The sequence below is a fragment of the Arthrobacter sp. P1_H7 genome, from assembly GCF_056405215.1.
The window spans coordinates 111665-226045 of sequence record NZ_JBFUCO010000011.1; the positions used below are offsets into that span (position 1 = coordinate 111665).

Below are 114381 nucleotides of genomic sequence, written 5' to 3' on the forward strand. Positions count from 1 at the left end.
CAAGGCACTGCCGAGGCCACCGTCACCCTGGTGCTCGCCGAAGACGGCGCGGCCACACGGGGTTCCGTCAGCGCGGATCTCGCACTGTCCGGCAAGGCCGCGGCCATGGGCAAGGGGGTGATCGGCAGCGTCACGGAGCAGATGATGTCCCTGTTCGCGAAAAATCTGCAGGCCATGCTCACCGAGGCAGCACCTCCTGCGCCGGAAACCCCCGCGGGACCGGCCCCTGCGGCTGTCCCGGAACCCACCCTGCAGCCCACCCAGGCTCAGGTCCCCGCGTCGGAGCCCACCCCGGCACCGGTCCCCGCGTCGGAGCCCACCCCGGCACCGGTCCCCGCGTCGGCTGAGCCGGCCGGCAGCCTGGATGCCCTGAGACTCGCCAAGGGAATCGCGGCGGAGCAGCTGTCCAGCCCGGCGAAAGTCCTCGGCGTCGTCGCCGTCGTGGCGTGCATCGCCTACTGGGCCGGCCGGCGTTCGGCGTTCCGGCAACTCCGGCTGTGCGGCAGGCTCTGAGGAGCGCCGATGCGTGATGTCCTTGCGGCCATGTTGCCTGACTGGCGAAAGGGTGCCACGGCAGGCCTGGCCACCGTCGTCAGCACTTTCAAATCAGCGCCACGGCTCCCGGGGGCGGCGATGCTGGTGACGGCCGACGGCGAGGCCGTGGGCTCCGTCTCCGGCGGCTGCGTCGAGGGGGCTGTTTACGAACTTGCCACCCAGGTCAAGGACGACGGCGAGGCAGCCCTGGTGCGCTACGGGATCAGCGACGACGATGCCTTTGCCGTGGGCCTGACCTGCGGTGGCATCATCGACATCTTCGTCGAACCTGTGTCCCGGCGCCGCTTTGCCGAACTCGACGCCGTCGCGCAGGACATCGCCGCGGGGCGCCGTGTGGGCGTCGCCACGATAATCGAACACCCGGATGCCGGCCGTGTGGGGCGGCACCTGGTTGTCAGGCCGGACGGTTGGGAGGGTGACCTGGGCTCGGACCGGACCAACCGCGCCGTTGGCGACGACACCCAGGGTCTTCTCGCCGCCGGCCGGACGGGCATCCTGAACTACGGCGTGGACGGCGAGCGGCTCGACACCGGCATGCGCGTCTTTTTTGCCAGCTACGCGCCGCCGCCCCGCATGATCATCTTCGGCGCCATTGACTTCGCCGCGGCCCTGGCGCGGCTGGGCGCGTTCCTGGGCTACCGGGTGACAGTCTGTGACGCGCGGTCCGTGTTCGCGACGCCGGCGCGGTTCCCCGACGCCGCCGAGGTGGTCAACGCGTGGCCCCACCGGTACCTGAGCGAGCAGTTCGCCCAAGGGCTGCTGGATTCCCGGGCTGTGCTCTGCGTCCTGACCCACGACCCCAAGTTCGACATCCCCGTCCTTGAGGTAGCGTTGCGCGGCAGCCCCGTGGCCTTTATCGGCGCCATGGGATCCCGGCGCACGCACGAGGACAGGATGGCGCGGCTGCGGCAGACGGGACTTACTGAGGACGAACTGTCCAGGCTCCACAGTCCTGTCGGCCTGGACCTGGGCGCCCGCACCCCGGAGGAAACGGCCGTGTCCATCGCGGCAGAGTTTATCGCCCAGCAGTGGAGCGGCAGCGGTGAGCCGCTGCGGCTGCTCGGCGAACGGATCCACCACGACGAGCAGTTGTGACTGTGTGGCCGTGATGGCGGACGAGGCCCTGCGCCGGGCGCTGGCGGTGCTGCTGCTGGCGGCAACGCTCGGGGCTGCCGCGCTTGCCTTCATGTTCGCTCCCCAGGCCGCCTGACACCAGCGCCCCTGGGTGCGCCGGATCCGACGCGCCGGATTCTGCCTAGCGCGCGGCGACCGACGCCGGAGCCAGCAGTTCGCGGTAGCGGGCGGCGTGCCGGTCGAGTTCATCGGCGTCCACCCGGGGTGCCGAATGCAGGATGAGCGGCTGCGCCATCTCCAGCCCGCACAGGTGCGCGGTGGCGTCGAGGGGACGCAGGAGCTCCTCCATCGTGAAGCGGTTGTGTCCTGCCGGCGCGTAGGACGATTCGGGGCCTCCGGTCGACAGCACCAGCTGGAGCCGCTTTCCGTGGAGGGCGTCCCCTCCTGCGCCGTACGCGAAGCCGTACGTCAGCACCTGGTCCATCCACTCCTTCAGGACCCCCGGGACGGAGTACCAGTGCCACGGGAACTGCCAGACGATGGTGTCGTGCCCGCGCAGCAGCTCCTGTTCCCGGGCGGTATCGAACTGCCGGTCGGGGTGGGCGGCGGAGAGGTCATGCACCGTCACGTGCTCCAAGTCCATGATGGCCGAGGTGAGGTGTGCGGTGATCCGCGAGCTTTCCAGGTCGGGGTGGGCAACAAGGACGAGCGTGCGCTGTGGGGTCATGGAAGGTTCGTGCTTCTTTCAGAATCGGATTCGAGGCCGACCAGAGCCGAGCTGACCTGCCAGAGGCGGTCAATATCGGACTGGCTGTAGCTGCGTTTTGATGATTTTTTAGGAGTGCTGTTGGCAAAGTACCGGCCAGTGACGTTGTCGAGCTCCGGCGCCGAGGCAAGGTATATCGAGGTCCGGGCGCCCTGCTCCGGGGTTTTCATCCACCGCTGCACCAGCGGGGTCAGGAACTCTTGCATCCGGCCCGGATCTTCGGCTCCGAACGCCGTCGCCACCACTCCGGGGTGCAGCACATTCGCGGTGACCCCGGTGCCGGAGAGGCGTGCGGCGAGTCCGTACGTGAACAGGACGTTGGCCAGTTTCGACTGGTTGTACGCCCGCTGCCCCGAGTAGGCCCGTTCGGCCAGCAGGTCCGGGAAGTCCATGCGTCCCATGGCCTGGGCGCCGGACGAGACAGTTACGACCCGCGCCGGTCCGCTTTCCTTCAACCGTTCAAGGAGCAGGTTGGTGAGCAGGAAAGGGGCGAGGTGGTTAAGGGCGAAGGTGTATTCCAGTCCGTCGGCGGTGACGCGGCGGGTGTTCCAGAAGCCGCCTACGTTGTTGACCAGCACATCAAGGCGGTCCAGGGTATTCAATACCTCGTCGGCCAGCCTGCGGACTTCCTGCTGGGAGGAAAGATCGGCGATGAACACCTCGACGGGGGCCGAGGCCACAGCGCGGATCTCCTCAGCTGCCCGGGATGCCCTGTCAGCATTACGTCCAGTGATGGCAACCCGCGCACCCAGGGCGGCCAGGCCAAGAGCCGTGGCCTTGCCGATCCCGCCGGTGCCTCCGGTGATCAGAACTGTCTTTCCTGCCATTGACAGCATTCGGTTCTCGCTCTCGGTGTTTGTTCGCCGGACAGATCGTGGGTTGGCGTAGACAGGTTTGTCTATACCGGGAACGAAGCTATCAGACAGAACTGTCTGTGCACAAGCAGGCCGTCCCTGGGCCACCGCGGGACATTGGGGTCGGCTGGCGGGCTCCGCAGTGGCCGTCCGGGCGGCCGCCGGGCGTATGCTCTTGGGATGGCGAGATACTTCGATGTGCACCCCGAGAACCCCCAGCACCGTTCGATCCTCCAGGCCGTGGACATCGTGCGCTCAGGCGGCCTGATCGCTTACCCCACGGATTCCTGCTACGCCCTGGGCGCACAGCTGGGTAACCGGGAGGCCCTGGACCGGATCCGGACCATCCGGCAATTGGACGGCAAACATCACTTCACTCTCGTCTGCAAGGACTTCGCCCAGTTGGGCCAGTTCGTCCAGATCGACAACGACGTGTTCCGCAGCATCAAGGCCGTCACGCCCGGCAGCTATACCTTCATCCTGCCGGCGACCAGGGAGGTCCCCAAACGGCTGCTGCACCCGAAGAAGAAGACTGTTGGCGTGCGCATCCCGGACAACCACGTGGTCCAGGCGCTGCTCGCTGAGCTTGGCGAACCGCTGCTATCGAGTACGCTGCTGCTTCCGGATGAGGAAGAGCCGCTCACGCAGGGGTGGGAGATCAAGGAACGCCTGGACCACGTGGTGGACGCCGTGATCGATTCCGGCGACTGCGGTGCCGAACCAACCACGGTGATCGACTACTCCAGCGGCGTCGCGGAAATCGTCCGGCGCGGCATGGGCGATCCTTCCCGCTTCGAGTAACGGAGGACGCCGGCAGCGGCATGGCGTACGCTGCGGTCCGGGTCCAGCGACGGCGACCCAGCGCCGGCTCCGCGGTGACGACTCAGCGGGGCAGGCTAGGCGGATTCCGCCGCGCTCGCCTGCCGGTTCCGCAGCCACCGACGCACGAGGTCAATGGCGGCGACGAGCCCGGCCAGGGGCGAGAGCACCGCTGCAGCGTAGACGAACATCATCCACGTCAGGGTGGTCACCGGGCTCTGGCGGGTGCTCAGGAGGGACAGTCCGCCGAAGAGGCCCAGGACCCAGAACAGGATGACTCCGGACAGCACAGCGGCTGCGGGGAAGTACTCGTTCGTGACGACTTTCTTCAAGGTTTCCATGGGCCCTCCTCACACCCGGCGGTGGGACTGCCCGCCAGGGACATTTCAAGTATGGGGCCCGGCACGGCGGAATTCCTCGAGAATCCCGGCCACGTGACGAAGCTAACGTCCGGGGCCCGCCGGCGGCCATCCCTGTTGTCAATTTGGGGTGGCCGGCCCGTCGGTGACGGCCCTGCGGGGGTCAGACGGCGGCCCGGACGCGCTGGAGGAAGGAATCAAGCACCCGCCCGGCGTTCTCATGCATGCGCCGGGACTCCGCCGCGGGCAGCTGCCGGCTCTTGGGCCCGTTCAACCGCTCGCCCAGATAGAGCAGCGCCGCCAGCACCTCGGAGAGTTCGGAGTTGCTTTCCGCGCGCTGCCGCAGGAGCCGCAGATGAGCCTCCTGCAGGGCCGGCCCGGGGGTGCAGCCAAGGTCGCGGTCGAAGAGCCGCCGGCAGCGGTCATACGCCGCGAGGCCCTCCGCCGGCAGGCCCGCTTGTTCATACGCTGTCACCAGTACCGTCCAGGCCCGCTCATTCAGGGGCTCCGCCCGAATGGCAGCCTGGACCAGGTTGACGGCGTCGTCAGGTTTGTCCAGCAGGGCCGCCGTTTCTGCCGCGAGGATCTGCAGCGCCACCTTCTCGGCTGCATGGCGTGCGCGCGCCTCTTCGGCCCAGTCGGAAGCAAGTTCGAACCCGAGCAGCGGCTCGGCGGACATCTCCAGGGCCTCAAGCATCAGGGGGTACGCCTCATCCGGAGGCAGCTCACCGGCGTCGCGGACCAGGTCACGGAACCGGAATAAGTCGAGATCCACGAGCTTAGGGTCCAGGACGTAGCCACTGTTGGCCGTACGGAGCGGACCGGTCTTGGTCTGCCCCGGCTGGATGGCGCGGCGGATACCGCTGATATAGCTCTCGAGAGTCGCGACGGAGCCGTCACTGGCTCCGGCGCCCCAGAGAAGATCGATCAGGCGGGTCTTGGACACGGGCGTGCCAAGGTTCAGGAGAAGAATTTCCAGTATGTGCCGCGGTTTGCATCCGCCCATGTCGGCAGCGGTGAGCGCCACGCCGTCCCGGCGCACCTCGAATGATCCGAAGAGGCGAACCGAAATGGAGGGTGAAGTTTCCTTTGGGCTATCCACGATGTTCTCCGATTTCCCCAGGTAAAACGAACTGAATCGTCTGTGGAGAGCCGGATCAACATTGAAACCAGGCCGTACTGAGACGCTGTTCCCTCCGGCTTTCCAATGACACCGTGACACGCCAGACAGGGCGCAACAAGGTATGCCGCTACCCGATCTTTCGCCCAAAGAAAGACGCGTACAGGCGTCAGTACCGTCGAGTAAGCGCGCGGGGCGGAGGGCAGGTGATTGCGGCGCTAACCAAGTAATTCCGCGGGCGGCCCCCATTCGGACCCAAGTAGTTCAGCGCGTCAAGATTTGGCCCCCCGGCGGGCAAATTCCAGCCCGTGGAACCGCCGGTCCGGGCCGGGTTTTCCTACTGGTTGTCGGTCATCTCGGCGGGCACCGCCACCAGGCGCAGGTCCGCGCCGTCCCGGAGCACAGCAAGGTCCAGCGGCTCGCCGATGGCCTCTGCGAACAGCAGTTTCTGCAGGCTCTCGGCGTTCGAAACATACTTCTGCCCGACCTTCAGGAGGATGTCGCCGGCCCGGAGCCCGGCCCGCTCGGCTGGCGAACCCGGCAGGACCTCGACAACGAGCAGGCCCTCCCTGCGGCCCGTCCGGACGACGGCGCTCGGCTGCAACTGGATCGGTGTGTTGACCAGGCCCAGGTAGGCCCGGCGGACGCGGCCGTCCTTGAGCAGCGAAGCGATGATCCGCCGGGACGTGGCGTTGATGGGAACGGCCAGCCCGAGTCCAACGCCGGCCACGGCCGTATTGATGCCGACGATCCGCCCGCGGGCGTCTGCCAGCGCCCCGCCGGAACTGCCGGGGTTGAGGGCCGCGTCGGTCTGGATGACGTCCTCGATCACGCGCCGGCTCCGGCCGGACCAGACGGGGATCGAACGGCCAAGTCCGCTGACTACCCCTGCGGTGACGGAGCCGGCGAGCCCGAGCGGATTGCCCACGGCGATGACCAGCTGGCCGACCCGGAGGGACTCGGCGTCGCCCAGTTCGGCCGGTGCCGCGGTGGGTGCCCGGCCGTGGACCAAGGCAAGATCGGAGAGCGGGTCGGCGCCCACCACGTCCACAGCCGTGCTGGTGCCATCGGCGAAGACTGCGTGGCCCGACTGGGCGCCGCCCACCACGTGGGCGTTCGTCAGCAGATAACCGTCCGTGGTGAACAGCACGGCCGAACCCGCACCGACCCTCAGCCTGCCGTTGCGCCCGTTGCCGGTCATTTCGAGCGCTGCGACGTGCTGGGTGACAGCCTCGGCCACGCGGATGACCGTTGCGGAATAGGAATCCAGCGGGTCTTCGGACACATCGGATCCGGATACCCTGCTGATGGACGCGGCCACGGTGCACCTCCTGCTAACCGGTACTCATCCAAGTCAACCACCGCCGCCCCGGCAGTAGTCCTGGCGGCCCTACGCCGTCAGAGAAATACGCCGGATGAAGCGGCGCGGATGCAACAGTTCAGCCCGGCGCGGATCCGCGGCTAGGCTCGGACATAGATCCGCTCGACAGCCAGGAGAACCTACGTGACACCAGCGTCCGCTTCCCCCGCCCCGCTGCCCCTGCCGGGTCTGACCTGGGGCATCAAACGCAGCTTTTTGGACTACATTTCCGGACTCCCGGACGGTGCCGTTTCCGCGGCCGACGGCGCCACGGTCAGCGCGTCCGGAGAGTTCTGTTTCGCCCCCGCCGGCTCCGAGTACGATCCCGCCAGCGGTACCGGCGTGCTGCGGTTCCGCGGCGATGTGCGGGTCGCCGGACACCACGGAATGATGTTCGTCCGGCTGCTGGATCCATGGGTCGAGTTCGCGGCCGGGCACGGGGTCCTGTCCATCAGCACGGGCGACGGCGGCGGCTTGGACCGCTCGGATGTCGGCACCCTGCGTACTGCCGCGCCCCGCAACATGGAAGGGTTCCTCGTCTGGGAGCGCGTCGAGGTGGCGATATCCCAGGCCGGTTCGGAACTGTTCGACGGCCAGTACGCCGACGGCCAGGCGATGGACCCCCTCGTCATCCGGGTGCCGGTGTAGCCGGGGCAGGGCTGCAGCGGCTGTCGGCTGCCTTCCCTCGCCGAACACGGCTGCCGTGCTGGGCACCTGTCCGTCCGTCTGCAAGGATGTGAACTGTCCTCGCGCCGTCGAGGACTGAAACTGGTCAAAGGAGACGCTTCATGGTTGAACCCGCCCTTGTAGCTGACGGCGCAGACAGCGGGGCCCGCCGGCATGTGCTCAGGGCCCTGGCGGCGGGCACAGGAATCGGGTGGGACGGCCCGGACCGGGCCGTTTTCGAAGAGCGCTTCGACCGCCATTTCCCGGTCCTGTTCCGGTTGTTCCACGATCTCTACGGCGCACGGCACGATTGGCTGGATCAGCTGACGGACCTTGTGATGGAGTCTGCCCGCTCGTGGGCCGAGAGGCCTGCCGGGCTGAAGGGCCTCGACGCCGAACGGGAACACAACAGCGGCTGGTTCCAGTCCAACACCATGCTCGGCGGCGTTTGCTATGTCGACAGATACGCCGAGGACCTCGAAGGTGTCCGCGCCCGGATCCCCTATTTCAAGGAACTCGGCCTGACGTATCTGCACCTGATGCCGCTGTTCCTGGCCCCCGAACCGCACTCCGACGGCGGCTACGCCGTCTCCAGCTACCGCGACGTCAACCCCAGGCTGGGCACCATGCAGCAGCTGCGTGACCTCGCCGCCGAGCTGCGGGCGAACGGCATCAGCCTCGTGGTCGATTTCATCTTCAACCACACCTCCGACGAACACGAATGGGCCCGGAAGGCGGCCGCGGGCGAGCCGGCCTACAGCGACTACTACTGGATCTTCCCGGACCGGTCCATGCCGGACGCGTTCGAACAAACCGTCCGCGAAATCTTCCCGGACGACCACCCCGGCTCATTTGTCGATTTGCCGGACGGACGGTGGGTCTGGACCACGTTCCACACCTTCCAGTGGGACCTGAACTACGCCAACCCGGACGTCTTCCGGGCCATGGCCGGCGAGATGCTGTACCTGGCCAACCAGGGCGTGGACATTCTCCGGATGGACGCCGTCGCCTTCATTTGGAAGCAGCTCGGCACGCCCTGTGAGAACCTGCCCGAGGCCCACACCCTGCTGCAGGCCTTCAATGCCGTGTGCCGGCTGGCGGCGCCGTCGCTGCTGTTCAAGTCCGAGGCGATCGTCCACCCCGATGAGGTGGCCCGCTACATCGACCCCGCCGAGTGCCAGCTCTCCTACAACCCACTGCAGATGGCACTGATCTGGGAGGCGTTGGCCACCCGCGACGTTTCGCTGCTCTCCCAGGCCCTGGAGCGGCGCCACAATATCCCGGACGGCACGGCCTGGGTGAACTATGTCCGCAGCCACGACGACATCGGCTGGACGTTTGCGGATGAGGACGCCGCCGAGCTTGGCATCAATGCCTTCGAGCACCGACGGTTCCTCAATTCCTTCTACGTCAACCGTTTCCCCGGCAGCTTCGCCCGCGGCGTGCCTTTTCAGGACAACCCGCGCACCGGCGACTGCCGGATTTCCGGGACTACGGCGTCGCTCTGCGGGCTGGAGGGCGGAACAGCTGCGGCGGTGAACCGGATCCTGCTGGCCCACTCGGTGACCTTCAGCACCGGGGGCATCCCGCTGCTGTACCTCGGTGACGAGGTGGGCCAGTTCAACGACTACGCGTACGCCGCCGAGGATGGCCACGGAACGGACAGCCGCTGGGTGCACCGGCCGCACTACCCGGCTGCAGGCTACGCACGGCGCGCGGAGCCGGAAACCCCCGCCGGGGCCGTCTTTGCCGGACTGCGCCGGATGGTGTCCGTACGGTCAGCGACGCCGGAGCTGGCCGGGACCCGGCTGGTCGGGTTCGACACGAACAACCCGGGGGTCCTGGGGTACCAGCGTCCGGGAAATGGAACGCTGATCCTCGCCCTGGCCAACTTCAGCGACGGCCCTCAGGAAGTAGCGGCGGTGACACTCTCCGGCTTCGCGGCCGGCGCCGTCAACATCCTGACCGGCGCCCATGTGCGCCTCGACGCGGGACTGGTCCTGGACGCCCAGCAGTTCGTCTGGCTCCGGGTGACGCCTGGGTCATGAGGGGCTGGCCGCGGCTCATCGGCGTGGAATACCGGAAGTAGCTGTTGCGGGCGCCCGTTCCGCCGCCGCGCCGCTTCGCCCGGGTGTCGTGTCCGGCCGCACACTGGTTGAGGAGAGCGTGCGGCCGGAATCTGTGGACGAACGGCCCCGTGGCGGCCGGCGGCCGTATTCTGCGGCCTATTTCCACTGTCCCGCATCCCGCTGAGAAGAGACTGAGAGCAACCTCTCCCGGTGGGGCCGGGCGCGCGGTGACGGCAATGCGGCCGCGGTGGTTGTCCCGGACCACGCATTGACGCATTCTTGGAGCATGGCACTGGGCAAACGAGCCCCATCCGGCCCCGGCAGGGACCAGATTCGTTGGGGCGTGCGGAAGCGCTCGACGGCGGTCGCCGTCGGCGTCGTAGCCGTCGCGCTGCTGCTCGGCGGCATCGTCCTTCTCGTCCTGCTGCAGGCGTCCCTGGCCAGGTCGAGCGACGCCGCAGCCCAGCAGAAGGCCCTGGACGTGATCGCCGAGATGGAGGACATGGACATCGAGGATGCCCGCGCCTACATCATGGACACCTCGCATGCGGGCCAGTTCGTTCAGGTGCTGGATGCCGAAGGGTACGTCCTGGCCAGCTCGGACCCCGACGTCGCCAACTCCCCCTTATCAGCCCAGCGGCCCAGCCCGGGCCAGACGATGACCCAGGACGTCTCGAGCCTTCCAAGCATCGGAGACACCGACGACTACCACATCGTCACCGTGGGAGCGCGGACCGGCACGCTCAGCTACACGGTGGTGGTGGCCCAGGCCGCACAGATACAGGCGGACACCATTTCCACGGTCGCGTGGTTCATGCTGGGAGCCACGCCGCTGCTGCTGGTCACTGTGGCCGCGTCCGTGTGGCTCCTGGTGGGGCGATCCCTCCGCCAGGTTGAGCGGATCCGTGGCCAGGTGGCCCGGATCAACGCCGAGCGGCTGGATGGACGCGTCGACGTCCCGCCGACCAACGATGAAATCCACGCCCTGGCGCTGACCATGAACACCATGCTGGACCGGCTGCAGGCCTCGGACACCGAACAGCGCAGATTCGTCTCGGACGCCAGCCACGAGCTCCGCAGCCCGCTGGCCACGCTGAGGGCCGGAATCGAGATAGCAGCGGCCGACCCGACCGGGGCGATGTGGCTGCAGATGAAGGATGTCCTCTCTGAGGAGACGGCCCGCATGAGCTTCCTCGTGGAGGACCTGCTGACGCTGGCCAAAGCCAACGACGGCGGCCTGCGCGTGGAGCAGAAGGACGTCGATCTTGACGATGTGCTGGACCAGGAGATCCGCCGGCTGCGCTCCACCAGCCGGAACCAGATCTCGGCGGAGATCGTTCCGGCACGGATCCGCGGCGACGCCCGCCGCCTGGCGCAGGTCCTGCGGAACGTCCTGGACAACGCCGACCGCCACGCCCTGTCCCGGATCGCCGTGAACCTGCACACCGCCGGGGACCGGGTCATCATCACGGTCGACAACGACGGCGACCCCATTCCGGAGGCGGATCGGGAACGGATCTTCGAACGATTTGTCCGGCTCGATGGCAGCCGTTCCCGGGAAGGCGGCGGCAGCGGACTGGGCCTGGCCATCGCGGCGGGAATTGTGGCCGCCCATCATGGGAGCATCCGCCCGACGGACGGACCAGCGGGTCACTGCCGGTTTGAGATCGTATTTCCCCTTCCGGAACCCGTGGAGCCGGCGGAGGTCACTCCTCGCGAATCTCGGCGGCACGGGGTTCAGGGATCGGGTCGGCGCTGAGCAGGTAGCCCATGCCGCGCACGGTGGTCAGGCTGTGGATCCCGAACGGGACATCGATCTTGCGCCGAAGGTAGCCGATGTAAACCTCCACCACATTGTTCGCGCCCTCGAAAGCCGGGTCCCAGACGTTTTGCAGGATTTCCGCCTTTGAGACGATCTGGTCATGCCGGCGCATCAGATAATGCAGGAGCCCGTACTCCCTGGCCGTGAGGCTGATGAGGGTATCGCCGCGGCGCACACTGTGGCTGACCGGGTCCAGGGACAGTGTGCCAAGCGTCATGATGACAGGCCTGGCGGGCGCTCCGCGCCGGATCAGCGCCCTGATCCGGGCCACGAGCACCAAGAAGCTGAACGGCTTGGTGAGGTAGTCGTCAGCGCCCAGGTCGAAGGCATCGGTCTGGTCGTATTCCCCGTCCTTGGCCGTGAGCATCAACACCGGAGTCCACACTTTGCGTTGCCGCAGTTCCTTCAAGACGTCGTAGCCGTTCATCCGCGGCAGCATGAGGTCCAGAAGGATGGCATCGTACGCGTTCTCCAGCGCCGCCGAGAGTCCCCGCACACCGTCGTGGGCTACGTCGACGACGAACCCCTCGTTCTTCAGCCCGCGGCGGACTGTCTCGGCCAGGGCGTGCTCATCCTCCACCATCAGAATCCGCAATCCGGCCCCCTCCCTTTGGGCCAGTATGGCCCTTCCGGGGCCGGGCTGGAAGGAACCTGGCGAGTCCGGTGGCAGGGTGGTGCCCGTCGCTGTTCGGTCAGCCCTGCTGGGGAGGGCCGAACAGCCAGCCCGAAACGTCGCTGCGCAGGATCACGTGCGGGCCTCCGGTGGAGCTGACGCTCCCGTTGGCGACGTAGTAGCCGCGCCCGGCTCCGGGGCCGCCGGCCGCGCGGTCGATGGCGTCGGTCAGGCGCCGGGTCAGGTGACCGCTGGGGCCCAGGGAGCGCAGTTCATTGAGTTCGTCCTGCGTGAGCCGTCCCAGCACTGCAGCAATATCGGCCATGGTGAATCCTCCCGACGGATGGTGCGGATGGTGCCCAAGGTGGGATGGTGCCTAAAGAATCAGGCTAGGGCACGCAAATTAACGGCACATGACGCCCCGGTGACCGGTGGCGAACAAAGCGCGAAGGCCGGCGCCGCGGGCGGCCGCCTCCTGGTGTCACGAGCGTCACTGCCGCGACTCCCCCGGTCCCCAGCATTTACACGGCGTCATGCTGTACGGTTCAATCCCGGAGATCCGGAGATCCGGGGATCCGGACAGACACTGAACACACGCCCAGCAACTGAAATGAGTACCACCAGGTGGCAACCGATTATGACGAAGTACGCTCCGACGTCGCGGAATCCCGCAACGCTTCCCTGGAGGCGCTCCGTTCGGCGAATGCGCCTGACGCCCGAAGCGTTGTCCGCGAACTCGACGAGGCCGACACCTCCGAAGGCGTGGAACTGCCGGGAGCAGACCTGTCCGGCGAGGAACTGACCGTCACGGTCATCCCGCAAAAGGAGGACGAGTTCACCTGCTTTTCCTGTTTCCTGGTGCGGCACCGGTCCCAGCTGGCCAAGGAGAAGGCCGGCCACGCGTACTGCGCAGACTGCCTCAGCTAGGGCCCTCGGCAGGCGCTCCCCGCCAGGCCATCCGTCGAATACACTTCTGTCACATGCTTCACAATAGTGTCGGGAAGCCGCCGGACGTGACCGGCCGGGGCAGGTTCGGCTACGCTCCTGATTGACGATGCTGCGATTGCCGGCACACGGCCGGAGGCTGATCATGCGTAAATCCAACAGCAGGTTGGCGGACCCTGCTGCTGCGTCCCCGTCGACCGCTGCCAACAACGCCAACGGACCGGAACAACGATCCGACGGCGGGGCGGCCAGGCCGGCTGAAGGACCGCCAGGCCCACGTGCTCGCACCGGCAAACCCGCCCGCGCAGGGAGCCTGCAGCGCGAATGGTCCAGGGCATTCATGCTCGTGCTCCTTGCCCTGTTGGCCGGGGCCGCGGTGACCCTGGTCGGCGTCCGTTTTGTCACGGACCATATGCAGCACGCCGCGGCACAGCACCGCGTCGAGTCGGAAGCCGTCGCCGAGCTTCGGACCGGCCTTGAGACCCACGAACAAGCCGGACTCCAACTGTTGTCCGCAGGACCCGTAGATCAGACCGCCTTTTTGCGGCAACAGAAGGACGTCTCCGCCCAGTTCGATGCCGCGGCCGGGATCCTGCCAGAGGCGTACGGCATGCGGGCCACAATCCGCGAGGCCCGGGCCGCATGGCAGGAGGGACTGTCCGCGCACAGTCTCTGGGGAAGCCAGGTGGCCGGTGTCCACGGCAACCGAGTGGCGGAGGCACCGGCGTTCGCCGCATCCAGCGCGGAGGCCCGCGCACTGCTCGCCGACGTCCGGCGCGCTTCGCTCGACGCGCTGGAGGACGGCGTCGCCCATGGAACCGAGCTCCAGCAGATGGTATCGAGCGTCCGGACGGCCCTCTTTGCGCTGGCCGCTTGCGGCGTGTTCTTCTTCCGCCGGCGGATGAGCAAGTACCTGATTCGCCCCGTGGAGGGGCTGCACCGCGGGGTCGTGAAGCTGCAGTCCGGTGACTACAGCCACCGGATCAGCGTTGTCCGCAATGACGAACTGGGCCAACTGGCCGAGGCCTTCAATTCCATGGCCGCCACCGTGCATGACAACCATCTGGAACTGACCTTCCGTGCCTCGCATGACCCGCTCACGGGCTTGGCCAACCGGGCGGTCCTCACCGAACGCCTCGCCGCCGTGCTCGACCCCGAAGCAAGGGACCCGGAAGCTGCCGGCACCGGGGACTGGGACGGACGCGAAGGCCTGCTGATCATCGACGTCGACGACTTCAAAGATGTCAACGACTCGCTGGGCCATGAGGGCGGCGACGCGTTGCTCATTCAGCTGGCCCAACGCCTGCGGGGCTGCGTGCGCGGGCATGACCTCGTCGCCAGGCTGGGCGGCGACGAATTCGCGATCGTCGTCATGGATGACGGTGGCACGGCGACAGACGACGTCGCACGGCGCATCCAGGCCGCGCTGCGGGACCCGTTCTGCATCGATGACGTCCGGCTGAAGGTAACCGTCAGCGTGGGCGCCGCCCAGCGCAGCGCCGGCACTGCAGATCCGGCCGAGTTGATGCGGCAGGCAGACTTCGCCATGTACATGGCCAAGCACGGCGGCAAAGGCCGCTACCAGCTCTTCGATGCCCGGGGCTATGACGAAATGACCTACCGCGCCGCTCTCCGGGCGGACCTCGCCACGGCTGTGCAGGCCGGGCAGTTGCGCCTTGACTACCAGCCCGTGGTGAACCTTGGCACCGGCGAAATCGCCGGGGTGGAGGCCCTGGTCCGCTGGGAGCACCCGACTCTGGGCCGGCTGGGACCGGCCGACTTCATTCCCTTGGCCGAAGAAACCGGCGAGATTGGCCCCATCGGCTGCTGGGTACTGGACACCGCAAGCCGTCACGTCGCCGGCTGGCGCCGGTCCCCGGGAACTGCCGAAGACTTCTGGGTCTCGGTCAATCTCTCCACCCTCCAGCTATCCAGCGACCGGAACCTGGCTGCCCTGGAGCGCATCCTGGCCCACCCCGCTTCGCAGGCTGACAAGGTCATCCTCGAGGTCACCGAATCGGCCCTTGCCACAAGCGCCGACGGCGGCGTCGCTGCGCTAAACCGGCTGAAGAGCTTCGGCGTCCGAATCGCAATCGACGACTTCGGGACCGGCTTCTCCTCGCTCAGCACGCTCGCGGCGCTGCCCGCGGACATTCTCAAGGTCGACCGCGCCTTCCTGTCCGGGCTGCCCGGGGACGCCCCGGCCGCGGCGATGCTCGAGGGCATCCTGGAAGTGGCCAGGAAACTGGACCTGGCCGTCATCGCCGAGGGCATTGAGCACACCGGGCAGCTGGATCTCCTGCGCTCACTCGGCTGTGACATGGGGCAGGGCTTCCTGCTGGCCAGTCCCAGCCCGTCCCCGGTTCTCGTGGCGCTGCTGGCCTCCGGGGCGCGCCTGCAGCCACCGGCCGGCATGGACGCGGCGGCGACGGGCGCCTGAGCCAGCCGAAGGACCGGACCAACGGCCGGTATCGTGCTCAAACGGCGGGGAAATTCAACGAAGGCTCGTCCGCGGTGGCGAGTGTCAGGATGGCCTCCTCCACGGTTTCGTGGTCCTCAAGTTCGCGTTCAACCCGGCGTAAGGCCACGGCGACGTCGTGTTCCCGCAGGTCCCCCTGGATGTCCACCGCCGCCACGACGTAAAGTTTGCGCGGACCGACGTACTCGAGATGCAGGTAAGTGATGCGCTCGATCTCACGGTGCTCGAGGAGGCGGCGGGCCATGGTGGCCTCGATATCACCGGTCACGGCTTGCCCCACCAGGAAGCGCCGGTTCCGCTCGATCAGCACGACAGCAACCGCGGCCAGCAGGATGCCCACCAGAATCGACCCCACGGCGTCCGGCACTGAGGATCCTGTGACCTGGTGCAGGAATATCCCGGCGAAGGCGATGAGCAGGCCGATCAGCGCGGCCCCGTCCTCGGCAAAGACGGCCCGCAGGGTGGGGTCGGAGCCTTTGAGGACCTGCTCGAGGGTGTTCCGGTCCAGCTCGCGCGCCGCTTTCCGGTTTTGCCGGAACGCCTGGATGAAGGACACGCCTTCAAGGACGAACGCGACCGTCAGCACCACGTAGGCGATCGCATAGTCACCTGGCGGTTCCGGAGTGATCAGCTGCTGGATGCCGTGCATCACCGACACCACCGCCCCGGCCGTAAACAGGCCAAAGGCGGCGATCATCGATTACACGTAGGCCTCGCGCCCGTAGCCCATGGGGTGGGCTTTGTCCCGTTTCCGCGCGGCTTTCCGTTCGGCGATGAGCAGGAAGACCTGGTTGCCGGTGTCCGCCCAGGAGTGGGCCGCCTCGGCAGTCATGGACGCCGAGCCAGAGATGAGCGCGGCCACTGTTTTGGCTGCCGCGACGAGGACGTTCGCTGCAAAGGCAATGAGCACCGTGAGCGATGCTGACCAGGACTTCTCACGCTTCACGCAATTTCCCTCCCTCGGCTGCGGATTGCTTGCCAGTGACTACGCTATCTCCCCCGGCCTCTCGCCGACCGGCGTTCGACGCCGGCTGGTTCCATTTGTGCCGGTCAGGCGCACAATATAGCTAGTAAGTTCATCCGCTCGTTTCCACTAGCCGCTCGGGGTGGTGCGCAATGAATGCTCGTCGGAAGCTGCCGTCGCTGGGGGTGCTCCCGGTCTTGCTGGGGACCGGCGGGTGCTCCGCGGCTGACGAAAGCTCAGCGTTCGATGCCGAGGTCAAGGGCGGCGGCACTGACACCTTCCCCGCGCAGACGAAGCCCGGAGCCTACGCGTATCACTGCACCTTTCATCCGGGCATGCACGGGACGCTGGTGGTCAAATGAGCGCCCAGAGCCCCGGACGGTCCGCGCGGGTCCATACCGCCGGCATGACACTGCGCATCCTCACGGCCGTTGCCCTGTTCATTGACGCCGCCGTCCACATCCATCTGGCCCCGGGCTACCAGGCGGGGAACTCCGCGGGGATCGGCCAGGGCAACCTGTTCCTGCTGGAGTCGGCTGTCGCTGTGCTGGCCGGGTTGTACGTGCTGCTGCGCGGCAGCCGGGCGGCCTTCGCCGTCGCGTTCGTCGTCGCCATGAGCGCCTTCGTGGCCGTGGTGGCGTACCGTTATGTGAATATTCCCGCGTTCGGGCCTTTCCCGGCCATGTACGAGCCCATCTGGTTCTTCGAGAAGTCCGTCAGCGCCGTGGCCGAAGGCGCCGGCGCTGTCCTGGCGGCCATCGGTTTCGTCCGGGCCGGACGGCGGACGGACCGGCAGGGCATCAGGTCCAAGCACTGACCAGACCCGGGCCGCGGACTTGCTGGCATGTGGGCGGGTGGTTCAGGCTGAAGTCGTTTGTACAGGGCACGAAACAAGAGGACCCGAAACGAGGGGACCCGAAACCAAAGGACAGGGCGTCTACAGGCACGGGAGCGGCAATCCGGCCCAGAAGCCGGCCTGCAGACCCGCCGGCAGGCTCCGCGTCCCCTGCGGCAGGGCAGGCCGGGCCGGGATCGGCAGCGGCCCGGCGTGCCGTGGCGGATGCCAGCGCCGCCGTCGGCGTCTATCTTGTGGTCTGGGCCTGGCTCGGCACCGCGGTCCTCACGGATCCTGGTCCCTGGCTCCTGGCCCTGCTAGCGGGGGTCGCGGTGATTACCCGGGCCGCCGGCTCCGTCCTGCGACGGACACCCCGGTTTTCCACCCCCGCGGACCGCGTCACCCTCGGCCGGGCAGGCATCGTGGCCTGCTGTGCCGCCGAAACGGTGGTCGGCTTGACCGTCGGCGCCGAAGCCGGACCAAGCCCCCTGGTGGTGGTCCTCGGTACAGCCGCCTTCCTGCTCGATGCCGTGGATGGCCGGGTGGCCCGGTTCACGGGTTCTGCCACGGCCGAGGGTTCACGTCTGGATACGGATACGGATGCCGCCCTGGTTCTGGTGCTGTCCTGCGCGGCGGCCGGAAAATTCGGCCTGTGGCCCCTGGGAATCGGCCTGATGTACTACGCGTTCCTGGCAGCAGCCTGGTTCCGGCCGTCCCTGAAGAACCCGCTGCCGTCCAGCACTGTCCGCAGGGTCATCGGAGCCACCCAGCCGGCGGCCCTGCTGTTCGCCCTGTTGCCGGGCGTGCCTTCGCCGCTCGGAGCGATGGCGCTCGGCCCGGCGCTGGGGCTGCTGGCCTTTTCATTCGGGCGGGACGTGGTCCGGCTGGAACGGCTCCGGGCAAGCCGCGCTTCGGCCGCCGGCTCCCCCACCCCGCGCGCCGGTACACCGGCGGGGACCTAACGCGGGGCAGGTCTCGGCGCCAGGTTCATCGTCGCCGGACCCTGGATGACGGCGCCGTCGGCGGCAAACCGCGAGCCGTGGCAGGGGCAGTCCCACGTCGAATCGTCCGCGTTGAACGCCACCGTGCAACCCAGATGGGTGCAGATGGCCGAGACGGCGAGCAGGTCCCCGGCGGCGTCAGCGTAGACGGCGGTCATTTCGCCGTCGATCTCCACGACGGTGCCTTCGCCGGGTCGCAGCCCGGCGACGGTCGGTTGGTCCGGTAGGTGGGGTTGGGGAGGCTCGTCCGGTTGCTGCCGCGCCGCGCCGGTCTGGCCGGCGGAAGTGCGTTTGGTGTCGAATACCGCCGCCCAGGGGTTGTGACGGCCCGACAGGGTGTCGGCCAGGATCAGGGCGGCGGCGGTGCCGTTGGTCAGGCCCCATTTGCGCAGGCCGGTGATCACATGAAGGTGCGCCGCCGTCGGAGTCAAAGTCCCGGCATAGGGCAACCCGTCGACGGGCATGGTGTCCTGCGTGGACCAGCGGAAGCTGGTCTCCCCGGTGCCGAGGCGTTCCCGGGAGAAAGCCGCGAGGCGGCGGTACCGGTCGGCGGCATCGCCGGCCTCGGCGGCACGGTGCCCCTCGCCGCCGGTGAGAACGAAACGGGAGCCCTCGATGTCGATCGCCAGGATGGAGCGCATCGGCTCGTCGACGCTGATGAAGGTCCCGTCCAGAGGCACGGCAGGAGCCAGGCAGGCCACGAGGTAGGAGCGGTGCAGGTAGCAGCGTTCGGCAAACAGGCCGGCGTCGCCAACGGGGACGTTGGTGGCAACGATCACCTCGCGCGCCCGGACGGTGCCACTGCCGGTCCCGACGACGGCGGGAACCCCGTCTCGGACCGAGGTGACGCGCGAGTCCTCCAGTACGTGGCTTCCACTCCCGTCCACTGCGCGGGCGAGGCCTTGGAGGTACTTCACCGCGTGAAGCTGCGCCTGGTCGTCGAACCGGACCGCGCCCCGGGCACCGAACGGCAGCGGCACGTCGGAGGTAAAGACGGCTGGCAGGCCGAGCCGTTCGGCCAGGGCCGCCTCGTCGCGGACCCGGGCGAGGGCGTCATCGGATTCTGCGTAGGTGTAGTTGGACACCCTGCGGAAGTCGCAGTCGATGCCCTCCTCCGCCACGACACGCGCAATGTGCTCGATGGCGGCCTGGTTGGCCTGCCCGTACGTGCCGGCGACGTCCGGTCCGTGCCGGTCCGCGAGTTCGGTGTAAGCCAGCCGGTGCAGGGAGGTGACCTTGCCGGTGGTGTGCCCGGTGACGCCGGTGCCAATGCGCGCTGCTTCCAGGACCGCGACGGTGTTGCCGGCACGTTTGAGGGCCAGCGCCGCCGTCAGGCCGGCAATCCCTCCCCCGACGACGGCGACGTCGACCTCAAGATCCGTGTCCAGGGACGGATAGCGGGTGGTTCCGGTTGTGGCGATCCAGAGCGAAACCTGCCGACCTTCGGGCATGGGCGATCAGAGGCCCTCAATAGCTTCCAGCCGTCCCGAGCGAACCGCATCGGCGAAGGCCTGGTAGTCCTTTTCGTTCTGGTCCGCATAGCGCTCGGAAAAATCGGTGATGGAGCGGTCGAACTTGTCGCTCTTGCCGAGGTAGGACGCGATCGCGATCGCATCGCCGGACCGGGCGTGTGCCCGCGCCAGCGTCCAGCCGCAGGCGTCGGCATAGAAGGTCATGCCGAGCGGCTTCATCCCTTCCACAACCGCTGAGCCCTTCATGTCACGCAGTTGGCGCCAATAGAGGTACCGGTTGTCCTGCACGCCTTTGGTCCACCCCAGGAAGATGTCGCTCGCGGCCTGCATCATCCGCTGCCCCCGCACCACGCGCTCGCCCGGCTGCTTGAACTTGCTCTTCGGCAGGTGGTCCTCGAGCACTGATCGAGTGGCCTCCTTGACCTGGAGGAACAAGGGGTCCTGTTGATCGCGTCCCTGGAGCAGGACGATGAAGGCCCGGGTGCCGACGCTGCCGACGCCCACGACCTTGCGGGCGACGTCAATGACTTCGAATCGCTCCAGCAGGTGGCGTCGGTCATCCGGCAGCGTAGCCCGGTAGGACCGGAGCTGGTCACGAACCGCGTTCTCAACCTCGTCGCCAGACATACCGTACGTATCTGCCAGTTCCCGGACGGGAATGACGATTGGTGGTTGACTGACAATTCGGTACTTCCCGTCGACGCGCTCGCCGAGCTTGGACAGTGCCTGCAGGCTGTCCTTGGTGTGGGCCTTCGCGACGTTAGCCTTTGCCGCTTTTTCGAGGCCCTGGGCAGCCTTCTTGAGGGCCTTGCCCTTCTGGCTTGCGACAGCCAGGTCGATGGTCCCCATCAGCTGTTCCTCGGACAGGCGGGCGTACCAGATGTCCAAGGTGCGCATTTGCGCGAACTCAGCCATCGCCTCCCGGTACGCCCGAACCGCCCTGAGTGTCGCATCGCGCGTTTCTTCCTGGGTGTATCCGTTGTTGCGGGCCGCGATCGTGAAGCTCGCGGCCATCCGCTTGACGTCATATTCAAACGGTCCGGGAAGTGTCTCGTCGAAGTCGTTCAGGTCGAACAGCAAGGTCCGCTCGGGCGAGGCGAACACTCCGAAGTTGGACAGGTGCGCGTCTCCGCAGAGCTGGGACTTCAGCCCGGCCCGCGGCGTGTCCTTCAAGTCGGAGGCCATGATCTTGGCTGCACCCCGGTAAAACGTGAACGGCGAGACCAGCATCCGGCCGTGACGCACCGGCACGAGGTCCTGTTCCCGGGTGCGGTTCTGTTCCTCGAGCAGTGCCACCGGATCGGGACGGTCGGACGCGGGTTTCCACCCTGTGTGGCTGGACACCGGCACCTTCTCGCGGTATTTCTTGCCCTTCGATTGACGTTCCTCGACGCTTGGATGCTTGACTTTGGTCTCAGCCATGATCGGCGACCTCCCTTTGATGTCAGGAACCGCCATCGGCACTCGTTGCCTGGGTCAGTCCTGTTGAGCGCGCGAACGCACCTTGGGTCGAACTAATGCGATTCTGGCCCCGGCGCGGACAATCGTCAACGCGTTGGTGAAGTCTTGCCGGACCCCGCCGCCGCACACTGATGCCGGTTCGTAGCGCAGCCTGATGGCTGGCCACCGGTTCATCCCGTTCGGGTGATGCCTGCCCTCACCGTGTCGGGTTAGGTTGCAGGACGAGTGGGGTAATCCTCGCTCTTCGCCAACTCGGCAATCATCACCGCAAACCAGATGGAGACATAACCATGGCCGAAGAAGAAGCTCCCGTCCTCGCTGCCCTTGCCGACATCACCGCCGTGTCGCTCGAACGCTCCACGCTCGAACCTCGCGAATTGATGCTGGCCCGGATCGCGGCCCTCGCTGCAGTAGATGCCCCGGCTGGCTCCTACCTGCTAAACGCCGGTACCGCAATGGACGTCGGCATCACCTTGGAGGACGTCCAAGGCATCCTCATCGCAGTTGCTCCAATCGTCGGGACTCCCCGGATCGTGGCGGCAGCCGGCAACCTCGCCAGCGCACTCGGCTTTGCCCTCGAAATGGCGGAGGCAGAACTCGAAGCAGAGGCCGGGGACTAATCCAGTCCTCGCCGAAAGGCAAACTTGACGGTACCGTTTTCTACGAACCGCTCGTCACGGCGTCGGCAGTTCCTCACTGCATCTGCCACGATGCCCTGACCAAAGGCGGCCCATGAACAAGAACCGGCTGGAGGCCTTCAGCGACGGCGTACTGGCGATCGTGATCACCATCATGGTGCTGGAGCTTCACGTCCCCGCCGAACCGACCTGGCCGGCGCTGCTCCACGAACTTCCAACGCTGCTCAGCTACCTGCTGAGCTTCATCTACGTCGGGATCTACTGGAACAACCACCACCACATGCTGCATCTGGCCGGGCGGATCAACGGTGGGGTGCTCTGGGCAAACCTGCATTTGCTGTTCTGGCTCTCCCTCATCCCCTTCACCACCCGGTGGATGAATGACACGGGCCTGGCGGAGGTCCCCGTCCTCGTCTACGGGCTGAACCTGCTGTTCGCCGCCATTGCCTACTACATCCTGAAAACAACCCTGATCCGCCAGCAGGGACGCGGCGGCGCGCTGGACCAGGCCATGGGGCAGGACTGGAAGGGCAAGGGATCGCCTGCGCTCTACATCGCCGGGATGGGGCTCAGCCTGGTGAACCCGCTCCTGGGGATCGCTGCCTATACGGTAGTCGCCGCGATCTGGCTCATCCCGGACCGGCGGGTGGAGCGGTTCATCGCGCACACGTGAGTCTAGAGGCGCACGTAAGTCTCGGGGCGGCTACTGCCGGACGCGTTGAGCCAGCGAGTCGCTCAGGAACCCCAGATGCGCCGGGGTTGGCGCTACCACATGAGCCGCGTAGCCGGGGTGCTTGCCGAGGTACTTCTTGATGTAGGGACACACCGGAACGATCGTGAGGCCCGCGGCGATAGTCTCATCGAGTGCGTGTGCGGCCAGCACCCCGGCCAGCCCGCGGTCGCCATATTCCTCGTTGATCTCTGTGTGGTAGAAAATCCGCTGGCCCGCTCCGACGTCGTCCACGTAGGCGGCCTTGCCGATCACGGTGCCGGCGTCGAGCACTTCGAAACGGCTGCGCTGCGGGTTGTTGCTGATGGTGATCGTGGTCACTACGGTCTCCTTGAGCGGGCCGGATTGGCCCGGCGATCGGGCTTATGGGTGCAGGGCTGGCCGGTATGGGCTTACCGGGTTGGACAGGTCAGCCGCGTGGCCGGATACGGGCATTCGGCAGGGCAGGGGCCGGGAGAGCGGCGGGCCCGCCGGGCGGAAACGGGCCGAACCGCAGGTCAGGTGCTCCACCGGCGGCGTCCTCAGTGCCGGCGTCCTCAGTGCCGGCGTCCGCGCCGATCTCGGACTGCCACTGGGCCCTGTACGCGACGATCTCCTCATGGCTGCGGCCGACGAAGTTCCACCACATCACGATTTTTTCGCCCAGCGGCTCTCCGCCGATCAGGAGAACGCGGGCTCCGTCGCTGCCCGCGACCAGGGTCAGGGACCCGTGGCCGACGGGCAGGTACGCGAGGTTGTCCTTCGGGACCGGCTGCCCGTCCACGGCCAGGGTGCCCGAGTCCACCAGCAGGCCGTGTTCGAAGGACGCATCTGTTTCGAGCGTCAGTTCCGTCCCCGCGTCGAGCAGGATTTCGGCACCCAGCAGGGGTGTGTGGGTTGTGACGGGCGAGACGGACCCGGAGAGCGCGCCGAGGAAGACGCGCATGGTCCAGCCGCTTCCGCTGACCGGCTCGGGACGGTAGTGCTCAAAGGTGGGCGCCATGTGGCGTGCTGTGTCCGGCAGCGCCACCCACAGCTGCGCGCCGTGCAGGACGGTTGTGTCCGGGGTGGAAAATTCCGAGTGGCTGATGCCGCGGCCGGCGGTCATGAGGTTCACTTCGCCGGGCCGTACCGCTGCGTGATAGCCGGCCGAATCCTGGTGTTCGATTTCGCCTGTGAACAGCCAGCTGACGGTTTGAAGCCCGGTGTGCGGGTGGCGTGGGACTTTCATGCCGCCGGAATCCCCGACCTGGTCCGGGCCATAATGGTCCAGGAAGCACCACGCCCCAATGAGGCTGCGCTGGCGCTGCGGAAGGGTGCGCCGCACATCCATCGCGCGCGGGCCGCCCAGCGGGACCTGCCGCGGAACCAGGAGTTCGACGCCGGCGCAGGGCCCGTCCGTTTCGCAGAGGATTTCCTGGGGCGCGACTTCGGTATTGCTCATGATGACAGCCTAGCTTCGCGCGGGCCGCGGGTCAGCCTTCGGCAGCCGGCCTTAACCTGCCAGAACCGGGCCTCAATTCCAGGCCGAACGGCGCAAGGGGGGTTCCGCGCCGCCCGGGCGCTGGACCAGGACCTGGTTCACGCCCGTGATGCCGGCCTCGAAGCCGAGGGCGCTCGCGGCCATGTAGAGCCGCCACACCCGGGCCCTTCCGAGCCCGGCGAAGCGCACGGCCTCGTCCCAGTGCTCCTCCAGGTTCCGCACCCAGGCCCGGAGCGTCAGCGCGTAGTGGCGCCGCAACGCCTCAACGTCCAGGACCTCCAGGCCCGCCGCTTCGAGTGCCGCGACCATCTCCGAAAGGCTGAGCATCTCGCCGTCCGGGAAGACATAGCGGGGAATGAAGGAGTCCGGGTCCGGCGGGGTCGCGCCGGCATTCCAGGAGATCGCGTGGTTGAGCAGCCTTCCTCCCGGGCGGAGCAGGCCCTGCAGGTGGGAGGAATAGTGCTGGATCTGCTCGCGTCCTACATGCTCTGACATGCCGATGGAGCTGATCGCGTCGAACGGCCCGTCGTCCACGTCGCGGTAGTCCTGCACCCGGATGTCCACCCGGTCCGTGCGTCCGGCGTCCGCCGCCCGCTTGCGGGCCAGGGCCGCCTGTTCGACCGAGAGCGTCACCCCGACGACGTCGGCCCCGTAGTGTTGCGCGGCATGCAGTGCGAGGCTGCCCCAGCCGCATCCCACGTCCAGCATGCGCATGCCCGGCTGGAGCCCCAACTTGCGGCAGACCAGATCGAGCTTGGCTGTCTGGGCAGCGTCAAGCCCGGTCTCGTCCGACTCCAAGACCGCGCACGAGTAGACCATGGAAGGGCCCAGGACGAGGGCGTAAAAGTCGTTCCCGACGTCGTAATGGTGCGAGATGGCCGCGGCGTCGCGCCCCTTGGAATGACTCCGGCCGTGCCGGCTCACGCGCGCTTCCTCCGGTGGCGGCGCCGGGTTAGTTCCCAGCGCGCCGAGCCGGACGGCAGTTTTGACCAGCGCGAACACTTCGCCGGGTGTCGGCGGCCGGAACGGGCCGGGCTCGGCAAACTTTCCCGCCGCGCTGAGGGCCGCGAAGGCGGCGAAGATGTCGCCGGGTGCCTCGATATCGCCGGCCACGTAGGCCCGGCTCAGTCCAAGCTGCCCTGGGGACCACAGCATCCGTCGAAGCGCCCGCCGGGATCGGAAAACGACGACGGGGGCGTCTTCCGGGCCCGCTTCCGAGCCGTCCCAGGCCTTCAGCCGCAGGGGGATCCCGTCGGTGCCAAGGATGATCGCCAGTGCGCCGGCCAGCCGTGAAGCCGCATTCGTAGATACCGTCATGTCCAGTGCCCCATTTCCAGTGCCTCGTCTCCGGTGCTGCGGGCTGAGCCCCGCCAGTTCCAAATCTAAGGGCATTACACGCCCGGCAACCAGAGTCTTGGTTCCGATTCCTTTGCCCGGCCCTTCCCCCTTCCCTGCACACCGCCCCTTCCCAGAGCAGCGGCGGCGGCTGGCTCTGGCGCTTGGTGGTGCTGTTGCCTATGGTGTGTCCTATGTCTGAGTCTTTCTCGTCCCTCGTGGACACGTTCAAGAATGTCGGTGTGTCACGGGCCTACGGGCCCGCCGTGAACATCGCAGGAGAAGAGGTCATCCCGGTAGCGGTGGTGTCCTTCGGCTTCGGCGGGGGCAGCAGCCCGGAAGACGGCCAGCCCGGCGGCGGCGGAAGTGGAGGCGGGGGCGGCGGCTTCGTCTTGCCCCTGGGCGTCTATGCCAAGGGCTCTTCGGGCCGCATGACGTTCCGGCCCAACACCGTGGTAGTTCTCGTGGCGCTGGCCCCTCTGGTGTGCGCCGTCGGCATTTCGATCCGCGGCATACTTCGCACCGTGGGTTCCCACCGCTAAGGCCGTGGCCTGAAGCCCACACTCGAGCGCGCAAAAGGTGCGCCGCAAGAACTCTCGCGGCATGGGTCCAAACTTTATGAGCTGCTGCGCACCATTTCGTGAATGCGCATGCTAGCCTCCCCTACATGGGTCGCATTGGGGTGTGACTTCTGACGGTAGAGGAAGGCTGACATGACCGATCAGAAGTTGGCACTTGGCAGGCCGAACGTGCGGCCCTGGGGGGCAGCCATTGCGGCGGCGGCGCTAGTAACGGGCATTCTTTTACCCTCTGCGCCCGCGCTGAGAGCCGAGAGTGGATCCCACGCCACAGGCTGGGACTGCTCGTCAGGCTTCGTGAGCATAACCTTCGACGACGGGCCCAGTGTGTTCAATGAGGACCGCACCGGTTGGATCCTCGACACCCTGCGCGATTATGGGGTGCATGCCACGTTCTTCATCCTGGGCGAACGGGTGGCCGATCCCAACCAGCCCACGCGACCCGATCTCGTCCTGAGGGAAGCATCGGAAGGTCACACGGTAGCCAACCACAGCTGGGACCACCCGGATCTGACCACGCTGAGCACCAGCGACGTTCAGCTGCAACTGTCCCGCGACAACGATGCGATCACCGCCGCCGGCGCAGCGCGCCCAACGTTCTTCAGGCCCCCATACGGCTACACCAACGCCAACGTCGAAGCTGCGGGCGAATCCCTGGGCCTCCGACAGGTGATCTGGGACGTCAACAAGGGTGATACGGCGGCGACCAGCACATCCGGGGTTTCTGATCCGGTCCTTACGGCAGTCCGGCCCGGCAGTGTCGTCGTACTCCACGACTGGGCGCCGTACACGGCTGAGGCTCTCCCCACGATTCTGGACGGTTTGAAATCCCGGAACCTCTGCCCCGGACTGCTGAGCCGGGCCACTACCTACAACGCACAACTGCGTAGCTACGTTTCTGTCGTGCCCGATCCGAACGGGCCGCATGACTCGAGCCCGCGACAATGTCCCTGCAGTGTCTTCACGCCGCTCCAAGCCCCGAGTCTCGCGGCAAGTGCGGCCACCGGTCCGAGCGAATTGGGGATGCGGTTTGCGGCCGATGTACCCGGCGTCATCACTGCTATCCGGTTCTACAAGGCCGCTGTGAACACGGGGCCTCACCCGGTTCGCCTCTGGTCCAGCGGTGGTCAGTTACTCGGTTCGGGCAGCACACAAAACGAGACTGCGTCTGGCTGGCAGCAGGTCGAGATCCCAGGCGGCGTCCACGTGCAGGCCGCGACGCAGTACATTGCTTCGTACTCGGCACCCGCCGGTCGCTTCGCTCAGGACGTGAACTTCTTCACAACAGCGGCGGGCTCTTCGCCGATCCGGGGGCTGGCCAGCGTAGCGGGGGCGGCGAACGGCGTCTACGCGACCGCGGCAGGATCCTTCCCCAGCCACACGTATGCGGCCAGCAATTACTGGGTAGACGTGGTCTTCGTCCCCGATCCCCCCGCACCGACGGTCTCGGCGGTCGATGACGCCGGGTTCACGGCTTTCGAAACGGCGCTTTCGGTGCCGGCACCGGGGGTGCTGTCCAATGACGGAAACAGCGGGCTGGTTGTCTCGGCCTGGTCACAGCCGCAGCACGGTTCGGTAAGCATGACGGCCTCGGGCGGATACACCTACACGCCGACGGCCGGGTTCTCCGGACCGGACACATTCACTTACACGGTCACGGACACGGCCGGATCGACGGCAACCGCCACCGTACGGATCACCGTGTCCGCAGCGGCGACTGTCGCCCGAGACACTTTCACCCGATCCGTCACCGGCGGCTGGGGCACCGCGGATCTCGGCGGCACCTGGACCCCAACGAATACGGTGCTAAGCGTGGACGGCCAGCGCGGCGTACTGGCCCTCTCTGCCGGCCAGAGCCGTCAAGTGTTCCTCAACAGCGTCAGCAAGATGGACACCGACACCACGGCGTCGGTGCGATTGGATACCGCACCGGGCGGAAGCGGAGCCTATGCCAGCCTTGTGGCGCGCCGCGTCGCCCCAACGGTCGAGTACCGCGGGACTGCCAGAGTGCAGGCAAACGGCGCGGTGAGCGCAATTATCTACCGGATGAACGGTTCGCTACCCGAGACGGTCATAGGGCAGGAGGTCGTAGTCCCAGGCTTGTCCGGCGCACCGGGATCAACCCTCGCACTCCGGCTAAGGGCGGGCGGCACCAGCCCCACAATCCTTAGCTTCACTGTCTGGCAGTCCGGTTCGTCCGAACCCTCACCCCAGGTGACGGCGAGCGACAGTACCGCAGCCCTGCAGCTGGCAGGCGTGCCCGGGATTACTGCGTCGCTCTCGTCCAAGAGCGGGCCAACTGCCGTCCGGTTCAACTTCGACGACGTCGCCATAGGCTAGTGGGCCCTTGAGGCCCAGGAACTTACCTGGTAGGGGGCGCGGCGTAGGACATGGCGGGTTCCCGGTCGTCGTCGGCGTCGACCCAGGCCGCGAAGTCCTTCAGCGACATGAAGCAGTAGTAGTCGCAATACCGCAGGTTCTTCTTCTCCGACTTGCTCATGCCGGTAATTCGATGCGGGCCCGGCCACGGATGGGCCGGCGGCGGTCAGCACCCTAGCGTTGCCGCCTGCCGGCATCGGCGATGGCGAGCGCCAGTTCGGAGAACACTTCCTCCGGGGTCCCCGACGCAGCCAGTTCGGTGAAGTGCGCGTATTCGGGCAGCGATCGGTAGGCGGCCCGCAACGAGGTGAGCTCTTCGAGCGTTTCCGTGTCCGTGCCGCGTGCCAAGACTCTTCGATGCGCCTGTTCCGGGTCGATCACGAGGTGGAGCACCACATCAGGTTGGGGAAACTTCGTCAGGAGGAAGGGCAGAAGCCGGCCCCGGGGAAGGCCCCTCGCCTGGCGCAGCGCCAGCTGGCAGTGCAGGTGGCGGTCCATGATGACCAGGCCCGGATGCCTGTGCGCCCTGGCGTGGGAAACCACCACGTTCGCGGTGCGGATGGCTGTTTCTACGGCATCCGCCAGCCGCGGATGAAGCTGTATGCCGAACTGTGCGCCCAGCAGCGACATCCGGCGCCGGCCGGCGTAGTTCCGGAGCAGGAGCGCCTTCTTTCCTGCCCGGTGTGCGGCTGCAACCGTTGCCTGTGCGGCGGTTGTTTTTCCCGACCCGTCAATTCCCGTCAAGACAATCAGCAATCCGGCTCCTCCTGGTAGTGGCGGTGTTCGGGCCCGCGACGCAATCCGGCGGCTTTCCCTTACTGTTACCAACGGCAGGGACGGCTGAATCGTCCCCGGCAAACAGGTGATCCTCGCCGCTATGGGAGGAACCGGCGGCCTCGTTCTAGGACTCTCGCGATTCGTCCCTGGCCTGGCTCAAGGCAACTATGTCGTCGTGAAAAGCCAGATAGAGGTTGGCAATTATGCGTGCGCTCGACAGTGACCCGCCTACCAAGCTTTCAACCTTCTTCAAGCGGTAGCGGACAGTGTTCGGGTGCACAAACAACACACTGGCAACCTTCGCGACATCCAGGTCATTCACCAGGTAGCAGATGACCGTCTCCTTCAGGTCGCTGTCGACGTTTAGGGCCTCAACAAACCTGTTGAGCTTGTCCTTGTCCGGCGCAGACTGCCGACGTGCCAGGAGCCATGTGGCGGGGTCCACCTCATCCAGGCGGACGATGCCCCGATACGTTCCGGAGGCGGTGGCCGCTGCGGCCTGGATTTGCCGGCGGGCAATTCCGGCTGCTGCCTCTGCTTCCCGGAAAGCCTCGGGCGTCCTTGCAAGATCGGAATAGGGTTCAGACAGGCCGACGAAAACAGACCCGGCCGTCAGCTCCAGCCAGGCATCCAGAGCCGACGAGTTCGAAACCACCGCATGGAAGCCCGGCGGGCTTTCGGGCGTTCGCCCGTTCTCTGCCAGCAAGAGCCCCAGACCACTGGCTTCGGCCCCTCGCAAAAGGAGTTCGGAAAAGGACGGGTCCACCGGCTCCTCGGCCGGACTTGCCGCGACCACGGCACGCAGGGGCTCGTACGGCGTGAACCGGAAGGCGCGCATCCGCTCCCAGTGCCTGAACTCGCGGGCCATGGGCACACCGTCTTGCAGCATGGTCAGCAACAGCGTGTTTTCGTGCCGTTCTCTTGAATCCGAAAACTGGGCGATCCCATTAACTGCGGCCAGGAGCCGCTGCGCCGTTTCGAGCAGGACGTCTCCGAGATCCTTCAGCACGCGGTGGTTCCTGCTGGCCACGGCCAGGGTGAAGCCCTCGCCGCGCAGCACCAGCGGCCGCGCCATGACCCCCCACTGCCCTATCACGATGGTCCCGGACGCGTTGTTGCCCTCACGCAACTCTTTCCAGATCAGGTGGGTCGGGCCTCCCCCGGAGGCTTCGACGATTCGTCCGGAATTTTCGTAAAGCACCGCTGTACCCCGGCATGCCATGGCGAGTCTGACGATGAGCGCGTGGACGGGGTTCTCAGCGGAAATACTCTGCAGCAGGTCGTTGCTTATCCAGAGTGCCCGCTTCTGCACGTACGCATCAGGAGATGCCTGCGACTGGTTGATGAAGTTCTCTATGCGGTGGAAGGGAACATCGTGCGCCACGGTATACAGCGGGAATCCGGCTTGTTTGCAGGCCGCGACCAGCTTGGCGGGCACTTGGTCAAAGTAGACTCCAACACCGAAGAAAAGGGCCGCCACGCGCGCTTTCCGCAGATCTTCGACGAGTTTCACGGGCAGCAGTTCATCCCGTTCGGCGTTGACAAACCTCAGCCCGGTGGTCAGCAGGACGGTGTTCGGCTCGAGCCACGCAGCCGGATTGTGGATGTCACTTGTGTGGGCTCCCAATACGATGGCAGCCGGGTTGCCCGGAACGAGAGGGGTCAGGCCCAACGGCGCTTCGGCTACCACGTCGTGAAGAGTGACCGGGGTCCTGTCGGGCATTGTTCCTCCTGGCTGCAGGGGAAGGGAGGCCTTGGCGGACGACCGATTGTAAATCTGACAAAGGTCCCTGCTCCATAATTTTAGTTCCTCCAGTGACAGAGACCCACGTCACAGGGAAAGTTGTTGGTACCCAATCAGCATCCTGGAGGAACTTAGATGTCCAACCTTAGAGTCGCCGTCGACGTCGGGGGTACGTTTACTGACGTTTGTATTTTCGACGAAGAAACCCATCGCATGCGTGTCACAAAGGTCCCGTCGACACCTGCTGACCCCATGTTGGCGATATTGAGCGGCGTGGAACGCGCCGAGATCAACCTCGAGGACGTGTCGCTCTTCTCCCACGGCACCACGGTGGCAACGAACGCCCTCATCACCCGCAACTTTCCCCCCGCAGCCATGGTCACGACCAAGGGGTTCAGGGACGTCATCGAGATCCGGGACGGTACGAAGGACGACCTTTGGGACGCCTACAACGACGTAAGCGGCCCCTACATCCGCCGACGGGACAGGTTCGAGGTGACCGAGCGTACTGACTACGCCGGCAGCATCGTCACTCCCCTGGACGAAGGGGAAGCCCGCCGCCTGGCCGCGGTGCTCCGCAAGCGCGGCGTCACCACCATCGCCGTCTGCTTCATCAACTCCTACGCCAACGCCGAGCACGAAATCCAGATGCGCAAAATCCTGGAAGAGGAGCTTCCGGAGGCAACAGTTTCCACCTCGTCCGAGATCCTGCCCGAAATCTTCGAGCACGACCGCTTCAACACCGCCGTCTCCAACGCCGTGCTGGGCCCCCTGGTGTCCGGCTACGTCAGCCGCCTCGCCGATGAGCTCAAAAGCGGTGGCTACGACGGCGACCTGCTGCTCCTGCACTCCGGCGGCGGTTCCATGACACCCCGCATGGTCAAGCGGTACCCGGTGCGCCTCGCGGCATCCGGCATCGCGGCCGGAGCCATCGCTGCGAAGCACATCGCCCAGCAGTGTGGCTTCGAAAACGCCGTGAGCCTGGACATGGGCGGCACGTCTACGGACATTGCCCTGGTCTCCGACGGTGAGCTCCGCATCACCAAGGAATGGCAGGTGGAATACGGCCACCCCATCGTCTTCCCCAGTATCGAGGTCCTCACCATCGGCGCCGGCGGCGGCTCGATTGCGCATATTGACATTGCCGGTTCGCTTCGCAACGGCCCGCAGTCCGCGGGTGCCGATCCGGGACCCGCCTGCTACGACATGGGCGGCGAAGAGCCGACCAACTGCGACGCCAACGTTGTCCTGAACAGGCTCGGATCCACCCTGGCCGGCGGCGCGAAGACGCTGGACCGCGGACTCTCCCAGGCCGCAATCAAGCGTGTCATCGCTGAACCGCTGGACATGAACGAAGCGGAGGCGGCCCACGCCATCCTCCAGGTCGCGAACGCCAACATGGCCGACGCCGTTCGCCTGATCTCTATCCGCCGCGGTTACGATCCCCGTGACTTCGCGCTGATCGCCTTCGGCGGCGCCGGCGCCCTGCACGGCGCAGAGGTGGCCAGGGAACTGAACATTCCCACCGTCGTCGTACCGCCCAGCCCCGGCGTCACGTCCGCGCTGGGCTGCCTCCTGGTGGACATCAGGCACGACCTGTCCGCGATGTATACGGCCGTTGCCGCCGACGCCGATCCGGAAGACCTGGAGAGCAAGTACAGGTCCCTCGAAACGGAAGCCACGGCCCGGCTGCGCCACGAAGGCGTGTCCGAGGAGAATTCGATCCTGCAGCGGATCATCTCCATGCGCTACCAGGGACAATGGCGTTCGCTGGCCGTGAATATGGGAACCGGTGCCGGCGCTCTGGAAGACGCCATCCAGAGCTTCCACCAGCAGCACGAACGCGAGTTTGCTTTCCGGCAGGACGACCAGCCCGTGGAGATCTACCAGCTGCAGCTGTCCGCCATCGGCAAGACACCCAAGCCCTCCTTCGCCCCGGCGACGGAATGGGTCTCCGAGCCCGGCGAGCCCGATTCGGTCCGGCCGGTGTACTTCGGCAACGACGGCTGGGTTGATACGCCCGTCTACGACCGCACCAAGCTCGGCGCCGGCGCGACCTTCGAGGGCCCCGCCATCATCGACCAGCTTGACTCCACGACCGTCGTGCCCCCGCGCACCACCGCCGAGATCGACGAGTGGCTCAACATCCGGATCCACCTCACAGAGTTCAAAGACGAGCAGGAAGCCTAACCATGACCGACGTGATCACCATGCCAGATCTCCATGTCGCGCACTCCGATGCCCGGCTGGCATCAGGCCTAGACCCCGTGACGTTCGAGGTGCTGAAAAACGCCTTCGTCACCAGCGTCGACCTGATGAGCGAGCAGATTCTCCGGACTTGCTACTCCTTCGTCATCTACTCACGCGACTTCTCTTCCGCCCTGTGTGATGCCAACGGAAACACCGTCATGCAGGGCAGCGGCGATATTGCCGTCCACGTCGGTACCCTGCACTTCCAGTGCAAGGCTGTCATTGACGAATTCAAGGACGACATCCATGACGGCGACGTGTTCGCCATCAACGACCCCTACCGGGGCGGCACGCACTTCAATGACGTCAGCTTCATCCGGCCGATCTTCTCCGACGGCGAGGTGATCGCCTTCGCCCAGAACAAGGGCCACTGGGCCGACATCGGCGGGAACGTTCCGGGTTCATTCGATGTCAACGCCAAGGAGCACTTCGGCGAAGGCCTGCGGATCACTCCCGTGCGGATCTGGAGCAAGGGTGTCTTCCTTCACGACGTCGCCCAACTCCTGGTCTCCAACACCCGGGCACCGCGCCAGGCGATGGGTGACCTCCAGGCCCAGTCGGAGGCTACCGCGGTGTGCGAGCGTGAAGTCCTTCGCCTGGTGGAAAAGTACTCCAAGTCGACGGTTGTCGCCGCGATGCAGGAAACCCAGGACTACGTGGAACGGATCGTCCTGCGCCGCCTGGAATCCCTGCCGGAGGGAGTGTGGGAGACCACCGATTACATCGACTTCGATCCCGGCAAGGGCGAGGGCCTGGTGCCCATCAAGATCAAGCTGACGCTGGACGGCAAGGGCATCCACTATGACCTGACCGGTTCCGCGCCCGCCGTCGAAACCTTCCTTAACTCCGGTTACGGCACCACCTACTCGGCCATCTACGCCGGCACCAAGACGTTCTTCCCCGACGTTCCGTTGAACTCCGGCTTCTATGCCGCCGTCGATGCGGAAATCGGGCCGGAGGGCACCGTGGTCAATGCCGGCTGGCCCTTTGCGGTCACCGGCTTCTGCTCCGGTCCGTACGAAAAGCTGATGAACGGGATCTTCGAGCTGTGGTCGCAGATCATGCCCGAGCGCGCCATGGCCTGTGCGTTCAACCTCGAGTACCTCCTGGTGGGTGGCCGCGACGGCCGCACCGACGATAACCCCTACTTCATGTGGTACGACTGGATGGCCGGCGGCTGGGGTGGCCGAGCCTCCAAGGACGGGGCCAGCGCCACTGCCCCGGTCTTCGGCCCAGGCCTGGCGGTCCAGCCCATCGAAGGCCAGGAACGGCTGTCGCCGGTCCTGACCACCGTGCACCAGATTGGCACCGACTCCGGCGGCCCGGGCAGGTTCCGCGGCGGCCTCGGCATCGAAAAGGGCGGCACCTTGGTCGACGCGACGAAGACCGTGATGAGCTACTGCTGCGACCGTGCCCGCTCCATTACCTGGGGCATCGAAGGCGGCCTGCCCTCCATCCCGCACGGGGTCTGGATGAACAAGGGCACCGATCAGGAAAAGTTCCTCGGGTCCAACTTCTCAGCCGTTCCGTTGCAATCCGGGGACTCGTTCACCCGCCCGTCCGCGGGTGGGGGCGGCTACGGCGATCCCCTGGACCGGCCCTTCGACGAAGTCCTCGAAGACGTCATCGACGACTACGTGTCGATCGAACGGGCAGCGAAGGACTACGGCGTCATCATCCGCGAAATCGACCGCGAACTCGACCAGTTCGAGATCGATGAAGCGGCCAGCACCTTGTTGCGCCAGCAGATCCGCGCCGACCGTCCCGTATGGCTGACCGCCGATCCGGTCGCAGTGGCGGAGAAGTACCGCGCCGGAGCGGTGGACATGCTCGACGTGATCCGCCGCCACGGCGTCATCCTGGACTGGGGCACCGGGGAACTGTTCCCGGAAACCACCGCGGAGTTCCGCAAGAGCATGAAGAAGCGTTCCTCGTCCCACTGGCACTGAACGCATTCTGACTAACACCGGGCCCGCCGGCGCTGATCGCGGCGACGGGCCCCAGCCTCTCATTGCCCGGAAATCGCGACTGATCCGTGACCACGGCGAAGGAAACAGCACAGGTCGGCAGGAATGAACCCCGGATCGAACCCCTAGGCAGTGCCGGGTTCCGCTCCTCTCGAACGACCGAAGGCAAAGCGTCCCCTCCCTAGCTTCTTCAATGATGTGAAAGGTGCGAAATTGTCGTACTCGAACTATGTCCTGCCGGCCAGCATGCGTACCGGAAGATGGTCCCTCACGATGGCTTGGTGGGCGGTCTTCTCCGCGATATTCTGGATCTACATAGCTGTGGCTTCAGCAGGCGCCGTCGGCGTGACCAACACCCTGATTGGCATGGCTCTTACCGTTGTCACGTACGGTGCAATCAACACGGTGCTCTCGCGCTATGCGGCGCGGACAGGGCTCACCGTCAGCCTCTTCTCCCGGACACTGTTCGGGCTGGTCGGTTCCGCCCTGGCATCGCTGATCTTCGCAGCCACTGCCATTTACTACGCGGTGTTCGAAGGATCCATCATTGCCGTGGCGTTCCACGAGTACTTCGGTGGAAGCATGGTGGTTTGGTACGGCATCGTGGTGCTGTACGCCATTCCCCTGGCCCTGGGGGGCGTGCAGTACTGGCTGGACAAACTCAACGGTGTCCTGCTCCCGCTCTATGTTGCTGGACTGGTTGCCGTGGTCATCGCCGCCACCCTCATCCGGGGCGTACCGACGGACTGGATTGGCCAGGCAGCCGCCTCGTCGGCGCTCCCGGGCTGGCTGACGTCGTATCTGATCTACATGGGCGTCTACATTATGATGATGTACACCTTTGACTACGCCAGGCTGGGACGCAAACGGGACGAAAAATTCCTGGGAACAGTGACATTCGGCTGGGTTTTCTACGCATTCACGTTCGGGCTGAACGGGCTGGTTGGCATCTACATCATGAGCGCATGGCGAATTGAAGCCTCGGAGACCGGGGTCGTCCAGGCGTTCATCTCTTCCCTTGGACTTGTCGGCCTGCTCGTCATCCTCATTTCCCAGACCCGCATCAACACGGCAAACTACTTCCTCGCATCAGAAAACCTTTCGGCATTTGCCAGCCGGGTATTTAGGCTCGAACTGCCCCGCTTTGTCTGGGTGATCGTCTGCGGGGCACTGGCCTTCTTGCTCATGCTCACGGATGTTCTGAGTTACCTTCTCAAGGCCCTGGCCTGGCAAGGCGTCTTTGTCACCGCCTGGGTTGCCGTCGCACTGGTCTTTACCGGCATGAATTGGAATAAGCAGGACCGTGTTCCTGATATCCGGCCAGCCAGTCTCAAGGCGGTCAGCCCCGGAGCAATCGCTTGGGTTTTCGCTTCGGCGGTCGGAATTGCCCTCACGGAACAAACTATGTGGCCGGTCGTGTCACAGCTGACGCCCCTGATCACCATGGCGTTGGCCGCGGGCGTCTACTACGGCGCCTATAAGATCTCGCCGCCGCGTCTGATCAGCGCCGCAGAGACTATTGAGCCAACCGAGGAAGAGTTGGATCCTGCCATCACGCATTAGGCCAATCGCAGGGAATATCGCCAGCTCATGCAGCCGAACTCCACCGGACAACGTCGTCCGGTGGAGTTCGGCATTTGCCCCCGCTACTGCTTGGACCTCCGGGCGAAGACCATCGCCAGATAAGGGCGCGAATGCCGCCTTGTACGCAGAGTGGCAGACTATGATCGGGCGCAAGAATAACCGCACTTTGCACCTCTGGATCGGGGAGCGCCTTTCTGGATAACGGCAACGCCTTTACTGTTGCATTCCCCGAAACGGGGAAATACAGGACTGCCAGCACCATATCGGGCGTGTTCTTCTTCCTCTACTGGATCCTGTGGGGTGTCGCCTGGTTCGGGCCAGCAGAACTTCCGGATTTGCCGTTGGTCATCGTCGGGGCAGTCTCTTTTTGGCTCTACTTAGGGTTTTCCATCTATGCGACACGGAAGCTGAAAGAGCTTGATCCCATCATCAATCGCCGATTCGCAGCAGAGTTCGATTCGCAGCAGAGTTCACAGCGCACACCGCCGATGACTTCCCCCCGGACGTAGACATCTTGATGGTCAAGCGGTCAGTAGCCGTCCGAAGGGATGACGGATCTGTCTTCGTCTGGGGCGTAAAACAGTCGAAGGATGCCTTCACCGTATTTCCGATGCCCTGAGGCCAGACGGTATGCCAAACGAACGCCCGCAGGAGAATCCCATCCGACCGCAGGTGCCTCTTCATCTGTCATAGCGCCAATGCCCGGCGAGTCGTGCGGTGGGGGCCATTCTGGCCGTCCTGCCGGGCAGGGATACGGATGCCGTGCCGCTCCGAAGGCAAAACGCTTGCCGCCGGCTGCACCTCGCCATTTTGATCGAAGAAGCCGGGCAGTCCGGCGTCGACGACGGGCGTCCAACGAGACCGATCGGCCGAAACGGTCTGGGTAGGCACGGCGCAGGTTGTCACAGATATGCCGCTGTACCGAGGGGCCGATGTAGCCGATGAGGCTTAGGGGTGTCATGGGCAGGACCCACGGTGCAAGAGAACGGTCCACGGCGACCGGGTCGCCGCCCGGCCCCGACGACGCCAAAGGATTCGATCCTTTTTGGCGTGGCCGGGGAACCGGCCGTTACCGGCTAAGGGTCAGCAGTATGTGAAAGAGGTTGTGACATCTGGTCCTGTTTCCGGCCGTAGGAGACCGTGCGCGTCACAGCGGGGCGTGACGGCCGCTGCGTTCAGCGGAAGGCCCCTGTGCCTGTGAGCTTCTGTCCGAGAATGAGGGTATGGACTTCGTCGGTGCCTTCGTAGGTGCGCACCGATTCGAGGTTGTTGGCGTGGCGCAGGGGCGAGTGTTCGAGAGTGATCCCGTTGCCGCCCAGGATCGTACGGGCTTCGCGGCAGATCTCGATCGCCTCGCGGCAGTTGTTGAGCTTGCCCACGCTGATCTGGTGGGGCTGCAGTTTGCCCGCGTCCTTGAGGCGGCCCAGGTGCAGGGCCAGGAGAAATCCCTTGTTGATCTCCAAAGCCATGTTCACGAGCTTCTGCTGGGTGAGCTGGTACCCCGCGAGCGGGCGGCCGAACTGAAGGCGACCCATGGAGTACGTCAGGGCGTCCTCGAAGGCATCGCGTGCCGCACCCATCGTGCCCCAGGCAATGCCGTAGCGCGCCTCGTTGAGGCACGCGAACGGGCCCCGGAGACCGGTGACGTTGGGCAGGACTGCCCCGGCGGGGAGGCGCACGTCGTTCAGCGTGATCTCGCACTGGATCGAGGCGCGCATCGAGAGTTTCTGCTGGATCGGCGTAGCCGTGAAACCCGGGGTTTCCGTCGGGACGACGAAGCCACGCACGCCGTCGTCGGTCTGGGCCCAAATCACGGCCACCTGCGCCACGTTCGCCAGCCCGATCCAGCGCTTGGTGCCGTTCAGGACCCAGTCTCCGCCGTCGCGGCGGGCGAACGTGGTCATGGATGATGGGTCGGAGCCGGCGGTTGGCTCAGTGAGCCCGAAACAGCCGATCGCCCTGCCGGCGGCCATTTGTGGCAGCCACTCCAGTTTTTGCTCCTCGGAACCATGCTTGGCGATGGCGGACATCGCGAGGGAACCCTGGACGGAGACGAAGGTGCGGATGCCGGAGTCGCCGGCCTCGAGTTCGGCGGCGGCGATCCCGTAGCCGACGGCCGTGCCGCCGGCGCAGCCGAACCCTTTCAGGTGCATTCCGAGCAGGCCCAGTTCGGCGAGGTCGGGCACGATTTCGAGCGGGAACCGGGCCTCGTCGTACCATTTGGCGATGTTCGGTTTGATTTCCTGCCGGACGTACGTCCGGATCCGGTCACGGAGGGCGAGCTCTTCGGCGCTGAGGAGGGTGTCGAAGGAGATGAGGTCCGAGGGGTCCACGGCAGCGGCTGCCTCGAGGTCGGCGGAACTGGGGGCAAGAGTCATGGGGTGGTCCTTCCTGGGCCTGAGTGACCGGGGGCATGGGCGGGGCTTTGAGGGGTGCAGAGGGTGGTCGTGCTTTTCGGGTGCCGCAGCCAGTCCAGTACGTCTTCGGTGTGCTCCCCGAGCGCGGGCGGCGCCTGGGTCCGCGGCGGCAGCGCCGGCGTCCAGGTGATGGGGTGGCGGATCTGGCGTCCGATGACTGAACCGCCGCCGTCGTGCACTTCGATGGTCGGCGCCAGACCCAATGACTCCGCGAAGGCAATTCCTTCCCCGATGCTGGCTACGCGCCCGGCTGGCACGCCCGCCGCGACCAGGGTGTCCTGCCATGCCTCCGCCCGTGCACCGGCGAGCCCGGACTCAAGCAGCGGAATGAGCTCGCGGCGGTGCCGGACGCGGAGCGAGTTGGTCACGAAGCGCGGGTCCGCTGCAAGCTCCGGCACGCCGATGGCTTTGCAGAGCCGCGCGAACTGCGCGTCGTTGCCCACAGCTACGGCCAGGGGGGTGTCGGCCGTGGCCAGGAGCTGGTAGGGGACGATGGAGGGATGATCGTTGCCCATTCGTTGAGGCACGACGCCGGCCCCCAAATACGCTTGTCCCTGATTGGCCAGGGCGCCCTGGAGGCTGGAGAGCAGGTTGACCTCGATCCTGCGGCCCCGTCCTGTGTAAGCACGCTCGGAAAGGGCCGCGAGGATGCCGATCGTCGCGTCCTTCGCCGTCAGGACATCGACCAGCGCGACCCCCACTTTGTAGGGGTCGCCCTCCGGGTCGCCTGTAATGCTCATGAGGCCGCCGAGCGCCTGGACGATGAAGTCGTACCCGGGAAGATCCCGGCCGTCGGTGGAGCCGAAGCCCGAGATCGACGCGTACACGAGTCCCGGGTTCTCGTCCGTGAGCGACTCATAGCCGAGCCCGAGTTTGTCGAGCCCGCCGGGCTTGAAGTTCTCGACAAGAACGTCTGCGCGGCGCGCGAGTTCCCGGGCCAGCTCGAGGTCATCGGGGTCGGTCAGGTCCAGAGTGATCGATTCCTTGTTCCGATTGACGCCCTCGAAGTAGGTTGCCCCCGTTGGCGAGGACGGCGGAGACCACTGGCGGGTGTCATCCCCGGTTCCCGGGCGTTCGACTTTGATGACACGGGCCCCGAGATCGGCCAGAGTCATGGTCGCCAGCGGCCCGGCGAGCACGCGGGAAAAGTCCGCGACGAGGATTCCCTCGAGGGGCGCGCTGGGCGGGGCCTCGGACCTCATGGCCGGCCTCGGTCGGGCCACATTGCAGGAACACTCATGACAGCACCGAGCGAATGGATGCCTCCAGCACGGCCAGGCCCTCATCGAGGACGTCGGCCTCGATCCCAAGCGGTGGAAGCAGGCGGATCACATTTCCGTTTGTCCCGCAGGTGAGGGTGATGACGCCGTGGGCGTTGGCTGCCTTGGCGGCGGCGGCGGCCAGGTCCCCGCGGGGTCCTGAGCCGTCGCGGAACTCGATTGCCATCATGGCGCCGCGGCCGCGCACGTCGGCGACGCCCTCCAGTGCCACCAGGGGCTCCAAGCGCCGACGAACTGCGGCCTCGATGCGACCAGCATTCTCCAGCAGGGTGCCCTCGCCGAGGATTTCAAATACCGCCAGGGCGGCCTCGCAGGCCACCGGATTGCCGGCGTAGGTGCCGCCGAGACCGCCGGTGTGAACGGCGTTCATGAGCTCGGCGCGCCCGGTAGCGGCCGAAAGCGGCAGGCCTGCACCGAGGGCCTTCGCGGTCAGGGTGATGTCCCCGGCGATGCCCTCGTGCTCGGAAGCAAACAGCTTCCCGGTGCGGCCCATGCCGGTCTGGATCTCGTCGATGACCAGGACGATTCCGTGGCGCGTCGCGATCTCCCGGAGCCCGGCGAGGAAGCCGGGGGCGTGGACGATGAAGCCGCCCTCGCCCTGGATCGGTTCGATGACCATCGCTGCGAAAGTTTCCTGCCCGTGCTCGGCAAGAAGCGCCTCGACCTGCGTGAGGGCTTCGCCGGGTCCATCAGGGGTGGCGTGCGCGGGCGCCGTCGGGCCCCGGAAGACGGAACCCGGGAGCGGACCGAAGTTGAGCCTGTACGGGTTTTCCTTAGCCGTCATGGCCATCGTGAGCTGGGTGCGGCCGTGATAGGCGTCATCGAAGACGAGGATGTTCGAACGCCGGGTTGCGGCGCGGGCGATCTTGACCGCGTTTTCGACCGCCTCCGCGCCGGTAGTGAACAGGGCGGTCCGCTTCTCGAAGTCGCCGGGCGTGTGCTCGTTGAGCCACCGGCAAACGTCCACGAAGGACGCATATTCGGTGACCATGAAGCAGGTGTGGGTGAAACGCTCGAGCTGGGCGGCGGCGCGCCTGGCCACCCGCGGGTTGGCCGCGCCGACGCTCGTCACGGCGATGCCGGAGGCGAAGTCGATCAGGTGATTGCCGTCAACGTCCACGAGAAGCGCATTCAGCGCGTGGTCGATGAACACGGGCATGGTGATGCCGAACGCGTCCGTGACCTGCCGGCGGCGTTCCGCTTCCAGGTCCCGGGAACGCGGGCCGGGGAGCTCGGTGAGCAGGCGTCGGGCCGTGGCTGCGACGCTGGCCGGATCATCGGCCCGGGCGGGGGCGATTTCTCGGGTGGCGGTCATGGGTCCTCCTCGTGTGTTTGAATCCACGATAGGGACGGCGCAACCCATTGTCTTTGGATGATCCATCCCAATTGAGGAGACGAGAAGCCGGATTGCACAAAGGCGCGTGCCCTATGATCTATGCATGATCACCCTCGCGCGGCTCGTCGAGGCTGCCAAGCCTGACCTGGTGCCCTTCTGGCCGATCCCGCTCCCCCGCGTTGAGCTCACGGGCGTACATGTGTCCGAGCTGGAGGATCCGACGGTGTTCCTCTACGGCGGCGAACTGCTCCTGACCGTGGGGTTGCAGCTCGGCGGCCTCAACGGTGACGCACGGGCGGACGCGGCCCGAAATTACGTACGGCGGCTCGTCGACGGCGGCGTTGCTGCCCTGGGACTGGGCCTGGGTTCGGGCCACGCCATGGTGCCCGACGAGCTGCGGGCGGCGTGCGTGGAATCGGGCCTTCCCCTTCTGACAGTTCCCCGGGAATCCCCCTTCCTGGCCGTGTCGCGGGCCTACTGGGAGCTGGTCAGGCAAGGTGGCGAGGCCGAACTCACCGCCCTGCTGGGACTTCAGGTGGCGCTCACCCGTGCCGCCGCCGACGAGGACGCCGAGCCCGAGATCGTGCGTGAACTTTCCCGCGCCCTCGGCACCTGGGTTGCCTACCTTCCCGAAGGGGAGGGACCGCCGTCGTCTGCTGCCAGCGGCGGAGAACTGCCAGCCGGACTGCTGGCGGAACTGGCCCGCGAGGCTGCCCGGCTGCGGACCGCGCGCCGCGGCGCGACCGGCAATATCCAACTGGCATCCGGCACGGCTTCCCTCTATCCGGTATCGGACGGCCCGGCGATGTCCGGCTACCTTGCGTTGGGCCGAAGCGGGCAACTTGCGGCTGCAGAACGGCACCTGTTCCTGACCGCGTCCACGCTCCTTGCGGCGCGGGCGGCAGGACAGCGCCGCGCGGCGGCTGAACGGCGCCGCGCCGAAGGGATGCTGGCGGCGCTCGTCCTGGAGGGCCATGATGACGCCGCGCGCCTCCTTGCGACGCAGATGGGCTCCGAACCACTGCCCGAGACGGCGTTTGTCGCAGTGCTCCCGGACGCTGAGCAGATGGCGGCGCAGCCGCTTCCGGCCGGACTCGTGCTGGAACGGTCCGGTGTTCTGTTCGTGCTCCAGGCAGCATCGAGCCCCTACCCGCAGCTGCCAAAGGGTGCCCGCGGAGCGTGGGGCGGCCCGATGCCGCTTCGGCGCCTGCACGAAATCGCGGCCCAAGCCGCCGAGGTTGCCAAGTCGGCCCCTCCCGGACAGCTCATCCGCGTCGGCCACGGACTCGATCTTCCGGCCGACAAATGGGTGGACGAGCTGGTCGCGCACCCGGGCCACCTTTTCGAGACCGTGCGCGCGTACTTGGCCCACCGCGGGCAATGGGAGGCCGCCGGGCGCGAACTCGGGGTGCACCGGAACTCGGTGCGCTACAGGATTGCCCAGGCCAGGGAACTCCTCGGGGTAGACCTCGATGATCCCGACGTCGCAGCCCAGCTCTGGTTGGCCCTCAGGGGCCGGACCCAGGCACCGCGCAACGAGGCACCGCGCAAGGAATAGCAGCCTCGGCGCCCCGGGCCAATCGTTGGACCCTTCGGCCGATCTCCCAGACGACCAGGGATTCTCCCTGCCCGGTTCCGGCGAGCGACGTTTTGGCGAATCGTACAAAGAAAAGGCGAACTCCTGACGTTCTGCCCCGTGACTGGCGTTGTCCGGCCGCCTACTCTCAATGGACAGTCCGTAGTCGGGGGGAACGATCTCCCACTGGGACGAAAGCACCCTTTGAGGAGGAACGATGAGAACAGCCCAACCCGCCACCCGAACTCCCCGGTGCGCGCCGTTCGCTCTCCAGGAACCGGCCCCCTCCACAGCTGCAATGCCTGATGTGGAGGAGGCAACCGTGACGATCGAAGACACAAGCCGAACCGCGCTCACAGCCAGCCGCACCAGGACCATCCGTGGAGCGGTGCTTGAATCCATCGGGGCGGACCGGCCCTATACGGACTCACGGCCCATCCAGGTGCAGGACCTTGAGCTGGACGGACCGGGACACGGTGAGATCCTGGTCCGCATAGAGGCCGCCGGGGTCTGTCATTCCGACCTGTCCGTAGTCAACGGAAACCGGCCGCGGCCGGTTCCGATGCTGCTCGGTCATGAAGCCGCCGGCATCGTGGAGGAATTGGGCACAGGCGTCGATGACATCCCGCTCGGCCAACGCGTCGTCATGACCTTCCTCCCCCGGTGCGGCGAATGCGCGGGATGTCAGTCCAACGGCAGGACGCCGTGCGGGCACGGCAGTGCGTCCAACACTGAAGGCACGCTGCTCGGTGGCACCCGGAGGCTTTCCAGGGCCGGAGAGCCCGTGCACCACCACCTCGGAGTCTCCGCATTCGCCACGCACGCCGTGGTGTCCCGCCGCTCCGTTGTGCCCGTCGACTCGGACGTGCCGGCGCATATCGCAGCGCTGCTCGGCTGTGCCCTGCTCACCGGCGGCGGAGCGATCCTCAACGTCGCCAAGCCCGGCCCCTCCGCCAGGGTGGCCGTTGTAGGGCTCGGTGGCGTAGGCATGGCCGCGCTCATCACCGCCGTCGCCACCGGCGTCGAATACGTGGTTGGCATCGACACGCTGCCAGCCAAGCTGGACGCCGCCAATAGACTCGGCGCCGCTGACGCCATGACCTTTGCGACTGCGCTGGAACGAGGCGAGAAGTTCGACGCTGTCATTGAAGCGGCAGGACACCCCCGCGCCCTGGAAGCTGCCATCGCCCTCACAAAGCCCGGTGGCATCACCGTGACCGTGGGACTGCCGGCCCCGGGCCAGCCTGCCTCGATCGACCCGCTCGCCCTGACGGCCGAGGGGAGGTCGATCGTCGGCAGCTACCTCGGCTCGGCCGTTCCGGAACACGACATTCCGATCTACGCAGAGCTCTGGCGCTCCGGGCAACTGGCCGTTGAGGGACTTGTCTCGGACACCATCGCGCTCGAAGAGATCAACCGCGCCATGGACACCCTCGACGGCGGCCACGCCCTCCGCCAGATCATCACGTTTTCCTGATCTACCTAATATTCCACCACTGAGGAGAGACCTTCATGTCATCCACCAACGACCACATTTACAGTGCCATCGTCATCGGCGCCGGCTTCGGCGGATTGGGCCAGGGCGCCCAGTTCGTCCAGGACGGCATCGACGACTTCCTGATCCTGGAGCGCGGCAGCGACGTCGGAGGTGTGTGGCGGGAGAACACCTACCCCGGCGCCGCATGTGACACCCAGGCACTCGTATACTGCTACAGCTATTTCCTGAACCTGAAGGTTTCCCGGATGTTTGCCGGCCAGGAGGAACTCCAGGGCTACCTGCGTTCCCTGGTCGAGGAATTCGGACTCGGCAAACACATCCGCTTCGGCCAGAACATCCTGGCTTCTGAATGGGACCAGGACCGCCGCCTCTGGTCAGTCCAGACCGACGACGGCTCCCAGTTCCTGACCCGTTCCCTGGTCGCCGCATGGGGACAGCTGAACGACCCGAACATCCCCGTCTTCCCCGGCTCCGACAAATTCGAGGGCGCGGCATTCCACTCGTCCACGTGGCGGCACGATCTTGATCTCACCGGCAAACGGGTCGCTTCCATCGGTTCGGCCGCAACCGCGGTCCAATACGTGCCCGAGGTCGCGAAAATCGCCGCGAACCTGACGGTGTTCCAGCGTTCAGCCAACTACGTCCTCCCCCGGGACCAGTACGTCTTTACGAAGGAGGAGAGTGCGAACTTCCTGGCGAACCCGGACACCTACCGCCAGCAGCGCCAGGAAATCCATGAGTTCCGCGAAGCCGGATTCGAGCGGACGCGCCGCCACACGGCAGCCTCAGAGGAAGGTGTCCAGCTCGCCCGCCAGCATCTCGAAACCCAGGTCTCCGATCCCGCACTGCGGGACAAGCTCACTCCCGACTACGACTTCGGCTGCAAGCGCATTCTGCGGAGCGACGATTTCTACCCTGCCCTCACCCGCGACAACGTGGAACTGGTGACGGAGGCCATCACGGAGTTCACCCGCGCTGGCATCCGAACGGCCGACGGCGTCGAGCACGAGTTCGATGTGATCATCTACGCCACCGGGTTCAAGAGCCATGCGTTCCAGGGATCGATGCGCGTGGCGGGACGAGGCGGACTCCGCCTGGACGAGCGGTGGGGCACCGCCCCGGAGGCGTACCTCGGCATCACGGTCGACAACTTCCCCAACCTCTTCCTGGTCTACGGACCGAACACCAACCTGAACCACAACTCCGTGGTGTCCATGCTGGAAGCCCAGCACCGCTACATCTCACAGGCCGTCGAGTACATCGCTGCCGACGAGTCGCGGATTCTCGAGGTGGACCGCGGTGTGCTGGATATGTTCAACAAGCGCGTTCAGGACGAGCTTGGACAGTCGGCCTTCTCCTCCGACTGCTCCTCCTGGTACAAGAACGAGGAGGGCCGCGTTATCAACAACTGGTCCGGAACGGTCGAGGAATACCGGGCAAGCACCCGTGAGTTCGAACTTGACGACTACCTCCAACTGGCAGACGCCGGGCCCGTGAAATGACCCAGCCAGACCTGTTCAGCGGAAGGCCGGTCGCCGCGGACGCCGCGGAGGTTCTGGAGAAGTTCCGGGCCTCCGGCGGCCGTCCGTTTCACACCTACCCGGTCCATGAAGTTCGTGAACTCTATGAGCGCGGGTGTGCGTCGAACGGGCTGAGCGGAGATGCTCTTTCTTCCGTTTCCGACTTCACCGTGGACGACTTCCAGACGCGGGTTTATGACCCGCGGGTCTCCTCCGGCCCCACCCCCGTGGTGCTGTTTTTCCACGGCGGGGGGTGGGTCATGGGGAGTCTGTCCACGCATGACGGGCTCTGCCGGCGGCTGGCTGCCCTGACAGGTCTGCCGGTCGTGGCGGTGGACTACCGGCTTGCCCCGGAGCATCCGTATCCCGCGGCAATCGAGGATAGCCGGGCCGCGTTGGACTGGCTGTTCACGGCGGGTCGGGTTCACGGACTGGACGTAACCGAGGCTGTTCTGGTCGGCGATAGTGCAGGAGGTCAGCTGGCGGCGGTGCTGGCAATCGAGAACGCCGGGATGGCTGACCCGCTGCCGGTCGCGGCGCAGGTCCTCATCTATCCGATGGTGGATCTGACCATGTCCTCGCCGTCATATGCCCGCGTCACTGAGGGTTTCCCCTTGGTAGCGGAGACGATCGCATGGTTCGCGGACCTGTACCTTCCGGAGGCCGTGGACCGTGCGGCGCCTGACATCAGCCCGGCGTTCGCCAGTTTGCCTGCACGGCTTCCGCCGGCCTTCGTCATCACAGTGGACAACGATCCGCTGGTTGATGAGGGTGCCGGCTACGCCGCCGCCCTGGCGCGGGCCGGAGCAGAGGTGCGGTACCAGCACCTCCCGGGGTACGCGCACGGCCTTCTTACCTCAGCCGGCCGCATCGGCCGCGGAGCACAAATCGTCGAGGAAATCGCGGCCTTCATCCGCAACAACAGACTGGAGTCGGCTCCGGCGTAGGGACCACCCCGGCCCAGGCCGGACCGGCAGCCTCAGCCGCTGTTGCGCGCCCGGCTGGGCTGCACCCGCGGCGGTTCCCCGGGCATCTTCGGAAAGTCCGGCGGGAACGGCAGCTCCCCCAGCCCGGCTTCGAGGTCCCTGTTCCACCATTCCAGCAGGAGATCGACGGAGCCCGCGCCGCCCGCGTGCATTTCCTCCCACGGATCGCCGGAGGCTTTGAGCCGCTCCGGCACGGTGGTGATCGTGAAGGCAGCCGGGTCGACGGACCCGAGCTCTTCCCAACGGATCGGGCACGACACCGTCGCGTTGGCGAGTGCCCGCGGGCTGTAGGCCCCCGCGATCGTGCGGTCGCGGTTCGCCTGGTTGAAGTCGACGAAGATGCGGGCGCCGCGTTCCTCTTTCCACCATGCCGTGGTGACCTGCTCGGGCATGCGACGCTCGAGTTCGCGGGCCGCCGCGATGACGGCGTGCCGCACGTCCAGGAACTCCCGGGTCGGCTCGATCGGGGCAAAGACGTGGAGCCCGCGGTTCCCCGAGGTCTTGATGAAGGTCTCCAGTCCGGCCTCCGCGAGGACGCGCCGCAGCTCCCGTGCGACCGGAACGGCCTCGGCGAACCCGGTCCCGGGCTGCGGGTCGAGGTCGATCCGCAACTCGTCCGGATAATCCGGCTTGCCGGCCCGGGAAGCCCAGGGGTGGAAGACCACCGTATTCATCTGCACCGCCCACACCGCGGCGGCGATTTCGTCAATGACCAGCTGGGGATGCGTGCGTCCGCTGGGATAGACGACGTCGACCGCGCGGATGAAATCCGGGGCACCCTTGGGCGGGTTCTTGGAGAAGAACTGCTCGCCGTCCACCGTGTCCTTGAACCGCTGGAGCGTCACCGGCCGGTCCCCGTTCGCGGCCAGGAAGGCGTCCCCGACGTCCACCATGTACCGGGCCAGGTCCAGCTTGGTCAGCCCCGGGCCGGGCCAGACGACCCTCGCCGGGCTCGACACCCGCAACTCCCGGTCGCCGTGCGGACCGCTGACAGTGAGGTGGACTTCTTCCTTGGCCATGGGGACAACCTACCCCGGCGGCGTAGACAGTTGAAGAGCGCAACGGACCCGGCGGGCGGACAGCGGCGAACCGGGGTGCGGCGTCGCCCTCCCTATGAGGACGGCCCTGTTACGGACGGCCCTGCAATTGAGGCCCGACGCGGCGCCGTGCAGCGGAACGGCCGTCCACCCGGCATGATGGACGCATGACAACGCCCGAGTTCCCGATCACCCTTGAGGTCGGCGACGCCACAGTGTCGGGCGTCTTTGCCGGCCCCGCGGACTCCTTCGCAACCCTGGTTGTTGCCCACGGCGCCGGGGCGGGGATGGACCATCCGTTCCTTGTGGGCTTCACCCGCGCCCTGAACGAACTCGGCGTCGCCACCCTGCGTTTCAACTTCCCCTACCGCGAGGCAGGACGAAAATTCCCGGACCGGCCGCCGGCTGCCATCGCCACCTGGCGGGCGGCCATGGACGCCGCCGCGTCCCGTTCCGCCGGCCGGCCATTGTGGGCCGCCGGGAAGTCGTTCGGCGGACGCATGGCCTCAATGGCCGTCGCGGAAGGCATGCCAGCCGCGGGGTTGGTCTATCTGGGCTACCCGCTGCACCCGCCCGGGAAACCGGAAAAGCTCCGCGACGAGCACCTCTACGGGCTGACGCTGCCGATGCTCTTCCTGCAGGGCACGCGCGATACGTTCGCCACCCCGGAACTGTTGGAGTCCGTGGCGGCCAAAATCGGGCCGTCCGCGACCGTGGAGTGGCGCGAGGGTGGCGACCACTCCTTTGCAGTTGCCGGCGCGAAGCGCAGTGCCGACGCAGCGGGGGCATCGCTCGCGGCGACGGTCGCCGATTTCCTGAAGGCACACGGCGAAAATCCCGCGGCCGCGCTCCCCTAAACGAGCTGGCCTAACCCACGTCGCCGAACCGGCCCGCCCCGTGGTGCACGCGCGCCTCGATGGCGTCGGCGGCGGCCACGGCACCTCCCGCGTTGCGGACAACCTCGCTCATCGCGGCCAGGTTCCGCCGGACCTGCGGGTCGGTGTGGACGGCGGTGACCGCGGCCCGGAGCGCGTCGGGCCCGACGTCCTCTGCCGCAAGGTGCCGGCCAAGACCCAGTTCTTCCAGCCGGCGGGCGGTGGCCGCCTGCTCCGGCTGCTGCGGCACGGCCACCAGCGGGACGGCGAAATACAGCGCTTCCATGGTCGAATTCATGCCCGCGTGGGTGATGAAGACGTCGGTCTGGCGCAGTACCTGCAACTGCGGGAAGAACGGCCGGACCCGGACGTTCGGCGCAATTGGGCCAAGATCGGCCGGCCTGGTCTGGTCCCCGACGGCCATCGCGACGTCCCACGCGCTTCCGCCGAAGGCGTCAAGACACATCCGGAAGAAGTCCGGGCGGCGGTTCAGCGGTGTTGTGCCCAGCGAAATGAACAGCAGCGGCCCGGTCCCCTCACGTTCCCATTCGCCGTCGCTGTCCCTGCCGCCGACGCTGGGACCCACAAACCGGAACCTGTCATCGAAGGTCGCCCCCATGGGCTGGAATTCCCGGGGAAGGAACACGATGTTGAACGGCGCAGGCGGACCGTCGAACATCCGCGGTGTCCGCACGCCCTGACCGGCCGCGAACTCCGCCAGCAATCGGCCCATGGCCAGCGCAACCTTGGCCATCTCATCGGCGCCGTCCGGTGGTGGGGCAGGCATCAGCGATCTCAGCGAGAAGTGCTCGTTGGTGGCATAGGTGGGCATCAGGGCAATGGCCGGGGCGCCGATCTTTTCCGCGGCCATGCTGCCGCTGAGCGTCATCGCGTCAAAGCAGACGGCGTCCGGCGGGTCGCGGCGGAGTTGATCGACCAGCGCCGGAAAGCTGGCTCTGAGGTCCTCGAACACGCGGTTCATGATCGGCAACATCAGGTGCGCCTGCGCCCCCTGCCCGGGCCCGAGGGCGGGCATCGACGCCATCCAGTTCCCGCCGGAAGCGTGAAAGTCCGCGCCGGCGTTGCGGATCATCGGTCCGAAGTCGGCGGAGGTGAAGTATGTGACCCTGTGCCCCCGGCCCACGAGCTCCGCCACCAGCGGCAGGGTCGGGTTCACGTGTCCGTAGGCGGGAATGGAGACGAACGCAAGGTGCATGGCCATCACTCTTCATCGCGTGGCTGAGTTCCTGTTTGACCGGCCTGGTTGACCGGCCTGTTTGCCTGGCGTCCCGCGGGCCAGGAGGCCCGCCGGCGTCGTGCTCCTTCATCATGCCCCTGTTGCCCGGGCGGCGCGAGTGGTCAGCCGGCAGCGGGTCCCGGGGTCAGTTCCGCGGCTTGGTCCGGGCTGTCGCGGGCGCGGTCCACGGGTCTTCAGGCCACGGATGCCGGGGATAACGGCCGCGCATTTCGGCCCGGACCTGCGCGTAGGGGCCGGACCAGAACGATGCGAGATCGTCTGTCACGGCCAGGGGCCGGCGGGCCGGCGAGAGCAGGTGGAACAGCACCGGCACGCGCCCATCTGCCAGCCGCGGCGTCTCGGCCCAGCCAAAGCACTCCTGCAGCTTGACGGCCACTACCGGCCGGCCGGTGGCGTCTGCCGCGTCCGGGTAGTCGATCCGGATCCGGGATCCGCTGGGGACCGCCAGCGACTCGGGTGCCAGTTCGCCCAGCCGGGCCGCCTCGGGCCACGGCAGCAGGCGGCTCAGCGGGCCGGCGAGGTCGATCCCGCCTGTGGATGCCCCGCCGGCCAGCGCCGCGAGTTCCGGGGCCAGCCAGTCCTCGAGCCGGGCCAGCAGCGCCGGTTCGGAAACGTCGGGCCATGCTCCGCCCAGCTCCCGGTGCAGCAGGGCAAGACGGCGGCGCAGGCCGTCCGCCGCGCTCGACCATCCGATGGTCGCCAGCCCCTCACTGGCCAGGGCGCGGGCCACAGCTGCGCGGCCCTCTTCCGCAGGAGGCCGTACCGGGGTGGACGAGAGCACGATCGCGCCCAAGCGGCGCTCCCGCCGGGCCGAGACGCGGCCCTGGCTAAACCGCGCCTGCAGCGTGTCGCTCAGGAGATTGCCGGCGGCGGCCTCTGCGGTGTCCGCCGTCAGGGGCGCCGCAGAGCGAATGACGGCGCCGGTCCCCGCGGCGTCGCGCCCTTGCGCGCGGGACACTTCGGCCACGCCCAGCCATTCGTGCCCGGACAGGGGGCTGCCGGCCGGCAACCCCGCCCGCGTTCCGGACGTGAGCAGGTATTGTGCGGGCCCCTCGCCCGGAACGCGGCGCGCCACCCGGTCCGGGAAAGCCAGGGCGACGACGAAGCCGATCGCCTCCGCGTCACCAACGGTCCCGGCGGGCGCAGCCGGCGTGGCGCGGGGTGATTCCCCGGGCCCGACGCCGGTGGATTCCTGCCGGGCGATCGACTCCATCCGCCGGACGTCCTCCGCCCAGCGCCGGGAACCGGGATCCCGGCCCGTCCGCAGCGCGGCAACCAGGCGGGTGAGGTCTGCGCCCGGGGCGCGCTGGTCCCCTGAGACCAGAGCGACGGCCTCGGCCGCCGTGCGGTGGCCCACCGTCGCGGCGCCGTCCAGCAGGGCCCGGGCCAGCCGGGGGTCCGTCGGGACCCGGGCCAGGACCTTGCCCAGTTCGGTTGCGTGACCGTCCGGGGCGACGGCGCCGAGTTCCCGCAGCACTTCGACGGCCTCGTCCATCGCGGCCCGGGGCGGCGCGTCGGGCAGTGCCAGTCCCCTGCCGCCGGGGGACCCCCAGCACGCGAGGATCAGGGCGGCACCGGTGAGGTCAGCCGCCGCGATTTCCGGCGTCGGGTGTGCTGGGGCGGCGCCAAAGGCCCTCTGGTCGTAGCAGCGGATCACCGTGCCCGGGCCCTGGCGTGCGGCACGGCCGGCGCGCTGGTCCGCGGACGCCCGGGAGCAGGACACCGTCACGAGGCCGGACATTCCGCGGCCGGCGTCGCGTCGCGGCTCGCGGGACAGCCCGGAATCGATGACCAGCCGGACGCCCGGGACGGTGAGGGAGGATTCGGCGAGTGAGGTGGAAACGATGATCCGGGCAGCCCCGCCGGGCTCACGCCCGGAGACGGCGCGGTCCTGCTCCGCGGGCCTGGCCTGGCCGTGGAGTTCCAGGACCTCGGCGCTGCTCCGGCCGCGGAGCCGCGCGGCAATGTACGAGACCTCCCACGCGCCGGGAACGAACACCAGGGCGTCCAGGTCCCGTCCGGCGGCCAGCGCGGCGGCGTGCCCGGCCGCTGCCGTGTCGGCCACATGGTCCAGGAAGGCCCGGGCCACGCCCCGTTCGTCCAGCCGCGGCACCGACGCGGGGGCCCATTCCACGTCCAGCGGGAACAGCGCGGACGGACAGTCGATGACCGGCGCCGGGGCGCCGCCGTCGTCGTTTCCGGCCGCCGACTCACCGATCCGTGCTTCTCCAATCAACGCGGCGAAACGGGGCGCGTCGAGCGTGGCCGACATGGCGACGACGGCGAGGTCGCCGCGCAACTGGCGGACTTCGGTGAGCATGCCAACGAGGAGGTCGGTCTCCAACCCGCGTTCGTGGACCTCGTCGAGGATCACGGCATCCGTGCCCTCGAGCCCCGGGTCCGCGAGGAGGCGGCGCAGCAGGATGCCGGGCGTGACGAACTCGATCACGGTTCCCGGGCCCATCTGGCGTTCCCCGCGGACCGTGTAGCCCACACGGTCGCCGAGCCGGGTGCCGTCCAGGGCGGCCAGGCGCCGGGCGGCCGCACGGGCAGCGACGCGGCGCGGCTGGGTGACCACGATCCGCGGACGGCCGCCCCGCCCGCCCGCAACGAGGTTGGCCAGCAGCGGCGGCACCAGCGTCGTCTTGCCTGTGCCCGGAGGCGCCTGCACCACCGCGGACGCCCCGGCACCTCCGGCCCGCAATGCCGTCGCGAGGGCCCCCAGCGATTCCGCAAAAGTCAGGCCCGCCCCGATGACGCCGAGGTCGAAGAGGCCCTTGGAGCAGGCGGGGTCCAGGGGTACGGTCGCGGAAGTCACGCCTCCATTGTCCCTGCAATAGAGTCCTGGCCATCCATTCGGGGCTGCGCCGCTGAACCGCCCGCCGGCGCCCTTGCCTGCGCGTGCACGGGTCCGGCCGGCGTCCGCCGTATGTGTGCCGGCGCTACGGGTGCGCAGCCAGCAGCGTCTTGCCGCTCGCGACGGCACGGATTTCAACGCTGCGGATATCGGCCGTCGGGACAACCGTGGTGGCCGTCGGCGTCGCCACCGTCCCCGGCGTTGCCGTCCAGGTGGCCACCTGGGTCGTGGCACCGCGGGAGTCGACCACCACCAATCCGTACTCCTCCGGCGTGCCGGGACCGGGTGAAGCGTACTCGGCCGGGGACGGCGTGTAGGTGCACTTCCAGTCGATCTGCGTTCCCCACGGCTGCGTGGTCAGGGATCCGGTGGCCACCAGGGCGCCGCCGGCTACCGGGGTGAAGTTCAGGGCCGTTGCTGATGCGGCCTGTATCTGGGCGGCCGGTGGCGGGGAGGGCGTGACCTGAACGTAAACCGCGCCTGCGGCGGCAGCGGCGCCCAGCATGATCCCGGCGGCGGCCAGGCGGGTGCGCCGGCGCCCGCGCTGGACCTTGTTCGCCAGCCCGGGCTGCAACGTCGGCGTCGGCCGTTCGCCGTCAGTCCGCCCGAGGGACTGGGCTTCCTCGGGTGAGAGTGCGGCCAGCAGTGACGGCAGTCCGGCAAGTTCGGCGACGGCGGCCCTGCAGCCCGCGCAGCCGGACAGGTGCTCCTCGAACTCGTGCCGCTCGGAGGAGACGAGGGATCCGAGCACGTACGCGGCATCCCAGCGGCGGTATTCATCGGTTCCGTTCTGGTTCATGGCGTCACGCCTCCCTCCTGCAGGGCCAGCCGCATCGCCCTCAGCGCGTAGTGCAGGCGCGACTTCACTGTGCCCTCGGCCAGATGAAGATTTTGCGCGATCTCGGCCGTTGTCTCTCGCAAATAGTACGAATGAACGACAACGGCCCTGTGCTCGGCGGACAGCCCGGCGAGCGCATCCGAGACAAGCCACCCGTCCAGGATCCTGTCGACCCGGTCCGCCTCCGGAATCTCAGGCAACTGGTCGGTCCCCGTTTCGTGCCGGCGGCGGGCGCTGCGACGGTCATCGATAACCAGGTTGCGGGCAACTGTGTAAAGCCAGGCCCGCACCGCCGTCTCCGGGCGCTGCAGAATCGCCGGGTGTTTCCATGCGCGGATCAGCGTCTCCTGTACGACGTCATCCGCCAGGGTGCTGTCGCGTGTCATTTTCATGACGAACCGCCATAGCGCCGGGCCGTAAGCCTCCTGCAGCGATCGCAGTAACTCGGCCTCCTGATCGGACATTTCAACCTCCTTGGAGGTAGGACGACGCCGGCCGGTGAACAGTTCACTTGCGACCGGCTGCCGGTAAGTGCCGGGCCCGCGTTGAACCTGCAGGCAGCCGGAACCGTTGTAGGGACAGCCCGGCTGCCCTGGCCGGCCATCCCTGAGGAGAGCACAATGAAGATTCTTCGCCCGGCGACTGCCGCCGCGGCGTTGGGCACCATCCTGCTGCTGGGGGCCTGCTTCGCCGGGCACACAGCACTGCCGGCACCGGCACCCTACACAGTCCCATCCGTTCCTGCGACGGGGAGCCCCTCGCCATCGCCCAAGGACCCCGCAAGCAACCCGGCTCCGCCACGGACCGTCGCGCCGCCCGCTGTGCCGGCTCCGCCACGGCCCGCTGTGCCGCGCGCTCCGGCGCCCGTGATGCGGCCGCCGGCGCCCGCCCCGCGGCGCGTCGTTCCACCGGCGCCGCGGCCCATGGTTGTACCGCCCGCCCGGGTACCTGCCGGAAACGATCATGATGCCGACAACAACGGAGGACCGGACGACGGTGACGGCAACAAGTAGCTGCCGCGGGGCGCTTGGACCGGGCCCCGGCAGGGGGTTGCTGTTCGGCGTGCCGGCGGCGATAGCGGCAATGGTCATCAGCGCCTGCGGCGGTCCGGCAGGGAACCAGACGGCAGTGCCTGCGGCCGGCCCTACCGCGTTCGCCTGGTTCCGTGCCGGCCCGGCTCCCGCAGGATGGCAGGCCCTGGAACTTCCGGACGCAACAGCAGTGCTGGCCATCCCCCCTGATGCCGCTCCCGTCCCGGGCGACCCCGGCAGCGTATCCGCAACGGTCACCGCCCCGGACGGGGATCTGAGAATCTATCTCAATGCCACGCCGCAGCAGGGCGAGGAGTCGCTGGCCAATTGGTCCGATTTCCGGCTGGCCCATCTCACAGGCGAGAACGCCGCATCCGCGAGCCGGCTGCAGTACCGCACCGGCATGGAGTTCCGGGGAGGCACCGGTTCCTGTCTGGAAGACACGTACGTGACACGCATCGGTGCCCACAAATACCGTGAAATAGCCTGCCTCGTTGCAGGTGCCCGAGGAAGCAGTGTCCTGGTTGCAGCCGCGCCGGCCGATTCCTGGGACCGCTACAGCACCGTGCTGGAGCAAGCGGTGGACGCGTACGCCTCTCAATAGCGGCAAGCCCCCATCCCCATCCCCATCCCCATCGAACACAGTGGCCCGGATCCGTTGGGTGGGGCCAGCTGGTCTTGACCGGTTGGTTTAGGCACGGCGAAGGCGGGAGACTGGATCAACTCGATCACGAAAGTGGGAACCACATGATCAATCTCAAGCAAGATGCCGAGGGTTTCATCCGCATGAACCGGCATTTCCCGGAAAAGTCGCTCATCAGCATCACGTTCACGGACGGCTCAGAACACGTCTATTCCGGGCACCGGCTCAATGGCATCTATGACGAGGCCCTGGCAGAGTACCGGGCCCAGAACCACCTGGACGCCAAGGGGTTCTCGCGCGCCCCCAAGAAGACGGTCCAGCCCGCGAACAAGATCGAGTTCGTTCCGGTGCACGCCGGAATGGACCCGTAGCGGCAGCTCCTGCCGGATCAGCCGACGCCGACGGCGCCCGGCCCGTGCGCCGGGCGACGGAGGGCCCGGGCGCGGATCCGGAGGTCGTTGTCGTGCACCCGCCGGTCGACGCCAGGCACGGGGGTGGAGGAGGTCCGCGGCCGCGGTGCCGCCGGAGTTGCCGGCGGCTCCGGGCACAGATCACTGATCAGCCCCATGCCGGCGTACTCGCGGACCGCGGTGATGCCTGCAACCGCTGCAGCCTTGTCCGCGAAGCCCTTTGATACGGCCAGTACGGCCCCATCCGGTGACCTGAGCCGAAACCTGAAGCAGGCATCGGCATCTACGAAGAGTTCAAATGTGCCGGCCATGACGATCCTCCCGGTTCGCGGGCTCCCCTTCCGCGCATCATTGCCACAGGGTGAAGGGGAAAGCGTCGCTGCTGCCCGCTGGTTTGGTTTCTCCTCGCGGCTGAACAGATGATGTCAGCCCGTGTTATCAGTCTCGCTGCGGCCGTGAAACGCCCACAAGGCAGGTCACGTAAATCCTAGGTAAATAGAAGCCAACAGCCGTGCGCAGCCGCCGTCGGGTCTGCCGCGGGCAGGAATATTGCCGGCTCCGCGGTGCCCCTACAGGGGCGGCCAATGGTCGCGGCAGTAGTCACCGCGGCTGGCGCCCGGGGACCCCGGCGGGATGGCCCGGTCCCAGGCGGGGGCGACGGCGTCGCTCCGCTCGGAAGGCTCGGCCGCCGCTGCGCGGCTTGCATCGCCGGGCAGCCAGGTCATGACTGAATCGTTGGACAACGTACCCCCCATTGTTGTTGGCTGGAGGCGCACCGGCTCGCATTACGGACCGCCATGCGCCTCACGCAAGACTAGCCGGGAGGACTGACGCCAAAACAGGGACTTTGGACCGTATCGGCGAAAGCCGCAGGCGCCTAGCCGTTAGCGCCCGCAGGACGCCGTCAACGGCTTTTGGCGCCCGACAGCCCGGAGCGAAGGGCAGAAGTGTTTCATCCAATGGAATTGGAAGTCGCCGCGGCGGAGAATCAGGGGCAGTCTTGGGGACAGCCCGCGCTCCACAGACAGGAAAGAAGGATGCGATGTCCCTCAGCGTTGAGGAAATGAACAAACAGCTCCCGGTGGCGAATGTGCTGCCGGGCGACGCCGTCCCGTACTACATGGCGTCGGGCGAAGGCGCCCGCTATGAGATCAACGGCCAGCTGGTCACGGTGATCGCCCGGGCGGCGGACACCGGCGGGATTTTCAGCGCCGCCTACATCTCCGGCGGCATGGGGGCCGAATCGCCGTTCGTGAGCCACGCGGTGGAACACAAAACCCTGTACGTCTTCGACGGCATCCTGCACGTCTGGCTGCCGGGCGAAAGCCGCATCCTGACTCCCGGGGATTCCGTGGTGATCCCGCCGGGAACCCCGCACGCGTACCGGATGGCAAGCCACTACACCCGTTTCCTGAACTGGATGACCCCCGGCGGAGCCGAGGCCTACTACGAACGCGTCGGCACTCCCATCGATTCGCACGTTCCGCCTGTCACCCCGGGCCGGAAGCTCGGCCGCCAGGAGTGCGCGGCGGTGGGCGCCGAATTCGGCATGACGTTCCCCGACGTCGAACGGGTAGCACCGTCTTTCCGGCAGGACGCCGGACTGCCGGCCGCCCAGAGCCCGTACTTCCTCAGTGCCGGCGAGGGCGAACGGATGGTCAGCTACCAGACCATGTTCACCTACTTGTCCCGGCCGGCGAACACGGGATCGAACTACTTCGCCGTCCACACCAAGGGCGCCAAGTCCCCCTACATTCCGCTGCATTTCCACGAACAGCACACGGAAAACTTCCTCTGCACCGAGGGCCGGATGTGGATCTACGCCAACGGTCGCGAAGTGCTGCTCACCAAGGGCGACTTCCTCCACGCCCCGGCCGGGACCATCCACTCCTTCGCCTTCGATTCCCACAACACCCAGATGGTCGGGTTCCTGACGCCGTCGGTGTTCAACGGCTTCTTCGAGTACTTCAACAAGCCCACGGAGGACTACATGTACACCGAGGGCGGCGAGCCCTACATGGACATGGAGGGCTTCGGCCGGGCCCAGGCCGAGATGGACCTGACCGTGGTGGGTCCCCCGCCGCAGCGCAGGGCCGCGCTGGACATCTAGGCGGCCTTGGCATCTGACCCGGCTCTCTGGTCCGGTTGCACGTCCCACCGGAATGGCCCGGAACCCCTGCGGGGGTTCCGGGCCATTAGCGTCGGTGCACGGTTTACTGGCGGTTCATGGTGCGTGTCAGTGCACAGCCTGGCGGACCAGCTCGCGCCCGTAGTCGTTACCGTTCGGGGTGCGCAGCACCGTGTGTATGTGGAACGGGGCCGGGGTGTCATTGCTGAGGAAGACGCCGGTGTGGTGGTCCAGTTCCATGACCAGCACGGGGCTTTGCAGGCGGAAGTAGAAGGCGTCCTGCGCCTCCCATCCGCCGATCCAGCAGAACCAGGTTTCGTCCCAGTGGGCCGCGATCTCCCGCCGGCGCGCGGTCCGCGGCCCGTCGGGGAGGTGCGCGATGAAGTCTGCCACGAGCTCGTCGAGGATCGCGCATGCCGCGGCGGGCATCGCGCTGACCGGGATGCCCTCGTAGGGAATCACGCGGTTGTCCTGGAAGCAGCCGGCCAGGTGCCGTTCGTCCCCGGGGTGCAGCCGGCCCTCGGGCATGGCGGGATCCTCCATGTCCGCGAAAAGCGTGGCCTCGTCCCGCAGCGGCCCGGGCAGGGACTGCATGAGACGCCGCGCCAGGGCGATCCGCTCCTTGAAAACGGTCACGCCCTGGTGCGGGCCGGCGTCGATGACGTCCGGTTCGGCGCCGAGGAACACCGGGGAGACCACCAGCTGGGTCCCGGCCACCAGGACGTTGAGCGCCACGTGGTGGCCGAAGAGCTGCCAGCCCCACGGGGCAGTCTCCGAGGGCTCACCGTAGAGGGCGAAGTTGTAGCTGAACTCGTTCATCAGCTGCGGCAGTTCCACCAGGTCGCCCAGGAATCCATTGATCCGCATCAGGTTCCGGACCAGCTCGTAGCCGGCCGGGCTCAGGCTCGCCGCCAGGACGGCCAGGATCCGTTCGCGCACGTCCGGGTCCAGTTCGTCCAGGCGCAGGCCCGTGTCATGCTGCAGGAATTCCGGGTTGGCCCAGCTCTGCCATTCGTGGGCGTCCACCCCGTAGCGGAGCTGTCCGGCCTGCGCCGGCGTGAGTCCTGCCAGCAGGTCCCGGGCGGCGGCTGTCATCGCGGCCGCCGGCGCCTCCTCCCCTGCCGGTGCCGGCTCGAGGGGGTACAGCCCGGTCCGGCGGACCCCGTCGCTGGTCACCCCGGTGAAAGGCTCGGGGTAGTGGGCGGCCCAGCCCTGAATCATCGGACCCGCGAAGGGGTCGGTCTTCGCCGCCTCGGCGTAGCCCCGGGCATCCAGGCCACGGATCAGCGCCACCCGAGGGTGGTCGGGCGGGTAGAGATAGTCACGGAAGGACGGCACAGACACGTGATCTCCTGTCGGGGTCTTCGGATGGGGTTGCCAGCGGCCAGCCGGCGGCGACGCCAATGGCCGCGGCGGCCGCCGCGGGATCGGTCCCCCGCCAAGCGACGTGCTGGTCCGGGCGGACCAGCACGGCGGCGCCGCCCAGGCTGTCGCGGTCCACCAGGAGGGTGAAGCCGGTGCCCAGCAGGTCATAGAGCGACGTCGTCGCGTCGAGCCAGGCGTGTGGCAGTAGCGATCCCGGGCTGGCGGAGGGGACGTAGTTGATGGGGTCCTCGACGGGGACGGGCAGGCCGTCCGGGACCACCAGCGGTGAGGAGCCGTACGTGTAGCCCAGCACGAGTCCCAGCGAGTCGAACTCGCTTTGTTTGACGGCCAGCGCCTCCCTGGCGGCCTGCCGGGCTGCCTCGCCGTCCGCATCCGCCCGGCCCAGGGCCGGGTCCGCGAAGTGGTAGGCCAGCGACTTCCCGTTGGCGGCGGCGTCGCGGATGGTCCGGGCTGCGACGGGCCGGCGCTCCAGCTCGTAGCTGCCGGGCAGGGCCGGGCCTGCCCAGCCCTCCAGGGCGGCGGCGATCTTCCAGGCCAGGTTGGCGGCGTCGCCGATGCACGTGTTGAAGCCGTGTCCGCCCCAGGGCGGATTCAGGTGTGCGGCGTCCCCGACGAGGAACACGCCGTCGTGCCCGTATCCCGGGGCGAGCAGCATGCGGGCCGTCCAGGGGTCGGTGGCGATGACCTCGACGTCGACGTCGGCCCCGACGAGCGTGCGGACCAGATGTCCGGCGTCGGGTGTTCCGCTGCCGTCCACGCCCTGGATGATGGCCCACCAGGTGCTGCCGAGATCCAGCCGCCCCACCATGCCCGAAACCTCGGGTCCCAGGACCCAGTACTGGACGGCCGGGTCCAGGGTGATCGCGGCGGCGAGAGTGTCGGAACGGAACAGGACACTGATGTTGGAGAGCTCGGCGGAGCCGCCGGCGAGGCGGATGTTCAGCCGGCGGCGCACGGTGGAGGAACCGCCGTCGGCCGCGGCGATGAAGCTGCAGTCCACGGCCTTGCGCCGCCCGGTTGCGTCGGACACCGCCACGCGCGAGCCAAAGCGCGGCCGGCCGAGACCCGGCGTGCGGCCGCCCTGGTTGATGTCCAGGTCTTCCACGCTCAGGCCGGTCAGCAGCGTAATGAGCGGGGATTCGGCGGCGGCCTCCCGGAGCACGGCCTCCATGACGGGCTGCGGGACCTGCTGCCCGCATTCCGGCTGTGGGCCATACCGGCCCGGGACGAGCTGGAAGGCCTGGCGGAACCGGGTGACTTCGTGGCCGGTGAGGGCGGAGCAGAAGATGACGTCCTGGGCGTAGGCGACCGGCAGCGGGGCAGCCTCGCGGAGTCTCCCGGCCAGCCCGAGGCGGCGCAGGTGCGTCATGGTCCGGGCGTTCGTGGTCTTGGCCCGCGGCCGGTCCGGGTCGATGCTGGTCCTCGGCTCGATGACGAGGCTGTGGACGCCGCGGTGCGCCAGGTCCAGGGCCAGGAACAGCCCGCTGGGTCCTCCGCCGGCGATCAGTACCGGCACCCGCTCCGGCAGGTCGCCGAGGGCCGCGTTGTCGACGGCCGTCATCAGGCCCGGGCCCGCAGCGACGGCCCGCCCACGGGCGTGGTGAGCGTTCCCAGGGTGTCGATCTCCACTTCGACCGTGTCGCCGGGCTGCAGGAGCCACGGCGGGGTCCGTACGTAGCCGACCCCTTCGGGGGTTCCCGTGGCGATGACGTCACCGGGATGCAGGGTCATCGTCTGGCTGATCAGGGCGATGATGGCCGGGACGGAGAAGATCATGTCCCGGGTGTTGCCGTTCTGGACCTCGGTCCCGTTGACCCGGGTCCGGACCTGCAGTCCCTCGCGAAGGTCCCCGGCCTCGTCGCGGCTGACCAGCGGGCCGAGGGGGCCGCTGAAGTCGCCGTTCTTGCCCAGGGTCCACTGCGCGGTGAGCTTTTGGGCCCGCCGCGCGGTGAGGTCGTTGAACGTGGAGTAGCCGAAGACGGCTTCCGCGGCGGTGGCTTCGTCGGCGGATTCAACCCGCTGGCCCACGTAGGCGGCGACTTCGCCTTCCCAGTCCAGCCCGGCCTCGCTGGCGGGCACCGGCGCGGGGACGTTGCCGACTGACAGGGAGGCGGTCCACCGGCCGAACAGCGTGGGGTACTCGGGCACGGAGAAGGAACCCTCGGCCGCGTGGGCCCGGTAGTTCAATCCCACGCAGATCACGCGGGCAGTGGGCGGGACCAGCGGCACTTCTGTGACGTCCGCCCGGTTCAGCGACGCGCCGCCCGCCGTCAGGGACAGGGACTTTTCCTGCCAGCCGGCGGCATCCGCCCAGAAATCCTGGACCGGAGCCAGCGGGTGGACCCGGCTGTCCGCCAGGGCCGCAACCCAGGCCGCGCCGTCGTGGGTGATGCCGATGTACTGCATGTGGAGGGCCTTTCAGGTTCCGCCCGGACGGGCGCGGGGTAATGGTGATCGTGGAAAATAGGCACAGCAAAGCGGCCCGGGTCAGGCCGGGGCCCGCACATCGCGGCGGCGGGGACAGTTCCCTCAGGGGACGTGGGCCTGGCGGAGGAAGAAGTCGACGGTGGCGTCCATGGCCTTCTCCGCGGCCGTCTGGCTGTGATCGGGCAGCACCCACATGTGGTCCGCGTCCTCGATCAGGAGCAGTTCGACGTCGGTTCCGGCGGCTTCCAGCGCCGCCGCCAGGGACGTCGACTGGGCCGGCGGGACGAAGCGGTCGGCGGTCCCGTGAACCAGGAGGAACGGGGGCGCCGCCGGCGTCACATAGCCCACGGGGCTGGCGGCGGCGGCCTTGCCGGGGACCTCTGCCAGCACCGCTCCGATGAGCAGTTCTTCGCGGGACCCGGGGTCGTCGGCACGGGCGACGGCGTTGGGCAGGCTTTGTTCGGCCATCCGGGCCAGGTCCGCGGGCGCGTACCAGGCGGCCACGGCAGCGACCGTGCCGGTGGCCGTGGCGGCAGCGGTTGTGGCGGCGGTTGTGGCGGCAGCGGTTGTGGCGGCGTCGGCGGTGGCGGCGCCGGGGGTGAGCCCCACGAGGCTGGCGAGATGTCCGCCCGCGGAGTCGCCCCATGCGTAGATCCGGTCAGGATCCACGCCGTACTCCTGGGCGTGGTTCCGGAGCCAGCGCACGGCGGCCTTCGCGTCCTCCAGCTGCGCCGGGAAGCGGGCGGCCGTGCTGAGCCGGTAGTCCGCGGAGACCACCACGAATCCCGCGTCCGTGAGCCGCCGGAACGGGCTGAACCCGAAACCGTCCAGCACCGGGCCGAGGGAGGATCGCTCCCCCGTCCGCCAGCCGCCGCCGTGGAAGTGCACGATCGCGGGGAACAGCTTCGCAGCCCGCCCTTCGGCGGGGTGTTCTTCTGCGGCGGGGAGGTAGAGGTCCAGCAGCAAGGGTTCTGCGCCCCCGGGGCAGGCGAACTCGATCCCTTCCAGGATCTGTTCTGCTGTCATCGTCGGCTCCATCTGCTGCTGGCCGGCTCGAGGTGTTCCGGCGTCTGAATCAAGGGTGTCGGATACCGGGCCGCGCCGGCACCGGGCATTTCAATCATTGGAACGGCTTTGCCTCCACCAGGGCCCGGGCCAGGAAGGCGAGGCCTTCCTGCACGATCCTAAGCCCCGCGGAATGGTTGAGGTAGCCGTGGACAGCACCGGCTTCGAGGCGGAAGTCGACGTCGGTTCCGGCACGCCGGAGTCCTGCCGCGAACGCCTCTGCCGAGTGCCGCAGGTCGTCGTATTCGCACGCGATGACCGCCGCGGGCGGCAGCCCGGCGGGGTCGGCGTTGCCGGGCATGGCGTAGGAGGACGCCATGCCGACGGGACCGCCGATGTAGTTCTCCACGAGGGCGCGGCAGTCATCGGAAGTGAAGCGCAGCAGCCGCGGAAGCCCCTCGAGCACTCCGGCGACGTCCAGCGCCCGGGCGGCGCCGGGCCCGTGGACCGGCCCGGTGCCGGATCCGGCGCCGGGCTCTGGCAGCTCGGCGTGCAGGAACGGGTACGCGAGCAGCAGCTTGGCCGGCAGCGGCAGACCGGCGTCCTTGAGGAAGAGCGCGGCCCCGACGGCGAGATTGCCGCCCGCGCTGGCGCCGCCCAGGCACACCCGGGCGGGGTCGGCGCCCAGCTCCGCGGCGTGCTCCACGGTCCAGAGCCAGGCGGCCAGGACGTCCTCGTGCGGGACGGGGAAGTGCACGCCGTCGCGGGCCAGCCGGTAGTCCACGGACACCACCACGCTGCCGCTGCGGGCTGCGATTTCCCGGGCCAGTTGGTCCGCCTCGCGCATCTCCGGACCGCCGCCGGCAAAGCCCCCGCCGTGCATCCACACGAGCGCGGGAGCCTCGCGTCCCGCGCCGCCGCCGTAGACCCTGACCGGGACCGTCCCGTTCGGGCCGCGGGCCCCGGCTTCCCGGAAACGGACCTCCGGAGCCTGGTAGGGCACGGCGCCGCCGCTGAACGCCTCGAGCCGGCCCAGTCCGCCGGGCTGGCCCAGGAGCTCAGTGAACGAGCCCGCTCCGGCAAGGTGGTGCAGGGCCCCGGCCAGGTCCGGATCCAGGCTCATGGCCGGGACCCGGTCACGGACCGGGCCCAGGGCAGCGGAGCCCCCAAGCCAACCGTGTCGGCAGAGTCGGCGGCGTCTGCGGCCCCGGCCGCGCCGGGGCGTCCGGCCGGGGGCAGGGACAGTCCGTGGCCAAAGCGGAAGACGGGGTCCTCCGTGTCGAACGGCATGTCTTCCCGGGAGGCTTCGACGGCGGCCATCGAACGCGGGAGGTCGAACGGCAGCCGGCCCTCCGGTACGGCACGGCCGGTGAGGATGTCCGCCAGCGCATCGGCGTCGGATCCGTAGTTGGCCAGCAGGGCCGCGGCGTGGTCGGCGAGTTCTGGCAGGACGGCGGGCCGCTCCAGGTTGATGTCGATCACCGTGGGGACGGCCCGGCAGATGGCGGTGACGCGTTCGATCTCCTCAGGGGCGAAGGCCAGGTTGCCGCAGTGGAAGAAGGATTCGAAGCCCTCGCCGCGCACTTCGAACGGGGTCCGCAGCCGGAGGATGGCGAGGTCCGCGGCCTCCGGCGTCGGAACCGGGATGAAGCCCGGCCCCAGGTCCGCGACCGTGATGCCTTCGAGGTAGACCCTGGCGCCGGCGGCGAGCGGCAGGAGGGGGCCGCCGTCGACGTCCTTGTTGGCCAGGAGCGTGTAGGAGCGGCGCTGCATGGCCCGGCCCGCCGCGCGGAACTGCGGGGTCCCCACCGAGGCGTCGGAGGCGGCAGCGTCCACGAGGGGGTTCTCGAAGAGCCCCAGGCGGAACTTCTCCTCCAGCAGTTTGCGGACGGAGACGTCGAGCCGGTCTTCGCTGAGCTTGCCCGCCCGGACGGCGCCGGTCAGGAGGTCGACGCAGCTTTCGCCGCCGATCTGGTCCACGCCGGCGTCCAGCGCCTTGAGCAGCCGTTCCTGCGGGGTCAGGTGTTCCACGCCCCACGCCCTGGCCGGGAACACCCTGCCGAAGATGTCGCCGTCAGTGAGGATGCCCCAGTCCGAGCAGACGATCCCGCCGAAGCCGAGCTCTTCGCGCAGGAGTTCGGTGAGGACGCGCTTGTTGAAGGCGAAGCCCACTTCCTCATATTCCGTGCCGACGGGCATGCCGTAGTACGGCATGATCTGCCGTGTGCCGGCGGCGACGGCGGAACGGAACGGCAGCAGGTGGTAGTCGAAGTTGCCGCCGGGATAGACCTGTTCACGGCCGTAGCTGAAGTGCGGGTCCTCCCCGTCGAGCTGGGGGCCGCCGCCGGGGAAATGCTTGGTCATGGTGGACACGGACGCCGGGCCGAACGCGTCGCCCTGGAAGCCCCGGACATAGGCGCCCACCAACTCCGCCGCGAGCTCGGCGCTTTCACCAAACGTGGCCGCGCCGCGGGGCCAGCGCGGTTCGGTGAAGACGTCCACCTGCGGGTGCAGCGCGGCCCGGATGCCGACGGCGAGGTACTCCTGCCGGGCGATGTCGGCGAACTCCTCCACCGCGTTGGGGTCTCCGACGGCGGCGAAGCCGAGCGCCTCGGGCCACTGGGAGAACGGGCCGGCCAGGGCCCCGGTGCCGGGGTTGTCGGTGTAGGCGTGGCGCGGGTCGGTGGAGAGCGTGACGGGGATGCCCCAGCCGGTGTCCAGGGCGAGGCGTTGGATGCTGTTGTGCCATTCGGCGAGTTCCCTGGCCTGGGTCGCGGCGCCGATGATGTTGAAGTGGTTCATCCGGCGCTCACCGATCAGTTCCACGGCCGGGCCGGTACCGAGCGCGAACGGCAGCGCGCCGTGGAACATCAGGCCCGCCTTGTCCTCGAGTGAGAGCCGGGAGAGCAGGTCCTGGACGCGTTGGCCGACCGGAAGGGTGGCGTCCTGGTACGGGTAGCGGGCGGTTGCGGGGGTCATAGCTGGCTCAATTCGTTGGAAAGGAAGGTGATGGCGGTGTCCAGGATGCTGTCTATCCGGTCTTCTGCGCCGAAGAAGCAGTGGTCGGCGCCTGCGATGACGACGACGTCGTTGCGGACGCCGGCGGCGCTGAGGGCTTGCGCGAGGAGTTCGCTCTGGGACAGGGGCACGAGGGCGTCGCTGTCGCCGTGGATCAGCAGGAACGGCGGCGCGCCGGCGCTGACGTGGCCGAGCGGACTCGCGGCGGCCAGCCGGTCCGGATCGCTGGAACCGCCAATGAGCATGGGTCCGGGTTCCATGCTCATGCCTGCCGGAACGGCGGCAACCATGGGTCCGGTGAGGAGGCCGGCCGGGAGCTGCATCGGGGGCATGAGGGGCAGCGAGGACACGCCGTAGAAGTCCACGACGGCGCTGACGGCACTGGAGTGTCCCTGCGCCCCGAGCCCGCCCTCGAGGTCCTCCCGGTCGCCGGTCAGGCCCAGCAGCGCGGCCAGGTGGCCGCCGGCCGATTCGCCCCAGGCGCCAAAGCGTTCCGGGTCGATCCCGAGCTCCTGTGCGTGCGCGCGGAGGTAGCGGACCGCCGCTTTCAGGTCATGCAGCTGGGCCGGGAAAGGGGCTTCGAGGGCCAGCCGGTAGTCGACGGTGGCGCAGGCGATCCCCGCCGCGTTGAGCCGGGAAAAGACGGAGTCCGCGGGGAACGTGGGCGGCAGTTCACGGCGGTCCCCCAGCTGGAAGGCGCCGCCGTGGACCCACAGCACCATTGGAACCGGCCCGGGCACCGGACCCCCTCCGGTCCGCGGGAGCCAGATGTCCATGGTCAGCGGCCGGAACCCGACGGTCCGGGCATAGTTGACTTCGCGGTGGACCGCGGAGACCTCGGACACCTGCACGGCCACGCCCGGGCCATCGAAGGCAGGGAACGCGGGGAACGCTGGACCAGAAGGAGGGCCGTCCTTCCCTGCGGCGGTGTTGAGCTCTGCCGCCGTGTCAGCAACTGCGGGTTCGATAAGGGTCATGGTGCGCTCCTGATGAGGTGGGGCAGGGATTCAGTTCCCGCCGAAACGGCCGGGCCAGCCGTTCCCGCCGGTCCAAGCGGGACGGAGAAGGTGTGCGTTCCGGGCCCGACGACGGCGCCCGCCCGGCCGGGCAGGCGGACTTCGGCGCTGGTGCCGGCCGGCACGCCGGCGTTCAGGGTCAGCTCGCCGTCGTCGATCCGCCAGCTGGCCGCAATCAGGCCCTGGGGGCCGCGGTGGGACGTGCTGGCGGATGAGAGGCCTGCGCCGGGGCGTGGTTCGATGATGAGTTGTTGATAGGCCGCGCTCCCCGGTACCTGGCGGAGTCCGGCGGCGTAGCGGTGCAGGAAGGACACCACGGCGCCCTTGCTGTAGTGGTTCAGGGACTGCTGCGCCGTGCCGTCCGGGCCGATGCCGTTCCAGGCTTCCCACATGGTGGTCGCTCCGCGGTCCACCATGACCAGCCAGGACGGTTCGGTGTCCTGCATGAGCAGTTCATAGGCCAGGTCAAGGTGGCCGTTGTCGGCAAGGACGGGCAGCAGGTCCGCGGTGGTGAGGAATCCGGTGCCCAGGTGCGTGCCGGCATCCCGGATGAGGCCGGCCAGCTGCGCCGCGACCGCCGCCCGGTGCTCCTCGGCGACAAGGCCGAAGGCGAGTGCCCGCACACAGTTCGCCTGGCTGGGGTCGAGCAGTTGCCCGGTGTCATTGACGTATTCGCGGGCCCAGGCGTCGCGGACGTTGGCGGACAGCCCTGCCAGGGCGGCGGCCTCCGTAGCTTTGCCCAGGACGGTGGCGATCCCGGCCATGATGGCGGCGGAGTGCCGGTAGTAGGCGGTGGCCACGATGCCGTGGTCGGCGGACCTGGCCGCGAACAGGTCCGGTTCCGGCCCGTCGGGTTCGAGCCATTCACCCCAGTGGAAGCCGGTGTCCCACAGATACTGTTCGTGCGGTTCCGGTGCGGGGCGGGCGGCGGTCCGGGCTGGGTGCCGGGCACCTTCGGCTGTGCTGCGGATGAACCCGAGCCAGCGGTTCATGGCCTCCCAGTTCTGCTCCAGGATGGCCGTGTCCCCCGTGGCCCGGTAGATCTCCCATGGCACCAGCACGATCGCGTCCCCCCAGCCGGCCGAGCCGTTGACAAAAGCCATGTGATCGGCCGCGGTGGCCTCCGGGCCAGGCGACGGCGAAATGTTGACGATCACGCCGTTGTCCCACTGATCCGCCCGGACATCGTTGAGCCACTTCCGGGAGAAGCCGGCAACGTCGAAGAGGTAGGCCGCGGTGGGCACGAACACTTGCCAGTCGCCGGTCCAGCCGGCCTTCTCCCGCTGCGGGCAGTCCGTCGGGACCTCGCAGGCGTTGCCGCGGAAGCTCCACTCGACGATCTCGTGCAGCTTGTTGAGCCGGTCATCGCTGCAGCTGAACGTGCCCACGGGTTCGAGGTCGGTCTGGACCATGCGGCCCACGAGGTCCCCCGGTTCCAGCGGTTCCGCCAATCCCCGGACCGAAACGTACCGGAAGCCGTGCGTCGTGTGGCGCGGCTCGAAGATTTCACCCGGCGCGCCGGAGGACACCACGGAGTCGATCTGCCCGGCGGACAGGAACTGGCCCGGGTTGCGGAAATCGTGCGGCCGCAGGTGCTCCTGCGTGACCTCGCCCGCGTCGTCCAGGGCTTCGCCGTACACCAGCGTCACGGCGTGGCCCGGGGCGCCGAGCCGGGTCAGGCGCACCCAGCCGTTGATGTTCTGGCCCAGGTCCACCACCTGGTGGCCGCTGGTAAGTCGGGTGATGGAGGCCGGGGCGATGTCCTCCACGGCGCGGGTAGGCGGTGCGACCGGCCCCGTCAGGGTTTCAAAGCTGCCGTCACGGAGCACAGCGTGTACGCGACGGTTTCCGGGGCGAACGCCTGCGGCACGGAAGTCGACGTGCTGCCCGGCCATGAGGTCCACGCTGACAATTTCGGTCGGCGTCACCAGCCAGGTGTCATCGGTCCCGACCACCGTCCGAGCCGCCGTGGACGCCACCTCGATCTGCACCAGCAGCCCCGTCGTGGTCCCGTACATGTCGGCATCGCGCGTGTACCCGAACGTGCCGCGGTACCAGCCGTCGGTGAGGACGCCCGTGACGGTGTTGCTGCCGGCGTGCAGCAACGCTCCGACGTCGAACGTCTGGACTTGCAGGGTGCTGTGGTAGCTCGTGGCGCCCGGGGTGAGCTCCTGGTCCCCTACCCGGTGGCCGTTGATGAAGAGCTCGTAGATCCCGTGGGCGGTGGCGTACGCCCGGGCTGAGTCCGGGACCGCGTCCAGCTCGAACGTGGTGGACAGCGCGTAGCCCGGGCGCTCGCCGGGCGCGGGGATGGCAGGCTCGCCGGGGCCGATCCACTGCGCGGTCCAGTCGGCGGGGTGCAGCAGGCCCAGTTCGACCGGCATCGGTTCCGCCCAACCGGAGGCTGACTCGCTGCCGTCCGCGGCAAGGTCCCAGGTCCGCACCGTCCATTCAAAGCGGTCCCGGGAGCCCAGCGCCGGGCCGCCGTAGGGCACCAGGCGGTGGGTTCCCGATTCCACCCGGCCGCTGTCCCAGCCGTTGCTGGCGGTGATCTGGTAGGCGCTTTGCCGCACCGTCCCCTCCGGCGGGGTCCAGCTGAGCCGGGGACGGGTGGTGGTGATGCCGAAGGCCTCGTTGAGGTGCTCGGCGCGCAGGCGTGTGGGGTGGTTCATGGCTGCCTACCTCATCCCGTCGAGGGCGGGGACGGACGCCGCCGGCCGCGAAGACGCCGTCGGCCGGATGGAGGCCGCGGGCCGAATGGAGGCCGCGAGGGGTCCGGCGAGCGCGTCGCGTGCGTTGCCGGCGTGCCCGGCGGGCGCGATCCTGAAGGTTGTCTCCTCCCCGCACCAGCCGCGCCCGGCGTCCCAGTGCTGGAAGGACCGCCCGGGCAGTGTCACCCGGATGTCCCGGTGTTCCCCGGCCGGGATGAGTTCGGTCGCGAAGCCCGCCAGCCAGAACTCGGGCCGGTCAACGTCGGTTTCCGGGGCGTCGGCGTAGATCTGTGCCAGGTATTTTCCGGCCCGGGACCCGGTGTTGCGGACGGTCAGGACGGTGTGCACGTCGTCCCCGGGTGCCGTTGCCCCCAGCAGCGTGAACCCCTCCACCGCGAAGGTGGTGTAGCCCAGGCCGTGGCCCAGCCAGTACGCCGGAGCGGCAGCCTGCGGGGTTTGCCTGGCTTGCTTTGCCCAGCCGCGGTAGCCGACATCCAGCCGTTCCGTGTACTCGAGCCGGCCGTGCCGGGGGCGCGTGTCGCGGACGGGGGCATCGGCCAGGGCGGCCGGCCAGGTGGTCGGCAGGTGCCCGCCGGGTTCGGCGTCGCCGAACAGCACATCGGCCAGGGCGTTCCCGAATTCCATGCCCGGGAACCAGACCAGGAGCACCGCAGCGGCGTCGTTGCGCCAGGGCATCTCCACCGCGGCACCGGCGTTGACCACCACCACGGTGCGTGGGTTCGCTTCGATGACGGCGCGGACGAGGTCGTCCTGCCGGCCCGGCAGCGCCAGGGAGGTCCGGTCAAAGCCTTCGCTTTCGACGGCACCGGAGGTCCCGACCATGACGACGGCGACGTCGGCGGCGCCGGCCGCGGCAGCGGCCTTGGCGATCTCCCGGTCCGCCGATTCCCGGGGTTCGTCGATGGCCAGCCCCACGCGGAACAAGGTGGCCTTCGGATGCCAGGTGTACCGCAATGTCAGACGCACCGGGGTTCCGGCGGTCAGGTCGACGCCGGCTGATTCGTCTGGCGCGCCAATCAGCACGGCTTCAATGTCGGCGTAGCGGTCCCGCGAGTCCGCGCCTGCCACGGCGTCGCCGTCGACCTCGAGGCTGGCGTGGCCGATGCCCTTGAATCCCAGCTTCCAGGTCCCGGAGACGTCCGGCGTGAAGATTGTTTCGACGTCGACGGCGGTGGCGCCGGCGGGGATGGCGCCGGCACCCCGGGTGAGCGTGGTCCGGGGACCGTATTCCTCCGCGACTGTGCCGGCCGGTCCCCGCCAGGTCAGCCGGACGCTGCCCTCCCCCTTGCCCGGGGCGTGGCATTCCGCGGTCCGGGGTTCGCGAAGGCCCTCGGAGAGCCAGGCACCCTGGACGGTGGTGAGCCGGACGCCGTCGCCGGCCCGTGCACGCAGGCCCGCGGCGGGCGCCACCGTGTAAGCCGGGAACACCGAGGCGCTGCCGCCGCCCTGGGTCCGGGGATCCAGCGCCGCCGGTCCCACCACTGCGATGGCGCTGAGGTCCCCGGGTGAGAGGGGAAGGACGCCGGCCGGATTTTCCAGCAGCACGAATCCTGCCGCGGCGGCCTCCCGGGCCACGGCGGCGCCGGCTTCGGGTGCCGCGGGCCCGTTCCGGCGGCCCTCCTCCACCCGGCGGCCCAGGGTGACGAGCCGGCGCACCTTCTCGTCGATCACGGCCTCGGAAACCAGGCCGGAGGAGATGGCTTCCACCAGCCCGTCACCCCACAGCTTCTCCGGTCCCGGCATGGCAAGATCCGTGGCCGAAAGGGCGGACTCCACGCTGGAGTACACCGCGTGCCAGTCCGAGACTACGGCGCCTTCGAATCCCCACTCGGTTTTGAGCGGGTTCTCCGTCAGGGGATTCTCGGTCATGGCCTTCCCGTTCACGCCGTTGTAGGCCGCCATGATCATCCAGGGGCGGGCCTGCCTGACGACTCGTTCAAACGGTGCAAGGTACACCTCATGCAAAGTCCGTTCGTCGAGCACGTTGTTCACGGTGGTCCGCTCGGTCTCGGCCTCGTTGGCGACGAAGTGCTTGGGGCAGGCGCCGATGCCCTGGCCCTGGATGCCGTCCACGTACGCCGCCGCCAGTTCACCGGTCAGGAGCGGGTCCTCGGACAGGCACTCGAAGTTCCGGCCTGCCAGCGGTGAACGGTGCAGGTTCATCGTGGGTCCGAGCACCACGTCCACCTCCTGGCGGCGCGCCTCGGCCGCGAGCAGCCTCCCCACCCGCTCCATCAGCCGCCGGTCCCAGGAAGAAGCCAGGCACGTGGCGGACGGCAGGTTCACCGAGCCGGCCGCCTCGGTATCGCGGTGGCCGCGAACGCCGACGGGCCCGTCGGAAACCGTGATCTTCGGCAGTCCCAGGCGCGGCTCGGCCTGGGTAAACCAGAGGCCGGAGCCGCTCAGGAGCCGGACCTTGTCGGCCACCGGCAGGGTGCGGATCGCTTCTTCGACGTCGGCGTCAAAGCTCGTGAAAGTCATTCCTTGGTGCTCCTGATCGTGGGTTTTCGTCAGCTACCAGCATGGGTTTGCGGCGGCGCGCCCGGACAGCGCAGTTTCATTGGTTGACACGGCGCTGCGGGGAACTCAGGACGCGACCGCTGCTGAAATGGCGGCGGCGGTCAGGCGGTGCGTGCCCGCCCCGACGGTTTGGCCGTCCTGCCCCGGCAGCCTGATCTCCGCCTCCACGCCGTCGGGGATGCTTGCTTCGACCTCAAGCACTCCGTCGCCGGTGGTCCGCCACTCGACGGCGATGGTGCCGTCCGGGCTGCGCAGGCTGGTCCTGGCCCAGTCGATGCCCTCGCCGGGCAGGGGCGCGATCAGCACCCTGGAGTAGCCCGGGGCGAGGGGCCGGATTCCCCCGACGTACTTGTGCAGCCAATCAGCAATGGCGCCAAGCGCGTAGTGGTTGAAACTGGTCATTTCGCCGGGGTTGATGGTGCCGTCCGGGAGCATGGAGTCCCACCGTTCCCAGACGGTGGTGGCCCCCATGGTCACCGGATACAGCCACGAGGGGCATTCCTGTTCGAGCAGGAGCCTGTACGCCTCGTCAGCGTGTCCGGTATCGGCCAAGGCGCCGGTGATGAAGGGGGTCCCGGCGAACCCGGTGGAGACGCGGTAGTTGTTGTTCCGCACCAGTTCGGCGAGCCGGTTGCCGGCAAACTCGCGCTGCCGGCCGGTCTGCAGGATGTCGAAGGCGATGGCCAGGGCGTAGACCGTGGTGCAGTCGCTGTGCACGGTTCCGTCGGCGGCCACGTAGTGGGTGTTGAAGGCCGCTTTGACCCGCTCGGCGAGGCGGCCGAACGCGGCGGCGTCGGCGTCGTGTCCGAGGAGCGCAGCCGTCCGGGCGGTGATGGACGCCGTGCGGTAGAGGCACGCCGTGGCGACGACGCCGGTGTCCGCTTTGGCCGCCCACGGCTGGTCCGGCGCGGCGTCCGGGTCCAGCCAGTCGCCGAACTGGAAGCCTTTATCCCATAGCCCGGCGGGCGAGAGCAGTCCCTCCACCCGGCGCGTGTGGGAGGCCATCGAATCGTACTGGTCCTTCAACACGGTGTCGTCGCCGTAGGCCTCCCACAACGCCCACGGAACCCACACGGACGCCTCGCTCCAGATGGCCGAGGATTCCGGTGCCGGGAATTCCGGCGGCTGGGGGCAGTACTTCAGTGCGTCCGGCACGGTGATGGGAACGAGTCCGCCGGCAGCCTTTTGTTCCGCGGCAAGGTCCCGGAGCCAGTCCTGCAGGAAGCCCTTGACGTCGTACAGGAACGCGGCCGTGGGGGCGAACACGGCGATGTCCCCGGTCCAGCCGAGCCGCTCATCGCGCTGCGGGCAGTCGGTGGGGAGGTCCAGGAAATTGCCCTTGAGGCCCCAGACGATGTTGCGGTGCAGCTGGTTCACCAGCGGGTTGGAGCACTCGAAGCTGCCGGTGCGTTCGAGCTCGGAGTGCACCGCCACGGCTTCGAGGGATTCCGCCGTCAGCTCGCCGGGCCAGCCGGATACTTCCGCGTAGCGGAATCCGTGGAAGGTTTTGCTGGGTTCGAAGAAGTCCTTGGCGCCGGAGAGGATGAAGGTGTCGGTGGCGGCGGCCGAGCGCAGCGGCCGGGTTCCCAGCTCACCGTCCTCGAGGACTTCGGCGTGGCGCACGGTGATCGTGGTGCCGGAGTCGCCCCGGACGGTGAAGCGCAGCCAGCCGACCAGGTTCTGGCCAAAATCCACCAGCGTCTTGCCGGCCGGTGAGGTGAAGACCTCCACCGGTTTGATGACCTCGTTGCGCACCACCGGCGGCCCGACGGGATCCGCCAGCCGGCTGGCGTCGAACTCCAGCGCATGGACCCCTGCCCAGGCGCCCGCCCCCACGGAGGTTGCGTCGGCGTTGAAGCCCGGCCGGGCCCAGCCTGCCGGTTCCCGCCGCGCGTCGATGCGCTGTCCGTCGTAAAGATCGTTGGCCGTGGTGCCCGAGGGACCGGACTGCCAGGACGTGTCCGAGGCGACCGACTGGACGTGGCCGTCGGCGAATTCGATGTCCAGCTGTCCGTAGAACCCGAGTTCATCGCCGTACAGGCCCGACTTGCCGTGCCAGGCCAGGCGTCCGCGGTACCAGCCGTTGCCGAGCGCAACGCCGATCACCGTAGCCGGCCCAACGAGCGCGGTCACGTCGTAACTGCGGTAGCGCAGGCGCCATTCATACGAGCTCCAGCCCGGACTCAGCACGTCCTCCCCAACCGGGACGCCGTTGATCTGCGCCTCGTAGATGCCGAACGCCGTTGCCCGCAGGAGCGCGCGCTTCACGGGTCCGTGGCCTGCGTCGAGCCGGAATTCCTTGCGCAGAAGCGGGGCGCCGTCGAAGTCTTGATCGGGCGCGATCATCGTGGCGGACCAGGGTGCCGGGGTCATGTGGTGTCGTCCATTCGTGTCGGGAGTTGGCATGCTGTGGGAGTTGCCATGCTGTGGGGGTGCGCGGTACCGCTGGCGTCGCGGGATCAGGACCGGCACGGGTTCGGCTCAGGCGTAGTGGCAGGCGACGTCGGACGCGCCCACGCTCCGCAGGGCCGGTCGTTCGGTCCGGCACAAGTCCGTGGCCAGCGGGCAGCGCTGGCTGAAGGGGCAGCCGCCGGGAGCGGCAGCGGCGGCCGCCGCGGTCCGCACGCCCAGCGCTTCGCGTTTTTGCCGCCGTTCGGCCTGTTCCGCCGGGCGGGGCACGGGCGAGGCCGCCACGAGTGCCTGGGTGAAGGGGTGTTGGGGCGACTCGGTGACATGTGCCGCGGGACCGCTTTCCATGACCTGGCCGCGGTAGAGCACCACGACGCGCTGGGCGAGGAACTGGACCACGGAGATATCGTGGGCGATGAACAGGTAGCTCAGCCCCCGCTCATCCCGGAGGTCGGCCAGGAGGTTCAGGACCTGGGCCTGCGTTGAGAGGTCCAGCGCGCTGACCGCTTCGTCGCACACCACGAGTTTCGGCTCGCAGATCAGGGCCCGGGCGACGGCGATCCGCTGCCGCTGGCCGCCGGAAAACTGGCCGGGAAAGCGGTCCACGGCCTCGCGCGGAAGCCCCACCCTGGCCAGCATGTCCTCGGCGCGCTGCCGGGCTTCCCGGGCGGCCACGCCGCGGATCCGCAGCGGTTCGGCCAGTGACGCGCCGATGCTCTGCCGGGGGTTGAGCGAGGAGTTCGGGTCCTGGAACACGGCCCGGAGTTCGCCGCCCAGTTCACGCCGCCGCGCGGGGCTGGCATGGGTGATGTCCGCGCCGTTGTAGCGGACCGAACCCCCGCTGCACTTTTCCAGGCCCAGGATGGCTTTGCCGATCGTGGACTTTCCGGAGCCGGACTCCCCCACGAGGCCCACGGTCTCCCCGGGCCGGATGCTGAAGCTCACGCCGTCCACCGCGGCCGGCATCGCGGCGGCGCTCCGGCCCCGGCCGTATCGGACCACGAGGTCCACCACGTCAAGGAGCGGCTGCTCGGGAGCCTGCGCTGTTCCGTCCTGGCGTACCGCTGTTTCGATGCTCATGGCCTGTCCTTCTCAACTGTGCTGTCCATCTCAAGAATGTCGAGGACACGGTGGGCGGGTACTTCGGTGGCCACCCAGGCCAGGCCTTCCACGGCCAGTTCGTCGGCCTTGACGCAGCGCACCAGGCCGTCGTCGGAGCCGGAGGGCACCAGCGGGACCGGCGCCACGCAGGCAGAGCCGGCGAACTGGCACCGCGCCACGAACCGGCACCCGCCAGGCCAGTCCTTGGGCTGCGGCACCTGGCCGTTGATGGTTGCCAACCGCTCGGGCATGTCCTCGGCGGTGTTGGCGTGCGGGTCGGCGGCCAGCAGCGCCAGGGTGTATGGGTGGCGGGGGTTGTCCAGGATGTTGGCCGTCCGGCCGCTTTCCACCACCTGGCCGGCATACATCACGGCCACGGTGTCGCAGATGTCGGCCACCACGCCGAGGTCGTGTGTCACCATCACCACGGACATACCGGTGTCCTTGACCAGTGCCCGCAGCAGCGAGAGGATCTCGGCCTGCACCGTCACGTCCAGCGCCGTGGTGGGTTCGTCGGCGACCAGCAGCCGGGGACGGCCGGCCAGGGCCAGGGCGATGGCCACGCGCTGGGCCATGCCGCCGGAGATCTGGTGCGGGTAGGTGGTGAGGATGCGGGCGGCGTCCACGATGCCCACCTTTTCGAGCAGGTTCAGGGCTTCGGTGCGCGCTTCGGCTTTGCCCATGCTCCGCAGGCGCCGGATGGCGGAGACCAGCTGGTAGCCGACCGTGAACATGGGATCGAGGGCCCGCATGGGTTCCTGGGAGATCAGCGCGATCTCCCGGCCCCTGACGCCGGCCAGCTCATTTTCCGTGGCGGCCGCAAGATTCCGGCCGTTCCACAGGATCTGGCCTCCGGTGGCGGATACGCCGGAGGGCAACAGGCCCAGCAGGGACAATGCCGTCATGGTTTTGCCGCAGCCGGATTCGCCCACGAGCCCGAGCACGGTCCCCTGTTCGACGTCGAAGGAGACCTCCGTGACCAGCGGCGTGCCGCCGTCGACGCCCACCGAGAGCCCGCGGACGCTCAGGAGGCCGGCCGTGGCGGGTTCGTCCGGCGCCGCGGACAACGCAGCGAACGGCGTAGCGGCAGCGGTGGACGGCGCAGCAGCGGACGCAGCCGCCCGGCGTCGGCGGTCCGCGGCGGAGGGCAGATGGGAGGCGGCCGCATTCGGGGCCTTCCCCAGGGCGTTGCCGATGGCGTTGGCCGCGAGGACCGTCAGCGCGAGGACCGCACCGGTGGGGACCATCAGCCAGGGGGCGTCGTAGACGTGCTGGGATGCGCCCTGGATCATGCCGCCCCAGCTGGGCTGCGGGATGGGCGGCCCGAATCCGATGAAGGCCAGGCCGGCCTGGATCAGCATGCCCACCGCGAAGATGAGGGCGGACTGCACCACGATCGTGTTGTTCAACCCGGGCAGCACGTGCCGCAGGCTGATGCCGAGCGTGCTCACGCCGTCCACCTTGGCGGCGTCGACGTAGAGCTGTGACTGCAGCGCGGTGGCCTGGCCCAGCATCACGCGGTAGATGCCGGCCGAGATGAGGACGCCCAGGATCGCCATGACGACGGGAATGTTCGTTCCCACGGCACCGATGACCGCCAGGATGATCACGGTACCGGGCAAGGACATCATGACTTCGGTGACGCGGCTGATCGGCCCTTCGGTCCGTTTTCCCGCGGCGGCGACCATCGCCAGGACGGTGCCGAGTCCGACGCCGACAATCACCGCGATGAGCGATGTCCCCAGGGTGCCGGCGGCTGCGGCGAAGATGCGGCTGAGCAGGTCCCGGCCCAGTTCGTCGGTGCCCAGCCAGTGGGCGGCGGTGGGTCCGGACAGGATGGCGGCGAAGTCCTGGTCCTCGGTCTTGTACGGCAGCCACCACGGCGCCGTGAGGGAGGCGACCACCAGGGCCGCAAGCCAGAGCACCCCTGCCACGGCACCGGGTGCCGCGAACAGGCGGTGGGCCTGAATCCGGCCGACCGCGGCCTTGGGGCCGGGTCCGGGCCTGCCCGTGGCGGTGCTGGCGGGTGTGGCTTCGCCTGTGCCTGTATCTTCCGCATTCGTGGTGGCGGGAACGGGCGCGGGGGCAATGGAAGGGATCATGAGGCACGCAACTTCGGGTCGAGAAACTTGGTGGCGAGTTCCAGCACGAGGTTCACGGCCACCACCACGACGGTGGCGACCACCACTACGCCCTGCACGGACGGGGCGTCGTGGGTGCTGACGGAGGTCTGGACTGCCTGGCCGAGGCCCGGCATGGCGAAGAGCTGTTCCGCGATCACGGAACCGCCGAACAGTCCGATGAACTGCAGGGCGATGCCGGCCACGATCGGCAGGCTGGCATAGCGCAGGGCGTGGATGTACAGGATCTTCCAGGTCGGGGTGGCCGTTGCCCGCAGGGTCCGGATGTGTTCCTGCTGCAGCGCCTCCAGCATGGAGGCCCGGGTCTGGCGGGCGATGAACGCCGCACCGCCCACGGCGAGGGTGATCACCGGCAGGGCCAGGGACAGGGCCCAATCCTGGGGGGAGACCTCAAAGGGGACGTAGCCGGTGGCCGGAAAGACCGAGGACTGGACGGCGAAGAGGTACACAAAGATGATGCCGATCCAGAAGGCCGGCAGCGCCACGGCGAGGCCGCAGACGGCGCCGACGATCCGGTCGACCAGGCCGCCGCGCACGGCTGCCGTGACGCCAAGACCGATTCCGAGTACGGCGCTGAGGAGCGTGGCTCCGGCGGCGAGGGCCGCCGTTACCGGCAGCCTGCTGGCCAGGTCGGCGCTCACGGAGCGGCCGTCGATCAGGGACACCCCGAAGTCACCCTGCGCGGCGCTGCCGAGCCAGCGGAAGAACTGGACGGGCAGAGGATCGGACCAGCCGAGCCGAACGTTGACCTCCTCGATGGCTTGCTGGGTGGCGCCGGCGCCGAGGGACACGGCTCCGGGGCTGCCCGGCATGGCGTGCACCAAGAGGAATGCCAGCACCGCGACCACCAGCACGGTGGCCAGCGCCATGAGCAGGCGCTTTGCTACGTAAATCGCCATGATGACCTCCATTGGTCAGGTCCTGCCGGACGGCCTTCGCCTGGGGTGAAGGCCTGGTTGGTGAGGGATTCGAAGAGCGGGATCATCCAGCCGGATTCGACCAGCCGGGTGTTGAGCTTGGTCAGCGCCGCCTTCCGGGCGGCATCGTCCTTGGCGGCGGCGACCTCGCCGGTGGCGGCGCTGAGCTGATCGTCCGTGGCCTTCTGGACATTGGTGAAGCCGTTGAGGATCGCGCCGTACATCAGGCCCACCGGGTTGTCCCAGCCCAGCGGCGCGTAGCCCAGCGGGGTGGTGGCGACGGCGGCGAACGCCTCATCGGTCGACGTCGCCATCTTGACCTGCATGGTGATGCCGACGGCGGCCAGGTCCTTCTGGACCGCCTGGAGATCAGTCTGCGTGGTGGCGCTCGCGACGATGGTGAATTCAAAGCCGTTGGCGTAGCCGGCCTCCGCCAGCAGGCTCTTGGCCTTGGCGGGGTCGTAGGCGAACTGCGAATTCAGTGTCTCCGTGAAACCGGCTGAATCCTTGGGCAGGGCGTTCCACGCCGCGATGTCACCCTTGTGCAGGGCATCGACCAGGGCCTGCCGGTTGATGGCGTACTGGAACGCCTGGCGGACCTTTTCGCTGGCGAAGGCCGGCGATGTCTTGCCGGTCTTGTCGAAGGCGACCATGGTCTGGACCGTGCCGCCGATCTGGGAGACGCCCACCCCCTTGGCCTTGACGAAGTCAACGGTCGGTGAGGTCAGCTGGGCGATGTCCACCTGCCCGGAGACGAGGGCGTTGGCGCGGGCCTGCGGATCCTGGATGACGCTGAAGACGATCTTGCTGTAGGGGTATTTCGCGGCGTCGGTGTTCTTGTCGTTCTTCTGCAGGACGTACTTGTTGCCCTTGACCGTGGTTCCGGAGTCCAGCGTGTACGGGCCGGAGCCGTCCGGCTTGGCGGCCAGGCTTGCCTTGTCCGCGGCCCCTGCCTTGCCAACGATCATGCCGAGGGTGGAGGTCAGGTTCTTCTCGAAGCCCGGCTGCGCCTTGGCGAAGGTCAGGGACACCTGGGTGGGGCTCAGGACGTCCACGGACGTCAGTTCCTGGGCGCCGCCCTTGGCGATGGCGGAGTACGCCGAGAGGGCGGGATCCGTACGGCGGTCGAAGTTGGCCTTCACCAGTGCCGCGTCCAGCGTGGACCCGTCCGTGAACGTCACGCCCTGCTTGAGCGTCAGGGTCAGCACGGTGTTGTCGGCGTTGTAGCTGAATCCGGTGGCCAGGCCCGGGCCCACGGAGCCGTCCGCCTTCAGGGTCATGAGGTTCTCGTAGAGGCCTTCGAAGAACTGACGCTGGGCGTCGGAGACCCGCAGCGGGTCGAATCCGAAGGACGCGCTGTCACTGTCGACGCCGATTGTCAGGGTGGTCTTGTCCACGGTGGAGGCCGCCTGGCCGGAGCCGCCGCAGGCGGTCACGGAGCTGAGCATCAGGACACCGGCCAGAACGGCCGCGCTCCGTCGGGCGGTTGGGTTCAGAAGTTTCATGTAGTGCGCCTTCGCATTCTTTCCAAAACAACGGGGATTTTCGGCATCTGGTGGAGGTCGTAACTGGAGCGGACCAGGCCGGACGTTGGCAGGCCGGCGCCGGTGCGTTCCGGGCCCTTTCCCCCAGATGCGGTCGGGTGGACCGGCTTCATCAAGAGTCGTAGGCGGACGCCATGCCGACACATGAGATTTTCATTGGTTGGAACACTATTGTGGTGAGCGTCACTGGCGACGAAGAAGGAACGAAGACGAATGACGGCACCTGCGGATACCCATTCCCCCGCTGAAATACCGGCCGCCGCGCGCGGCAAGCGGCCCAAACAGGGCGAACCGGTGATCGACCGGGCCCTCAGCCTGCTCGCTGTCTTCACGGACCGCCGTCGGGCGCTGACCCTGTCAGAGATGGCCCGTTATGCGCAGATGCCCGCCCCGACGGCGCTGCGCCTCATTGCCCGGCTGGTCGCCTGGGGCGCTTTGGAGCGGCTCGACGACGGCCGCTACGTCGTGGGCGTCCGGCTGTGGGAAATAGCGTCCCTCTCCCCGAGGGGCCATGGCATCCGGGAAATCGCGTTGCCCTACCTTGAGGACCTCTTCGAGGTGACGCGCCATCACGTGTTGCTGGCTGTGCGGGACAAGGACCAGGCCGTCCTGATCGAACGGCTCTCCTCCAAGCAGGCCACGGAAGTCGCCTACCGGGTGGGCGGCCGGCTCCCCCTGCGCTCCACGGCCGTCGGCCTGGTCCTGATGGCCGGCGCGGATGCGGCATTCCAGGAAAAGATCCTGAAGGAACCAGCAGAGACTGAACCGGGCGTGGCTGCCATGCCGGAAGGCCAGCTGCGGCGCACCCTCTCCGACGTCCACCGGACGGGGATTGCCATGATCCGCCGGTCCGCGCCGTCGCTGACGGTTTCCGTGGCGGCGCCCGTCTTTGATGCCCAGGGCACGGTGGTGGCCGCGCTGTCGATCGTGGTTCCGGACGGGACCACCCCGCCCAACGTCCTGGCTCCGGCGGTGATGGCCACCGCGAGGGCGGTCTCCCGAAACCTTGGCTACCGGGCCGCCCTGGCCGAGGACGTCCGGACCCTGTCGGACGGCTGACCGCGGACCTGCCAACCACCGGCCCTTCCAACCATTGGAAAGGCCCGGCGCGGCGTTGGGATCACGAATCGTAAAGTTGAACCGGCGGTGCACTCGGGTCCCCGGCCTGCTTCCGCGACCACTTGACATGCCCGGTGGCGGAGTCTAGGACTGGCCTTGTCCAGTCCCATCCACCAGCCTAGGAGTTGTTATGGCGACCACGCCCTACGGAATCGTGCACTTTTTCCCGGGAGGCACCAAGGAACAGTACGAAGCGTCACTTGCGGCCGTCCATCCGGGCGCGGGGCTCCTGCCCGAGGGTCAGACCTTCCACGCCGCCGGGGCGTCCGCTGGTGGCTGGACGATCATGGCGGTCCACGAATCGAAAGAGAGCTGGGAAAAATTCCGGGACACGATCCTCATGCCCCGGATGCAGGCCGGCATTGAGGGCGGCTTCGCCGCTCCGCCCGAAGAGACGGTGATCGACCTCTACAAGGTCATGCCCTAGCGGCACGCCACTCACACAGCCAGTTCAAACAGCGCGGTCGTACCAGTCGAGTACACGCAACGCGCGGAGGGTGTTCCACCGGCTGGACCGGCCGTCACCGTCATCAACCGGGAAATGGACGATCCCGGGATGCGTGTTTTCGAGCAACCAGGTCCCGTCGGGCTGCTTCTTTGACCGGAGCAACTCCACGGCTTCGGCCAAGCGCGGGTCCGGCGGCTCTCCCGCCGAACGGAAGTACTCCAGGGCACGGAGCACGTCATAGTGCCAGCGGGTCGGAAATGAGAACGTCAGCCAAGCCGGGTCTATGACCCCGCCGGTGCTCTTGCGTCGGAACAGGCCTCGCTCCAGCAGATACTCCTCGCCCCGGCGCCGCGCGTCCACGGATTGCGCCGACCCGCCCGTGACCCGTCCGTGGGCCAGGAGGCCCTCGAGGACGTTGATCGTCGTGGCGGCCGAGGACACCACGGCGCCGGATTCCGCCCAACAGTTCCACCCGCCGTCGTCCAGTTGCTCGCTGACAAGCCGGGCGACGACGCCGTCGACGTCCTGATCAAAGTAGGCGCCCAGCGCCACCGTCATACCGTTGATGCACGGCTCCACCTCGCCGTGGAAATACGGCTGGCCGCCCTCCTCCCAGCGGCAGTTGTCCCTGACCAGCGCGATGGTCTGGCGCATCTGCTCACTTCGCGGGTCGATCCCGAAGTCACGCAGCAGGAGCAAGCTGTACGTTGTGGCGGTCCACGGCTGGGGGACGCGGTCCCAACCTGTGTCACCGCCGGTTTCATCCGCGCCGTCGCCGTCGGGGCCTTCGCCGTCGGGGCCGTTGCCGTCGGGGCCGTCACTCCTGGCGGGGAAGTACGCGCCATGCGCCCATTGGCCGTCCTCGTCCCGCAATGCCAGCAAGCGGGCACCCCAGCCTTCGGTCGCTACCCGCGCGCGCTCTGCGGCAACGACCTCGGGCCCGGCGCCGCCGAGATCCTGCAAGACCTGCCATCGAAGGGAAGGATCCGAATCCATCAGCCAGTCCAGGACAGTCATACGCCGATGGTAGCGCTCCGGGATCGCTCGCATCAGATGGGCACAGCCGAGCAGTCACGCGGCATTGCCGCCGGACGTCCGTGGCCAGCGGGCCGGACGTTCAGGAGGTCTTCGGCCGGATCACCAGGACGGGGCACGGCGAGTGGCTGGCCACTTGGGCGGAAACCGATCCGATGTGCAGCCCGGCGAAGCCGCCGTGGCCGCGGGAGCCGACGATCACCAGGTCAGCTTCCTTTGCGGCGTCAAGAATTGCCGACGCCGCTGAGTCATTCTTGATGGTCCGCGTCACGACATTGACACCGACTGCGGATTTCGCCGCCTCGGCGCTCAGCGCTTCAGCCTGCTGCTCCGGGGAGTCCTCTGCCACGATTTCCCCTGCCGCCGTTTCCAGCATTGCCGGGTACCACGCCATCGGCGCCTTGTTCCAGACAGTCAGGACCCGGAGCTCCGCACTGCGGTACCGGGCCTCCTCAACACCCCACGCCAGGGCCTCGTGTGATTGCTTCGAGCCGTCAAATCCGATCACGATCACAAAGGGATCAACTTTTTTCATGGTTCCAGACTTTCACTGCCCGTTTGCGGCGCCTAGGGGCCTCTGACCCCATCCGGGATGAAAACGCCGGAGTGAATTGACCGAGCCCCGCCGCGCAGGGCACCAAGGGTGTCGCGGTGGTCAGACGATGCCGCGCTTGGTGGCCGTCTTGAGCGCGTCGCGCCGGCTTACCGCCCCGAGTTTGCGGTAGATGGACCGTTCGTGGGTCTTGACCGTGTTCACGGAAATGTACAACGCCTCGGCAATTTCAGCCGCGGTCATGATGGAGCGCATGTAGGAGAGGACTTCGCGTTCGCGCTCGGTCAGGTTCCAGTAGGACTGCGCACGAAGGCGGGTCTCACCCTGTGCCTCGCGTGCCATCAGCGCCGCGATGAACGACTCGTGCGCGGTGCCCCACACAGCATGCTCCACGAGCAGATCCGCCAATTCCTCTCTCCGTTCGGCGAAAGGACGCAGGACGGTTTCAGGCTCGGCACGGAGGACAGCATGTTCAATCCGCTCGTGTGCCGCCGCGGCATCTCCGGCTCCATGGGCCATAATCGCCTCGGTCAGGCTCAGGCAGGTGTCGATATACGAGCTGCCGCGGCGATCGGCCAGTGACTCGGCACAGCGTTGCGAAGCGGCGGTGTCACCTTCGCGGCGCAGCAACTCCGCCAGCAGCATATCCGCCAAGGCGCCGTGCCCCCCGGCACCGAGTGGTTGGACGGTCCGCAAAGCTCCGTCCCGGTCGCCCCTGGCTTCGGCAATTTTCGCCACCGCGATGGTCTCCAGGGCATTCCATGACACGGCGTACCGTCCCCGCCCGTGAAAGGACTCCAGCGCCGCGCTGGAGTCGGCCAAACGGGCCAGGTCGCCGGCGGCGCAATCAACCAGGACCCGATAGATGGCGCTGAGCGGACCCGTCGGGAACAGCTCGCTGCCCAATCGCTGCGCTTTGGTAAGACAGGTCCGCGCAGCCTGCAGATCATCATTCCAGTAGCACGCGATGCCACGGGCCAGCCAGGCCGGAGCCATCCGTTGCCGCGAATTCCAGCCCAGCGCCTCTCCCCGTTCCAACGCCGCCGTGCCAAGTTCGTCGGCGCTCACGAGGTCACCGGCGATGGCGTGAGCCAACGCGAGCTCGGCCTGGGCGCAGATTTCCACGGCGTCCAGCTGTTCCGGGTTGCCTGTGCCCCCTGTTGCCTGGAGCAGCGCCGTCGCGAGTTCGCCGGTGCGGTGCAGCCGGAACTCTGCCTGGGCCAGCAGGAAGAGTCCTGTCGAGAAGGAGCTGGAGCGGCCATCTCCTGAAATGTCCGTCGTCGACCGGCCATCGTCCGTCTCGGTGTGCGGGTCCAGGCGGCCGTCGGCAGGCAGCGGCTCGTAGAGCGCCCGGTAACTGTCCAGCCTCCGGCGTCGAATTGCGTCCAGCGCGAAGGTCCGCGACAGCGCCCGGTCGGTGAGTTCGGCCGCGGCGGTGCTGTCGCCGGAAAGGGCACGGCAGACCGATCGGATCATCAGGATCTCTGGATCCTCGCCCCACGGTGCGGGCAGGTCCAGGCACAGCCGTTCGAGGGTCTGCACGTCGTTTCCGAGCAGGAATTCGAGCCAATGGGCGCCGAGGGAAATCACGGCCTGCCGGGGTGCGCGTCCTTGCAGCGCCTGGGCGACGCCCTCGACGACGTCGACGTCCTGGTAGTACCTTGCCGCCACGCGGTGCAGACGCTCGGCGAGCAACGGGTCGCGCCGCTGCAGGATGCGCCGGCACTGCGCCGCGAAGAGGGAATGCCACCGGAACATCGATTCGCCCGCATGGTATTCGTGTTCCTCGATGAAGAGCCCGTTACGGAGGCATTCCTCAAGCAGCACGCCGCCACGGGGACGGCCTTCGAGTTCGACGGCGAGCCGGCGGCCGAGCCAGTCGCTGGTAGTGGCCCTGAGAATGAATTCGGCCAGCGACGGTTCGATCTGGTCGAGGATCTCTTCTGCGACGTAGTCGGCGAGCGGGACGTGCGTCGGCGCGGAGCCTGGCGTTGCAAGCGGCACGTTGCGCGCCTGCGCCAACGAGACGAGGCTGGCGTGGACTGCCACAGGCCAGCCGGCAGTCATCTTCCAGAGCGACCCGGCGTCGAACGTTTGATCTTGTCCCAGCGCACTGGCGAACTGGGCAACTTCCTCCCGCGTGAAGGCCAGTTCGGCGGCGCGAAGTTCACCCAGTCCCTCGCCGTACCGGAATCTTTCGAGCTGGATGGACGTATGGCCGCGTCCCGAGAGGACCAGCCGCAGTGAGGGGGGTGCCGATGCTGCGAGCACCCCGACGATTCCGTTCGCCAGCCCAGGTCCGGCCAAATGGACGTCATCGATCACCAGGACAATCGGTTCGGTGAGGTGCTCGAGTGCCCCGAGGAGAAGGTCGTAGGAGGCCGCCCTGTCGTGGGCAAGGCTCGGGTCAAGAGCCAGGAGGGCGTCGGTTCCGGGCAACGGCATTTTGCTCGCCGCGGACTGGATCGCCCCAACGACACCGTGAAACAGCCGCGCGGGCTGCGTGTCGAACCGGTCCAGCGACAGCCAAGCGCACGGCAGATCGCACTTGCGGACCCAATCACCCAGGAACGTGGACTTGCCGTAGCCGGCCGGGGCCGCGACGAGGGTCAGCCGGTGCGAATCTGCAGCCGCGGACAGGGCGCTTTCCAGACGTGGACGCTCCAACGCTCCGAGGCCGCGCACAGGCGGACGGATCTTGAACTGTGGACCCGATACCCATTCGGCGTCTAGCCTATCTCTCACATTCCACATGCTAGGTGGGCACAAAAGGGCACCAACAGGGCGCAAAGACCCCTTGTGCGCCGCTCCATAGCGCGACAATACGGCGATTAGGGCTACCGGATTACGGCACGGCACGAATTGCATGCCCGGCGGTATCATCAGTCATGCCTTCGAAGCACGGCAGCCCGACAGACCCGATTTTCCTTCATGACCTCGACAAGGCCGACCACAGGCGGGTCATTATTTTCGCGATTGCACGTCTCATCGCATTTTCGGTTGTAGTCCTCGCCCTGTATTTCCTTATTCCCGTCGGGGGATTCAATGACGCCGATCCCGCGGCCGCCTGGATCCGCCTGGCGGGTGTCGTGCTGGTCTTTTTCGCAGCCTTGGCAATTCAATTGCGGCTGATACTCGTGGCACATATCCCGAGGGTCCGGGCGGCCGCGGCTGTCGCCGAAACCCTGTTGATGTTTCTGTGTCTCTTCGCGCTGCTTTACACATCAATGTCGATCACATCCCCGCCGGCGTTTAGCGAGCCCCTGAGCCGAACCGATGCCCTTTACTTCACCACTTCCACGTTTGCCACCGTCGGGTTCGGGGACATTACGCCGGTAAGCCAGCTGGCGAGGGGAGTCGTGTCCGTCCAAATGATTGCCGATTTAGGTGCACTCCTATTGATCGCAAAAGTGGCATTCTTCGCGGCCGGGCAGCGTCTGGGCCGCGAATCCTGAACCGGCCGCCGTCATCACCCAAAACGGATGACAGCACGCCGGCCGGCTGAAATTTCGCTGGATATGAAAGAGCAGGCACCCGCACACCTTTGGCAGTGCAGGGTCCGGGCCACCGATCTGCACGTCCGACGTGCGGCGTCCACCCCGTAGGGGCGGCTGTGGCGGGCGTTTCCCCGGCGTGACAGATCACCCTGTGTGGGTGGGGCTGGACCGGTGCGCCGAGTGAACAATGAAAATAGCCGTGAATGCCCAGCCGCGGAACACAAGCTAAGGCGGATCCCCTCATGTCGCTGAACGATCAGCCCGCTGGCCCCGCTAGCCCGGATCAGGAAGAAATCCTGCGGTTGCGGGCCGAAGTTGCCCGTCTCCAGCAGGAACGGGACGTTGCCCGCAAGGCCCCCCCGAGGCCGTCCGTGCGGCATCCGGGGCTGGCCCGACGCATTGTGGCAATCGTGCTGGTGGTTCTCACTGGCCTGTTGGCCTTCGCGACAGTCCCGGCCCTTTACCTGCGCAGCGAAGTCATCGACACCGACCGCTACGTGGCCACTGTCGCACCGTTGGCCTCGGATCCTGCGATCCAGGCCGAAATCACCGACAAGGTCACCCAACAGATCACCGACGCCGCGGACTTCCAGACCATCACGCGGGATGCCCTGAACGAGCTCGCTAAAACGGCGCCCCGCGTGGCGGCCGTGCTCACCGGGCTGGCCCCGATGCTTGCGGAGCAGACCAAATCGCTCATCCATACCGCCGTTGCCAGATTCGTGGCGACACCGCAGTTCCAGGACCTTTGGATCCAGGTGAACCGGGTCGCGCACCAGGGGCTGGTCAACCTTGCCACGGGAAGCACGGGTGGCACCGTCAGTATTGACGAGAACGGCACGGTGTCGATTTCCACGAAAGAGATCATCGCCCGGGTCAAGACTCTCCTTGTCCAGCAAGGGGTGGACATCGCCTCAAGGATCCCGGAAGTTGACGCGCAGATCGCCCTGTTCCAGTCTCCTGAACTGGTCCGTGCCACGGAAACCATCCGGACCTTGGACCGGCTCGGCCCAATCTTGGCGTGGCTGACGGTGCTCAGCGCCGTGGGCGCCATTGCCGTTGCCCCCCGGGGCCGGAGACGGAGCACGACGAGCGGCGTGGGGTTGGCCGTGGCGGTGTCAATGGCGGTGCTGGCGCTGGCCCTCGTGATCGGGCGCAGCTACGTCCTGAACTCGATTCCGTCCAGTGCTGTCTCCCCTGCGGCGGCCGAAAGCCTGGTCGAGGCACTCCTGGTACCGCTGCGCACCAGCCTGCGCCTTGTCTTCGTCGTCGGACTGCTGATTGCCCTGGCAGCTTTTCTGGGCGGCCACTCGCGTCCCGCGGAGTACGTCCGGCACGGCCTGGCGACTGCGGGCGATTACATCACCGGCAAGATCGGCGGTGGCCAGGCGAAGCCATGGCAGCTCTGGTTGGCCCGCTACCGGCGGATCATCGAAGCCACCGTCGTCGGCATCGCTGTGCTGGTCCTGATCTTTTGGCAGGACCCGACGGCGGCCGTCGCCATCTGGACGGCCGTGCTGGCCGTGCTGGTCATTCTCGTGGTCGAACTGCTGTGCCGGCCGGCCGTAGCCGGCGTGCCAGCGCCCGAGCCCGCCGTCGAGCCGGGCGCCGAGACCGGGGCCGAGCCTGGCGGTGAGTCCAGTGTCGAGTCCGGCGGCAAGCCCGGCGGTGAGTCCGTCACTGCTGGCGGCCCTCCCGATGACACGTATCCCACGACTCCCATCCCCCGGGCGACCGACGCCGGAGGGACCGGCGCGTGACGGATTGTCGGGACCGGACAGCCAGTTAGCGCCGGGCCAGCCGACGCTAACTGGGCAGCCGCCGCCGCAGCCGCCGATGCTAAGCGAAACTAGGGGGCGGTCGGCGAGAACGGGAAGAGGTCCTCCCCGGCGCCGTGCACCACCACGCAGGTAGCCTCGGGTACTTCCCGCCAGGCCCCGCGGAGGTCCCCCAGCGGTTCGGAGACGACCAGGCGCGCGTTGTCCGCCAGGTCATGGAGCAACGGGTTCTCCGGGTACTGGACGCGAAGGGTCGCGACGTCGGTGCTGTGGAACAGCGACCGGGACTGCCGTTCGCTCGAGTAGCGGAACGCCCAGGTGGTGTCGCCGTCGGTAGTGGCCACTGTCATCTGGATCGGCTGCTCGATCCCGTGGCGCCGGCCGACGTCTTCAATCAGTCCAACCGCGGCAGCCACGGCCGCCCTCGGGTCCTGCTCCAGCCCGAAGGTCAGGGCGAGGTAAAAGAAGAGCTCTGAGTCTGTGGCTCCCTCGATCAGCGGAAAGAGCGATGGCTCAACGGCCATGGCCAAGTCGCGCTTCACGGTCGGGAAATCCCTGATGAGTCCGTTGTGCATCCATAGCCAGCTGCCGTGGCGGAATGGATGGCAGTTCGTCTGTTGGACTGCCGAGCCGGTCGAGGCTCGAATGTGCGCGAAGACCCGGCCGGCCGACGCCTGGGCGGAGAGCTCGCGGAGGTTGCGGTCATTCCAGGCCGGCTCCGTGCTGTGGAACAAGCCGGGATACGGCGCGGATCCGTACCAGCCCACGCCGAAGCCGTCCCCGTTGGTGGTTTCAACCCCCATTCGAGCGTGCTTGCTCTGCATCACGAGCGAGTTGGTGGGTTTGTACAGCAGCTCCTCCAGTTGCACAGGCGAACCCGAATACGCTAGCCAACGGCACATGGCATCCTCCCTCTGTTGTGGACAGCAGTCCATCACGGCGACGGAGCGGGCACATCATCACCCCGGGGTGATTCGGGCCGCGGGGTGGGAGGTCATGGGTCCCACCCGTGGTCGATAGTTCCGACGTCGCGTCCCCGCTGGTCAGCGGCGACGACGTCGCGTCCCCGCTGGTCAGCGGCGCACCCGGCGTGGAGAGCAGCGCGAAAGGATCACCCGCGGCGGGTGACGCGCATGCGGGCCCCTCACCCAACACTGGTGGTACCTGCCAGTGATTGGGCTGCCAGGCGAAAGCCCATGGAGAGGTGAGTCCAATGTCGAAACCACAACCAGTCCTCGCGCGAATGTCCGCGCTCGGGGCGGCGGTCGCGCTGCTCGCCGGCTGTGCCACTTCGGGACCCAGCAGCCCCAGCGCGAGCCCAACGGCGAGCGTTTCACCGGTTTGCGCTGCCGCCACTGACCTTTCAACAGCCCTGACGAATTTCAAGGACACCCTCAAGTCAGGCGCCACGATCGGCCAGATCCAGGCGGCCCGGGATCAAGTTCGGAAGAGCTACGACGATCTGGTCAACGCGGCCAGTGACGCGGCCAAGGATCGGGTGGATGCCGTCAAAGCTGCCCAACAGAAGTTCACCTCCGCTGTGAACTCCGTTCCCGACGACGCCACCCTGACGCAGGCGGCCAACTCGCTCAAGGACGAAGCCGCGAACGTGCAGGCCGCCATAAGCGATCTCTCGAACGACGCCAAGTGCTAGTCCGGGTCTTCCGGGATATCCGCGGTGCACCCATTCCCATCCAAGGCTGCGTTCGTAGGCAACGCCGCACGAAATGAAAGTAGGGAAGCCAAATGAGTTTCTTTGAGAACTTTTGGGATATTTTCTGGTGGCTGTTCATCTTCTATGCGTTCTTCGCCTTCCTTTGGGCGTTGTTCATGGTGATCGGAGACCTCTTCCGCGACAGCGAGCTGAGCGGCTGGTGGAAGGCTGTCTGGATCGTCCTCCTGGTCTTCATTCCATTCCTGACTGTGCTGGCATACATGATTGCCCGCGGCAAGGGAATGGCGGAGCGGTCAATGGCCCGGGCCCGCAAGTCCCAGCAGGAAACCGATGCGTACATTCGCCAGGTCGCCGCGGCGAGCCCCACCGAGGAGATCGCCAAAGCCAAAGCACTCATGGACGCGGGAACCATCAGTGCAGAGGAGTTTGCCCAGATCAAGAGCAAGATCGTCGTCTGACTCCGGGTTGACGCGCGAGGAGCAGGCCTGGCCAACTCGCTATTCATGAGGCCATCAGGCTTCTAAGATATGGCTAGGCTGAACCAAGGAGGGCTCATGGAGCCGGAACCATCGGAATCCAATCCACGTTCGGCCCTCCCCCGCACCGTCATAATCCTGCTCGCCCTGGCCAGCGCGACTATTGCAGCGTTCGGCCTCGGCGCGATCCAGGGAATAGTCACCCCGGTCTTTTTTGCCTTCGTGCTGACGCTTTGTGTCCATCCGCTGCGCCGCTGGATGCAGGCACGGGGAATTTCCCGGGGCATCGCCACCGGGACCACAATCGCGGCTGTCTTCGGATTATTGACCGCCTTCGCCGCAGTCCTGATTGCCTCGCTCGCCCAGTTCTCCGCGCTGCTGCCGCAGTACGCCCCCCAAATGGCCGAGATCGGCGCCAGAATCGCCGCGCTGCTGGAATCTGTTGGATTTGGCCCGGAGCAAGCCCAGGAAGTCCTGAACGGGTTTACGCCGGGCCGCATCATCGGGTTCCTGGGCGGCCTCCTGGGAAACGTCGCGAGCCTGGTGACCAGCCTCGTGATCATCCTGACGATGCTCATTCTCATGGCGGTGGACGGCTCCCGCGTGCCGGCACTGTTGATCCATCTGAACTACCACCGGCCGGCACTGGTTTCAGCGCTCAACGGCTTCGGCACCAGCGTACGCCGCTACATGGTCGCCACCACGGTCCTCGGAATAGCGCAGGGCTTGTTCAACTGGCTGGTTCTGGTCATCTTGCAGATCCCCGGCGCCCTGCTCTGGGGGCTGCTGTCCTTCATCTGCAGCTTCATTCCCAACATCGGGTATTTCATCGCCATCATCCCGCCCTTGTTCTTCGGCTACCTGACCGGGGGCTGGCCGACCGTCCTGGCCGTCATCATCATCTATGGCGGGATCAACAGCATCATCCAGTCGATCATCCAGCCGAAATACGTGGGCAACGCCGTGTCGCTGAGTGAGACGTTGACCTTCTTCTCCGTCCTCTTCTGGGCGGTGGTCCTGGGCCCCGTCGGCGCCGTCCTCGCCGTCCCGCTGACGCTGTTGTTCCGGACCATCCTGCTCGATTCCGACCCCTCGCTGTCATGGTGGCGGCCGTTGACGGGCGACAAGAAGGACCTCGAAGTGCTCATCAAGGAAGAAGACAAGGCGATCCGCGCCCGCCGCGGACGACTGAAAACGGGCCGCCCGGACACCGGAAGCGGGCCGAAGGCATGACATGCCATCGGGGTGCTGCCGGGGGCCGGTGAGGGCCGCATGCTGAGCACTTTCAGCAGCCTGGCCTTCTTCGCCCTGGCCGGGGCGGTCAGTACCGTGCCTGTCAGCGTGACAATCATGATTCTGCTCTCGCCAGAGCCACGCCGCGGCGCCCTTCCCTTCCTCATCGGCAGCCTTGCGGGTTCAATAGTGGTCGTGGGGCTGTCGGCGGTCGGGCTGCAATTCCTGCCCGTCAGGCCGCCGCGCCTGCATAAGGATGAATGGGTGGCCCAGATTGCCATTGTGACCGGTGCGCTTCTGATTGCGTACGCCGTGTACCTCTTCGTGAGCAAGGGCGGCCGGGACAACGCCATGCTTGGCAAGATGAAGTCGCGGTTCCGGTCCGCACGGCCCTGGGAATTCGTCGTCCTGGGGCTTGGCTTGAACCTTCGTCCGAAGGCAATCCTGCTGGCCGTCACCGCCGGTGCCGTGATCAGTGTCCAGGAACTGCCGCCGCTGCCAGGTAGTCTGCTCGTCCTCGCGTACGCCGCCGTCGTCCAGTCAGCCGTCATCATTCCGGTCGCTGTGTGGCTGCGCTCCCCCGAACGGGCCCAAGCGCCTTTGACCGCCCTTTTCAACTGGCTGCAGCGCCATGGCCGCAGGATTGCGGCGATCGCGACGCTGACGATTGGGATTTTCCTCGTGGGCTACAGCCTTCTCCAGCTCTGATCGGACTGCCCCGAAACCACATTCGCAGCGGTGAACCCCTCAATCCAGGAACGCGCCGTCACCGGCGCCGGCGGGCTTGGGATCGGGAATCCGCACCATCCGGAAAGAAATGATGAGGCCGGCGAGACTGGCGAGAATCGGAATGAGCAGACCAATCTGGAGGGCGATGGGCCGGGCCTCCGTGTTGATCCGGATGATCTCGTCCTGGATCGCCGGCGGCTGGCCGGCGAGGAGTTCAGTAAGTGCGGTGTTGCTGAGGACCTGCGCGTCTTCTTCAAGTACCTGTGCGACCTGCTGCTGTTCCGCGGGCGGCAGCACGGTGCTGGACTCCGCCATGGAAGTGAAGATCATGGAGAGGGACGCGAGCATGATGGCCCCGGCGAAGGCGAGTCCGAACGACAAGCCGAACGAGCCCGCTGCCGAGTTCACGCCGGCGGCCTCGCTGACGCGTTCGTCCGAGATCGGGGACAACGTGTAGTTGTTCAGCTGCGATACCAGCAGCCCCAGACCGCAGCCCGCGATGACCAGCGGGATCAGGAGCCACCAGCCGGAGTCCGCGCGGGGCACCACCGGAAGGATCGCGATCAGCCCAACCATCAGGAGGATGAAGCCCCACCTGATGATGCTCGCCGGGCGGCGCGACCCCGCTCTCTTGCCGGCGAGCACAGCGACCGCGAACATGCTGAGCGACAAGGGTGATATAGACAATCCTGCCTGCATGGCGTTGTATTCCAGGACCATCTGGAGGTAAATGGGCAGCACGATCATGGTGCCGCCCAGGGCCACCTGCTGCATCATTTGCTCCGTGGCGCCAAGGCGGAAGGCATTCAAACGGAACAGCCCCGGGTCCAGGAGGGTCGCCTTCTTGAGGCGCTCGCGCCGCACGAGCCAAAAGAACAGGCCGCACAGTCCGGCCACGCCAATGATGATGAGGGCGGCCACGGACTCGCCACCCTCCTGCCAGACCAGGATGCCGAGAACGACGCCGCCCATGCCCACGACGGACAGAACCGATCCAACGACGTCGAACTCCCGGGGTCCCGTGTACGGCACGTCGTGGACGAGTTTGATTCCGGACAACACGATCGCGATGATGACGGCTTCGAGCAGGAAGGCGACACGCCAGGAGAGAAAGGTGGTGATGAACCCGCCGAGCAGGGGTCCGACGGCGGCGGCGATCGCCGCAGATGCCCCGACGAAGGCATAGACCCGCTTCCGGTCGGCTCCGTCGAAGTTGCCATGGATCAGGGACTGCATGGCCGGCAGGAGGAGCGATGCGCCCAGGCCGCCTATCAATGCCCAGAAAATGAGGATCGGCACAATGCTTTGGGCCAGCGTCATCGCGATGGCGCCAACGGCGTACGCGCAAAGGCCCAGGATATAGGCGCGTTTGCGCCCGATCAGGTCGCCCACTTTGCCGCCGATCAGGATGAATGCGGCGGACACCAGCGCTTCGAGCGCAATGGTCGCTTGGAGGTCGCTGACGGTGCTGCCGATGTCGTTGACCACCGCGGAGATCGAGACGTTCATGATCGACGTGTCGACAACCAGCACGAACATCGCCATCGCCAGCAGCAGCGCCAGCCTTTGGTTGAACTGCACCGGCTGGGTCCCGGCGTCCTTCGGAGAGTTCATCGCGGTCCACCTCCCGCTCTAGTTGGCTTGCTCGGGTCCACCACACAACCGGACATGTCGCCTCCTCTGGAGCAGAACGGGCACTTCATGCATGAGCATGATCCTGCAGGCACATCCCACCAGCGCCCACCGCAAAGCGATGCTGATGCAAAGCTAGCTGTCCGGACTCGCGACCGAATCATGCCCGGCGGGTGAGGTTGCTGCCCCCCTTCCGCCGGGGACGAGGCGGGGCTGCGCTCCGGTCCTGCCCGGGATGGCCTAACGTAGAAGGCTGCCCGGGTTTCGTTGCCGGACAGAATTTCACCGCCCACCGCCACAGCCTGACGCCCGGAGGAAATCCCAGATGCTGGAACAACTGGTGGCCTTTGTGCTGACCTGCCTGGTCGTGGTGGTGGTGCCCGGACCTGACTTTGCGCTTGTCCTCAGGAATGCGCCCCGCGGCACCCGGGCGGCAACCACAGCCGCCGCCGGCATCATGGTTGGCAACACGATCCTTGCCGCGCTGGCGGTGCTCGGTGTCACGGCGCTGCTGGGCGCTTCGGAAGTAGTTGGGACCGGGATCAGAATTGCCGGGGCGGCGTACCTGCTCTACCTGGGCCTGCGCGCCTTCGCCGAGGCGTTCGCCAGGAAACCCAAACCCAGCCAGCCCCCGGCACTGGCAGCAGGACGCCAACCCGGCGGGGCCTCGCCCTTCGTGCAGGGGATGGTGAGCAACTTGCTCAACCCGAAAGTCGCCGTCTTCTACTTGTCGCTGTTCCCGCAATTCAATGTCGCCCCGTTGCCGCCCCTCGCCCAGCACGCCCTGATGGCCGGCATCTTCCTGCTGATCGCGTTGGCCTGGTACGTGCTGCTGCTCAGCGCGCTCAAGAAGGTCACCGGCGTCCTCGCCCGGCCCCGGACCAGCCGGATCGTCGTCGGGAGTTCAGGCGCGGTCCTGGTCGGGGTTGGCGGCACCATCCTGACGCAGACACTGGCGTCCGCCTAGCTGCCCGAGCAAGCCCCCGCCCGGCGTTCACGGGTGCCTGGACTCCGGATCAACCCGGCAGCGTTGATAAGCGCCCCACGGGGCGGGATGATCAGCACATGCCTGCTAACCGCCACCGAAGGAGCCCGACCGTGAGCGCCGCAACCAAGACAACCGAGAAGCTGATCATCATCGGGTCCGGCCCCGCGGGCTACACCGCGGCGATCTACGCCGCCCGGGCCGGGCTCAATCCGCTCGTCATCGCAGGTGCGGTCACGGCCGGCGGCGCCCTCATGAACACTACCGAGGTGGAAAACTTTCCCGGCTTCCCGGGCGGCATCCAAGGCCCCGAGCTGATGGACGGCCTGCAGCAGCAGGCCGAAAAATTTGGCGCGCAGGTGGTGTTCGACGACGTCACCGAGGTCCGGCTCGCCGGGCACCTCAAGCGTGTGGTCACCGGCGCCGGGGAGACCCATGAAGCCCCCGCCGTCATCCTCGCCACGGGCTCGGCGTACAAGGAACTGGGCCTGCCGGAGGAAAAGAAGTTCAGCGGCCACGGATTGTCCTGGTGCGCCACCTGCGACGGCTTCTTCTTCCGCGACCAGGACATCATCGTGGTCGGCGGCGGCGACTCGGCGATGGAGGAGGCTACGTTCCTGACCCGCTTCGGCAAATCAGTGACCGTGGTGGTCCGCAAGGGCGAACTGCGCGCCTCCCGGATCATGGCCCAGCGGGCCAAGGACAACCCCAAGATCAGGTTCGCCTGGAACTCCGCCGTCACCGCGATCCACGGCAACGGCAAGGTCACCGGCGTCACCCTGACCGACACCCGCACCGGCGAAACCCGGCAGCAGGCCGCCACGGGCATCTTTGTCGCGATCGGGCACGTGCCCCGGACCGAGCTCCTGGCCGGGCAGGTGGACCTCGATGCCGACGGCTACATCCAGGTCGACTCCCCCACCACGGTCACCAACCTGACCGGGGTCTTCGCGTGCGGCGACGCCGTGGACCACCGCTACCGCCAGGCCATCACCGCCGCCGGCACCGGCTGCGCCGCGGCCCTGGACGCCGAACGCTTCCTGTCCGCGCTCGACGACGCCGACAGCATCGCCACCGCGCTGGTGGAAGAACCCACGCACTCCTAGGCCACCCGTGAAGCAGTCCCTCCCGACGGCACTCCCAGGCACCGCCCGGTCCCGCGGCGCTTACGGCTCGGTCGCCGCGCTGTCTGTTGCGGAAACTGGCCGGGCCGCAGGCTCAGCCGGCGGTGTCAGCGGCCGGGCCGGCAGGTTCGCCTCAAGCTGGTCGGCATCAGCGGCTGCAAGGTTGCGGATCAGGATGATGAGCCAGGCGAAGATCAGCGACGCCGCGATGAGCTCCACCGCGGTCAGGTTGTAGTAGCCCACCGGGAACCACAGCACCGCGGCGGCGACGATGACCGCCAGGAAGAGCCACCCGAGCGCGGCGAAGGTCGCCGAGACGGACGGAACCAGCGTGCGGATGCGGACAATGAGGGACGCGAAGATCACCACCATGCCGGAAGCGACCAGGGTGTGGAGCCCGAAGCGCTCATCGACGGGGAACAATCCCACGCAGGCGAGGAATACGCCGATGAGGGCGATCCCGCCCTCGAGCAGCCGCACCCGATGCAGCCCGGCCGGGGACTTCGCAGTCGCCGCGAGGGTCGCCGTCGCATATCCCGCCAGCGTGGAGATGACGACGCCGGCGACGATCAGGGTGAAGTTGAACGCCACCCCAGAGACGTCGGAGCTCATGCCGAGGGCACTGAGGTTCTCCTGCCACCACAGCGGATTCTCTGCAGTGAGCATGCTCGTGAGCAGTCCGGTGACCAGGAAGCCGGCGAGGAGGGCGGCGAGCCGGTAGGCGGTCATGCTGAGCGCGGACAGGTAGGCGATGTAGGCGCTGATGGCTCCCGTGGTGCCGACAAGGACTGCGGCCGCGAAAGGGTAGATGACCGCACCGATGAACGCCTGCTGGAACAGCGAAAAGAGCGCCAGCCAGCCGAGCAGGAAAATGCAGGCGTGGGCCAGCGCGAGTGCGGCGATGTCGATGGACGTGCGGATCCGGCCTCCGCCCCGGGCCTCCGGTGTGACAGCCGGACGACGTTGCAGGCAACCGGCCACCACCGCCCCGGCGCCCACCACTGCCGTGCCGATCGCCGCAATGTCACCGACCGACCCCCGTCCGGACAACGGGACCGGTTCCCGCCCGGTCAGCAGAAGTGCGAGCCCGCCCAGGACGAGAAAGGCGGCACTGCCAATGAAGAGCGCCCGCGCCTCTGACGTGACGGCTGCTGGCTTGTTCGGGTCTACCATCACTCACTTCGATTCTTCCGGAATCTGCGCATCCCGGGCGCTCGCACACCGGCGGTACTCCAACGGTAGGGCCGCGGCGGTGCGGGGCCGTCACCCAGAACGGATGAACCCACGCCCGATGAACCCACACCCGATGAACACGCCCCGCGGGCCGTGCGGGACCGACTTCGCCGGACCGCCGCACGGCCCGGGCGGGTCACCGGCCCGTATGCGGAACGATCAGCACGGGCCTGGCCTGCAGGCGGGTCAGGGACACACCAACCGACCCCTCCAGGAGCCGGCCCACCCGGGCAATCCGCCCCGGCCGCTGCCCGCCGACTATCAGCGCAGCCGCGTCCGCGCTTTGCGCCAGCCGGCCCAGGGCATGGGCTACGTCCCCGTTCAGCACCCGGAAGGACCACGCCCCGCCGGGAGGGCCGAGGATGCGCTCGAGGCCGCTGAGCACCTGCGAGCTTGGGTATTCGGCTTCGACATTCGGGGCAGGATCCAGTGAGGTGGCATCCAGGACTCCGGCGGGCTCCCACTCCGTGAGATAGCTCGCCGGGTCCACGAACGCGCAAATCAAGTGCGCCCCCAAGATTGCGGCCAGTCCGGCGGCAGTGCGTACCAGCTGCTCTTCGAATTCCCACGGCACGCCGAGAACCAGTGGGCCGTCCGGCCACGGGCCGGCCCCGCCCTGCTCAAAATTACCGGGAGTTTCCATGGGTCCTGTCAGTCGAGGCCCGCACCCGCCGGGCGTCTAGACCCTGAGGGTGCAGAGGGAATCCACGCCTTCATTATGCCTACTCCCGGCCTAGTGCGTATTAGCTCGCGGCGGCGGACGTCAGAGCCTGCAACAGCGGCGTCGTCGGCCGTCCGATCAGCCGGGACAGCTCGCCCGTGACGCTGGCCAGCAGGCCCGCCTCGGTGTCCGTGTCCAGGGCGGCGAGGAATCCCGCGGTGCCCTCGTCGAGGCCGGCAGTAGTCAGGACCTTAACCAGTTCCGGTGCCGAGACGGGCTGGTAGACAACTTCCCTACCCGCGATCCGGGTGATCGCCGTCGCCAGTTCCTTGAAGTCCCAGGCGTAGTCGCCGGAGAGTTCGTACGTGCGGCCCTCGTGCCCGGCGGAGCTGAGCACCGCCGCGGCCGCGGCCGCGTAGTCGGCCCGCGCGGCGCTGGCCACCCGGCCGTCACCGGCAGCGGCCACGACGGCGCCCGTCTGCTTGGCCGTTTCCACGGTCTGGACGTAGTTTTCGGTGTACCAGCCGTTGCGCAGGATGGTGTTGTCGAGTCCCGACGCCCGGATGAGCTCCTCCGTTGCCTTGTGCTCGGGCGCCAGGATCAGCTCGGTGGTGTCCGCGGCCAGGACGGATGTGTAGGCGATGAACCCGACGCCGGCGGCCTTGGCCGCGTCGATGACGTTGCCGTGCTGCGCCACCCGGGAGCCCACTTCACTGCCGGAGACCAGCAGGAGCTTGTCGACGCCCCTCAGGGCAACCTCAAGCGCCGCGGGATCGGAATAGTCCGCGACGCGCACCTGGACGCCACGGGCAGCCAGTTCCCCCGGCTTTCGCGGCGTCGCGCACAATGGCCACGAGCGAATCCGGTTCCTGGCTGGTGAGCAGTTCATCGAGGACCAGACGGCCCAGTTGTCCTGTTGCACCCGTTACTGCAATGGTCATGTTGCGCTCCTCATCAGTGGTCAAGTCCACGTCACGGTTTGGTCCGCCGGCGATCCGGCGCTGGCGGGCATAACCGGACCCCGGTCCGGTTCATTCCCCGTGTTACATTGTGCGACCGCCGGTTGTTCGATTGCTAGGTCAGGGTCCACGAGCGCTTGGACAGCCCGAACCAGAAGCCGTCGATCGCCGTCTTGGCCTGGATGTCTCCCGCGCCGTATGCCGCCCCGAGGGCAACATAAAGCGGTGCCCAGTGCTCACTGCGGGGGTGAGCCTCGCGGGCGGCGGGTGCCTTGTTCAGGAAGTCGAGGATGGAGTCGACGTCGCCGCGGGCCATGGCTTCCTCGGCCCACTGGTCGAATTCGCTGGAGGCTGCGGGCGGGGCGGTGTCCGGCCCCCCGGCGGGATTGAACCAGCGCAGGTTGTGGGTGGTGAATCCCGACCCGACGATCAGCGTGCCCCGGTCGCGCAGGGGCCCCAGCGACATGCCGAGGTCAAACAATCCCTGCGGATCAAGCGTCGGCATGGACATCTGCACCACCGGTACGTCGGCGTCGGGGTACATCTCCTTCAGTGGAACGTAGGCGCCATGGTCCAGCCCGCGGCTTTCATCGCGCTCCACGTGGTGGCCGTGGCCGGCGACGAGCTTCTCCACTTCGGCAGCCAGCTCTGGCGCCTGCGGGGCGTCGTAGGCCACCTCGTCGTACTTCTGCGCGAAGCCGCCGAAGTCGTAGACCAGGCCGGGATCCCGGCCGGTGGCACTGAGTGTCACGGGGGCGTTCTCCCAGTGGGCGGAGACCATGAGGATGTCCCGGGGCTTGCCGAAGGTGCCGGACCAGTCGTGGAGTTCGCGGGTCCATGTCGAGTCGTCGGCCAGCGGCGGCGCGCCATGGCTGAGGAAGAGAACCGGGGGGCGGTCAGTGGTCTGAGTCATGGCACCATCGTAGTTCCTTTTGATTGAAGCTTCAAGTTTATTGTCAGAACGAGGGCACGGTGAACCCGAGCCCCAGAAGGCCCCGGCCCGCTTGCTCGAGAACCGGATCCCTCGTCAGCGCCGCATGGTTCATCAGGACATTGACGTCGCGCTGGATCCGCTGCAGCGGATGCGACAGCCGGTGGACGCTCCCGCCGGATCCCAGCATGATCATGCGAACGGCCTCGGCCGACGCCTCGCCACTCAGGGCGAGGGACAGCCGGTACTGCCCGCGGTCCAGCTCAGTCATGGTCGAAGGCCCGCGCGCATGGGCGGCGGAGACGACCCGGACCGCTTCCTGCCAATGCAGCCGCGCGGTGGCGACCAGCCCGAAGGCGTGGGCATACCGGACTTGCGCGAGCGGCGAGTCCGCCTGGCGGTTCTCCACGGTGTGCTTGACCTTGCGGACCATGATCAGCTCGCGGAACAGTTCGAGCGCGTATTCGGCAGACCCCAGGGCGGCGGCAGGAGCCACCATGTTCAGCAGCGCGCCCATGGAGGTGTGGATCAGCGGATCCGCATGGAGCAGGCTCCCCGGATTCTCTTCCGCGCCCAGGAGTTCCCAGTCCAGTGTTCGATGCTCCGGGACGAACAGGTCCGCTGCCTGAATGTCATTGCTCCCGGTGCCCCGCAGGCCGGCCGTCTGCCACACGTCGAGGAGCTCGACGTCGGCCAGCGGCACCAGGCACTGCAGGCGCACCCTGCCGTACTGCGCGGCGAGCAGTGCCCATTGGGCATGCATGACCCCGGAGGCAAAGGCCCACCGGCCCGAGATGGAGTAGCCTCCCGGCACTTTCCTGGCCAGTCCCGGCGGGGCCCCAGTAGCGGCCGCCAAGGGGGCCGGCCCGTTCGCGAAGACCTCGTCCTGTGCCTTCCGGGGCCACCGCGCGAGCATCCAGACATGTTCGATCAGATGACCGGCGCTCCACGCCGTGGAGGCGCACCCCCGGGCGAGCCGGCGCACCACCTCCACGTAGGTTTCCAGCCCCATGCCGAATCCGCCGACCCCCTTCGGGGAGAGCATGTGGAAGAGTTTGGCCGCGTGCAGCTGCGCCATGGTGGCGTCCGGAATGCGCCGGAGCTCCTCGGTTTCCGCGGCCCGCTCGCGCAGGCCGGCCACGAGCTCCTGGGCCCGGGCGAGCATGTCGTCATGGGTCGGGACGGCGGTGGCTCCCGGCGCGCCGGCGACGGGTCCGGCGTCGGACGGGAGCGCGAGCGTGTGGCCGGTATGGTCGCGTTTTGCGGCCAGGTACCGGAGGTTGGCCGCCGACGCATGGACGCCGGTGGCGATCTGCCCGGAGATCTCGAGGCCGAGGTCGGTCAGCTGGGCTGCCTTGTCCGGGTTGTTGCTGAGCAGTCGCAGCGTGCCGGCACCCATTGCCTCCAGCATCTGGGCCGCCGCCGTGTAGTCCCGCTCATCCTCGCCGTGGCCCAGGGCCAGATTCGCCGCGTAGGTGTCCAGGCCGCCATCCTGCAGGGCGTAGGCGTCAAGCTTCGAATACAGGCCGATGCCGCGGCCTTCCTGGCGGAGGTAGAGCAGGAAGCCTCCCTCGGCGGCAATCCGCTCGACGGCCTCCCGCAACTGCGGGCCACAGTCGCAGCGCTGACTCCCGAATACGTCGCCGGTGAGGCACTCGCTGTGCAGCCGCACCAGGGGTCCGGCGCCGCCATGCGCCGCGCCGTGCAGCGCCTGCTCCCACTCGCCGAGGGCCAGCAGCAGGTGTTCCTTCCCGTCGGCGAGCCCACTGAAGGTCAGCACCTCGGCAACGGCCTCGAATCCGTCCGGGAAACGCAGCGGCACTACGACGCGGCTGCGCACCGCAGCCGAAGGTGCTGCGGCCTTGGTCGTTGCAGTGGATTCTGGTGCAAGGGTCATCTCGGGTCCTCAGGTATTGGGCAACAAGTGCAGGCGTTGGCCGGCGCGGAATCCCCCGGCAAAGCGGCAACGAGTCACGCGGCCTTGCCGGCCGCATTTACTTGAAGCTTAAAGTTATCGGCCGGGCGGCTGGCATGCAAGCGATGACCCCGCATGACGGCTGGGGCGGGCGAGTCGGCGCCCACCCGCACGAAGAGACCGCAGGGCAGTGCCATCATGAGGGCGTGACTATCCCGAAAACCATCCTGTTGTTCGTCCTCGCCGCCGTTGCTGAAATCGGTGGGGCGTGGCTCGTCTGGCAGTCCGTCCGCGAGGGCCGGGCCTGGTGGTGGGCCGGGCTGGGGGTCGTGGCGCTGGGCATCTACGGTTTCGCCGCGACGCTGCAGCCGGACGCTCATTTCGGGCGTATTCTCGCCGCGTACGGCGGCGTGTTCGTGGCCGGCTCCCTGGCCTGGGGCATGATCTTCGACGGCTTCCGGCCTGACCGGTGGGACGTCCTGGGTTCGGTGATCTGCCTGCTCGGGGTCGCCGTCATCATGTTCGCGCCCCGCGAGGCCGGATGACCGCTGCTGCACCAAGGAAAGGATCCAGAAACCATGACCCGATTCGTGATTGGCCCGGACGTGGCCCTTCATCTCGCCCGGGACGGGGCGATGGTTGCAGATGAGCACCAACTGGTGGCGCCGACGCTGCTTCGCTCGCAGGTGCTTGCGCTCCTGTACCAGTCAGTCCGGCGCGGCGACGTGACGCACGCCGATGCCGGTCGTCAGCTCGACTACGTCCGGGGCCTTCGCATCCGGCTCCTCGGCGACCGCGTCCTGCAACGCCACGCGTGGAGCCTCGCCGAGCAACTGGGCTGGGATGACACCTTCGACGCCGAATACGTGGCCCTGGCCCGCCTTCAGGCAGACGCCTTTGTGACGCTCGACGCCGGGCTCGCCCGGGCCGTCCAGGGCCTCGTGAAGCTCGCGGCACCCCAGGCGCTGCTCGCCCCGGCTTAGGGCGGCGGCTGCCGCCTACCGCCCGGCGGTGCGTTCGAGCACCTGGCCGAGGATCCGCGCGCCTTCCCGGAAGGCACCCGGGTTGGGTCCGGCGAAGTTCAGTCGAATGAACGGTCCGGCGGGTTCGGCCGGGAACCACTCGGTACCGGCCGCGATGATGACCCCCGCGGCCTCGCAGTCCCCGACGAACTGGTCGACGTCGGTCCCGTCAGGAAGGCGGGCCCAGAGATTGAGTCCACCCGTGGGCACGTGCTCAACGTGGGCCAGCGGGGCAAGTTCCCGCAGGCTGCTGAGCATGAGATCACGGCGGGACTGGAGCTGCAGCCGCAGTCCGCGCAGGTGCGTCTGCCATCCCGGCTGCGTCACGACGTCGAGGGCGGCCGCCTGGAGCACGCCGCTGACATACATGGACTCGGCGCCCCGGTCGGCCAGGATGCGATCACGTGCCGGTCCGCGGGCGATCACTGCGGCAATGCGGATGGCCGGGGACACGCTCTTGGTCAGAGAGCGGAGATAGACGACATGGCCGGAATCGTCGAGGCTGGCAACGGGCACGGAATCGGTGGTGATGCCGAAATCATGGGCCCAGTCATCCTCCACCAGGAACGCACCGTATTCGCGCACCACGTCGAGCACCTGCTCGCGCCGGCGGGCGGGCCATTGCGCGCCGGTGGGATTCGCATAGTTTGGCTGCGCATAGAACAGCCGCGCGCCTGTCTCGTCAAAGGCGCGGGCCAGGTCCTCGGGGTCCGGGCCTTCGGGACCGCTGGGTACCGGAACAACCCGGACACCGGACTGCGCCGCGGCCTGGATCGCTCCCCAGTAGGTCGGGGATTCCACCAGCAGCGGCTGCCCGCTGCCGACCAGCGCCCGAAAGACGGAACTGAGCCCGCCCTGGCTCCCCGGGAGCACGATCACATCGCGCGGCGTTGGCGGCGTGACGCCGGCCGGCGTGGAAGCCCGGAACTCGTGCGCGAACCAGGACTGCAGGTCGGGCAGGCCCGCGGCAGGCGGACGTGACAGGGCAGCCTCACCCCGGGCAGCCCGGGTCAGGGCCGCCCTCACCAGCCGCTCGGGCAGCAGTTCCCGGTCCGGATAGCCTGAATGGAAGGCGATGACGTCGTTCGGGGCGCTGCGCATTGCAGTGGAGACGGGGCGGAGCAGCGCCCGAGGCGATCCCAGCGCCGCCGTCTGCCAGCCGTAGTCCGCCGGCCGGGCTGTCCGTACGGCCCGTACGAACGTCCCGACGCCGGGGCGGCTCTCGATCAGCCCTTGCGCGGAGAGGGTCCGCAGGACCTTTTGCACAGTCACGGGACTGGCCTGGTACTCGGCGACCAGGGACCGGGTGGAAGGCAGCCGGGCGCCCGGCGCGGCGGCGGCAATCCATTCCCGGAGCTTCGCCGCCATGAGTGAAGTGCTATCGTAGGACATGAAAGACAATAGTAGCGCTACTCTGCAAATTGATCACCCGTTATCGTCCCGGCCGGCCACCGGACTGTGGTGGGGATTGGTCGGCGTCGCCGCCTTCTCCTTCACGCTGCCGTTCACCCGGGTGGCGGTTGCGGGGTTGTCTCCATTGTTCATCGGATCGGGCAGGGCTGTTGTGGCGACCGTTCTCGCCGCGTTCGCCCTCGCTTTGACCCGGCAGCGCCTGCCCCGGGGCGTCCAGTGGGCGCGCGTTGCAGTGGTCGCCGGCGGAGTGGTGGTCGGATTCCCGCTGCTGACCTCTTTCGCCCTCACCTCCGTTGCCGCCAGCCACGGCGCGGTTGTTATTGCGCTGCTCCCCGCGGCCACCGCAACCATGGCCGTGATCCGCGGCCACGAACGGCCGCCCAAGACTTTCTGGATAATCACCGGCGCCGGTGCGGTTGCGGCATTCGGTTTCGCCGCCGCGCAGTCCGGCGGCACCGGAGACCTGCAGCTGGCCGACCTGCTGCTGTTCGGCGCCGTCGTGTCCGCCGCGATCGGCTACGCCGAAGGCGGCCTGCTGGCCCGCGAACTCGGCTCGTGGCAGACCGTCTCCTGGGCCCTCGTTCTCGCCGCTCCCCTCATGGGGGCCATAGCGACGTTCTCCGTGGCCAGCCAGCCTCCTTCCGCTACTCCCGTGCAGTGGGCGGCCTTCGCGTACCTGGGCGTGGTCAGCATGTTTTTCGGCTTCTTCGCCTGGTACCGCGGCCTGGCCATCGGTCCCATGGCGCAGGTCAGCCAGATCCAGCTCGTCCAGCCAGTCTTGAGCATCGGCTGGGCCGCGCTCATACTGGGCGAAGACTTGACCTGGGCGACCATCATCGGCGGCACCGCGGTCATTCTCTGCGCCGGACTGGCCGTCCGGTCCCGGCCAAGGGCGGCGAAGACGACGGCGGGAAAGATAGCGGAAGTGAAGGACAACGCGAAGGACGACACCGTGACAGTGAAACAACCCGGCTGACCTGTCACCTGCCCCGCCCCCGAAGGCGCTCAGCCCCAGACCAATCCACGATCCGAATGGAAGTTCCGTGTACATCCCCGCACATTTCGCCGCCACCCCCGATTCTGTCCGGCATCTGCTCACACGCCCGTCCGCGGCCAACCTGGTCACCGCCACCGCGAAGGGCATGCTTGCCACGCTGCTGCCCTTCGTCTTCGAGCCCTCGACCGGTGAACACGGCGCACTGCACGGGCACCTGGCACGCAACAACCCCCAATGGTCTGAACCCGCCCTCGGCGAATCGCTCGCCATCATCCAGGGCGCGGACGCCTACATCTCGCCGCGGTGGTACGCGTCCAAGGCAGAGCACGGACGCGTGGTGCCGACCTGGAACTACTCCACGGCCCACGTATACGGCACCCTGGTTATCCACGACGATCCAGCCTGGCTCGCCAGCCATGTGAGGCGGCTGAGCAACCACAACGAGGCCGGCTCCGAACGGCCCTGGACCGTCGAGGATGCCCCGGAGCGCTACATTGCCGGCCAACTGCGCGCGATCGTCGGTGTCGAGCTTCTCATCACGCGGATCGAGGCGAAGCACAAACTCAGCCAGAACCGGCCCGACGCCGATGTTGACGGTGTGGTGGCCGGGCTGCGTGACCGCGGTGACCTCCAAAGCGCCGACGACGTCGAGAACGCGCGGGCACGGGCCGCGGCTCAGGCACGCAGCGAACGGACCGGCCAGGACCCGGCCTGACCCGCCAGGACCCGCTGGCCGCGCGGACCACCAATTCCAGCCTTGTGCATCCAGGCTCATGGGTCCTTACTGGTGGGAGGAGCGCGGGCCCCCGCCCGCCAGGGCCGCCCACCGTGGAGGGCCGGTCCCCCGTTCAAGGGCCTGAGCGGCACGCACTCGGGCTCTCTCGGATTCAGGAGGATGGACATGTTCGCTCGCGTCAGCACCTACCAGCCCGGCCCGGACAGCTCGGGGGCACCGTCAGAGGACACCGTCAACCGGGTGCTCCAGCTTCCGGGATGCCTGGGCATCTATTACCTGCTGGGGAAGGACAAGAAGTCACTGTCGATCACGCTGTGGGAGGACGAGCAGGCCCTCGCCGGCAGCCAGGAGGCCGCAGCCAAGATCCGCACCGAGACCAGCGCCGAGCAGCACATGCAAATCCTGGGCGTGGAGGAATTCGAAGTGCTGACCAGGCAGCTCAAGGACTGAAGGTCAGGACGGGCCGTAGCCAGGGGCCAGGGAGGACCGGCGGAAGTCGGTCTGCCAGACGTCCGTGTCCTGTCCCTCCGCGTCCGTGAGGACGTAGTCGGGCCAGCGGTCAAACGCGGAACAGGGATGGGATATCCCGAAATCCACCGTGTCGGTGACATCCAGACCGGTCACCCCGGTGAGCACCGCGTGATGGTCGAAGAGATTGCGCACCGCTGCGGTTGCGCCGGGCTTGAGGGCTCCCTCCGCGGTCCGGACCGAGAGGACGTTGGGCAGTCCGGCGTCGTAGGGAAGGTCCCGTTTGCCGGCACCGACGACGGCCATCCCGTCTTCGGGGGTGGACAGGACCATCGCGCGAACGGACAGCGCCGGAATGAGTCCCGGAACGGGGCTGACGGCGGCATAGGTGCCGTGGTCGTGGGTGACGTAGCACCCTGAGCGGAGAAGAGTCCGCGTCCCGGGCACCTGGCCGCGGCCGGGAAGGAACTCAACCACGCGGTCCGGGAACGCGGAGCCACCCATGGAGTAGATGGGAGTGGCGGTCTCAAAGAACTTCGCCGCTTCCAGATAGACATCCCGCACCAGCCGGCAGTGCCGGTCAACCGCTGCGACCGTATCCTCGGAGCGGCTGTTCGGCGCGACGCCTTCGTACCCGGCAACACCCACCAGCCTCAGTCCCGGCGTGGCACGGACCAGCCCGGCCAGGCGCAGCCCCTCGGACAGGCTGCGGATGCCGGTGCGCCCGCCGGGGGTTCCGACGTCGATCAGCACCTCCAGGTCGGCCGCCGCGCCTTCGAAGACCTCGGCCGCCGCCTTCACGCCCGCTTCCGAATCGACGAAGCAGCGGATTTCCCGGGCAGGATCCTCTTGAAGCCAGGCACGGACACGTGTCAGTCCGAACCTGTCGACGATCTCGTTGGCGACGAGGACGTGCTGATGACCCCAGCGCAGTGCCGAGGCGGCTTGATCCACGGTGGCGACGGTGACGCCGACCGCGCCGGCAGCCAGCTGCCGCTCGATGATCGGTGCCGACATCGTCGTCTTGACATGAGGAGCGAGCTCGACGCCACGTTCCAGGCACCACGCCGCCATTATGCCGATGTTGTTCTCGAGCGCAGCGCTGTTGAGCCGCAGTTGCGGGTAGGCCGGCGCCGTGAGGGACATTGCCGCGAAGTCCGCATCGGCTCCGTCCGATCTTCCGCTCAGCCTGCTCACACGTATCCCCTGTTCTTCGGTCCAAAATGCTGCCTCGACTCCGACAAATCTACTGGAGTGACGTGCCTCCGGCGGAACTGGCCGGGGCCGCCTATACGTCCAGCGCCGGGTTCCGGTCGAAGAAACCAGCCGGCTTGAGCCAGAACGCGACAGTGTCCACCGGCATGACCGGCCACTCTTCCGGCCGCGGGATGTGGTGAATGCCGAAGACGTACCAAAGGACGACGTCGGTGTTTTCCACGGACCGCCCCTGCCGCACCCATTCGGGCATTCCCAGCCCGCCGGCGCCCTGGTTCACGAACTCGCCCGCCGGCCAGCGTTCGTTGGCATCGTTGGGTGTCACCCAGACCGTGTGCCCAATGACCTCCGCGCGCTGGAAGACCGGGGATGCCGGGTCAAAGAATGGCGGGAAAGCTGCGCCGGGCACCAGCTTGTACGACACCGGGGTCCCGAGTCCGTTAACCGAGTTGTCGTTCGTCACCGTCCAGGCCCGCTGGGTCTCCCAGGAATAGTCGTCGTGCCCCTCGGCGGTGATGGGGGTCTTGTTTTGATGCAGGGCGAGCCCGTACGGATTGTCCGGACCCATCGGGACCATCGCGGTTTCAGAACGGTAAACCGTGTTTGCCGTTCCGTCGATGTCCAGGTCGAGCCGGGCCACAAGGAAGTGCTGGTGGAAGGGTGCGTAGGTCCGGTTGTCCACCAGCGTTCCGCTCGGATGCTGCTGGCCCTCGCCGAAATGGCTAACCACCATGATTCCCGTGGCCCTTACCTCGCACTCAATGTTCCCGTCTTGGTAGAAGCGCCAGTAGACCAGGTATTCGTAGTTGGCCACCGTGACATGGAAAGAAACCACCAGTCGACGCATACGGCGCACTTCCATACCGCCGTCGTGGTCGATGTGCTTCCACAACACCGCGGCGTCCTCCTCGTGGACGCAGATGGCGTTCCTGATGGTGTAGGGCTCCCCCGCCGAATTGTGCATGACCGCATCTACATACCGGATTTCCCCGAGGCAGTCGCAGCCCAGTTCCAGCGACGTCGTCATGAATCCCAGACCCCATTCGCCGACGTCGAACGCGGTGCGCCTGTAGTGGTCATCACCGGGGTCCCGGTAGGGAACGGCCATCTCGGCGAAGGACAGGCGGTTCGCGATCGGCCGTTCGCGGCCGCCGTCGCGATAGCTGACCCGGTGAATGGTCAGGCCTTCGCGGTAGTTGAACCCGATGCGCATGGACCAGTTCTGCCAGCTGATCCTGTTGCCGTCCATCTGAAAGGAAACGCCCTCGGGCTGGACAATGTCCAGCGGCTTCAGCGGTTCACGGGTGCTTGCGTCGCGGAGCCGGTCCGGGATCAGCGCCGGCACATATTCGCCCATGATTTCGGGACGGTCGACCGCAAAAGTGTCCTCAATGTCCAGCAGCTCCATAGAAGCCAGGTCAATGACGCAGTGGAACCCGTTGACCGGCCCCGCATAGGGGTTGGCGCCCGCACGGGCACGGACCCATGTATCGGACCAGCCGATCCGGCGCCCCTGGTACCTCTCCGGGATCAGTGACAGGCCATAGGTCCACACGTCCATGAAGACCAGGGACAGATCAGTGATGCCGCGCTTGGCAAGCGCAGCGATCACCTGCAGGTGGCTGCGCAGTGCTGCGTCAGCTTCTTCCCACTCGTCGACGGTCATGTTCGCCTGAACCCCAGGGATATGGGTGAAAGAGACGACAACCCCAAGGGTCAGCGACAGCCGCGCCTGGTAGGTCTTGTTTGAGGACCGCTCGAAGCAGTTCACGCCGACGATCCGTTCCGGAGTCGGCGCGTCCGCATCGGCTTCGAAAGCGACGACGGCAGCCTTTTCCGGTTCGATCAGCTCGATAGCCGCAAGCCGCCACGCTGGAAACGCGACGCCCTGTGCGCTGGCGAGCAGGGCCGCCGCTGCACGGAACTCGTCCTCGCTCAGCGGATCCAGTGGATGAAACGGGGCGGACCTTCTCACGGCGCTCTCCTTCTCCGAGATCACGTTCAGGGCCCGCTACGGCTTCTCTTCCTCGGCGGCCTCGGTGAAGAGGGCACCCTGCGCCGCTCCCGAGCCCGACCTCCCGCCGCCCGCTCCGCGCAGGATGAACGCGATGCCGACGGCGGCCGCCGCACCGACCAGCGGCCCGGCGACATACACCCAGTAGTCGCTGAAATTTCCGCCGGCGAGATCCGGCCCGAACGTCCGTGCCGGATTCATCGACGTGCCGGAGATGGGGCTGCCCCACAGGCCTGCCAGGGCAATGTACGCGCCGACCCCGAACGCCCCAAACAGCCCGACGTTCTGGGCGCCGGAGGCGGTTCCCAGGATGACGCTGACCAGCACCATCGTCAGCAGTGCCTCCATCAGGAACGCGGCGCCGGCCGTATATCCCGCCGCCGGATAGTTTGAACCGTAGGTGGCGGAGACCCCGATCACGCCCTGCAGCAGCAGACAGGCGAGCGTCGCTCCGATGAGCTGAACAACGATGTAGGCCGGAACCCGGCGCCACGGGAAGTCACCGCGGAGCGCGAACGCAATGCTGACCGCAGGGTTCAGATGCGCGCCCGAGATCTTACCCATGAACAAGATGATGCCCATCACCATCAGGCCCGGGGCCACCACGGCCGCTGTGCGGCTGATGACACCGGGGAACGCCTGGCTCATCATGCCGCCGCCGGCTGCGACGACCACGAGCAGGAACGTGCCGTACAACTCTGAGAACAGGCGCCGCCATTCCTGGCGCGGATCATTAAAGTCCTCAATTCGCTGCAGGACGCTTTGCTCCACTACTTCAAGTATGTTGGGCAAGACGTCGTGATGCGCGTGGTCCCGGCCAGCGCCGTCTTCGCCCTGATTTGCCGCCATGGCTGTCCGCCTCCGCAGGTTCTGGCAATTTGGCCTGCCGTGGTCTGCCGTGCCCAGCCTCGGTCTGCCACCTCAGAAGGCCAATGTACCGCTGCCGGCGACGGTTGTCAGCGCTGCGCGCGTGGCTCGCTACCCGTTGGTGGCCGGCTTAGGGACACTATGGCAATTTCGTAAGGACATCCGGGGAACAAAGTCCTACGATTCAGCCATGACGCAACAGACATGGCAAAAGCATTCCGAGTGGCCACTGATCGGCGCGGCCTTTGCTTTCCTGGCGGCCTACTCCATCCTGGTCATAGTGGACCCGCCCTCCCCCTACGCCGAAGTTTTGATGCTCGTCATCTGGTCGACGTGGGCCGCTTTTGCCGTCGACTATCTCATCAAATTGTTCCTGGCGCCCCAGCGGGGCCGGTGGTTCGTCCGCCACCCCATGGACCTGCTCATGGTGGTACTTCCGGTAGCGCGGCCGTTGCGGCTCTTGCGCCCATTCACGCTGCGTCAAGTCATGGAACGGGCCCCGGGCACCGCCATCCGGACCCGTGTCATGGCCTATGTCATTGCGTCCGCCCTCATTCTGATCTACACGGTGGCACTGAGCGTTCTCAGTTTCGAAAAGGGCGCTCCGGACGCAAATATCACCACGATGGGTGAATCCCTGTGGTGGGCCATTGTCACCATCACGACGGTCGGCTACGGAGACTACTACCCCGTCACCGTTCTGGGCAGGTGGGCGGCGGCCGCGCTGATGGTCGGCGGGTTTGCAGTCTTGAGCATGGTCACTGCGTCAGTGTCGTCCTGGCTAATCGAAAGCGTGGCCGCCGCAACCGCTGCGCGGACGAAGGCGGCCGAACCCGCCAGGAGCGAGGAATTTGCCCTCCTCACGGCCCAGATCAACAGGCTTCATGACCAACTGGCCCTGGGCCTGAACGAAGCCGACAGCAACGAATCCGACAGCGGCCTGGCCGAGGACAAACCACGAAAGGAGCCCGGTGAGTCATGACAACCTCTGCCTTGGTGCTCGGCCCCATGATGCGGTACGTGGATGAGACGTCGGCGAGTGTCTGGGTGGAGACCCAAGCCGCTGCCCGGGTATCCATCCGCGCCGGCGGCCGGGACTGGGAGGCCCGCACGTTCGCAGTCCACGGCCACCACTACGCGCTGGTGGAATTGGACGGACTGGAGCCGGGCACGGTTACGCCGTATGCCCTCGATGTCAACGGAACGCAGGTCTGGCCCGACCCCTCGTCCGGGTTTCCGCCGTCCATGATCGCCACCCTGGCCACCGGCAAGCCGCTGCGGATGGCCTACGGCTCCTGCAGGACCAGCGTCCCGCACGATGCCTCCGGCAACCGGACCCACGGCGTCGACTCACTGCGCGCCTACGCACTGAAGATGGCCTCCGGCACAGACCTGCCATGGCCGGATCTGTTGGCCTTCCTTGGGGACCAGGTGTACGCCGACTTGACCAGCGAGCAGATGCAGGAGTTCATCCGCGCCCGGCGCGACATCAAGGAACCCCCCGGCGAAGAGCTCAAGGACTACGAGGAGTACGCCCACCTGTACTTTCTGGCCTGGTCAGACCCCGCGAACCGGTGGCTGCTATCCACCCTGCCCAGCGCCATGATCTTCGATGACCACGACATCCGCGACGACTGGAATACCTCGCTGAGCTGGAAGAAGAAGATGGAGGCGACCTCTTGGTGGCATGAGCGGATCGTCGCAGGGCTGGCCTCGTACTGGGTCTACCAGCATCTGGGGAACCTGTCACCGCAGGAACGGGCGGAGGATGCCGTTTGGCAGCGGATCACCGGGCACACAGGCGAGGATGAGGTCGATGTGGGCGCCGAGCTGGACAGCTTCGCGGAGCGGGCTGATCGGGACCCGAAATCCTACCGGTGGAGCTACTGCCGCGACTTCGGCGACACCCGGCTGATCGTGGTTGACTCCCGCGCAGCCCGGGACCTGACGCCGGACGACCGGGCGCTGGTTGATCCGGAGGAAATGGCCTGGCTGGATGACCGGATGCAAGGCGGCTTCCGCCACCTGCTCGTGGCGACGTCCCTGCCTTTCCTGTTGCCGATGGGCTTGCACTACGTCGAGTCGTGGAATGAGGCCGTCTCTGAAGGTGCGTGGGGAAACCGTGCCGCTTGGGCCGGCGAGAAGCTGCGCCAGGCGCTGGACCTTGAGCACTGGGGCGCATTCCAAAACAGCTTCCGGGAACTGGCGGCCATGGCCATCGAGGTCGCCGACGGCAATCGCGGCCCGGCGCCGGAAACAATCACCTTCCTCTCCGGGGACGTTCACTACTCCTACGTTGCGGAGGTAGACCGTGCCTCGGGCAGCCGGATCCTGCAGGCCGTCTGCTCCCCCATCCGCAACCCGTTGCCCCGCCTGATGAGGTCCTTCGCGGCCATCATGTCCTACGGCCTGGCCACGCCGGTGGGCGCTTTGGTCGCGCGATCGGCCAAGGTGCCGGACCCGCCGTTCCACTGGTCCGGCATCCGGGGGCCCTGGTTCCAAAACAACGTGGCCTACCTGGAGGTGGTACCGGAAGGGCTGAAATTGTGGTGGCAGACCGGGGTGGTGGACGACGGCGACCACCTGCATCCGAGGCTGGAACGTGTCGCTACCCTCACGGTCTCTCCCCGGAGCGCGCAGGACCCCGTCCAGGGACAGCAGGGAAATCCAGACTCCAGACGTTCTACCGAAGGTCGCGCTCAGGGGCTGCCACGTTCTCGATGGCGACCGTTTCGATGATTCTGGTGGATGGCTCACCGACCAGCGCCGGTGCCGTGACACCCGTTTTCCACGTATCGTTCTGCAGCCGGCCCAGGAAGTCCACTGCCGCCGCCTGCGTATCGAAGTCCATCTCCAGCATCACGTAATCCTGCTGGTCAAGCGGGCGCGAGATCCGGAATGACCGCACGCCCGACGCGGCGCGGTCCAGCGGATCGCTGTCAAAAGCCCTCCGCCACATGTCAAAATCCCGGACCTGGTGTTCGATCTGCAGGGTAATCACTGAGGCGCTCCTGTCGACGTTTCTACACGCCCACTGTAGGCCCGGAAGGCCCCGCCAAGTAAGGAGCGAGGCCGAAGTGTT

The 114381-nt window shown here is 67.5% G+C and carries 100 protein-coding genes and 1 pseudogene (1 of these 101 running past the window's edge); 45 read left to right on the forward strand and 56 right to left on the reverse strand.

The annotated features are described in order from the left end of the window. Both AC1DXI_RS12760 and AC1DXI_RS12765 read left to right on the forward strand, forming a co-directional pair. Window positions 1–513, forward strand: the 3' portion of a protein-coding gene (locus tag AC1DXI_RS12760; RefSeq protein ID WP_476938933.1) for an SRPBCC family protein. It extends 258 nt beyond the left edge of the window; only the last 513 of its 771 coding nucleotides appear in the window; the start codon falls outside the window, past its left edge; the stop codon is at window positions 511–513. A 9-nt stretch (window positions 514–522) separates the two neighbouring features. Next, the gene (locus AC1DXI_RS12765; protein WP_476938934.1) at window positions 523–1650 is read left to right on the forward strand and encodes an XdhC family protein; all 1128 of its coding nucleotides are present in this window, start codon (window positions 523–525) and stop codon (window positions 1648–1650) included. Window positions 1651–1810: 160 nt separating this feature from the next. Here AC1DXI_RS12765 and AC1DXI_RS12770 read toward each other — a convergent pair whose 3' ends face one another. Together AC1DXI_RS12770 and AC1DXI_RS12775 are read right to left on the reverse strand one after the other, a co-directional pair. Further along, on the reverse strand, window positions 1811–2356 hold the full coding sequence (locus tag AC1DXI_RS12770) for an NAD(P)H-dependent oxidoreductase (protein ID WP_476938935.1): 546 nt from the start codon (window positions 2354–2356) through the stop codon (window positions 1811–1813). After that, window positions 2353–3222 carry an SDR family NAD(P)-dependent oxidoreductase gene (locus tag AC1DXI_RS12775; protein WP_476938936.1) on the reverse strand — a complete coding sequence of 290 codons (870 nt, stop codon included), beginning with the start codon at window positions 3220–3222 and terminating at the stop codon, window positions 2353–2355. The genes AC1DXI_RS12770 and AC1DXI_RS12775 overlap by 4 nt, the downstream gene beginning before the upstream one ends. A gap of 207 nt (window positions 3223–3429) precedes the next feature. Between AC1DXI_RS12775 and AC1DXI_RS12780 the strand changes: the two genes are divergently transcribed. Further along, the gene (locus tag AC1DXI_RS12780; RefSeq protein WP_079549522.1) at window positions 3430–4050 is read left to right on the forward strand and encodes an L-threonylcarbamoyladenylate synthase; all 621 of its coding nucleotides are present in this window, start codon (window positions 3430–3432) and stop codon (window positions 4048–4050) included. Between the two features lie 95 nt (window positions 4051–4145). On the opposite strand, the gene AC1DXI_RS12785 is transcribed toward AC1DXI_RS12780, so the two are convergent. From AC1DXI_RS12785 to AC1DXI_RS12795, 3 genes are all read right to left on the reverse strand, one after another. Next, the gene (locus tag AC1DXI_RS12785) at window positions 4146–4409 is read right to left on the reverse strand and encodes a hypothetical protein (protein WP_026536676.1); all 264 of its coding nucleotides are present in this window, start codon (window positions 4407–4409) and stop codon (window positions 4146–4148) included. A gap of 181 nt (window positions 4410–4590) precedes the next feature. After that, window positions 4591–5529 (reverse strand): AfsR/SARP family transcriptional regulator, encoded by a 939-nt coding sequence (locus AC1DXI_RS12790; RefSeq protein ID WP_476938937.1) that lies wholly within the window; start codon window positions 5527–5529, stop codon window positions 4591–4593. A gap of 355 nt (window positions 5530–5884) precedes the next feature. Next, a complete protein-coding gene (locus tag AC1DXI_RS12795) occupies window positions 5885–6868 on the reverse strand; it encodes a S1C family serine protease (protein ID WP_476938938.1) in 984 nt (327 codons plus the stop codon). Window positions 6869–7051: 183 nt separating this feature from the next. Between AC1DXI_RS12795 and AC1DXI_RS12800 the strand changes: the two genes are divergently transcribed. The 3 genes from AC1DXI_RS12800 (at window position 7052) to AC1DXI_RS12810 (ending at window position 11401) form a co-directional block, all read left to right on the forward strand. Next, entirely contained in the window at window positions 7052–7555 is a 504-nt protein-coding gene (locus tag AC1DXI_RS12800; RefSeq protein ID WP_476938939.1) for an HtaA domain-containing protein, read from the forward strand. A gap of 140 nt (window positions 7556–7695) precedes the next feature. After that, window positions 7696–9621: an alpha-amylase family protein gene (locus tag AC1DXI_RS12805; protein WP_476938940.1), complete on the forward strand. Its 1926-nt coding sequence runs from the start codon at window positions 7696–7698 to the stop codon at window positions 9619–9621. A 364-nt stretch (window positions 9622–9985) separates the two neighbouring features. Further along, window positions 9986–11401: a sensor histidine kinase gene (locus tag AC1DXI_RS12810; protein ID WP_476938941.1), complete on the forward strand. Its 1416-nt coding sequence runs from the start codon at window positions 9986–9988 to the stop codon at window positions 11399–11401. On the opposite strand, the gene AC1DXI_RS12815 is transcribed toward AC1DXI_RS12810, so the two are convergent. Both AC1DXI_RS12815 and AC1DXI_RS12820 read right to left on the reverse strand, forming a co-directional pair. After that, on the reverse strand, window positions 11349–12059 hold the full coding sequence (locus AC1DXI_RS12815; protein WP_026266308.1) for a response regulator transcription factor: 711 nt from the start codon (window positions 12057–12059) through the stop codon (window positions 11349–11351). The genes AC1DXI_RS12810 and AC1DXI_RS12815 overlap by 53 nt on opposite strands. Before the next feature lie 97 nt (window positions 12060–12156). Further along, window positions 12157–12402: a hypothetical protein gene (locus AC1DXI_RS12820; RefSeq protein WP_476938942.1), complete on the reverse strand. Its 246-nt coding sequence runs from the start codon at window positions 12400–12402 to the stop codon at window positions 12157–12159. A gap of 299 nt (window positions 12403–12701) precedes the next feature. On the opposite strand from AC1DXI_RS12820, the gene AC1DXI_RS12825 reads away from it, so the two are divergent. Both AC1DXI_RS12825 and AC1DXI_RS12830 read left to right on the forward strand, forming a co-directional pair. Further along, window positions 12702–13004, forward strand: coding sequence for a DUF4193 domain-containing protein (locus AC1DXI_RS12825; protein WP_018772798.1), 303 nt, complete (start codon window positions 12702–12704; stop codon window positions 13002–13004). Window positions 13005–13362: 358 nt separating this feature from the next. Then, the gene (locus AC1DXI_RS12830; RefSeq protein WP_476938943.1) at window positions 13363–15462 is read left to right on the forward strand and encodes a putative bifunctional diguanylate cyclase/phosphodiesterase; all 2100 of its coding nucleotides are present in this window, start codon (window positions 13363–13365) and stop codon (window positions 15460–15462) included. Between the two features lie 37 nt (window positions 15463–15499). Here AC1DXI_RS12830 and AC1DXI_RS12835 read toward each other — a convergent pair. Beyond that, a pseudogene (locus AC1DXI_RS12835) lies at window positions 15500–16447 on the reverse strand (cation diffusion facilitator family transporter). Window positions 16448–16617: 170 nt separating this feature from the next. Here AC1DXI_RS12835 and AC1DXI_RS12840 point away from each other — a divergent pair. From AC1DXI_RS12840 to AC1DXI_RS12850, 3 genes are all read left to right on the forward strand, one after another. Beyond that, window positions 16618–16827 carry a cupredoxin domain-containing protein gene (locus AC1DXI_RS12840; RefSeq protein ID WP_476938944.1) on the forward strand — a complete coding sequence of 70 codons (210 nt, stop codon included), beginning with the start codon at window positions 16618–16620 and terminating at the stop codon, window positions 16825–16827. Next, the gene (locus AC1DXI_RS12845) at window positions 16824–17282 is read left to right on the forward strand and encodes a hypothetical protein (protein ID WP_476938945.1); all 459 of its coding nucleotides are present in this window, start codon (window positions 16824–16826) and stop codon (window positions 17280–17282) included. Before AC1DXI_RS12840 ends, AC1DXI_RS12845 begins: the two co-directional genes overlap by 4 nt. A gap of 236 nt (window positions 17283–17518) precedes the next feature. After that, complete coding sequence (locus tag AC1DXI_RS12850) at window positions 17519–18262, forward strand: CDP-alcohol phosphatidyltransferase family protein (protein ID WP_476938946.1); 744 nt, start codon at window positions 17519–17521, stop codon at window positions 18260–18262. Here AC1DXI_RS12850 and AC1DXI_RS12855 read toward each other — a convergent pair. Both AC1DXI_RS12855 and AC1DXI_RS12860 read right to left on the reverse strand, forming a co-directional pair. Beyond that, window positions 18259–19752 carry an FAD-dependent oxidoreductase gene (locus AC1DXI_RS12855; protein WP_476938947.1) on the reverse strand — a complete coding sequence of 498 codons (1494 nt, stop codon included), beginning with the start codon at window positions 19750–19752 and terminating at the stop codon, window positions 18259–18261. The genes AC1DXI_RS12850 and AC1DXI_RS12855 overlap by 4 nt on opposite strands. Window positions 19753–19758: 6 nt before the next feature. After that, complete coding sequence (locus AC1DXI_RS12860; RefSeq protein WP_476938948.1) at window positions 19759–21195, reverse strand: DUF2252 domain-containing protein; 1437 nt, start codon at window positions 21193–21195, stop codon at window positions 19759–19761. 329 nt (window positions 21196–21524) lie between these two features. Between AC1DXI_RS12860 and AC1DXI_RS12865 the strand changes: the two genes are divergently transcribed. Together AC1DXI_RS12865 and AC1DXI_RS12870 are read left to right on the forward strand one after the other, a co-directional pair. After that, window positions 21525–21854, forward strand: coding sequence for a carboxymuconolactone decarboxylase family protein (locus AC1DXI_RS12865; RefSeq protein WP_476938949.1), 330 nt, complete (start codon window positions 21525–21527; stop codon window positions 21852–21854). 112 nt (window positions 21855–21966) lie between these two features. Beyond that, window positions 21967–22545 carry a TMEM175 family protein gene (locus AC1DXI_RS12870; RefSeq protein WP_476938950.1) on the forward strand — a complete coding sequence of 193 codons (579 nt, stop codon included), beginning with the start codon at window positions 21967–21969 and terminating at the stop codon, window positions 22543–22545. A gap of 30 nt (window positions 22546–22575) precedes the next feature. On the opposite strand, the gene AC1DXI_RS12875 is transcribed toward AC1DXI_RS12870, so the two are convergent. The 3 genes from AC1DXI_RS12875 to AC1DXI_RS12885 form a co-directional block, all read right to left on the reverse strand. Further along, window positions 22576–22923 (reverse strand): GNAT family N-acetyltransferase, encoded by a 348-nt coding sequence (locus tag AC1DXI_RS12875; protein WP_476938951.1) that lies wholly within the window; start codon window positions 22921–22923, stop codon window positions 22576–22578. 88 nt (window positions 22924–23011) lie between these two features. Further along, a complete protein-coding gene (locus tag AC1DXI_RS12880; RefSeq protein ID WP_476938952.1) occupies window positions 23012–24025 on the reverse strand; it encodes a pirin family protein in 1014 nt (337 codons plus the stop codon). A 72-nt stretch (window positions 24026–24097) separates the two neighbouring features. Further along, complete coding sequence (locus AC1DXI_RS12885) at window positions 24098–25381, reverse strand: class I SAM-dependent methyltransferase (RefSeq protein WP_476938953.1); 1284 nt, start codon at window positions 25379–25381, stop codon at window positions 24098–24100. Window positions 25382–25593: 212 nt separating this feature from the next. On the opposite strand from AC1DXI_RS12885, the gene AC1DXI_RS12890 reads away from it, so the two are divergent. Together AC1DXI_RS12890 and AC1DXI_RS12895 are read left to right on the forward strand one after the other, a co-directional pair. Continuing rightward, window positions 25594–25941 (forward strand): hypothetical protein, encoded by a 348-nt coding sequence (locus AC1DXI_RS12890; RefSeq protein WP_476938954.1) that lies wholly within the window; start codon window positions 25594–25596, stop codon window positions 25939–25941. A gap of 171 nt (window positions 25942–26112) precedes the next feature. Beyond that, window positions 26113–28317, forward strand: a complete 2205-nt coding sequence (locus AC1DXI_RS12895) for a DUF4082 domain-containing protein (protein ID WP_476938955.1) — start codon at window positions 26113–26115, stop codon at window positions 28315–28317. A 22-nt stretch (window positions 28318–28339) separates the two neighbouring features. Here the strand turns inward: AC1DXI_RS12895 and AC1DXI_RS12900 are convergent, their stop codons facing one another. The 3 genes from AC1DXI_RS12900 to AC1DXI_RS12910 all read right to left on the reverse strand — a co-directional run bounded on the left by AC1DXI_RS12900 (window position 28340) and on the right by AC1DXI_RS12910 (window position 30856). Next, a complete protein-coding gene (locus AC1DXI_RS12900; protein ID WP_176803199.1) occupies window positions 28340–28477 on the reverse strand; it encodes a hypothetical protein in 138 nt (45 codons plus the stop codon). 53 nt (window positions 28478–28530) lie between these two features. After that, the gene (locus AC1DXI_RS12905) at window positions 28531–29112 is read right to left on the reverse strand and encodes a dTMP kinase (protein ID WP_018772782.1); all 582 of its coding nucleotides are present in this window, start codon (window positions 29110–29112) and stop codon (window positions 28531–28533) included. Between the two features lie 145 nt (window positions 29113–29257). Beyond that, window positions 29258–30856 carry a helix-turn-helix domain-containing protein gene (locus tag AC1DXI_RS12910; protein ID WP_476938956.1) on the reverse strand — a complete coding sequence of 533 codons (1599 nt, stop codon included), beginning with the start codon at window positions 30854–30856 and terminating at the stop codon, window positions 29258–29260. Between the two features lie 156 nt (window positions 30857–31012). Between AC1DXI_RS12910 and AC1DXI_RS12915 the strand changes: the two genes are divergently transcribed. The 4 genes from AC1DXI_RS12915 to AC1DXI_RS12930 all read left to right on the forward strand — a co-directional run bounded on the left by AC1DXI_RS12915 (window position 31013) and on the right by AC1DXI_RS12930 (window position 37187). Next, window positions 31013–33067, forward strand: a complete 2055-nt coding sequence (locus AC1DXI_RS12915) for a hydantoinase/oxoprolinase family protein (protein WP_476938957.1) — start codon at window positions 31013–31015, stop codon at window positions 33065–33067. Between the two features lie 2 nt (window positions 33068–33069). Further along, entirely contained in the window at window positions 33070–35076 is a 2007-nt protein-coding gene (locus AC1DXI_RS12920; RefSeq protein WP_476938958.1) for a hydantoinase B/oxoprolinase family protein, read from the forward strand. A gap of 363 nt (window positions 35077–35439) precedes the next feature. Continuing rightward, a complete protein-coding gene (locus AC1DXI_RS12925) occupies window positions 35440–36657 on the forward strand; it encodes a purine-cytosine permease family protein (RefSeq protein WP_476938959.1) in 1218 nt (405 codons plus the stop codon). 290 nt (window positions 36658–36947) lie between these two features. Then, window positions 36948–37187, forward strand: a complete 240-nt coding sequence (locus tag AC1DXI_RS12930) for a hypothetical protein (RefSeq protein WP_476938960.1) — start codon at window positions 36948–36950, stop codon at window positions 37185–37187. A gap of 666 nt (window positions 37188–37853) precedes the next feature. Here AC1DXI_RS12930 and AC1DXI_RS12935 read toward each other — a convergent pair. Genes AC1DXI_RS12935 through AC1DXI_RS12945 form a run of 3 tightly spaced genes read right to left on the reverse strand, consistent with a single transcriptional unit; the run spans window position 37854 to window position 41690 of the window. After that, on the reverse strand, window positions 37854–39056 hold the full coding sequence (locus AC1DXI_RS12935) for an acyl-CoA dehydrogenase family protein (protein ID WP_476938961.1): 1203 nt from the start codon (window positions 39054–39056) through the stop codon (window positions 37854–37856). Continuing rightward, a complete protein-coding gene (locus AC1DXI_RS12940) occupies window positions 39053–40297 on the reverse strand; it encodes a CaiB/BaiF CoA transferase family protein (RefSeq protein ID WP_476938962.1) in 1245 nt (414 codons plus the stop codon). The genes AC1DXI_RS12935 and AC1DXI_RS12940 overlap by 4 nt, the downstream gene beginning before the upstream one ends. Window positions 40298–40331: 34 nt before the next feature. After that, on the reverse strand, window positions 40332–41690 hold the full coding sequence (locus tag AC1DXI_RS12945) for an aminotransferase class III-fold pyridoxal phosphate-dependent enzyme (RefSeq protein WP_476938963.1): 1359 nt from the start codon (window positions 41688–41690) through the stop codon (window positions 40332–40334). 124 nt (window positions 41691–41814) lie between these two features. Here AC1DXI_RS12945 and AC1DXI_RS12950 point away from each other — a divergent pair, with 124 nt between their 5' ends. The 4 genes from AC1DXI_RS12950 (at window position 41815) to AC1DXI_RS12965 (ending at window position 47252) form a co-directional block, all read left to right on the forward strand. After that, the gene (locus AC1DXI_RS12950; protein ID WP_476938964.1) at window positions 41815–43269 is read left to right on the forward strand and encodes a PucR family transcriptional regulator; all 1455 of its coding nucleotides are present in this window, start codon (window positions 41815–41817) and stop codon (window positions 43267–43269) included. 340 nt (window positions 43270–43609) lie between these two features. Then, window positions 43610–44764, forward strand: coding sequence for an alcohol dehydrogenase catalytic domain-containing protein (locus AC1DXI_RS12955; protein WP_476938965.1), 1155 nt, complete (start codon window positions 43610–43612; stop codon window positions 44762–44764). A gap of 35 nt (window positions 44765–44799) precedes the next feature. Further along, entirely contained in the window at window positions 44800–46287 is a 1488-nt protein-coding gene (locus AC1DXI_RS12960; protein WP_476938966.1) for a flavin-containing monooxygenase, read from the forward strand. Then, entirely contained in the window at window positions 46284–47252 is a 969-nt protein-coding gene (locus tag AC1DXI_RS12965; protein ID WP_476938967.1) for an alpha/beta hydrolase, read from the forward strand. Before AC1DXI_RS12960 ends, AC1DXI_RS12965 begins: the two co-directional genes overlap by 4 nt. A 32-nt stretch (window positions 47253–47284) precedes the next feature. Here the strand turns inward: AC1DXI_RS12965 and ligD are convergent, their stop codons facing one another. Beyond that, complete coding sequence (gene ligD / locus AC1DXI_RS12970) at window positions 47285–48310, reverse strand: non-homologous end-joining DNA ligase (RefSeq protein ID WP_476938968.1); 1026 nt, start codon at window positions 48308–48310, stop codon at window positions 47285–47287. Window positions 48311–48495: 185 nt separating this feature from the next. Between ligD and AC1DXI_RS12975 the strand changes: the two genes are divergently transcribed. Beyond that, a complete protein-coding gene (locus tag AC1DXI_RS12975; RefSeq protein ID WP_476938969.1) occupies window positions 48496–49185 on the forward strand; it encodes an alpha/beta hydrolase family protein in 690 nt (229 codons plus the stop codon). A 10-nt stretch (window positions 49186–49195) separates the two neighbouring features. Here the strand turns inward: AC1DXI_RS12975 and AC1DXI_RS12980 are convergent, their stop codons facing one another. The 4 genes from AC1DXI_RS12980 to AC1DXI_RS12995 all read right to left on the reverse strand — a co-directional run bounded on the left by AC1DXI_RS12980 (window position 49196) and on the right by AC1DXI_RS12995 (window position 54620). Then, window positions 49196–50419 (reverse strand): macrolide family glycosyltransferase, encoded by a 1224-nt coding sequence (locus tag AC1DXI_RS12980; RefSeq protein WP_476938970.1) that lies wholly within the window; start codon window positions 50417–50419, stop codon window positions 49196–49198. Between the two features lie 166 nt (window positions 50420–50585). Next, window positions 50586–53279, reverse strand: a complete 2694-nt coding sequence (hrpB, locus tag AC1DXI_RS12985; RefSeq protein ID WP_476938971.1) for an ATP-dependent helicase HrpB — start codon at window positions 53277–53279, stop codon at window positions 50586–50588. A 124-nt stretch (window positions 53280–53403) separates the two neighbouring features. Then, window positions 53404–54117 carry an anti-sigma factor family protein gene (locus AC1DXI_RS12990; RefSeq protein ID WP_476938972.1) on the reverse strand — a complete coding sequence of 238 codons (714 nt, stop codon included), beginning with the start codon at window positions 54115–54117 and terminating at the stop codon, window positions 53404–53406. Next, on the reverse strand, window positions 54114–54620 hold the full coding sequence (locus AC1DXI_RS12995; protein WP_476938973.1) for a sigma-70 family RNA polymerase sigma factor: 507 nt from the start codon (window positions 54618–54620) through the stop codon (window positions 54114–54116). Before AC1DXI_RS12995 ends, AC1DXI_RS12990 begins: the two co-directional genes overlap by 4 nt. Before the next feature lie 532 nt (window positions 54621–55152). Here AC1DXI_RS12995 and AC1DXI_RS13000 point away from each other — a divergent pair. Next, on the forward strand, window positions 55153–55791 hold the full coding sequence (locus AC1DXI_RS13000; RefSeq protein ID WP_476938974.1) for a hypothetical protein: 639 nt from the start codon (window positions 55153–55155) through the stop codon (window positions 55789–55791). A gap of 143 nt (window positions 55792–55934) precedes the next feature. Next, a complete protein-coding gene (locus AC1DXI_RS13005; RefSeq protein ID WP_018772760.1) occupies window positions 55935–56201 on the forward strand; it encodes a hypothetical protein in 267 nt (88 codons plus the stop codon). Between the two features lie 17 nt (window positions 56202–56218). Here AC1DXI_RS13005 and AC1DXI_RS13010 read toward each other — a convergent pair whose 3' ends face one another. Together AC1DXI_RS13010 and AC1DXI_RS13015 are read right to left on the reverse strand one after the other, a co-directional pair. Then, entirely contained in the window at window positions 56219–56551 is a 333-nt protein-coding gene (locus tag AC1DXI_RS13010; RefSeq protein WP_476938975.1) for a YegP family protein, read from the reverse strand. Between the two features lie 258 nt (window positions 56552–56809). Further along, entirely contained in the window at window positions 56810–56965 is a 156-nt protein-coding gene (locus tag AC1DXI_RS13015) for a hypothetical protein (RefSeq protein ID WP_476938976.1), read from the reverse strand. A gap of 317 nt (window positions 56966–57282) precedes the next feature. On the opposite strand from AC1DXI_RS13015, the gene AC1DXI_RS13020 reads away from it, so the two are divergent. Continuing rightward, complete coding sequence (locus tag AC1DXI_RS13020; RefSeq protein ID WP_476938977.1) at window positions 57283–58350, forward strand: quercetin 2,3-dioxygenase; 1068 nt, start codon at window positions 57283–57285, stop codon at window positions 58348–58350. A gap of 126 nt (window positions 58351–58476) precedes the next feature. Here the strand turns inward: AC1DXI_RS13020 and AC1DXI_RS13025 are convergent, their stop codons facing one another. The 14 genes from AC1DXI_RS13025 to AC1DXI_RS13090 all read right to left on the reverse strand — a co-directional run bounded on the left by AC1DXI_RS13025 (window position 58477) and on the right by AC1DXI_RS13090 (window position 80545). Continuing rightward, entirely contained in the window at window positions 58477–59712 is a 1236-nt protein-coding gene (locus tag AC1DXI_RS13025) for a DUF3500 domain-containing protein (protein ID WP_476938978.1), read from the reverse strand. Then, on the reverse strand, window positions 59690–61315 hold the full coding sequence (locus AC1DXI_RS13030) for an FAD-dependent monooxygenase (protein ID WP_476938979.1): 1626 nt from the start codon (window positions 61313–61315) through the stop codon (window positions 59690–59692). Before AC1DXI_RS13030 ends, AC1DXI_RS13025 begins: the two co-directional genes overlap by 23 nt. After that, window positions 61315–62160, reverse strand: coding sequence for a fumarylacetoacetate hydrolase family protein (locus AC1DXI_RS13035; RefSeq protein ID WP_476938980.1), 846 nt, complete (start codon window positions 62158–62160; stop codon window positions 61315–61317). Before AC1DXI_RS13035 ends, AC1DXI_RS13030 begins: the two co-directional genes overlap by 1 nt. Before the next feature lie 123 nt (window positions 62161–62283). Continuing rightward, a complete protein-coding gene (locus AC1DXI_RS13040; RefSeq protein ID WP_476938981.1) occupies window positions 62284–63207 on the reverse strand; it encodes an alpha/beta hydrolase fold domain-containing protein in 924 nt (307 codons plus the stop codon). 94 nt (window positions 63208–63301) lie between these two features. Further along, window positions 63302–64309 (reverse strand): alpha/beta hydrolase fold domain-containing protein, encoded by a 1008-nt coding sequence (locus tag AC1DXI_RS13045; protein WP_476938982.1) that lies wholly within the window; start codon window positions 64307–64309, stop codon window positions 63302–63304. Continuing rightward, on the reverse strand, window positions 64306–66165 hold the full coding sequence (locus AC1DXI_RS13050) for a glycoside hydrolase family 3 protein (RefSeq protein WP_476938983.1): 1860 nt from the start codon (window positions 66163–66165) through the stop codon (window positions 64306–64308). The genes AC1DXI_RS13045 and AC1DXI_RS13050 overlap by 4 nt, the downstream gene beginning before the upstream one ends. Further along, window positions 66162–67181: an alpha/beta hydrolase fold domain-containing protein gene (locus AC1DXI_RS13055; protein WP_476938984.1), complete on the reverse strand. Its 1020-nt coding sequence runs from the start codon at window positions 67179–67181 to the stop codon at window positions 66162–66164. Before AC1DXI_RS13055 ends, AC1DXI_RS13050 begins: the two co-directional genes overlap by 4 nt. After that, entirely contained in the window at window positions 67178–69892 is a 2715-nt protein-coding gene (locus AC1DXI_RS13060; RefSeq protein ID WP_476938985.1) for an alpha-L-rhamnosidase, read from the reverse strand. Before AC1DXI_RS13060 ends, AC1DXI_RS13055 begins: the two co-directional genes overlap by 4 nt. 6 nt (window positions 69893–69898) lie before the next feature. Further along, window positions 69899–72433 carry a beta-glucosidase gene (locus AC1DXI_RS13065; RefSeq protein WP_476938986.1) on the reverse strand — a complete coding sequence of 845 codons (2535 nt, stop codon included), beginning with the start codon at window positions 72431–72433 and terminating at the stop codon, window positions 69899–69901. 105 nt (window positions 72434–72538) lie between these two features. Beyond that, on the reverse strand, window positions 72539–74845 hold the full coding sequence (locus AC1DXI_RS13070; protein WP_476938987.1) for an alpha-L-rhamnosidase: 2307 nt from the start codon (window positions 74843–74845) through the stop codon (window positions 72539–72541). A 108-nt stretch (window positions 74846–74953) separates the two neighbouring features. Beyond that, window positions 74954–75961, reverse strand: a complete 1008-nt coding sequence (locus tag AC1DXI_RS13075; protein WP_476938988.1) for an oligopeptide/dipeptide ABC transporter ATP-binding protein — start codon at window positions 75959–75961, stop codon at window positions 74954–74956. Continuing rightward, entirely contained in the window at window positions 75958–78084 is a 2127-nt protein-coding gene (locus AC1DXI_RS13080) for a dipeptide/oligopeptide/nickel ABC transporter permease/ATP-binding protein (protein WP_476938989.1), read from the reverse strand. The genes AC1DXI_RS13075 and AC1DXI_RS13080 overlap by 4 nt, the downstream gene beginning before the upstream one ends. After that, window positions 78081–79034, reverse strand: a complete 954-nt coding sequence (locus tag AC1DXI_RS13085; RefSeq protein WP_476938990.1) for an ABC transporter permease — start codon at window positions 79032–79034, stop codon at window positions 78081–78083. Before AC1DXI_RS13085 ends, AC1DXI_RS13080 begins: the two co-directional genes overlap by 4 nt. Beyond that, entirely contained in the window at window positions 79007–80545 is a 1539-nt protein-coding gene (locus tag AC1DXI_RS13090) for an ABC transporter substrate-binding protein (protein ID WP_476938991.1), read from the reverse strand. Before AC1DXI_RS13090 ends, AC1DXI_RS13085 begins: the two co-directional genes overlap by 28 nt. A 252-nt stretch (window positions 80546–80797) precedes the next feature. Here AC1DXI_RS13090 and AC1DXI_RS13095 point away from each other — a divergent pair, with 252 nt between their 5' ends. After that, a complete protein-coding gene (locus tag AC1DXI_RS13095; protein WP_476938992.1) occupies window positions 80798–81643 on the forward strand; it encodes an IclR family transcriptional regulator in 846 nt (281 codons plus the stop codon). A gap of 190 nt (window positions 81644–81833) precedes the next feature. Further along, the gene (locus AC1DXI_RS13100) at window positions 81834–82130 is read left to right on the forward strand and encodes a hypothetical protein (protein WP_476938993.1); all 297 of its coding nucleotides are present in this window, start codon (window positions 81834–81836) and stop codon (window positions 82128–82130) included. Window positions 82131–82154: 24 nt separating this feature from the next. Here AC1DXI_RS13100 and AC1DXI_RS13105 read toward each other — a convergent pair whose 3' ends face one another. From AC1DXI_RS13105 to AC1DXI_RS13115, 3 genes are all read right to left on the reverse strand, one after another. Further along, window positions 82155–83168: a prenyltransferase/squalene oxidase repeat-containing protein gene (locus tag AC1DXI_RS13105; RefSeq protein WP_476938994.1), complete on the reverse strand. Its 1014-nt coding sequence runs from the start codon at window positions 83166–83168 to the stop codon at window positions 82155–82157. Between the two features lie 100 nt (window positions 83169–83268). Beyond that, window positions 83269–83721: a universal stress protein gene (locus tag AC1DXI_RS13110; RefSeq protein WP_476938995.1), complete on the reverse strand. Its 453-nt coding sequence runs from the start codon at window positions 83719–83721 to the stop codon at window positions 83269–83271. Window positions 83722–83841: 120 nt separating this feature from the next. Continuing rightward, window positions 83842–86484: a helix-turn-helix transcriptional regulator gene (locus tag AC1DXI_RS13115; protein ID WP_476938996.1), complete on the reverse strand. Its 2643-nt coding sequence runs from the start codon at window positions 86482–86484 to the stop codon at window positions 83842–83844. A gap of 143 nt (window positions 86485–86627) precedes the next feature. Between AC1DXI_RS13115 and AC1DXI_RS13120 the strand changes: the two genes are divergently transcribed. Both AC1DXI_RS13120 and AC1DXI_RS13125 read left to right on the forward strand, forming a co-directional pair. After that, a complete protein-coding gene (locus AC1DXI_RS13120) occupies window positions 86628–87194 on the forward strand; it encodes an ion channel (RefSeq protein ID WP_476938997.1) in 567 nt (188 codons plus the stop codon). A 284-nt stretch (window positions 87195–87478) separates the two neighbouring features. Next, window positions 87479–88996, forward strand: a complete 1518-nt coding sequence (locus AC1DXI_RS13125) for a hypothetical protein (protein ID WP_476938998.1) — start codon at window positions 87479–87481, stop codon at window positions 88994–88996. 89 nt (window positions 88997–89085) lie between these two features. Here AC1DXI_RS13125 and AC1DXI_RS13130 read toward each other — a convergent pair whose 3' ends face one another. Next, window positions 89086–89916, reverse strand: a complete 831-nt coding sequence (locus AC1DXI_RS13130; protein WP_476938999.1) for a class II glutamine amidotransferase — start codon at window positions 89914–89916, stop codon at window positions 89086–89088. Between the two features lie 107 nt (window positions 89917–90023). Between AC1DXI_RS13130 and AC1DXI_RS13135 the strand changes: the two genes are divergently transcribed. From AC1DXI_RS13135 to AC1DXI_RS13155, 5 genes are all read left to right on the forward strand, one after another. Beyond that, window positions 90024–90188: a hypothetical protein gene (locus tag AC1DXI_RS13135; protein ID WP_476939000.1), complete on the forward strand. Its 165-nt coding sequence runs from the start codon at window positions 90024–90026 to the stop codon at window positions 90186–90188. Window positions 90189–90227: 39 nt separating this feature from the next. Then, window positions 90228–90668 carry a hypothetical protein gene (locus tag AC1DXI_RS13140; protein ID WP_476939001.1) on the forward strand — a complete coding sequence of 147 codons (441 nt, stop codon included), beginning with the start codon at window positions 90228–90230 and terminating at the stop codon, window positions 90666–90668. Between the two features lie 92 nt (window positions 90669–90760). Next, the gene (locus AC1DXI_RS13145) at window positions 90761–91147 is read left to right on the forward strand and encodes an SHOCT domain-containing protein (RefSeq protein WP_476939002.1); all 387 of its coding nucleotides are present in this window, start codon (window positions 90761–90763) and stop codon (window positions 91145–91147) included. Between the two features lie 96 nt (window positions 91148–91243). Continuing rightward, window positions 91244–92398 carry an AI-2E family transporter gene (locus AC1DXI_RS13150; protein WP_476939003.1) on the forward strand — a complete coding sequence of 385 codons (1155 nt, stop codon included), beginning with the start codon at window positions 91244–91246 and terminating at the stop codon, window positions 92396–92398. Between the two features lie 39 nt (window positions 92399–92437). Beyond that, the gene (locus AC1DXI_RS13155) at window positions 92438–93106 is read left to right on the forward strand and encodes a GAP family protein (RefSeq protein ID WP_476939004.1); all 669 of its coding nucleotides are present in this window, start codon (window positions 92438–92440) and stop codon (window positions 93104–93106) included. Window positions 93107–93145: 39 nt separating this feature from the next. On the opposite strand, the gene AC1DXI_RS13160 is transcribed toward AC1DXI_RS13155, so the two are convergent. Beyond that, window positions 93146–94741 (reverse strand): MFS transporter, encoded by a 1596-nt coding sequence (locus tag AC1DXI_RS13160; protein WP_476939005.1) that lies wholly within the window; start codon window positions 94739–94741, stop codon window positions 93146–93148. Window positions 94742–95084: 343 nt separating this feature from the next. Here AC1DXI_RS13160 and AC1DXI_RS13165 point away from each other — a divergent pair, with 343 nt between their 5' ends. Both AC1DXI_RS13165 and trxB read left to right on the forward strand, forming a co-directional pair. Then, complete coding sequence (locus tag AC1DXI_RS13165; protein ID WP_051532919.1) at window positions 95085–95726, forward strand: LysE family translocator; 642 nt, start codon at window positions 95085–95087, stop codon at window positions 95724–95726. 131 nt (window positions 95727–95857) lie between these two features. After that, complete coding sequence (gene trxB / locus AC1DXI_RS13170) at window positions 95858–96850, forward strand: thioredoxin-disulfide reductase (protein WP_476939006.1); 993 nt, start codon at window positions 95858–95860, stop codon at window positions 96848–96850. 60 nt (window positions 96851–96910) lie between these two features. Here trxB and AC1DXI_RS13175 read toward each other — a convergent pair whose 3' ends face one another. The 6 genes from AC1DXI_RS13175 to ribA form a co-directional block, all read right to left on the reverse strand. Next, a complete protein-coding gene (locus AC1DXI_RS13175; RefSeq protein ID WP_476939007.1) occupies window positions 96911–98044 on the reverse strand; it encodes a hypothetical protein in 1134 nt (377 codons plus the stop codon). Between the two features lie 193 nt (window positions 98045–98237). Next, window positions 98238–98744, reverse strand: a complete 507-nt coding sequence (locus tag AC1DXI_RS13180; RefSeq protein ID WP_476939008.1) for a universal stress protein — start codon at window positions 98742–98744, stop codon at window positions 98238–98240. Between the two features lie 100 nt (window positions 98745–98844). After that, on the reverse strand, window positions 98845–99558 hold the full coding sequence (locus AC1DXI_RS13185) for an NAD(P)H-binding protein (protein WP_476939009.1): 714 nt from the start codon (window positions 99556–99558) through the stop codon (window positions 98845–98847). Further along, window positions 99521–99703 carry an SDR family oxidoreductase gene (locus tag AC1DXI_RS13190; protein WP_476939010.1) on the reverse strand — a complete coding sequence of 61 codons (183 nt, stop codon included), beginning with the start codon at window positions 99701–99703 and terminating at the stop codon, window positions 99521–99523. Before AC1DXI_RS13190 ends, AC1DXI_RS13185 begins: the two co-directional genes overlap by 38 nt. A gap of 133 nt (window positions 99704–99836) precedes the next feature. Then, window positions 99837–100634, reverse strand: coding sequence for a dioxygenase family protein (locus AC1DXI_RS13195; RefSeq protein ID WP_476939011.1), 798 nt, complete (start codon window positions 100632–100634; stop codon window positions 99837–99839). A 43-nt stretch (window positions 100635–100677) separates the two neighbouring features. Next, window positions 100678–102549, reverse strand: coding sequence for a GTP cyclohydrolase II RibA (gene ribA, locus AC1DXI_RS13200; RefSeq protein ID WP_476939012.1), 1872 nt, complete (start codon window positions 102547–102549; stop codon window positions 100678–100680). Window positions 102550–102773: 224 nt separating this feature from the next. On the opposite strand from ribA, the gene AC1DXI_RS13205 reads away from it, so the two are divergent. Both AC1DXI_RS13205 and AC1DXI_RS13210 read left to right on the forward strand, forming a co-directional pair. Continuing rightward, complete coding sequence (locus AC1DXI_RS13205) at window positions 102774–103112, forward strand: YnfA family protein (protein ID WP_026266298.1); 339 nt, start codon at window positions 102774–102776, stop codon at window positions 103110–103112. A 33-nt stretch (window positions 103113–103145) separates the two neighbouring features. Next, a complete protein-coding gene (locus AC1DXI_RS13210; protein ID WP_476939013.1) occupies window positions 103146–103550 on the forward strand; it encodes a type II toxin-antitoxin system VapC family toxin in 405 nt (134 codons plus the stop codon). A 15-nt stretch (window positions 103551–103565) separates the two neighbouring features. Here the strand turns inward: AC1DXI_RS13210 and AC1DXI_RS13215 are convergent, their stop codons facing one another. Next, window positions 103566–104981, reverse strand: a complete 1416-nt coding sequence (locus AC1DXI_RS13215) for an aminotransferase-like domain-containing protein (RefSeq protein ID WP_476939014.1) — start codon at window positions 104979–104981, stop codon at window positions 103566–103568. Between AC1DXI_RS13215 and AC1DXI_RS13220 the strand changes: the two genes are divergently transcribed. From AC1DXI_RS13220 to AC1DXI_RS13230, 3 genes are all read left to right on the forward strand, one after another. Beyond that, window positions 104980–105978: a DMT family transporter gene (locus tag AC1DXI_RS13220; protein WP_476939015.1), complete on the forward strand. Its 999-nt coding sequence runs from the start codon at window positions 104980–104982 to the stop codon at window positions 105976–105978. The genes AC1DXI_RS13215 and AC1DXI_RS13220 overlap by 2 nt on opposite strands. Window positions 105979–106045: 67 nt before the next feature. Next, a complete protein-coding gene (locus tag AC1DXI_RS13225; protein WP_476939016.1) occupies window positions 106046–106714 on the forward strand; it encodes an FMN-binding negative transcriptional regulator in 669 nt (222 codons plus the stop codon). Between the two features lie 186 nt (window positions 106715–106900). Beyond that, a complete protein-coding gene (locus AC1DXI_RS13230) occupies window positions 106901–107185 on the forward strand; it encodes a hypothetical protein (protein WP_043422227.1) in 285 nt (94 codons plus the stop codon). Between the two features lie 3 nt (window positions 107186–107188). Here AC1DXI_RS13230 and AC1DXI_RS13235 read toward each other — a convergent pair whose 3' ends face one another. From AC1DXI_RS13235 to AC1DXI_RS13245, 3 genes are all read right to left on the reverse strand, one after another. After that, window positions 107189–108400, reverse strand: coding sequence for an alanine racemase (locus AC1DXI_RS13235; protein WP_476939017.1), 1212 nt, complete (start codon window positions 108398–108400; stop codon window positions 107189–107191). 91 nt (window positions 108401–108491) lie between these two features. Then, complete coding sequence (locus AC1DXI_RS13240; protein ID WP_476939018.1) at window positions 108492–110393, reverse strand: primary-amine oxidase; 1902 nt, start codon at window positions 110391–110393, stop codon at window positions 108492–108494. Window positions 110394–110429: 36 nt separating this feature from the next. After that, window positions 110430–111281, reverse strand: coding sequence for an MIP/aquaporin family protein (locus tag AC1DXI_RS13245; RefSeq protein ID WP_476939019.1), 852 nt, complete (start codon window positions 111279–111281; stop codon window positions 110430–110432). Between the two features lie 208 nt (window positions 111282–111489). Here AC1DXI_RS13245 and AC1DXI_RS13250 point away from each other — a divergent pair, with 208 nt between their 5' ends. Together AC1DXI_RS13250 and AC1DXI_RS13255 are read left to right on the forward strand one after the other, a co-directional pair. Then, window positions 111490–112281 carry a potassium channel family protein gene (locus AC1DXI_RS13250; protein ID WP_476939020.1) on the forward strand — a complete coding sequence of 264 codons (792 nt, stop codon included), beginning with the start codon at window positions 111490–111492 and terminating at the stop codon, window positions 112279–112281. Next, complete coding sequence (locus tag AC1DXI_RS13255; protein WP_476939021.1) at window positions 112278–114038, forward strand: alkaline phosphatase D family protein; 1761 nt, start codon at window positions 112278–112280, stop codon at window positions 114036–114038. Before AC1DXI_RS13250 ends, AC1DXI_RS13255 begins: the two co-directional genes overlap by 4 nt. Here the strand turns inward: AC1DXI_RS13255 and AC1DXI_RS13260 are convergent. Further along, on the reverse strand, window positions 113983–114300 hold the full coding sequence (locus AC1DXI_RS13260; RefSeq protein ID WP_476939022.1) for a hypothetical protein: 318 nt from the start codon (window positions 114298–114300) through the stop codon (window positions 113983–113985). The two genes, AC1DXI_RS13255 and AC1DXI_RS13260, sit on opposite strands and share 56 nt — an antisense overlap. Between the last annotated feature and the right edge of the window lie 81 nt (window positions 114301–114381).

Coding starts and splice junctions, on each gene's coding strand:
- AC1DXI_RS13005 (WP_018772760.1), top strand. CDS start 55,935: ATGATCAATCTCAAGCAAGATGCCGAGGGTTTCATCCGCATGAACCGG.
- AC1DXI_RS12785 (WP_026536676.1), bottom strand. CDS start 4,409: ATGGAAACCTTGAAGAAAGTCGTCACGAACGAGTACTTCCCCGCAGCC.
- AC1DXI_RS12840 (WP_476938944.1), top strand. CDS start 16,618: ATGAATGCTCGTCGGAAGCTGCCGTCGCTGGGGGTGCTCCCGGTCTTG.
- AC1DXI_RS12940 (WP_476938962.1), bottom strand. CDS start 40,297: ATGAGGTCCGAGGCCCCGCCCAGCGCGCCCCTCGAGGGAATCCTCGTC.
- AC1DXI_RS13035 (WP_476938980.1), bottom strand. CDS start 62,160: ATGCAGTACATCGGCATCACCCACGACGGCGCGGCCTGGGTTGCGGCC.
- AC1DXI_RS13195 (WP_476939011.1), bottom strand. CDS start 100,634: ATGACTCAGACCACTGACCGCCCCCCGGTTCTCTTCCTCAGCCATGGC.
- AC1DXI_RS13085 (WP_476938990.1), bottom strand. CDS start 79,034: ATGGAGGTCATCATGGCGATTTACGTAGCAAAGCGCCTGCTCATGGCG.
- AC1DXI_RS12935 (WP_476938961.1), bottom strand. CDS start 39,056: ATGACTCTTGCCCCCAGTTCCGCCGACCTCGAGGCAGCCGCTGCCGTG.
- AC1DXI_RS12890 (WP_476938954.1), top strand. CDS start 25,594: ATGTCTGAGTCTTTCTCGTCCCTCGTGGACACGTTCAAGAATGTCGGT.
- AC1DXI_RS13180 (WP_476939008.1), bottom strand. CDS start 98,744: ATGGAAACTCCCGGTAATTTTGAGCAGGGCGGGGCCGGCCCGTGGCCG.
- AC1DXI_RS12860 (WP_476938948.1), bottom strand. CDS start 21,195: ATGGCTGAGACCAAAGTCAAGCATCCAAGCGTCGAGGAACGTCAATCG.
- AC1DXI_RS13130 (WP_476938999.1), bottom strand. CDS start 89,916: ATGTGCCGTTGGCTAGCGTATTCGGGTTCGCCTGTGCAACTGGAGGAG.
- AC1DXI_RS13095 (WP_476938992.1), top strand. CDS start 80,798: ATGACGGCACCTGCGGATACCCATTCCCCCGCTGAAATACCGGCCGCC.
- AC1DXI_RS13090 (WP_476938991.1), bottom strand. CDS start 80,545: ATGAAACTTCTGAACCCAACCGCCCGACGGAGCGCGGCCGTTCTGGCC.
- AC1DXI_RS12900 (WP_176803199.1), bottom strand. CDS start 28,477: ATGAGCAAGTCGGAGAAGAAGAACCTGCGGTATTGCGACTACTACTGC.
- AC1DXI_RS13070 (WP_476938987.1), bottom strand. CDS start 74,845: ATGACCCCGGCACCCTGGTCCGCCACGATGATCGCGCCCGATCAAGAC.
- AC1DXI_RS13190 (WP_476939010.1), bottom strand. CDS start 99,703: ATGACCATTGCAGTAACGGGTGCAACAGGACAACTGGGCCGTCTGGTC.
- AC1DXI_RS12990 (WP_476938972.1), bottom strand. CDS start 54,117: ATGAACCAGAACGGAACCGATGAATACCGCCGCTGGGATGCCGCGTAC.
- ligD (WP_476938968.1), bottom strand. CDS start 48,310: ATGGCCAAGGAAGAAGTCCACCTCACTGTCAGCGGTCCGCACGGCGAC.
- AC1DXI_RS13255 (WP_476939021.1), top strand. CDS start 112,278: ATGACAACCTCTGCCTTGGTGCTCGGCCCCATGATGCGGTACGTGGAT.
- AC1DXI_RS12845 (WP_476938945.1), top strand. CDS start 16,824: ATGAGCGCCCAGAGCCCCGGACGGTCCGCGCGGGTCCATACCGCCGGC.
- AC1DXI_RS12965 (WP_476938967.1), top strand. CDS start 46,284: ATGACCCAGCCAGACCTGTTCAGCGGAAGGCCGGTCGCCGCGGACGCC.
- AC1DXI_RS13105 (WP_476938994.1), bottom strand. CDS start 83,168: ATGACTGTCCTGGACTGGCTGATGGATTCGGATCCTTCCCTTCGATGG.
- AC1DXI_RS12830 (WP_476938943.1), top strand. CDS start 13,363: ATGCTCGTGCTCCTTGCCCTGTTGGCCGGGGCCGCGGTGACCCTGGTC.
- AC1DXI_RS12945 (WP_476938963.1), bottom strand. CDS start 41,690: ATGACCGCCACCCGAGAAATCGCCCCCGCCCGGGCCGATGATCCGGCC.
- AC1DXI_RS13245 (WP_476939019.1), bottom strand. CDS start 111,281: ATGGCGGCAAATCAGGGCGAAGACGGCGCTGGCCGGGACCACGCGCAT.
- AC1DXI_RS12920 (WP_476938958.1), top strand. CDS start 33,070: ATGACCGACGTGATCACCATGCCAGATCTCCATGTCGCGCACTCCGAT.
- AC1DXI_RS12775 (WP_476938936.1), bottom strand. CDS start 3,222: ATGGCAGGAAAGACAGTTCTGATCACCGGAGGCACCGGCGGGATCGGC.
- AC1DXI_RS12820 (WP_476938942.1), bottom strand. CDS start 12,402: ATGGCCGATATTGCTGCAGTGCTGGGACGGCTCACGCAGGACGAACTC.
- AC1DXI_RS12895 (WP_476938955.1), top strand. CDS start 26,113: ATGACCGATCAGAAGTTGGCACTTGGCAGGCCGAACGTGCGGCCCTGG.
- AC1DXI_RS12995 (WP_476938973.1), bottom strand. CDS start 54,620: ATGTCCGATCAGGAGGCCGAGTTACTGCGATCGCTGCAGGAGGCTTAC.
- ribA (WP_476939012.1), bottom strand. CDS start 102,549: ATGACCCTTGCACCAGAATCCACTGCAACGACCAAGGCCGCAGCACCT.
- AC1DXI_RS13040 (WP_476938981.1), bottom strand. CDS start 63,207: ATGACAGCAGAACAGATCCTGGAAGGGATCGAGTTCGCCTGCCCCGGG.
- AC1DXI_RS13150 (WP_476939003.1), top strand. CDS start 91,244: ATGGAGCCGGAACCATCGGAATCCAATCCACGTTCGGCCCTCCCCCGC.
- AC1DXI_RS13110 (WP_476938995.1), bottom strand. CDS start 83,721: ATGAAAAAAGTTGATCCCTTTGTGATCGTGATCGGATTTGACGGCTCG.
- AC1DXI_RS12855 (WP_476938947.1), bottom strand. CDS start 19,752: ATGCCCGAAGGTCGGCAGGTTTCGCTCTGGATCGCCACAACCGGAACC.
- AC1DXI_RS12960 (WP_476938966.1), top strand. CDS start 44,800: ATGTCATCCACCAACGACCACATTTACAGTGCCATCGTCATCGGCGCC.
- AC1DXI_RS13215 (WP_476939014.1), bottom strand. CDS start 104,981: ATGTCCTACGATAGCACTTCACTCATGGCGGCGAAGCTCCGGGAATGG.
- AC1DXI_RS12805 (WP_476938940.1), top strand. CDS start 7,696: ATGGTTGAACCCGCCCTTGTAGCTGACGGCGCAGACAGCGGGGCCCGC.
- AC1DXI_RS13065 (WP_476938986.1), bottom strand. CDS start 72,433: ATGACTTTCACGAGCTTTGACGCCGACGTCGAAGAAGCGATCCGCACC.
- AC1DXI_RS12885 (WP_476938953.1), bottom strand. CDS start 25,381: ATGACGGTATCTACGAATGCGGCTTCACGGCTGGCCGGCGCACTGGCG.
- AC1DXI_RS13015 (WP_476938976.1), bottom strand. CDS start 56,965: ATGACCTGGCTGCCCGGCGATGCAAGCCGCGCAGCGGCGGCCGAGCCT.
- AC1DXI_RS13120 (WP_476938997.1), top strand. CDS start 86,628: ATGCCTTCGAAGCACGGCAGCCCGACAGACCCGATTTTCCTTCATGAC.
- AC1DXI_RS13125 (WP_476938998.1), top strand. CDS start 87,479: ATGTCGCTGAACGATCAGCCCGCTGGCCCCGCTAGCCCGGATCAGGAA.
- AC1DXI_RS13220 (WP_476939015.1), top strand. CDS start 104,980: ATGAAAGACAATAGTAGCGCTACTCTGCAAATTGATCACCCGTTATCG.
- AC1DXI_RS13165 (WP_051532919.1), top strand. CDS start 95,085: ATGCTGGAACAACTGGTGGCCTTTGTGCTGACCTGCCTGGTCGTGGTG.
- AC1DXI_RS12910 (WP_476938956.1), bottom strand. CDS start 30,856: ATGCCCGACAGGACCCCGGTCACTCTTCACGACGTGGTAGCCGAAGCG.
- AC1DXI_RS12975 (WP_476938969.1), top strand. CDS start 48,496: ATGACAACGCCCGAGTTCCCGATCACCCTTGAGGTCGGCGACGCCACA.
- AC1DXI_RS12950 (WP_476938964.1), top strand. CDS start 41,815: ATGATCACCCTCGCGCGGCTCGTCGAGGCTGCCAAGCCTGACCTGGTG.
- AC1DXI_RS12780 (WP_079549522.1), top strand. CDS start 3,430: ATGGCGAGATACTTCGATGTGCACCCCGAGAACCCCCAGCACCGTTCG.
- AC1DXI_RS13060 (WP_476938985.1), bottom strand. CDS start 69,892: ATGAACCACCCCACACGCCTGCGCGCCGAGCACCTCAACGAGGCCTTC.
- AC1DXI_RS13155 (WP_476939004.1), top strand. CDS start 92,438: ATGCTGAGCACTTTCAGCAGCCTGGCCTTCTTCGCCCTGGCCGGGGCG.
- AC1DXI_RS13075 (WP_476938988.1), bottom strand. CDS start 75,961: ATGAGCATCGAAACAGCGGTACGCCAGGACGGAACAGCGCAGGCTCCC.
- AC1DXI_RS12770 (WP_476938935.1), bottom strand. CDS start 2,356: ATGACCCCACAGCGCACGCTCGTCCTTGTTGCCCACCCCGACCTGGAA.
- AC1DXI_RS12915 (WP_476938957.1), top strand. CDS start 31,013: ATGTCCAACCTTAGAGTCGCCGTCGACGTCGGGGGTACGTTTACTGAC.
- AC1DXI_RS12980 (WP_476938970.1), bottom strand. CDS start 50,419: ATGCACCTTGCGTTCGTCTCCATTCCCGCCTACGGACACGTGAACCCG.
- AC1DXI_RS13080 (WP_476938989.1), bottom strand. CDS start 78,084: ATGATCCCTTCCATTGCCCCCGCGCCCGTTCCCGCCACCACGAATGCG.
- AC1DXI_RS13250 (WP_476939020.1), top strand. CDS start 111,490: ATGACGCAACAGACATGGCAAAAGCATTCCGAGTGGCCACTGATCGGC.
- AC1DXI_RS12880 (WP_476938952.1), bottom strand. CDS start 24,025: ATGAGCAATACCGAAGTCGCGCCCCAGGAAATCCTCTGCGAAACGGAC.
- AC1DXI_RS12765 (WP_476938934.1), top strand. CDS start 523: ATGCGTGATGTCCTTGCGGCCATGTTGCCTGACTGGCGAAAGGGTGCC.
- AC1DXI_RS13050 (WP_476938983.1), bottom strand. CDS start 66,165: ATGACCCCCGCAACCGCCCGCTACCCGTACCAGGACGCCACCCTTCCG.
- AC1DXI_RS13160 (WP_476939005.1), bottom strand. CDS start 94,741: ATGAACTCTCCGAAGGACGCCGGGACCCAGCCGGTGCAGTTCAACCAA.
- AC1DXI_RS13045 (WP_476938982.1), bottom strand. CDS start 64,309: ATGAGCCTGGATCCGGACCTGGCCGGGGCCCTGCACCACCTTGCCGGA.
- AC1DXI_RS13030 (WP_476938979.1), bottom strand. CDS start 61,315: ATGACGGCCGTCGACAACGCGGCCCTCGGCGACCTGCCGGAGCGGGTG.
- AC1DXI_RS12865 (WP_476938949.1), top strand. CDS start 21,525: ATGGCCGAAGAAGAAGCTCCCGTCCTCGCTGCCCTTGCCGACATCACC.
- AC1DXI_RS13230 (WP_043422227.1), top strand. CDS start 106,901: ATGTTCGCTCGCGTCAGCACCTACCAGCCCGGCCCGGACAGCTCGGGG.
- AC1DXI_RS12870 (WP_476938950.1), top strand. CDS start 21,967: ATGAACAAGAACCGGCTGGAGGCCTTCAGCGACGGCGTACTGGCGATC.
- AC1DXI_RS13100 (WP_476938993.1), top strand. CDS start 81,834: ATGGCGACCACGCCCTACGGAATCGTGCACTTTTTCCCGGGAGGCACC.
- AC1DXI_RS13055 (WP_476938984.1), bottom strand. CDS start 67,181: ATGACCCTTATCGAACCCGCAGTTGCTGACACGGCGGCAGAGCTCAAC.
- AC1DXI_RS13210 (WP_476939013.1), top strand. CDS start 103,146: ATGACCCGATTCGTGATTGGCCCGGACGTGGCCCTTCATCTCGCCCGG.
- AC1DXI_RS13020 (WP_476938977.1), top strand. CDS start 57,283: ATGTCCCTCAGCGTTGAGGAAATGAACAAACAGCTCCCGGTGGCGAAT.
- AC1DXI_RS13140 (WP_476939001.1), top strand. CDS start 90,228: ATGTCGAAACCACAACCAGTCCTCGCGCGAATGTCCGCGCTCGGGGCG.
- AC1DXI_RS13010 (WP_476938975.1), bottom strand. CDS start 56,551: ATGGCCGGCACATTTGAACTCTTCGTAGATGCCGATGCCTGCTTCAGG.
- AC1DXI_RS13145 (WP_476939002.1), top strand. CDS start 90,761: ATGAGTTTCTTTGAGAACTTTTGGGATATTTTCTGGTGGCTGTTCATC.